This is a genomic window from Lysobacter hankyongensis, from assembly GCF_039543145.1.
In the GTDB taxonomy this organism is placed as follows: Bacteria; Pseudomonadota; Gammaproteobacteria; order Xanthomonadales; family Xanthomonadaceae; genus Lysobacter_I; species Lysobacter_I hankyongensis.
On sequence record NZ_BAABJE010000015.1, the window covers coordinates 1 to 115,025 of the forward strand.

General features: G+C 67.0%; 94 protein-coding genes, 2 tRNA genes and 1 pseudogene (1 of these 97 running past the window's edge). 44 read left to right on the plus strand and 53 right to left on the minus strand.

All coding sequences use genetic code 11. From position 1 onward, the window contains the following. Positions 1-302: 302 nt before the first annotated feature. From ABD974_RS14265 to ABD974_RS14285, 6 genes are all read right to left on the minus strand, one after another. Positions 303-920 (minus strand): DNA topoisomerase IV subunit B family protein, encoded by a 618-nt coding sequence (locus ABD974_RS14265; RefSeq protein WP_345304006.1) that lies wholly within the window; start codon positions 918-920, stop codon positions 303-305. A 255-nt stretch (positions 921-1,175) separates the two neighbouring features. Next, entirely contained in the window at positions 1,176-1,748 is a 573-nt protein-coding gene (locus tag ABD974_RS19530) for a TIR domain-containing protein (protein WP_425562705.1), read from the minus strand. Positions 1,749-1,966: 218 nt separating this feature from the next. Continuing rightward, on the minus strand, positions 1,967-4,030 hold the full coding sequence (fusA, locus tag ABD974_RS14270) for an elongation factor G (RefSeq protein WP_345304007.1): 2,064 nt from the start codon (positions 4,028-4,030) through the stop codon (positions 1,967-1,969). A 200-nt stretch (positions 4,031-4,230) separates the two neighbouring features. Further along, on the minus strand, positions 4,231-4,857 hold the full coding sequence (locus ABD974_RS14275) for an NADPH-dependent F420 reductase (protein ID WP_345304008.1): 627 nt from the start codon (positions 4,855-4,857) through the stop codon (positions 4,231-4,233). 28 nt (positions 4,858-4,885) lie between these two features. Continuing rightward, complete coding sequence (locus ABD974_RS14280) at positions 4,886-5,272, minus strand: GFA family protein (RefSeq protein ID WP_345304009.1); 387 nt, start codon at positions 5,270-5,272, stop codon at positions 4,886-4,888. Between the two features lies 1 nt (position 5,273). Further along, positions 5,274-6,044 carry a type 1 glutamine amidotransferase domain-containing protein gene (locus tag ABD974_RS14285; RefSeq protein ID WP_345304010.1) on the minus strand — a complete coding sequence of 257 codons (771 nt, stop codon included), beginning with the start codon at positions 6,042-6,044 and terminating at the stop codon, positions 5,274-5,276. A gap of 94 nt (positions 6,045-6,138) precedes the next feature. Here ABD974_RS14285 and ABD974_RS14290 point away from each other — a divergent pair, with 94 nt between their 5' ends. Continuing rightward, positions 6,139-7,035, plus strand: a complete 897-nt coding sequence (locus ABD974_RS14290; protein ID WP_345304011.1) for a LysR family transcriptional regulator — start codon at positions 6,139-6,141, stop codon at positions 7,033-7,035. A gap of 45 nt (positions 7,036-7,080) precedes the next feature. Further along, positions 7,081-7,515 carry an OsmC family protein gene (locus ABD974_RS14295; RefSeq protein WP_345304012.1) on the plus strand — a complete coding sequence of 145 codons (435 nt, stop codon included), beginning with the start codon at positions 7,081-7,083 and terminating at the stop codon, positions 7,513-7,515. Between the two features lie 64 nt (positions 7,516-7,579). Here ABD974_RS14295 and ABD974_RS14300 read toward each other — a convergent pair whose 3' ends face one another. The 3 genes from ABD974_RS14300 to ABD974_RS14310 all read right to left on the minus strand — a co-directional run bounded on the left by ABD974_RS14300 (position 7,580) and on the right by ABD974_RS14310 (position 9,871). Then, positions 7,580-8,524: a hypothetical protein gene (locus tag ABD974_RS14300; RefSeq protein ID WP_345304013.1), complete on the minus strand. Its 945-nt coding sequence runs from the start codon at positions 8,522-8,524 to the stop codon at positions 7,580-7,582. A 228-nt stretch (positions 8,525-8,752) separates the two neighbouring features. Then, positions 8,753-9,202: a hypothetical protein gene (locus ABD974_RS14305; protein ID WP_345304014.1), complete on the minus strand. Its 450-nt coding sequence runs from the start codon at positions 9,200-9,202 to the stop codon at positions 8,753-8,755. Positions 9,203-9,205: 3 nt separating this feature from the next. Further along, positions 9,206-9,871: a response regulator gene (locus ABD974_RS14310; RefSeq protein ID WP_345304015.1), complete on the minus strand. Its 666-nt coding sequence runs from the start codon at positions 9,869-9,871 to the stop codon at positions 9,206-9,208. Between the two features lie 276 nt (positions 9,872-10,147). Between ABD974_RS14310 and ABD974_RS14315 the strand changes: the two genes are divergently transcribed. The 7 genes from ABD974_RS14315 (at position 10,148) to ABD974_RS14345 (ending at position 16,192) form a co-directional block, all read left to right on the plus strand. After that, positions 10,148-11,881, plus strand: a complete 1,734-nt coding sequence (locus ABD974_RS14315; protein WP_425562706.1) for a 3-hydroxybutyrate oligomer hydrolase family protein — start codon at positions 10,148-10,150, stop codon at positions 11,879-11,881. Positions 11,882-11,949: 68 nt separating this feature from the next. Beyond that, the gene (locus tag ABD974_RS14320) at positions 11,950-12,570 is read left to right on the plus strand and encodes a CDP-alcohol phosphatidyltransferase family protein (protein WP_345304016.1); all 621 of its coding nucleotides are present in this window, start codon (positions 11,950-11,952) and stop codon (positions 12,568-12,570) included. 150 nt (positions 12,571-12,720) lie between these two features. Continuing rightward, on the plus strand, positions 12,721-14,004 hold the full coding sequence (gene phaE, locus ABD974_RS14325) for a class III poly(R)-hydroxyalkanoic acid synthase subunit PhaE (RefSeq protein ID WP_345304017.1): 1,284 nt from the start codon (positions 12,721-12,723) through the stop codon (positions 14,002-14,004). 1 nt (position 14,005) lies between these two features. After that, positions 14,006-15,079, plus strand: a complete 1,074-nt coding sequence (locus tag ABD974_RS14330) for a class III poly(R)-hydroxyalkanoic acid synthase subunit PhaC (RefSeq protein WP_345304018.1) — start codon at positions 14,006-14,008, stop codon at positions 15,077-15,079. Then, on the plus strand, positions 15,076-15,462 hold the full coding sequence (locus tag ABD974_RS14335) for a YfeK family protein (protein WP_345304019.1): 387 nt from the start codon (positions 15,076-15,078) through the stop codon (positions 15,460-15,462). The genes ABD974_RS14330 and ABD974_RS14335 overlap by 4 nt, the downstream gene beginning before the upstream one ends. A gap of 32 nt (positions 15,463-15,494) precedes the next feature. Then, entirely contained in the window at positions 15,495-15,698 is a 204-nt protein-coding gene (locus ABD974_RS14340; protein ID WP_345304020.1) for a PspC domain-containing protein, read from the plus strand. Next, complete coding sequence (locus ABD974_RS14345) at positions 15,665-16,192, plus strand: hypothetical protein (protein ID WP_345304180.1); 528 nt, start codon at positions 15,665-15,667, stop codon at positions 16,190-16,192. Before ABD974_RS14340 ends, ABD974_RS14345 begins: the two co-directional genes overlap by 34 nt. Positions 16,193-16,313: 121 nt before the next feature. Here the strand turns inward: ABD974_RS14345 and ABD974_RS14350 are convergent, their stop codons facing one another. The 14 genes from ABD974_RS14350 to ABD974_RS14415 form a co-directional block, all read right to left on the minus strand. After that, positions 16,314-17,246, minus strand: coding sequence for a tetratricopeptide repeat protein (locus ABD974_RS14350; RefSeq protein ID WP_345304021.1), 933 nt, complete (start codon positions 17,244-17,246; stop codon positions 16,314-16,316). Beyond that, the gene (locus ABD974_RS14355; protein ID WP_345304022.1) at positions 17,243-17,722 is read right to left on the minus strand and encodes a hypothetical protein; all 480 of its coding nucleotides are present in this window, start codon (positions 17,720-17,722) and stop codon (positions 17,243-17,245) included. Before ABD974_RS14355 ends, ABD974_RS14350 begins: the two co-directional genes overlap by 4 nt. Before the next feature lie 6 nt (positions 17,723-17,728). Then, positions 17,729-19,105, minus strand: coding sequence for an ATP-binding protein (locus tag ABD974_RS14360; RefSeq protein WP_345304023.1), 1,377 nt, complete (start codon positions 19,103-19,105; stop codon positions 17,729-17,731). Positions 19,106-19,148: 43 nt separating this feature from the next. Further along, the gene (locus tag ABD974_RS14365; protein ID WP_345304024.1) at positions 19,149-21,173 is read right to left on the minus strand and encodes a M13 family metallopeptidase; all 2,025 of its coding nucleotides are present in this window, start codon (positions 21,171-21,173) and stop codon (positions 19,149-19,151) included. Positions 21,174-21,280: 107 nt separating this feature from the next. After that, complete coding sequence (locus tag ABD974_RS14370) at positions 21,281-21,781, minus strand: lipocalin family protein (protein ID WP_345304181.1); 501 nt, start codon at positions 21,779-21,781, stop codon at positions 21,281-21,283. A gap of 229 nt (positions 21,782-22,010) precedes the next feature. After that, on the minus strand, positions 22,011-23,093 hold the full coding sequence (locus ABD974_RS14375; protein WP_345304025.1) for an SAM-dependent methyltransferase: 1,083 nt from the start codon (positions 23,091-23,093) through the stop codon (positions 22,011-22,013). Positions 23,094-23,137: 44 nt separating this feature from the next. After that, a complete protein-coding gene (locus tag ABD974_RS14380; RefSeq protein ID WP_345304026.1) occupies positions 23,138-23,698 on the minus strand; it encodes a DUF2878 domain-containing protein in 561 nt (186 codons plus the stop codon). Continuing rightward, a complete protein-coding gene (locus ABD974_RS14385) occupies positions 23,695-25,023 on the minus strand; it encodes a class I SAM-dependent methyltransferase (protein ID WP_345304027.1) in 1,329 nt (442 codons plus the stop codon). The genes ABD974_RS14380 and ABD974_RS14385 overlap by 4 nt, the downstream gene beginning before the upstream one ends. Then, complete coding sequence (locus ABD974_RS14390; RefSeq protein ID WP_345304028.1) at positions 25,020-25,814, minus strand: DUF1365 domain-containing protein; 795 nt, start codon at positions 25,812-25,814, stop codon at positions 25,020-25,022. The genes ABD974_RS14385 and ABD974_RS14390 overlap by 4 nt, the downstream gene beginning before the upstream one ends. Further along, positions 25,811-27,127 (minus strand): NAD(P)/FAD-dependent oxidoreductase, encoded by a 1,317-nt coding sequence (locus ABD974_RS14395; protein WP_345304029.1) that lies wholly within the window; start codon positions 27,125-27,127, stop codon positions 25,811-25,813. The genes ABD974_RS14390 and ABD974_RS14395 overlap by 4 nt, the downstream gene beginning before the upstream one ends. After that, complete coding sequence (locus ABD974_RS14400; protein WP_425562707.1) at positions 27,127-28,125, minus strand: acyl-CoA desaturase; 999 nt, start codon at positions 28,123-28,125, stop codon at positions 27,127-27,129. The genes ABD974_RS14395 and ABD974_RS14400 overlap by 1 nt, the downstream gene beginning before the upstream one ends. Positions 28,126-28,241: 116 nt before the next feature. Beyond that, positions 28,242-29,063, minus strand: a complete 822-nt coding sequence (locus ABD974_RS14405; protein ID WP_345304030.1) for an anti-sigma factor — start codon at positions 29,061-29,063, stop codon at positions 28,242-28,244. Then, entirely contained in the window at positions 29,060-29,635 is a 576-nt protein-coding gene (locus ABD974_RS14410; RefSeq protein ID WP_345304031.1) for a sigma-70 family RNA polymerase sigma factor, read from the minus strand. The genes ABD974_RS14405 and ABD974_RS14410 overlap by 4 nt, the downstream gene beginning before the upstream one ends. 289 nt (positions 29,636-29,924) lie before the next feature. Continuing rightward, positions 29,925-32,141, minus strand: a complete 2,217-nt coding sequence (locus ABD974_RS14415; RefSeq protein ID WP_425562708.1) for a M13 family metallopeptidase — start codon at positions 32,139-32,141, stop codon at positions 29,925-29,927. Between the two features lie 92 nt (positions 32,142-32,233). Here ABD974_RS14415 and ABD974_RS14420 point away from each other — a divergent pair, with 92 nt between their 5' ends. The 3 genes from ABD974_RS14420 to ABD974_RS14430 all read left to right on the plus strand — a co-directional run bounded on the left by ABD974_RS14420 (position 32,234) and on the right by ABD974_RS14430 (position 37,518). Next, the gene (locus ABD974_RS14420; protein ID WP_345304033.1) at positions 32,234-33,607 is read left to right on the plus strand and encodes an MBL fold metallo-hydrolase RNA specificity domain-containing protein; all 1,374 of its coding nucleotides are present in this window, start codon (positions 32,234-32,236) and stop codon (positions 33,605-33,607) included. A 364-nt stretch (positions 33,608-33,971) separates the two neighbouring features. Continuing rightward, positions 33,972-35,324 carry a DEAD/DEAH box helicase gene (locus tag ABD974_RS14425; RefSeq protein ID WP_345304034.1) on the plus strand — a complete coding sequence of 451 codons (1,353 nt, stop codon included), beginning with the start codon at positions 33,972-33,974 and terminating at the stop codon, positions 35,322-35,324. A 430-nt stretch (positions 35,325-35,754) separates the two neighbouring features. Continuing rightward, positions 35,755-37,518, plus strand: a complete 1,764-nt coding sequence (locus ABD974_RS14430; RefSeq protein WP_345304035.1) for a hypothetical protein — start codon at positions 35,755-35,757, stop codon at positions 37,516-37,518. A gap of 66 nt (positions 37,519-37,584) precedes the next feature. Here ABD974_RS14430 and ABD974_RS14435 read toward each other — a convergent pair whose 3' ends face one another. From ABD974_RS14435 to ABD974_RS14445, 3 genes are all read right to left on the minus strand, one after another. Next, positions 37,585-38,607, minus strand: coding sequence for a patatin-like phospholipase family protein (locus ABD974_RS14435; RefSeq protein WP_345304036.1), 1,023 nt, complete (start codon positions 38,605-38,607; stop codon positions 37,585-37,587). A gap of 114 nt (positions 38,608-38,721) precedes the next feature. Next, a complete protein-coding gene (locus ABD974_RS14440) occupies positions 38,722-39,426 on the minus strand; it encodes a hypothetical protein (RefSeq protein ID WP_345304037.1) in 705 nt (234 codons plus the stop codon). 15 nt (positions 39,427-39,441) lie between these two features. Next, positions 39,442-40,050: a hypothetical protein gene (locus tag ABD974_RS14445; RefSeq protein WP_345304038.1), complete on the minus strand. Its 609-nt coding sequence runs from the start codon at positions 40,048-40,050 to the stop codon at positions 39,442-39,444. Between the two features lie 20 nt (positions 40,051-40,070). Here ABD974_RS14445 and ABD974_RS14450 point away from each other — a divergent pair, with 20 nt between their 5' ends. From ABD974_RS14450 to ABD974_RS14470, 5 genes are all read left to right on the plus strand, one after another. Then, entirely contained in the window at positions 40,071-40,943 is an 873-nt protein-coding gene (locus ABD974_RS14450; RefSeq protein WP_345304039.1) for a hypothetical protein, read from the plus strand. 157 nt (positions 40,944-41,100) lie between these two features. Then, positions 41,101-41,775 carry a hypothetical protein gene (locus ABD974_RS14455; protein WP_345304040.1) on the plus strand — a complete coding sequence of 225 codons (675 nt, stop codon included), beginning with the start codon at positions 41,101-41,103 and terminating at the stop codon, positions 41,773-41,775. Between the two features lie 46 nt (positions 41,776-41,821). Continuing rightward, positions 41,822-42,829, plus strand: coding sequence for an XVIPCD domain-containing protein (locus ABD974_RS14460; RefSeq protein ID WP_345304041.1), 1,008 nt, complete (start codon positions 41,822-41,824; stop codon positions 42,827-42,829). A 90-nt stretch (positions 42,830-42,919) separates the two neighbouring features. After that, on the plus strand, positions 42,920-43,789 hold the full coding sequence (locus tag ABD974_RS14465; RefSeq protein ID WP_345304042.1) for a hypothetical protein: 870 nt from the start codon (positions 42,920-42,922) through the stop codon (positions 43,787-43,789). A gap of 128 nt (positions 43,790-43,917) precedes the next feature. After that, positions 43,918-46,614 (plus strand): peptidoglycan-binding protein, encoded by a 2,697-nt coding sequence (locus tag ABD974_RS14470; RefSeq protein ID WP_345304043.1) that lies wholly within the window; start codon positions 43,918-43,920, stop codon positions 46,612-46,614. 133 nt (positions 46,615-46,747) lie between these two features. Here the strand turns inward: ABD974_RS14470 and ABD974_RS14475 are convergent. Together ABD974_RS14475 and ABD974_RS14480 are read right to left on the minus strand one after the other, a co-directional pair. Continuing rightward, positions 46,748-46,822: transfer RNA gene (locus tag ABD974_RS14475), tRNA-Val, on the minus strand. 94 nt (positions 46,823-46,916) lie between these two features. Next, entirely contained in the window at positions 46,917-47,768 is an 852-nt protein-coding gene (locus ABD974_RS14480; RefSeq protein WP_345304044.1) for a tetratricopeptide repeat protein, read from the minus strand. A 157-nt stretch (positions 47,769-47,925) separates the two neighbouring features. Here ABD974_RS14480 and ABD974_RS14485 point away from each other — a divergent pair, with 157 nt between their 5' ends. Next, positions 47,926-48,321, plus strand: coding sequence for a hypothetical protein (locus tag ABD974_RS14485; protein ID WP_345304045.1), 396 nt, complete (start codon positions 47,926-47,928; stop codon positions 48,319-48,321). A gap of 90 nt (positions 48,322-48,411) precedes the next feature. Here ABD974_RS14485 and ABD974_RS14490 read toward each other — a convergent pair whose 3' ends face one another. From ABD974_RS14490 to ABD974_RS14500, 3 genes are all read right to left on the minus strand, one after another. Next, entirely contained in the window at positions 48,412-48,606 is a 195-nt protein-coding gene (locus ABD974_RS14490; RefSeq protein ID WP_345304046.1) for a hypothetical protein, read from the minus strand. A gap of 105 nt (positions 48,607-48,711) precedes the next feature. Continuing rightward, positions 48,712-49,338, minus strand: a complete 627-nt coding sequence (locus ABD974_RS14495; protein ID WP_345304047.1) for a TetR/AcrR family transcriptional regulator — start codon at positions 49,336-49,338, stop codon at positions 48,712-48,714. A gap of 50 nt (positions 49,339-49,388) precedes the next feature. Further along, entirely contained in the window at positions 49,389-49,646 is a 258-nt protein-coding gene (locus ABD974_RS14500; protein ID WP_345304048.1) for an acyl-CoA-binding protein, read from the minus strand. Positions 49,647-49,866: 220 nt separating this feature from the next. Between ABD974_RS14500 and ABD974_RS14505 the strand changes: the two genes are divergently transcribed. Further along, positions 49,867-51,855 (plus strand): SDR family oxidoreductase, encoded by a 1,989-nt coding sequence (locus ABD974_RS14505; protein ID WP_345304049.1) that lies wholly within the window; start codon positions 49,867-49,869, stop codon positions 51,853-51,855. A gap of 311 nt (positions 51,856-52,166) precedes the next feature. Here the strand turns inward: ABD974_RS14505 and ABD974_RS14510 are convergent, their stop codons facing one another. Continuing rightward, complete coding sequence (locus tag ABD974_RS14510; RefSeq protein WP_345304050.1) at positions 52,167-52,712, minus strand: phasin family protein; 546 nt, start codon at positions 52,710-52,712, stop codon at positions 52,167-52,169. 124 nt (positions 52,713-52,836) lie between these two features. Continuing rightward, positions 52,837-54,126, minus strand: a complete 1,290-nt coding sequence (locus ABD974_RS14515) for a patatin-like phospholipase family protein (protein ID WP_345304051.1) — start codon at positions 54,124-54,126, stop codon at positions 52,837-52,839. A gap of 206 nt (positions 54,127-54,332) precedes the next feature. Here ABD974_RS14515 and ABD974_RS14520 point away from each other — a divergent pair, with 206 nt between their 5' ends. Beyond that, positions 54,333-55,139 carry a DUF8198 family protein gene (locus tag ABD974_RS14520; protein WP_345304052.1) on the plus strand — a complete coding sequence of 269 codons (807 nt, stop codon included), beginning with the start codon at positions 54,333-54,335 and terminating at the stop codon, positions 55,137-55,139. Between the two features lie 23 nt (positions 55,140-55,162). Here the strand turns inward: ABD974_RS14520 and ABD974_RS14525 are convergent, their stop codons facing one another. Further along, positions 55,163-55,438, minus strand: coding sequence for a polyhydroxyalkanoic acid system family protein (locus ABD974_RS14525; protein ID WP_345304053.1), 276 nt, complete (start codon positions 55,436-55,438; stop codon positions 55,163-55,165). A 180-nt stretch (positions 55,439-55,618) separates the two neighbouring features. Here ABD974_RS14525 and ABD974_RS14530 point away from each other — a divergent pair, with 180 nt between their 5' ends. Next, a complete protein-coding gene (locus ABD974_RS14530; protein WP_345304054.1) occupies positions 55,619-56,410 on the plus strand; it encodes an FHA domain-containing protein in 792 nt (263 codons plus the stop codon). On the opposite strand, the pseudogene msrQ reads toward ABD974_RS14530, so the two are convergent. Together msrQ and msrP are read right to left on the minus strand one after the other, a co-directional pair. Beyond that, positions 56,386-57,046, minus strand: a pseudogene (gene msrQ / locus ABD974_RS14535) (protein-methionine-sulfoxide reductase heme-binding subunit MsrQ); the annotation flags it as partial. The gene ABD974_RS14530 and the pseudogene msrQ overlap by 25 nt on opposite strands. A 139-nt stretch (positions 57,047-57,185) precedes the next feature. After that, the gene (msrP, locus tag ABD974_RS14540; RefSeq protein ID WP_345304056.1) at positions 57,186-58,160 is read right to left on the minus strand and encodes a protein-methionine-sulfoxide reductase catalytic subunit MsrP; all 975 of its coding nucleotides are present in this window, start codon (positions 58,158-58,160) and stop codon (positions 57,186-57,188) included. Positions 58,161-58,345: 185 nt separating this feature from the next. On the opposite strand from msrP, the gene serC reads away from it, so the two are divergent. The 5 genes from serC to ABD974_RS14565 all read left to right on the plus strand — a co-directional run bounded on the left by serC (position 58,346) and on the right by ABD974_RS14565 (position 63,810). Further along, positions 58,346-59,446, plus strand: a complete 1,101-nt coding sequence (serC, locus tag ABD974_RS14545; RefSeq protein WP_345304057.1) for a 3-phosphoserine/phosphohydroxythreonine transaminase — start codon at positions 58,346-58,348, stop codon at positions 59,444-59,446. After that, positions 59,439-60,674, plus strand: a complete 1,236-nt coding sequence (pheA, locus tag ABD974_RS14550; protein ID WP_425562710.1) for a prephenate dehydratase — start codon at positions 59,439-59,441, stop codon at positions 60,672-60,674. Before serC ends, pheA begins: the two co-directional genes overlap by 8 nt. Positions 60,675-60,700: 26 nt before the next feature. Next, on the plus strand, positions 60,701-61,837 hold the full coding sequence (gene hisC, locus ABD974_RS14555; protein ID WP_345304058.1) for a histidinol-phosphate transaminase: 1,137 nt from the start codon (positions 60,701-60,703) through the stop codon (positions 61,835-61,837). Continuing rightward, positions 61,834-63,177 (plus strand): 3-phosphoshikimate 1-carboxyvinyltransferase, encoded by a 1,344-nt coding sequence (gene aroA, locus ABD974_RS14560; protein WP_345304059.1) that lies wholly within the window; start codon positions 61,834-61,836, stop codon positions 63,175-63,177. Before hisC ends, aroA begins: the two co-directional genes overlap by 4 nt. Before the next feature lie 78 nt (positions 63,178-63,255). Further along, positions 63,256-63,810 (plus strand): REP-associated tyrosine transposase, encoded by a 555-nt coding sequence (locus ABD974_RS14565; RefSeq protein WP_345304060.1) that lies wholly within the window; start codon positions 63,256-63,258, stop codon positions 63,808-63,810. A gap of 45 nt (positions 63,811-63,855) precedes the next feature. On the opposite strand, the gene ABD974_RS14570 is transcribed toward ABD974_RS14565, so the two are convergent. Then, entirely contained in the window at positions 63,856-64,545 is a 690-nt protein-coding gene (locus ABD974_RS14570; RefSeq protein WP_345304061.1) for an energy transducer TonB, read from the minus strand. A 155-nt stretch (positions 64,546-64,700) separates the two neighbouring features. Here ABD974_RS14570 and serS point away from each other — a divergent pair, with 155 nt between their 5' ends. Further along, positions 64,701-66,017: a serine--tRNA ligase gene (serS, locus tag ABD974_RS14575; protein WP_345304062.1), complete on the plus strand. Its 1,317-nt coding sequence runs from the start codon at positions 64,701-64,703 to the stop codon at positions 66,015-66,017. A 603-nt stretch (positions 66,018-66,620) separates the two neighbouring features. On the opposite strand, the gene ABD974_RS14580 is transcribed toward serS, so the two are convergent. Further along, complete coding sequence (locus ABD974_RS14580; RefSeq protein ID WP_345304063.1) at positions 66,621-68,459, minus strand: serine hydrolase; 1,839 nt, start codon at positions 68,457-68,459, stop codon at positions 66,621-66,623. A gap of 113 nt (positions 68,460-68,572) precedes the next feature. Beyond that, positions 68,573-69,973 (minus strand): peptidoglycan DD-metalloendopeptidase family protein, encoded by a 1,401-nt coding sequence (locus tag ABD974_RS14585; RefSeq protein ID WP_345304064.1) that lies wholly within the window; start codon positions 69,971-69,973, stop codon positions 68,573-68,575. Here ABD974_RS14585 and ABD974_RS14590 point away from each other — a divergent pair. Then, positions 69,972-70,985 (plus strand): hypothetical protein, encoded by a 1,014-nt coding sequence (locus ABD974_RS14590; RefSeq protein WP_345304065.1) that lies wholly within the window; start codon positions 69,972-69,974, stop codon positions 70,983-70,985. The genes ABD974_RS14585 and ABD974_RS14590 overlap by 2 nt on opposite strands. Before the next feature lie 51 nt (positions 70,986-71,036). Here the strand turns inward: ABD974_RS14590 and ABD974_RS14595 are convergent, their stop codons facing one another. Next, positions 71,037-73,859, minus strand: a complete 2,823-nt coding sequence (locus tag ABD974_RS14595; protein WP_345304066.1) for a serine/threonine-protein kinase — start codon at positions 73,857-73,859, stop codon at positions 71,037-71,039. Beyond that, entirely contained in the window at positions 73,856-74,416 is a 561-nt protein-coding gene (locus tag ABD974_RS14600) for a sigma-70 family RNA polymerase sigma factor (protein ID WP_345304067.1), read from the minus strand. Before ABD974_RS14600 ends, ABD974_RS14595 begins: the two co-directional genes overlap by 4 nt. A gap of 159 nt (positions 74,417-74,575) precedes the next feature. Here ABD974_RS14600 and ABD974_RS14605 point away from each other — a divergent pair, with 159 nt between their 5' ends. The 9 genes from ABD974_RS14605 to ABD974_RS14645 all read left to right on the plus strand — a co-directional run bounded on the left by ABD974_RS14605 (position 74,576) and on the right by ABD974_RS14645 (position 88,216). Then, positions 74,576-75,553, plus strand: coding sequence for a LysR substrate-binding domain-containing protein (locus ABD974_RS14605; protein WP_345304068.1), 978 nt, complete (start codon positions 74,576-74,578; stop codon positions 75,551-75,553). A gap of 21 nt (positions 75,554-75,574) precedes the next feature. Further along, positions 75,575-75,664, plus strand: a tRNA-Ser gene (locus tag ABD974_RS14610). Between the two features lie 893 nt (positions 75,665-76,557). Beyond that, positions 76,558-79,542, plus strand: coding sequence for a hypothetical protein (locus ABD974_RS14615; RefSeq protein ID WP_345304069.1), 2,985 nt, complete (start codon positions 76,558-76,560; stop codon positions 79,540-79,542). Next, a complete protein-coding gene (locus ABD974_RS14620) occupies positions 79,529-80,023 on the plus strand; it encodes a response regulator (RefSeq protein WP_345304070.1) in 495 nt (164 codons plus the stop codon). The genes ABD974_RS14615 and ABD974_RS14620 overlap by 14 nt, the downstream gene beginning before the upstream one ends. Continuing rightward, complete coding sequence (locus ABD974_RS14625; protein WP_345304071.1) at positions 80,020-81,225, plus strand: phosphorylase family protein; 1,206 nt, start codon at positions 80,020-80,022, stop codon at positions 81,223-81,225. Before ABD974_RS14620 ends, ABD974_RS14625 begins: the two co-directional genes overlap by 4 nt. A 257-nt stretch (positions 81,226-81,482) precedes the next feature. After that, on the plus strand, positions 81,483-82,700 hold the full coding sequence (iadA, locus tag ABD974_RS14630; protein ID WP_345304072.1) for a beta-aspartyl-peptidase: 1,218 nt from the start codon (positions 81,483-81,485) through the stop codon (positions 82,698-82,700). A gap of 60 nt (positions 82,701-82,760) precedes the next feature. After that, complete coding sequence (locus ABD974_RS14635; protein ID WP_345304073.1) at positions 82,761-83,603, plus strand: cyanophycinase; 843 nt, start codon at positions 82,761-82,763, stop codon at positions 83,601-83,603. Positions 83,604-83,621: 18 nt separating this feature from the next. After that, complete coding sequence (gene cphA, locus ABD974_RS14640) at positions 83,622-86,420, plus strand: cyanophycin synthetase (protein WP_345304074.1); 2,799 nt, start codon at positions 83,622-83,624, stop codon at positions 86,418-86,420. Between the two features lie 5 nt (positions 86,421-86,425). Continuing rightward, positions 86,426-88,216 (plus strand): Mur ligase family protein, encoded by a 1,791-nt coding sequence (locus ABD974_RS14645; protein WP_345304075.1) that lies wholly within the window; start codon positions 86,426-86,428, stop codon positions 88,214-88,216. Between the two features lie 19 nt (positions 88,217-88,235). On the opposite strand, the gene ABD974_RS14650 is transcribed toward ABD974_RS14645, so the two are convergent. Further along, complete coding sequence (locus tag ABD974_RS14650) at positions 88,236-89,126, minus strand: M20/M25/M40 family metallo-hydrolase (protein ID WP_345304076.1); 891 nt, start codon at positions 89,124-89,126, stop codon at positions 88,236-88,238. Positions 89,127-89,334: 208 nt separating this feature from the next. On the opposite strand from ABD974_RS14650, the gene ABD974_RS14655 reads away from it, so the two are divergent. Further along, the gene (locus ABD974_RS14655) at positions 89,335-89,982 is read left to right on the plus strand and encodes a response regulator (RefSeq protein WP_345304077.1); all 648 of its coding nucleotides are present in this window, start codon (positions 89,335-89,337) and stop codon (positions 89,980-89,982) included. Between the two features lie 21 nt (positions 89,983-90,003). Here the strand turns inward: ABD974_RS14655 and rne are convergent, their stop codons facing one another. Next, positions 90,004-93,168: a ribonuclease E gene (rne, locus tag ABD974_RS14660; RefSeq protein WP_345304078.1), complete on the minus strand. Its 3,165-nt coding sequence runs from the start codon at positions 93,166-93,168 to the stop codon at positions 90,004-90,006. A 462-nt stretch (positions 93,169-93,630) separates the two neighbouring features. Here rne and ABD974_RS14665 point away from each other — a divergent pair, with 462 nt between their 5' ends. After that, positions 93,631-94,608 carry an RluA family pseudouridine synthase gene (locus tag ABD974_RS14665; protein WP_345304079.1) on the plus strand — a complete coding sequence of 326 codons (978 nt, stop codon included), beginning with the start codon at positions 93,631-93,633 and terminating at the stop codon, positions 94,606-94,608. Positions 94,609-94,667: 59 nt separating this feature from the next. Here the strand turns inward: ABD974_RS14665 and ABD974_RS14670 are convergent, their stop codons facing one another. The 3 genes from ABD974_RS14670 to ABD974_RS14680 all read right to left on the minus strand — a co-directional run bounded on the left by ABD974_RS14670 (position 94,668) and on the right by ABD974_RS14680 (position 98,552). Next, positions 94,668-97,460 (minus strand): serine/threonine-protein kinase, encoded by a 2,793-nt coding sequence (locus ABD974_RS14670; protein ID WP_345304080.1) that lies wholly within the window; start codon positions 97,458-97,460, stop codon positions 94,668-94,670. 81 nt (positions 97,461-97,541) lie between these two features. Next, positions 97,542-98,090 (minus strand): ECF-type sigma factor, encoded by a 549-nt coding sequence (locus ABD974_RS14675; RefSeq protein WP_345304081.1) that lies wholly within the window; start codon positions 98,088-98,090, stop codon positions 97,542-97,544. Between the two features lie 120 nt (positions 98,091-98,210). Continuing rightward, a complete protein-coding gene (locus ABD974_RS14680) occupies positions 98,211-98,552 on the minus strand; it encodes a 4a-hydroxytetrahydrobiopterin dehydratase (protein ID WP_345304082.1) in 342 nt (113 codons plus the stop codon). A gap of 102 nt (positions 98,553-98,654) precedes the next feature. Here ABD974_RS14680 and ABD974_RS14685 point away from each other — a divergent pair, with 102 nt between their 5' ends. Together ABD974_RS14685 and ABD974_RS14690 are read left to right on the plus strand one after the other, a co-directional pair. After that, a complete protein-coding gene (locus tag ABD974_RS14685) occupies positions 98,655-99,248 on the plus strand; it encodes an NfuA family Fe-S biogenesis protein (RefSeq protein WP_345304083.1) in 594 nt (197 codons plus the stop codon). 16 nt (positions 99,249-99,264) lie between these two features. Then, positions 99,265-101,010 carry a hypothetical protein gene (locus tag ABD974_RS14690; protein ID WP_345304084.1) on the plus strand — a complete coding sequence of 582 codons (1,746 nt, stop codon included), beginning with the start codon at positions 99,265-99,267 and terminating at the stop codon, positions 101,008-101,010. A 158-nt stretch (positions 101,011-101,168) separates the two neighbouring features. On the opposite strand, the gene ABD974_RS14695 is transcribed toward ABD974_RS14690, so the two are convergent. Together ABD974_RS14695 and ABD974_RS14700 are read right to left on the minus strand one after the other, a co-directional pair. Next, a complete protein-coding gene (locus tag ABD974_RS14695; RefSeq protein WP_345304085.1) occupies positions 101,169-101,633 on the minus strand; it encodes a c-type cytochrome in 465 nt (154 codons plus the stop codon). An 11-nt stretch (positions 101,634-101,644) separates the two neighbouring features. Then, a complete protein-coding gene (locus ABD974_RS14700; protein WP_345304086.1) occupies positions 101,645-101,983 on the minus strand; it encodes a c-type cytochrome in 339 nt (112 codons plus the stop codon). Between the two features lie 280 nt (positions 101,984-102,263). On the opposite strand from ABD974_RS14700, the gene ABD974_RS14705 reads away from it, so the two are divergent. From ABD974_RS14705 to ABD974_RS14715, 3 genes are read left to right on the plus strand one after another with little or no spacing between them, the layout of a single operon-like run. After that, positions 102,264-103,346 (plus strand): efflux RND transporter periplasmic adaptor subunit, encoded by a 1,083-nt coding sequence (locus ABD974_RS14705; protein ID WP_345304182.1) that lies wholly within the window; start codon positions 102,264-102,266, stop codon positions 103,344-103,346. Next, positions 103,343-106,846 (plus strand): efflux RND transporter permease subunit, encoded by a 3,504-nt coding sequence (locus ABD974_RS14710; protein WP_345304087.1) that lies wholly within the window; start codon positions 103,343-103,345, stop codon positions 106,844-106,846. Before ABD974_RS14705 ends, ABD974_RS14710 begins: the two co-directional genes overlap by 4 nt. Further along, positions 106,843-109,956 carry an efflux RND transporter permease subunit gene (locus tag ABD974_RS14715; RefSeq protein ID WP_345304088.1) on the plus strand — a complete coding sequence of 1,038 codons (3,114 nt, stop codon included), beginning with the start codon at positions 106,843-106,845 and terminating at the stop codon, positions 109,954-109,956. The genes ABD974_RS14710 and ABD974_RS14715 overlap by 4 nt, the downstream gene beginning before the upstream one ends. Before the next feature lie 233 nt (positions 109,957-110,189). Here ABD974_RS14715 and ABD974_RS14720 read toward each other — a convergent pair whose 3' ends face one another. The 5 genes from ABD974_RS14720 to ABD974_RS14740 all read right to left on the minus strand — a co-directional run. Beyond that, positions 110,190-111,458, minus strand: coding sequence for a TraB/GumN family protein (locus ABD974_RS14720; protein WP_345304089.1), 1,269 nt, complete (start codon positions 111,456-111,458; stop codon positions 110,190-110,192). A 124-nt stretch (positions 111,459-111,582) separates the two neighbouring features. After that, a complete protein-coding gene (locus tag ABD974_RS14725) occupies positions 111,583-112,509 on the minus strand; it encodes an alpha/beta fold hydrolase (RefSeq protein WP_345304090.1) in 927 nt (308 codons plus the stop codon). A gap of 21 nt (positions 112,510-112,530) precedes the next feature. After that, positions 112,531-113,142, minus strand: a complete 612-nt coding sequence (locus ABD974_RS14730) for a TetR/AcrR family transcriptional regulator (RefSeq protein ID WP_345304091.1) — start codon at positions 113,140-113,142, stop codon at positions 112,531-112,533. A 69-nt stretch (positions 113,143-113,211) separates the two neighbouring features. Then, positions 113,212-114,096 carry a carbon-nitrogen hydrolase gene (locus tag ABD974_RS14735; RefSeq protein ID WP_345304092.1) on the minus strand — a complete coding sequence of 295 codons (885 nt, stop codon included), beginning with the start codon at positions 114,094-114,096 and terminating at the stop codon, positions 113,212-113,214. Positions 114,097-114,215: 119 nt separating this feature from the next. Then, a protein-coding gene (locus ABD974_RS14740; protein ID WP_345304093.1) for an agmatine deiminase family protein crosses the window boundary here: on the minus strand, positions 114,216-115,025 show its 3' portion. Its footprint extends 228 nt past the window's final position; the window shows 810 of its 1,038 coding nt (coding positions 229-1,038); its start codon lies off the right edge, out of view; the stop codon is at positions 114,216-114,218.

Below are 115,025 nucleotides of genomic sequence, written 5' to 3' on the forward strand. Positions count from 1 at the left end.
CTTGGTCTGTCGAGGGTAGAGAACTCACCTGCCGATCGGCTACATGATTCGTCTCAGGTCATTCTCAAGAACGGAAGGAGGAACATGTGCGATGACTTGGCCTGCGGTTCTGTGTTTCGAGGAAGTGCACTCTGACTCGTGTTCCGCTCCGACAAAGCTTTGACTTTCGTAGGGCGCATAAGCCGAAGGCGTCATGCGCCGGATATGCGTCAGCCATGCCGGATGCCGGAAGAAGGTGCATGGCGCTTCGCTGATGCACCCTACAAGGGCGTATGCGCCTTACGGCCTTTGGACCGACAGCATCAGCTGATGTCGATCAGCAGCTCCGGCAGAAGCTGCCTGACTCGATCAATCGAGCGATTCAAGCCGGCCCGATCGAACAAGATATTCGCGCCGAGTATTTCGTTGTCCAGGTGAAAGGAGATCGACGTCCGATCACGCTCACTGCTTTCGACTATTGGCGCGTCGCCGATCTGCTTGCCTTTCTCGAAACGATAGACTGCAGCCCAGCCGCGGTAGATGGTCTCGACTCTGAGCGAAGCGCAAAATGCATTGAGGACTGCCAGTCCGATCTCGCAAAGCTCATCGCCAACGCTCAGGTGACGCTTTCGGTTGTGGCAGCCTGCAAGAGCAGAAAGGAAAACCAGTGCGACTTGATCGCCGTTAGGAGCGGCGGGGTCCAGCGGCATGCCGGCATCGTAATCAATGTCCACATGGGCGCCATCAACCCGTATCGCCACGCAAGTACACTCACCATCGACCGCGGAATCCGCTGCGTGGCAGAGCGCCTGCATCAAAAGGCGGACCGGCAGCTCGCGATCGGAGAGATCGCCCACATACATGGTCGGCCGACGGCGGACGGCCTCCAATCCGCGAAGGACTTCTATGTTCTTTCCGTCGTATCTTGTGCTCTCGGCCATCACTCACCCCAATCGAATGCGCTCATTGTCATTCCGGCGCAAGCCGGAATCCAGCCTTGAAAGCTTTGGAAGCTGGGTTCCGGCTGTCGCCGAGAAAAAAACGAGAGGGATCCACATGTCATCCAGACGGGGAAATGGATGTCCCGGTTTTCTCCTGTTTTCCATGGGGTTGAGAGGTTCGATTCGTGTGGTCGGCTCGCGGCTGGGTGGAGAAGGGGAGGGAAAGTGGGTGTCCCGGTCTTAGGCGCCACTTCATTAGAACCACCTCAGGCCAGTTCTGTTGTTAACAAAATTAGGATAAGAGTTGTCTGGTGTCACTTGATTTCTTCTTACAAACGCCTCGTGAATCCAGTGCTTGACATCAATAGCGGAATTGCTCCAGCTGTATATCTTCGCAAATCCGCACTTGAAATTGTCGTAGAGACGAGGAGGAATTGTGTATGGATCAAATTTCGTGGGGTCTTGCCGCGGATATGTGGGCAATACAATCCCAAGTAGGCCGGACCTTGAGTTGTATCTCGTGTGTCTAATGCTTGAGCCTATTTCCCAATCGACATGTTTTCTTTGCCACGTCTGCGACCCTATGAGAACTACCGTCACTGTCGAGTCTCGCAAGTACTCGTCGCGAATCTTCTGGCGCACAGTCTCAGTTGATAAGTGCGGGTCGATATCTCCGATTTGCACCGATTTTGACACCATGATTTCATGGGTCAGCGCAAACAGATGCTCGAAGTGATCGCGGTAGATTTGATCGTTGGCATGGTGGTAACTCAAAAACACGTTATGTCTTGGGATTTGCAATTCGCGAAAACCGTGTATTGCACTCATTAGCTTCCTGCCCCCTGTTGATTAATTTCTTGCATTCAAGACGAATAGCCTGCTCGCCTATTTTTGGTCAAAATTTAGTTCGCATTGCCGTTTGTTTTGGCTGGTTTTGGTGTCGCAATTCTGCGAACAGTCAGTCATAAATTCCCGGCAGACGCCAAGCGCCTGCCGTTCCCATTCCGCATATCGAACTCCCCTTGTCTCATCCCTGAGTTCCCGATTCAATCCTCTTCGTGCTTAGGCTTATACGCGTCGATCAGCCTCGACTGCACCTGCCCCGGCACCGGCTCGTAATGACTGAAATCCAGCGAATACCGCCCTCTTCCGGCCGTCACCGATTTCAGCTCCGCCGCATACCCTTCGAGTTCCGACAGCGGGACCTGCGCCTTCACGACGATCTCGCCGCCGCGCAGTGAATCCGTGCCGCTGATGCGGGCGCGTTTCGAGGAGAGGCCGCCGCTGATGTCGCCCATGTGCGCTTCGGGCGCGGCGACTTCGAGGTCGACGATGGGTTCGAGCACCTGCGGGCGCGCTTTCGCGATCGCGTCGAGGAAGGCCTTCTTGCCGGCGGCGACGAAGGCGACTTCCTTGCTGTCGACGGGGTGGTGCTTGCCGTCGTAGACGATGACGCGGACGTCCTGCATCGGATAGCCGGCGATGGCGCCGCTGGCGAGGACCTGGCGCACGCCTTTTTCGACCGCGGGCATGAATTGCCCGGGAATCGTGCCGCCCTTGACCTCGTCGAGGAATTCGAAACCGCCGCCGCGGGGCAGGGGTTCGATGCGCAGGAAGACTTCGCCGAACTGGCCGGCGCCGCCGGTCTGTTTCTTGTGGCGATGATGGCCTTCGGCATTCGCGGCCACGGTTTCGCGGTAGGCGATGCGCGGCGGGCGGGTCTTCACGTCGACGCCGTAGCGGTCCTTCAGCCGCTGCAGGTTGATGCGCAGATGCAGGTCGGACAGGCCGCGGACCACGGTTTCGTTGGTCTCGACCTCGTGTTCGACGTGGAAGCAGGGATCTTCCTCGGCCAGCTTGTGCAGCGCGATCGCGAGTTTCTGCTCCTGGCCCTTGCTCGCGGCGTCCACCGCCAGGCCGAACATCGGTTTCGGGAAATCCAGCGGCGCGAGGTGGATCTGGTCTTCGTCGTGGCTGTCGTGCAGCACGGCGTCGAAATGCAGTTCGTCGATCTTCGCGACCGCGGCGATGTCGCCGGGCACCGCGCGTTCGATCTCGACGTGGTCCTTGCCCTTGAGCTTGAACAGGTGCGCGACCTTGAACGGTTTCTTGCCGTCGTCGACGAACAGCTGGGTGTCCTTCTTCACCGTGCCCTGGTAGACGCGGAAGATGCCGAGCTTGCCGACGAAGGGGTCGTTGACGATCTTGAACACGTCGGCGATGACGTGCGCGTCCGGGTCCGGCGTGGACACGATCGGCGCGGCGTCGTCGCCGACGCCTTTCACGAACGGCGGCGGATTGGCTTCGCCCGGATGCGGAAAGAGTTTTTCGGCGATGTCGAGCAGTTCCTTCACGCCGGCGCCGCTGCGCGCGGACACGAAGCACACGGGCACGAGATGGCCTTCGCGCAGGCACTGTTCGAAGGTGTCGTGCAGTTCCTGGCCGCCGAGGCCTTCCTCGCCGACTTCGAGGAAATGGTCCATGACCTGTTCGTTGATCTCGACCACCTGGTCGATGATCTTCTGGTGCCAGTCGGCGACCGGGCCGAGATCGCTCTCGCCGCTGCTGTTGCCGAAGCAATCGATCACGGACTTGCCGCCGTTCGCGGGCAGGTTCAGCGGCAGCACTTCGTTGCCGAAGGTCTCGCGCAGTTCGTCGAGCAGCGCGCCGAGGCTGGCGCCGTCGTGGTCGATCTTGTTGACGACGAGGACGCGGCACAGGTTGCGCGCCTGCGCGTATTCCATCATCCGGCGGGTGCCGTAGCCGATGCCGGTGTCGGCATCGACGACGACCGCGACGGTTTCGACCGCGGCCAGGGCCGACAGGGTCGGTCCGCGGAAATCGGGGTAACCGGGAGTGTCGATCAGATTGACGTGAACGGGCGGCTGGCCCGCCGGTGCGTGATCGGTGCTGGCGATGGCGGCGTCGACGGAGTGCCCGCGTTCCTTCTCGATGCCGTCGTGATCCGAGACCGTGCTGCCGCGCTCGATGGTGCCTGCCGTCTGGATCGCGCCGCCGGCATGCAGCAGGGCTTCGAACAAGGTTGTTTTGCCGGCGCCGGGGTGGCCTGCGAGGGCCACGTTGCGGATCTGTTGTGTGCTGTAGGACATGACCGACTCTCCTTCTGTGCGAAAGGTCAGAGCCGTCATGGCTGTCCGCTGCGGGCGCCTGCCGTCCGAGCAGCGCTCGGCGGGCGGTCATGGCGGGGCGTCCGGAAGGACGCCCGACAAGCATCGGAACTTCGACCGCGGCGGTCAAGCGGCAGCGCGACACGACGTCGCGCGGATTTGATCGCGGTCAACCGGCAGCGTCACGACGCCTTGCGCGCCCGCGAGAACGCCCAGGCGCGGCCCTGGCCGGCGGCGAAGGCGAGATGGATCCAGGTCATCGCGAACGGTTCGAGATAGCGCGCGGCGGAGAGCGGGCCGGCGTCCACGGCGTCGAAGCCCATGCGCGCGGCGAGCGCCACGACCTCGGCGCGGGCGCCGGCGTCGTCGCCCGCGACCGGCATGAACACGCCGCCGCCGAGCGCCTGCGGGTCGGCCATGTTCTCGGCGCCGGTGACATTGAAGCATTTCACCACGCGGGCGTTGCGGGCGCGGGCGGCGATCTGCTCGGCCGCGGAGGTGGTCGTGCCGACCGTGAGTCCGGCGAGACCCGGCGCCAGCGGATTGGTGGCGTCGATCAGGACGCGATCGTTCCAGTCGCCGATCTGGTCGGCGATGGCGAGCGCCGATGCGTAGGGCACGGCGAGGATCGCGATCCGCGCGTCGGCGATCGCGTCCTCGACGCGGCCGATGCGGGCGCCGAGCGCATCTGCGAGATCGCGGTATTTCTCCGGCTCGGGGACGCCGAAGAACACGGGCATGCCGTGACGCGAGAGGTTGCGGGCGAGGGCGGCGCCGACGTTGCCGGCGCCGAGGATGGCGATGCTCATGCGGATCTCCGTAAGGTCGAGGGAAGGATCATGCCTGCAGCGGCGGCAGCGGATACCAGTCCGGCTTCCCGTCCGCATGGACGTGCCGGATCAGTCGCTGCGGAAGGTCGCGCGGGAACAGGCCGGCCGACAGCATCAGCTTCGGCGAGGCCTCCGGTTCCTTGGCGATGCGGCTGCCGCAGTGCGGGCAGAACGTGCGGTCGATGCTGGGCGACGAGCGATAGCGCTGGCGTTCGGCGCTGCCCGACCAGACGATGGCGTCGCGATCCGCGACCAGCATCGCGAAGTAGTTGCCGTGGAGCTTCTGGCAATCGCCGCAGTGGCAGGCGACCACGCCGACGGCGTCGACCGGAATCGACACCCGGATCGCGCCGCAGTGGCAGCCGCCTTCGAGGCGCGCGTCGGACGCGTGCATGTCAGCGCCCCAGCGCTTCGACGACCAGGCGCGCGGTCTCGGCGCCGGAGAAGTTCTGCTGGCCGGTGATCAGGTTGCCGTCGCGCACCGCGAAGCTGCGCCACATGCCGCCCTGCACGTAGTTCGCGCCGAGCGCGCGCAGCGCGTCCTCGATCCGCCACGGCATGAGATGGTTGCCGCGCGGGACGAGACCGTAATCCCACACCGCGTTGTCGGCGAAGTCTTCCTCGACATTGGCGAAGCCGGTGACGGTGCGGCCCTTGGCGATGAGTTCGCCGTCGCCGCCGCGCGCGTACTTCAGCACCGCGACGCCGTGGCACAGCGCGGCGGCGATCTTGCCGGCGGCGTGGAATTCGGCGAACTTCGCGTGCAGGTCGGTCGCGGTCTCGAAACTGAACATCGGCGACTGGCCGCCGGCGACGACGATCGCGTCGAACGCATCGACCGCGATGTCGGCGACCTTGCCGGTGGTCTCGACCAGGGCCTTCAGTGCGGGCGTATGCAGGAAGCCGCGGCTGATCAGATCGGTCGCGCTGTAACCGCTGGCGTCGTCGGGATCGCTCATGCCGTCGCCTTCGCAGCGGCCGCCGTCCGGACTGAACAGTTCGACCGCGTAGCCGGCCTCGGCGAAGACGTGCCACGGATGGGTGAGTTCGCTCCACCAGAAGCCGACCGGCCAGCCGGTGGTGGTGGACACGCTCGGGTTGGCGATGACCAGGGCCACGCGCTTGCGGCGGGCGGGGTTCACTGGATTGGTGTCGTGCAGGCTCATGCGGGATCTCCGGTGCGGGTGACGCAGTATTGGCGTTGCCCGTTTCCTGATAAATCATCAGAATCGAGACCCATCGTCGACGAATCAGACAACAATGGAACTCTCCCGCCTGCGCGCCTTCGTCACCGTGGTCCAGAGCGGCAGCTTCACCCGCGCTGCCGAAGTCCTGCGCACCCAGAAGGCCCAGGTCAGCCGCCAGGTCGGCGAGTTGGAGGCCGAACTGGGCGTGCGCCTGCTCGAACGCACCACCCGGGCGCTGCGCCTCACCGAGATCGGCCGTGAGCTGTTCGAACGCGCGCTGGGGATCCTCGCCGCGGTGGAAGAGGCCGCGCAGGTCGCCCAGGCCGTGCATGGCGAACCGCACGGCCTGCTGCGGGTGACGATGCCGCTGGAGTTCGGGCTGGTGGCCGGATTCGCGTGGACGCGCGCGTTGCTGGCGCGCTGGCCGCAGCTGGCGATCGAAGTCGAGACGAGTTCGCGGATCGTCGATCTGGTGCACGAAGGCTTCGATCTGGCGATCCGGGTCGGGTCGCTGGCCGATTCGCGATTGGCGGCGCGCAGGCTGGGCGAACTGCGCTACGGGCTGTACGCGGCGCCGGCCTATCTGCAGCGACGCGGCGAGCCGCGGCATCCGTCCGAACTGGCGGCGCACGATCTGATCGCGTTTTCGCCCGCGGGCAAGCCCGCGCCCCTGCGGCTGCAGGACGCCGAGGGCCGCATCGAAATCATCGAAGCGGCGCCGCGCCTGCGCGTCGACAGCCGGTATGCCCAGCGCGATGCGACCCTGGCCGGACTCGGCATCGCCGAGAACCTCGATGCGATTTCGGCCGAGGATGTCGCCGCCGGGCGCCTGATGCCGGTGCTGCCCGGCTGGATGCGCGCCCCGGTTCCGGTGCATGCGGTCTTTCCGAGCCAGCGGTATCTGACGCCCAAGGTGCGCGCCTTCGTCGAGCACGCGCTGGCACATTTTCCGGCAACGCGATCCGGGTAGACTCCTGGTTCCCTACAGCATTCTCCCCTCGACAGGAATTCGATCATGGCCCTGAAACGCATCGCGACCGCGCATTGGGAAGGCGACATCCAGACCGGCAAGGGCGGCATGAGCACGCCGCAGAGCGGCCTGTTCGCCGACCAGAATTATTCGTTCAAGACCCGCTTCGGCGACGAGAAGGGCACCAACCCCGAAGAACTGCTGGCCGCGGCGCACGCCGGCTGCTTCAGCATGGCGCTGAGCGCGGTGCTGGGCCGTGCGGGCTTCACGCCGACCCGCATCGAGACCCGCGCCGAAGCGACGATGGAGCCGGGCATGGATCCGGGCCCGACAGTCACCGGCGTGCATCTGATCGTCAGCGCCACGGTGCCGGGGATCTCCGCCGAACAGTTCGCCGAGATCGCGAACGCCGCGAAGGCCGGCTGCGTGATCTCGCGCGCGCTCGCGGTGCCGGTGACGCTGGACGCGACGCTGGGCTGATCGGCCGACGCCCCGTGCCGACGACGCGCGTCGTCGGCACGGGCGCGCGCGGCGCGTCCGCCGTTCAGCGGATGAACGGCGAACGCATCAGCTCGCTCTTCTCCACGTTCAGCAGGATGGCCTTGTCGAAGAAATTCGTGGGGTTGCCCATGATCGAGTAACCGGACTGCGGATCCTTGGGGTCCGGTCGGGTATCGGGATGGGGCAGGCCGAAGGCGTGGCCGAGTTCGTGGCCGACGCTGTAGATCGCATCCGTACGCGCGCGGTCTTTGGCGGCGAAGTTTTCGCCGTTGTATTCGGTCATCGACGGGGGTTGCGCCGAGAAATGCCAGCGGTTGATCGCGCCGGCGCCGGAGGCCGCCATGCCTCTTCCGATATACGGAGCGACGCACAGGATCGTGCCGTTGGTGTCGATGCGCCGGCCGAACGCGTTGCCGACGGTGCCTTCCATTCTGCGCAGCAGCAGTTCGCGGTTGTCTTCCGCCGGGAACTGGTCCGCGGGGTTCGGGATGACATGCGTCGGGTTCGCGGGATTCGGGACGATGACGTCTGGGATGCTGGTGGTCTTCGCCCACAGATCCCACTCGTTGGCGGAGGCGGAACTCCAGATCACGATGGCGCCCTGCACGAAACGGAACGACTTGCCGTTGAGCTGATGGCCGTACCAGGCTTGGGTGATGCGGAGATTGCCGAGCAGGTTGTCGATCGCGGCGCGTACGCCGTCGACGTTCCTGGACAACTCGCTCGCGACGATCACCACCGGAAGAATTTCGTGCTGTCCGGAATCGAAATCGATCGCGCGCCAATCCCCGCGCCCGGCGCCCATCGCAACCGCGCGGAACCTGGGTCCGTGGAGAAGCGCGACGATGCGATTGAAGTCGACGTGATGCATGTTCTGGCCGACGCGCACGCGCCAATCGCTCGCGTGCTCGCCGGTGGCGACCAGTTGGGCGCCCTTGCCGTAAATCGGTTCGATCGCATGGGCGATCTCGATGCCGCGGATATCCATTTGGCGTCCTCCTTGCTGCTGGGTGGCGGACGGCGTTGCGCGCGTCCGGAGCAGGAGATGCGATAGCGCACGGCCATCGTCGATGGCCTGTGCCTCGCCGCGCGCATGGTCGATGCGCGCGGGGATATTGCCTCTGGTCGAATCCCCCGCCGCGAGCCTATCGCCTGCGAGGCCTGGATCGCAAGCCGGAGCTCGGTCTCGATCGTGTCGATCGATGCGGCCGGGCATTCATTTCGAACCCGATGCCCGCAGCGCGCGGACCTGCGGCAACAGCCTGCGCGCCGCGTCGACCGGCGCGGAATGGCCGCAGTTGTCGATGAAGTATCGTTCCGGATTCGCGTCCCGGTGCAGGAACAGCAGATAGGTCGTTCCCGCATCCAGCGGAAAGCGTGCGCTGGTGTTGGGAGTCTCGACGTACAGCCGCTTCGGAATGCGGCCGCGGAAGATCTCGCGGACCCGGATTTCGTGAATGGTCGCGACGTAGCCGTCGGGGTCCTTCGGGTCGACCGCGTGGCGCACGAACCGGGCCGTGCCGGTGGCGACGATGTCGCTGTCGGCGAATTCTTCCGGTAGTGAGGGATGACGGCCGTCCGTGCAGAGCGCGGACGCCGGGCCGGCCGCGACCGCCAGGGCCGAGGCCAGCAGCGTCGTGAGCGCGATGCGTGCGGAGCGTGGCATCGCTCAGGGCTCCATCTGTCGCGCCGGGTCGCTGATCTCCAGTTCGCGCAGGATCACGCTGGCCTGGGTGCGGTTGCGCGCACCGAGTTTTTCGAAGATCGCGCTGAGATGCGCCTTCACCGTGCGTTCCTGCACGTCGAGGCGATCGGCGATCTGTTTGTTGAGCAGGCCCTCGGCGACCAGCGCGAGCACCCGGAACTGCTGCGGCGTGAGGCTGGCGAGACGCGCGGCGAGGTCGGCGTCGCCAGGCGCGGAGCGGGCGCGGGCCACGGCGGGACGCAGCGCGGGCGGCAGCCATTCCTCGCAGGCCAGCACGGTGCGGATCGCATCGCGCAGTTCTTCCAGCCCGGCGCTCTTGGGAATGTAGCCGGCGGCGCCGTGGTCCAGCGCGCGGCGGATGATCTGCGGGTCCTCGTTCGCCGAGACCAGCGCGACCGCGACCGCGGGATACTGCGCGCGGATCGCCGCCAGTCCGGCGAGGCCGTGATTGCCGGGCATGTGCAGATCCAGCAGGACCAGATCGATGTCGGGCCGCGCTTCCAGCGTCGCCAGCACGTCGTCCAGCGACGCCGCTTCGCAGGTCTGCACATCGTCCGCGGCCTCGGCCGCCGCGCCGCGCAGGGCGGCCCGGAACAACGGATGGTCGTCGGCGATCAGAAGCTGCGGCATGGTCGGGTCGGTGCGGGTCGGCGAAAAAAGCGGAAGCGATCCGGTGAAGCCTAGCAGGGCGCGGGCATGGCCGCGGGTCGTCGCTCTGGTACCAAAGTACGATGCCATCGCCGGTCCCGGCTGCTACGTTGCGTCGTTATGACTTTGAATACCTTCTTCCGTTCCGCGTTGCGCCTCTCCGCCCTCACCGCGCTGACCACCGCCATGGCCGCCTGCGCCAGCGGCCCGCGTAGTCCGGAGGATGAGAAAACGGGAACGCGCGTGCGGGAGTCCATGATGTTCAGCGCCGATCGCGCCACCATGCATCGCGATGGCGATGATCTGTTGACCGCGGGGCTGGGCCTCGCCGGGCTGCGCAGTCTCGCGCCGCCGCCCTTCGCCGATCCGACCGCGCCCACCGCGGCGGAACTGCGTCGCCGTGCGATCTGGAGCAACTGGCGCGGCATCGCCGATCTCGCCCCGGGCGGCGGTTACGGCGAGCTGTACGGCAGCACCGCGACGGTGCCCGGCCGCGAATTCTCCGCGTTCGCGACCGTGCCCGGTGCGCATCAACCGCACCGGGTGCTGGTGCAGGTGCCGGATGCGTTCGACCGCAAGCGCCGCTGTCTGCTGGTGGCGCCGTCGTCGGGTTCGCGCGGCGTCTACGGTGCGATCGCGGTCGCCGGCGCCTGGGGCCTGCCGAAAGGCTGCGCCGTGGCCTACACCGACAAGGGCACCGGCACCGATTATTTCGATCTCGACACACGCAGCGGCGCGCGTGCCGATGGCACCGTCGGCGCGGACGCCGCCGGTGGTCTCGCGTTCGCGCCGGCGGCCTCCGCGGGCGCATCGGGCGTCGCGTTCAAGCACGCGCATTCGCAGGACAACCCCGAGGCCGACTGGGGCACGCACGTGCATCAGGCCGCCGCGTTCGCGCTGCAGGCGCTCGATCGCGCCTTCCCCGCCGACGCGCCCTTTACCTTCGACAACACCCGCATCATCGCCGTCGGCATCTCCAACGGCGGCGGCGCGGTGTTGCGCGCGGCCGAGCAGGACGGCGACTGGCTGGACGCGGTGGTCGCGGGCGAGCCCAGCGTGCTGGTCGACGGCGCCGGCAGCCGCGCGCTTTACGACTACACCACCGAAGCGGCGTTGCTGATGCCCTGCGCGCTGCTGACGATGGAGAACCTGCCGCAGCCCCCGCTGCAGGCGCAGGCGCGGGCCGGCTGGATCCAGCGCTGCGCCTCGTTGCGCGATGCCGGTGTGATCGAAGGCGCCGACACCGACGCGCAGGCGCGCGATGCCCGCGCACGCCTGCATGCGCAAGGCTGGACCGATGAGGCGCTGCGCGCGGGTGCGCTGAGCGTGGGCTTCGATCTGTGGCGCGCGGTCGCGATCACCTACGCCTCGGCGTATGGCCGCTACGGCGTGGGCGAACATCCCTGCGGCTATCGCTGGTCGATGCTGGCCGCCGACGGCACGCCGCGCGCGGCGACCGCCGCCGAGCGTGCCGCGTGGTGGAGCGACGCCAGCGGCATTCCGCCGGGCGCAGGCGTGGGCATCGTCGACGAGATCGCGAAGGTCGATCCCGCCGCGATCCGCCTGCACTGCCTGCGCGATCTCTGGCGCGGCGCGTCCGCCGATGCCGAACGGGTGCGCCGCGGCGTCGCCGAGACCCGTGCCGGCCTGCCGCGCGCGGGATTGCCGGTGACGGTGATCCATGGCGTCGACGACGGCCTGATCCCGATGGCCTTCACCAGTGCGCCGTACGTGGCGAAGGCTCGCGCCGCCGGCCGCGACGTGCGTTTCTGGCAGGTGCGGAACGCCCAGCACTTCGACGCCTTCCTCGGCTTGCCGGACTACGGCGCGCGCTATCTGCCGATGTTGCCCTACGTCTACGCGGCGCTCGATCGCACCCTGGCCGCGCTCGAAGGCGAGGGCGCCATGCCCGTCGACGCGGTCGTGCAAACCGTGCCGCGCGCCGGCAAGCCGCTGACCGCCGAGCATCTGGCGATGCCCGCAGCGCGATAGCCCGACGCGCGCCTGCGCTTGTGACCCCGCCGCATCGCTGGCAAGCTGGGGTCACTGGAGGGCAATCGATGATGATCCGGCGCCATTTCTCGATGTTGCGGGATTTCCATCTCGCCGACTGGCTCACGCTGGCCAACGCCTTCTGCGGCGTGAGCGCGGTGTTCTGTGCGCTGCGCTACATGCAGTCCGGCGCGAAGCACGATCTCATCTGGGGCCTCGCGCTGGTGCCGCTGGCCTTCGTGTTCGATGCGCTGGATGGCCGCGTCGCGCGCTGGCGGCAATCGTCCTCGACCCTGGGCCGCGAACTGGATTCGCTGGCCGACGTCATTTCCTTCGGCGTCGCGCCGGCCGCGCTCGGTTTCGCCGCCGGCCTGCAGGGCGGCTGGGACTGGCTGGTGCTGGGCTATTTCGTGTGTTGCGGCGTGAGTCGCCTGGCGCGCTTCAACATCACCGCCGAACAGCTCGCCGACGGCGGCGACAAGGTGACGCATTTCGAGGGCACGCCGATCCCGACCAGCCTCGCGCTGGTGGTGATGCTGGTGGTGGCGATCGACGCGGGACGGATCGGCGGCGATTTCTGGTTCGGCGCCTATCAGGTCGGCCCGTGGATCCTGCATCCGCTGGTGCTGGCCTACGCGCTGTCCGGCTCGCTGATGGTCAGCAAGACCCTGCGTATTCCGAAGTGGTGAACCCGCGGCCCCGGGCCGCGACGACGACAAGGTGATTCTGGCGGCTGCGGTCTTCGCGGCCGGCCTGCATCGCGGGTCTGCGGGTCGTGTCCGCGCGGTCGTCCGCGGTCGCCGTTGTTATCATGGCCTTCTCTGACCGGGAGCGATGCGATGCGCAATGCAGGTGGTTTCGGAAGTGGCGGCCCCGGAGGTTTCGGCGGGCCCCCCGACTTCGGCGCGATGGCGCAGCAGTACTGGAGCGCATTGACCGATGCCATGCGTTCGGCCGGCGGCGCGCCGCGTCAGCAACAGGATCCCTGGCGTGCCGCGATGGACAGCTGGTCGCAATTCGCCGGCGGTGGCGTGCGCAACGAGGCCGCGGAGGTCGTCGAACGCTTCTCGACCCAGGCCCGGCAATGGCTGGGCACGATGCAGCAGGTCGCCGGGCAGTTCGCGGGCCGCAACGCCAGCGCGGGCGACATCGCTTCCGCGTGGCGCGACGCCCTCGGCGGCGGCAATGCCTTCACCAGCCTGTTCGACGGTCTCGGCGGCCGCGGCCAGTCGGGTTTCGATCAGTGGTACGCGCAGATCGCGCCGTTGATGACCGCGTTCTCCGGCAACGCCCTGATGGGCGGACTGCGCGAGGAAAGCCTGGGCTGGCTGCGCACGCCCGCGTTCGGCCTCAACCGCGAACATCAGGAACGCTGGCAGGCGCTGGCCGAGGCCCAGCTCGATCTGCAGCGGAAGAACGACGATTACACCGCGTTGATGCTGGAAGCCGGCAAGGATGCGTTCGAGCGCTTCGAGCGCAAGCTCGCCGAACGCAGCGAACCCGGTCGCCAGCTGCAGTCGGCGCGCGCGCTGTTCGACCTGTGGATCGACGCCGCCGAGGAGGCGTATGCCGAGATCGCGCTGGCGCCGCGCTTCCGCCGGGTCTACGGCGATCTGGTCAACGCGCAGATGCGCGTGCGCGCCGGTGTCCAGCGCGAGATCGAGCACATGGGCAATCTGTTCGGCCTGCCGGGCCGCACCGAAGTCGACGCCGCGCATCGCAGGATCGCCGAGCTGGAGCGTCAGGTCCGCCGGCTCTCCGCAAGCCGTACGGCCGCAGGTGCCGAAGCGCCGCGGCGTGCCGCGCCGACGGCCGAACGCCCCGTCGCCGAGACGTCGAAGCCGACCCTGTCGGTGGTGAAGTCCTCTGCGCCGAAGTCCGAAGCATCGAAACCCGCTGCACCGGCGAAGACCGCGACGAAGAAGGCGTCGGCGAAAAAGGACGCGCCCGCGAAGGCGTCAACGAAGAAAGCCGCGCCGACGAAAGCCGCGGTCGCGAAACCGTCGCGCGCGGCCGTCAAACCGGCCGCCAAGCGTGCGCCGCGGCAGGCGATCGCGTCGATCCCGATGCCGGAGCCGTTGAAACCGTTGCCGCCGGCCAAGGCCGCGAAGAGGACGCGCTGACATGTACAACAGCCCATTCGACGTTTCTCCCGACAAGCTGGCCGAAGAAGCGGCGACCCTGCAGCAGAAGCTCGGCGCCGGCCTCGCCACGCTGCGCGAACTCGACGACGTGCATTACGGCGTCACCGCGAAGGAAGAGGTGTGGCGCGACGGCAAGGTCGTGCTGTACCGCTTCCGCGGCGAACGCGCGCCGACCGCGAAGATTCCGCTGCTGATCTGCTACGCGCTGGTCAACCGCCCGTACATGGTCGACCTGCAGGACGACCGCTCGCTGGTGAAGAACCTGCTGGCGCTGGGCGAGGACGTGTACCTCATCGACTGGGGCTACACCGACCGTTCCGATCGTTTCCTCACCCTCGAGGATTACATCGAACGTTTCCTCGGCGGTGCCGTCGACCATCTGCGCCAGGCGCACCGGCTGGAGGCGATCAACCTGCTCGGCATCTGCCAGGGCGGCGCGTTCTCGCTCACCTACAGCGCGCTGCATCCGGACAAAATCAAGAACCTCATCGCCATGGTCACGCCGGTGGATTTCCACACCGACGACAACATGCTGTCGAACTGGACCCGCGGCCTCGACATCGACCTGTTCGTCGACACCCTGGGCAACGTGCCGGCCGACCTCATGAACCTGTGCTACCTCACGCTGAAGCCGTGGCGGCTGTTCGTGCAGAAATACGTGGGCATGGTCGACATCCTCGACGACAAGAAGGCGATGGAAGACTTCCTGCGCATGGAGAAGTGGATCTTCGATTCGCCCGACCAGGCCGGCGAAGCCTTCCGCCAGTTCATCAAGCAGTACTACCAGGGCAACGGTTTCGTGAACGGCGGCATCGATATCGGCGGACGTCCGGTGGATCTGGGCTTCGTCGACATGCCGGTGCTGAACATCTTCGCCGAGCAGGATCATCTGGTGCCGCCCTCGGCCTCGAAACCGCTCGGCGGGTTGATCGGCAGCGACGACTATTCCGAACTGTCGTTCCGCGGCGGTCACATCGGCATCTACGTGTCGGGCCGCGCGCAGAAGGAAGTGCCGGGCGCGATCCACGACTGGCTGGCGAAACGCGCGAAATGAGGGCGTGGCTCGCATGCGCGCTGCTGCTCGCGGCGACGATGATGTGGGCGGCCGCGCGTCCGGCGGACGCCGCGCCGTCGCCACAGGCGCAGCGCGAAATCGACGCGCTGATCGCCGGTCTCGGCGCGTCCGGCTGCGCGTTCGAACGCAACGGCCGATGGTACGACGCGAAGACCGCGCAGGCGCATCTGCAGAAGAAATACGACTATCTGCGCAAGCGCGACATGGCCGACACCGCCGAACTGTTCATCGAACGCGCCGCGAGCGAAAGCAGCATGAGCGGCAAGCCCTACCGCGTGCGCTGCGCGGGCAAGGCCGCCGAGCCGTCCGCGCAGTGGTTCAGGCAGCGGTTGCAGGCGCTGCGCGCCGCACCGAAGCGCTAGACTTTCCGCGTCACGACGCCCCGGAACTCCGCATGGCCGCCACCCGAACTCTCGTCCGCGTCCGCAACGACCGCGTCCTCGCCGGTGTGGTCGGCGGCATCGCCGCTCGCTTCGGCTGGAACGCGACCCTGCTGCGCGTCGTCTACGTGCTGGTCTCGGCGCTGTCCGCGGCGTTTCCCGGCATCCTGGTCTATCTGATCCTCTGGCTGCTGATCCCGGAGGAGGGCGCCGCGTGACGCCCTGGCGACGCGCGCTGCTGTTGGGCATCGGCCTGCTGTGGACAGCGCCCAACAGCCTGCTCGGCCTGATCGCCGGCGCGCTGTCGATGCCGTTCGGTGCGCGCCCGAAGCTGCGCACGCGCGATCTCGCGCTGGTCTTCCACGGGTTTCCGTTGGGCCCGGGCGGCGTGCTCACGCTCGGCAACGTGATGCTGAGCACGCACGGCGATCTCGACGCGCTCTGCACCACCTACGCCCATCGCGCGAAGTGGTGCGTGCAGCCGCGGACCCGTATCGGCGACCACGAGCGCGCGCACGTGTTGCAGTACATGACGCTGGGGCCGCTGTTCCTGCCGCTGTACTTTCTTTTCGGCGGCGTGAGCGTGCGCAATCGTTTCGAGCGCGCTGCCGATCGCTACGCGCTCACCGGCCGCGGCTGGTGGCCGTGGTTGCGGGCGAATTCGAAGGCGGAGACGCTGCGGCTCGGTGAGCCGTTGGAGCGCTCGCCGTAGGCTGGTGCTGAGCGCAGCGAAGCCCAGCATCCCGTTGATCGCACCGAACAAAAGCGCTGGGCTTCGCTGCGCTCAGCACCAGCCTACGGATGCACGCTCAACCCAGCCTGCGTTTCGCGGTTCAATAATCCGGCCGCAGGCGCACGGTTCCCAGTTCGCGGCGCACGCTTTTCTGGAAGATCGACGGCGCGAACCAGGTGTAGACGCAGAAGCCGAGCCAGACCACCGACAGCATCGACGCGCCGTCCTTGAGGCCGTGATCGGTCAGGGCGATGCCGGCGGCGCGGTAGAGCAGATATACGCCCACCAGCAGCGCGATCGCGCGCCGGTTCGAGCCCGCGGAAATCCAGGTCTGGAACCGCCACCACAGTCCGAGCAGCCAGCTCTGCCGTGCCTTCACCGCGGCCAGCAGGGTGAGCGCGCCGGCATCGCCCGGATCGTTCTGCAGCGCCCAGACGGCATGGGTGCGGGCGTCGTTCACGCGCCCGGCCGCGAGGTCGCAATGGCCGAGCAGGGTCAGCGCATCGACGTGCCCCGGATCGATCTCCAGCGCGCGTTCGGCGAGCGCCCGCGCCGGTTCGCGACGACCGCGCTCGAATTCGATGTGGCCGTATTGCGCGAGGATGCCGGCATCGTCCGGCGCCATCGCATGCGCCCGCGCGATCTCCTCCAGCGCCCGTTCCGGTCGACCCCAGGCCTGATTCAGGCTGGCGGACATCGCGAGGATGTCGGCGTCGTCCGGCGACAGCGCGCGCGCGGCGTCCAGATGCGCTTCGGCCTCGCGGAAGCGCCGCAGCGCGATCGAGACCGATGCCATCGCCATGTGCGCGAGTTCGGAATCCGGATCCAGCATCAGCGCCTGTTCGGCTTCGAGCTTCGCCGCGTGCAGCCGGTGGCGCGACACCAGACAGACCGCGAGGTAGGCGTGGGCGGCGCTCAGTTCGGGCGTCTCGCCGAGCACCCGGGTCAGCACGTCGATGGCCTGATCGGTGTGGCCGCCGCGCATCAGGCGCGCGGCGTGTCCCAGCAATTGCAGGGTGCGCAGGTCGCTCATCGCAGGGCCTCCGAGATCAGCCACGGCAGCTTCAGGTCGTCGAGCGCGCTGCGCGCGATCAGGAAGCACACCAGCAGGCCGACGATGCCGTTGCGGAGCACGCCGCCGAAATGGACGATCAGCTCGGCGCTGCGCGACTGACTGATGTACAGCGCGTAGCCGAGCGAAGGTTTCAGCGCGGCGAACGCCAGCAGCGCGTATTGCAGCGAGGCCTTGTCGGGCAGCAAGCCCTGCTCGGCGGCCATGCGGATCAGGAAGGCGAGGGCGACGCAGCCGAGCAGGCTGCCGGCGATGTACGCCCCTTCGCGCGCGGCGGACACGCTGCCGAGGGCGCGGCTGTTGAACGCGAACCAGGCCAGACCCAGCGCGTTGCCGGAGAGCATGATCGCCAGCAGCGGCCACATCGGATCGACCGCATAGCGGATCAGGCCGGAGGGCCGGGGTTCGTCGGGGATGCGATAACGGACGACGGCCACGGCGGCTCAGCCCTGCTTTTCGAGGAATTTCAGCACTTCGTCGTACTGCCCGCCCTGGTTGGCGTAGCGCGCGTGGTTGCGCGCGCTGGTCAGCCATTCGAGCGTGGTCGGTCGGATCTGAGCCAGCGCGTCGCGGACGTGGCGCATCGCGATCTCGGTTTCGCGACCGGAAGCGATGGAGGCTTCGATCGCTTCGTCCGCGGCGGTGTCGACCAGATTGCGCAGATCGGCGCCGGAATGGCCCGAGGTGCGACGCACGATCTCGTCGACGTCGATGTCGGCCGCGACCGGCCGCCCGTCCAGCAGCAGGCCGAGGATGACCTTGCGCGCGGCGGCGTCCGGTGGCGGTACGAACAGCACGCGGTCGAAGCGGCCGGGCCGGCGGAACGCCGGATCCACCGCCCAAGGCACGTTGGTCGCGCCGAGCACCAGCACGTGCTGGTTGTTCTGCGCGAAACCGTCGAGCTCGGTGAGGAACTGGCTGACCATCTTCGCGGACGTCGCTTCCCGCGCATGCTGGCGCTTGCCGCCGATCGCCTCGATCTCGTCGAAGAAGATCACCGACGGTGCGGTGCGCCGCGCCTGTTCGAAGATTTCGTGCAGCTTGCGCTCGGATTCGCCGATGTACATGTCGAGCACGTCGGTGATCGAGACGTTGTAGAACTTCGCCCCGCATTCGCCGGCGGTGGCGCGCGCCAGCAGGGTCTTGCCGCAGCCGGGCGGGCCGTAGAGCAGGATGCCGCCGCCGGACTGGCGCTTGAAGCGCTGGAACAGCGATGGCTTCAGGAACGGGGTGATGATGCGTCGGGTGATTTCGCGCTTGACCTCGTCCAGCCCGCCGACATCGGCGAAGCCCATCCGGGTCGCGACCGGTTCGAGATAGCGCACCGAATCCCACTCGGCGGTGTCGTCGTTGGCGATGCTGGTCACCGCGCCGGGCAGAGGGCCGGCGTCGTTGCGGGCGCGCGCGTCCGCGAGCGACACGACCCGGCCGCTGAGCTGCGAGGCGAAGGCCGCGTCCTCGATCGCCGGATTCGCCGCCACCGCCGCGCGATAGGCCTCCTGCGCTTCGGCGCGGCGCCCGTCCGCGAACAGCAGCCGCGCCTGCGCCATCGATGCCTCCGCGGAATCGGGTGCTGCGATGCGCGCGATCGCCGCGTGTTCGCCGGCATCCGCGAGCAGCCGCAGCGCGCGCGCACGGCGATCGGGATCGTCGAGCAGCGCGGGCCCGCACAGCGCATGCGCGTCGAGCAGCGCGGCGGCGTCGCGGTGTTCGCAGCAGGCGTCGATCACCAGCCCCTGCAGCGGTACGTTGTCGGGCGTGGCGCGGAGCGCTGCGAGCAGCGCCGCGACCTGCGGATGCGGCGGGTGGTCGGTGGTCATGGGGTTCCGTGGGGCGTGCGGTGTGCCGATGCGCGCCGAGCGATCAGCGCCAGATCGAAACGCGCTCGGCCTCCGGCAACAGCATCGCGCTGCCGGCCTTGCAGCCGAAGACGCTGCCGAACGCGGAGAGCTGCATCAGCGGGCCGTTGCTGCGCCAGTGTCCCGGCGGGTAGGGAGAACCGGCAGCGTGCGCCGCGGCGGCCTGCGCCGACAACTGCTGCGTCCACAGTCGCGACCAGCCGCGGAAGAACGGCTGCTGATCGGCGGCCTTGGCCTGCGGCTCGGCCTTTTCGTAGGCGGCCCAGGCCAGTTCCAGACCGGCCAGATCGGCGACGCTCTGTTCGAGCACGCGGGCGCCGTCGATCTTCAGCGTCGGGTTGCCGGGATAGGCGAGGCGGCCGTAGAACGCGGCCAGCGGCGCGGTGCGCGCATTCCACGCCGTCGCGGTGTCCGCCGACCACCAGTCGCGCAGGGTTTCGCTGGCGTCGACCCGGCGGCCGCTGGCGTCGACCACGCTGCTGAGTTCGTGGCCGACGACGGCGCCGAAACCGCCGTACTGCGCGGCCAGCGGCTGCTGCATGTCCAGCACCGGCGGCTGCAGCAGCGCGGCGCTGACGAACAGGCGGTTGTGGGCGAGGTCGTAGCCCAGCGCGGGGTACTGCGGCAGCACGTCCCAGCGCCGATCGGCGTTGGCGCGGCCGATGCGTTTCATCTCTTCGCGGTGATGCCAGGTCGATGCGATCAGGATGTTGCCGCCGAAGCTGCCGCGACCCATCGGCTGGGCGGTGAAATCGAGATCGCTGCGCGGTGCGCCGATCTCGATCTTCACGCGATCCAGTTTCGCGCGCGCCTCGATCTTGGTCGGCGCGTCCATCCAGGTGTTGCGGTCGATCGCGGTGCCCAGCGCTTCCTTCACGCTGCGGGCGATGGCGTCCGCGCGCTCGCGGGTCGCGTCCGGCAGATGGCGGGCGACGTATTCGCGCGCGACCATCGCGCCGGCCGAGGCGTTGATCGCGTCCAGCACCTGTTTCCAGCGCGGCGCGGGTTCGTCTTCGCCGCGCAGCAGTTTGCCGCGGAAATCGTGGTCGACCTCGCGCCAGTTCTTGCTGAGATAGGGCGCCATCGTGTTGCCGACGTGGAAGCGCAGATACGCCTGCCACTGCGCCGGCTTCAGGCTGCCGGCCAGTTTGTCGAGCTGCGCGAACAGCGCCGGATCGGCCATCGACACCTGCTCGGCGTTCACGCCCTGCGCCTTGAGGAAGGCGGCGAGCTGCAGGTTGCGGTATTTCTTCGCGAAATCCTTGGTGGGCACCGGGTTGTAGTTGGCGCGCAGGCCGCGCAGCGCATCCTGGGTCTTCGACATCCGCGCGATGCGGGTTTCCAGATCGATCACCAGTTGCGCTTCGCCGGCGAGCTTCGCCTGCGGGGTGCCGGACAGGGCGAGGATCTTCTGCACGTGGCCGTTGTAGCGGCCGAGCAGGGCGCGCGCGTCGGCGTCGGTGCGGGTGTAGAAACTGGCGTCGGGCAGGCCCAGACCGCCCTGCGCGAAATAGCCGAAATACGTGTCGAGCTGCTTGAGATCGAGGTCGGCGGTGAAGTTGAAGGCCACCGGGATGCCGACCTGGTGCAGCGCGGCGATCGCCGGCGCCACGTCCTGCGGTTTCTTGATCGCGCCGATGCGCGCCAGCAGCGGTGCGATCGGCGCGGCGCCGTCGCGTTCCACCGCGGCTTCGTCCAGGCCGCTGGCCCAGAAATCGCCGAGCAGCTTCTGGATGCCGTTCTGCGGCGATTTCGCCGCATCGTCCAGCAGCTGGCGCTGCTGCTGCAGCGACCGCTCGGCGAGCTGTCCCAACGCGCTGACGCCGCCCTCCGCCGGGACCGGATTCGCCTTCAGCCAGTCCGCGTTCGCGAACAGATGGAAGTCGCTGCAGGCGGTGGGCGCGGGCGTGGCCTTCGGGGCGGGCGCCGCGGGCTTGCGCCGCTTCGCGGCGTCGGCCTGCGGTGCGGCGACGGCGAGGACCAGGCAGAAAGCGAGGGCAGAGGGGCGCAGGATGGAGAGGTTCGGCATCGCGGCGTCAGGTCCGTTCGGGGGATCGGGGCAGTGTAGCAAGCGGGCCCCGAGCCCCGAACGCCGCCGGCGTCACGTTATGCCGTGCGCGGCCGCGCGGCTGCCGTTCAGGGAGCGGGCGAGGCGTCCGGTTGCGGGACCCGCCGCAGTTTCGCGGTGTCGTAGCCCAGCGCCTTCAGGCGTTCGACGTGGGCGGCGTAGTCGGCCTCGGGAATGCGCGGGGTACGGGCCATGATCCAGACGTAGTCGCGCGCGCTGCGGCCGATGATGGTCTGGGTGTAGTCGGCGTCGAGATGCACGATCACGTATTCGGCCTTGATCGGCCACACGAACTGCATGCCCCAGACCGCGTTGCCGGTGCCCGGGCGTACCGTGCCGACCGGCCGCATCACGTCGACCGGCGCGTCGAAGCCGCCCTTGCGCTGGCGATACGTGGTCTGGATCCGGCCGTCGTCGCGCAGCGCGTAGGACTCGACCGCATCGTAGGCGTTCTTCTCCAGGAAGGTCGGGATGTGTGCGATGACGTACCAGTCGCCCATGAACCGCGGCAGGTCCACGTTCGCGACCGGCGGGATGGGCGTTTTGCCGTTGGCGTTGAAGGCGAACATGGCGGCGGCTCCGATAAGACCCAGCAGGGCGGAAGCGATCAGCTTTTTCACGACGAGACTCCAGTACGGATGCGTTTTTTCTCAGGATTCATGGAGTGCATATGAAATCCGGACGGCCCAACAGCGCCGCCGGTAGAGCGGCCTTCAGGCCGCTGCGCTTGCGGTATGGAAAAGCAGCGGCCTGAAGGCCGCTCTACCGGTGCGCATGGCGGTGGCGTTGCAGACACGCTTACTCCGGCCGGACGAAACGATAGTGCGCGACCAGCCATTCCCGGCCGTCGTCGTAGCCGAACAATTCGGCGCAGGCCATCCAGAACATCCGCCAGCGCTGGAACCACAGCGCCGCGTGTTCGCCGTAAGCCTCGCGCAGCACCGCCATCACCGTTTCGCGGTTGTCGTCCTGGTTCCGCAGCCAGTGGTTCGCGGTCTTCTCGTAATGCGTGCCGTCGACGTGCCAGCGCTGTTCGATCCGCAGCGCGCGCTGGAACCACAGCAGCGTGTCGGAGGCCGGCATCAGCCCGCCGGTGAAGAAATGCCGGCCCATCCAGTTGTCCTCGCCTTCGGTTTCGAAGGGATACATCAGGGTCTTGTGGGCGAAGATGTGGACGAAGAGCTTGCCGCCGGGCGTGAGCCAGCGGCCGATGTCGCCGAGCAGGCGTTCGTAGTTGCGCATGTGCTCGAACATTTCGATCGAGACGCAGCGGTCGAATCCGGCGTCCGGCAACTGCAGCCGGTTCACGTCGCAGGTGATCACTTCGACGTTCCCGAAGCCGCGGACGCGGCACTGGGTTTCGATGTGCTCGCGCTGCGGTCGCGAGTTGGAGACCGCGGTGATCCGCGCGTTGGGATAATGCTCCGCCATCCACAGCGTCAGCGAACCCCAGCCGCAGCCGAGTTCGAGGATGCGCTGGCCGTCGGCGAGTTCGGCGCGTTCGCCGTAGAGCTTCAGCATCGCGTCTTCGGCCTGGTCGAGGGTCTCGTCGCCGCGCGGGTAGTAGGCGCAGGAATATTTCAGGCGATTGCCGAGGCAATGCCTGAAGAAGGCCGGCGGCAGTTCGTAGTGCTGGGCGTTGGCCGCGTCGGTGTGGATCGCCACCGGGCTGCTGCGCAACTGGCCGATGCGCTCGCGGAAGCGTTCGGCCTGGGCCTCGGGCCCGCCGGCGAGTTCGATGCGCAGGCGGTCTTCGCACTGGCGGCGGATGCCGAGGCGCAGCAGCGCATCGGGCAGCAGGCCGCGCTCGGCCAGGCCGATCAGTCCCGGACCGGGGCGGTCGCGGTCGAGTTCGCGGGGCAGGACGGCGGTTCGGGTCATGGCGGAATCCTCGTGGAATGCTTCAAAAGACCAGCTTCAAAAGATCAGATGACGGGACGTGCGGAGAGGGGCGTCGGTGCGGACCAGCGCACCGCCAGCGTCGTCAACAGCGGAATCGCGATGCCCCAACCGATCGCCAGCGCGACCAGCGCCATCCAGTGCGGTTCGACGAAGGCGATGGCCTGCCAGCCGCGCGCCGCGCCGAGATACGCCAGCGGCCCGCCGATGGCGCCGAACGCCAGGCCGACCAGCGGGCGATGCAGCAGGAAGGTCATCGAGTGTCGCAGCGTCAGCGAGAACGCGGCCCACAGCGACACGATCCACAGCGGTGCGCCGACACCGGGAATGGCGACATCGTCGGCGGCGTATGCCGCCAGTCCGGAGGACGCGAGCCCGCCGTCGAGCAGCAGGCCGCAGCCGATCGCCACCGCCATCAGGCGGAAATCCGCCGCGCGCTCTGCGGGCGTCTGCGAATGGAATGCGAGATGCAGCAGCGCGAACAGCGCCGCGGCGATCACAGCCGGCCACCACAGGCCGCGGCCGGCGCCGATCACCGCGGCGAACCAGACGCACTGGTAACCGACGAGATTCGCCCAGACACTCATGCCTGCAGTTCGTCCGGTCGATGCGCGTGCACATGCGTCGGCAGATCGGGCATCGGCGCCGGCCGGCGATGACCGGGCCGGGCCATCAGCAGTTGCGCCACGCCGATCGAACGTTCGCGGAATCCGCCTTCGCAATACGCCAGATAGAACTCCCACATCGCGATGAAACGGTCGTCGAAGCCCTGCGCACGCACTTCCTGCAGCGCGCCGAGGAAGCGTCGGCGCCAGGCTTCGAGCGTGCGCGCGTAGGACAGTCCGAAATCCTCCATCTGGATCAGGGCCAGATCGCTGGCGCGGCCCTTGGCCGCGACCATCGCCGCGACCGACGGAATGAAGCTGCCGGGGAACACGTGGCGCTTGATGAAATCGACCGAGCGCAGCGCCTGTGCGTAGCGGTGGTCTTCGATGGTGATCGCCTGCACCAGCGCCAGCCCGTCGGGCTTGAGCAGCGCGCCGATCTTCGCGAAATAGGTGTCGAGATACTGCGCGCCGATCGCCTCGATCATCTCGATCGAGACCAGTTTGTCGTAGGTGCCGGTGAGATCGCGATAGTCCTGCAACAGCAGCACGACCCGATCTTCCAGGCCCGCTTCCGCCACCCGCTGCGCGGCGAGCGCATGCTGTTCCTTCGAGATCGTGGTGGTGGTGACGCGGCAGCCGTAATGGCGGGCCGCGTGCACGGCGAAGCCGCCCCAGCCGGTGCCGATCTCCAGCACGTGATCGCCGGGCTTCAGGTCCAGCTTGCGGCAGATGCGATCGAGCTTGCGGGTGGAGGCGGCTTCGAGGGTGTCGTCCTCGCCGGCCCAGATGCCCGAGGAGTACATCAGGTCCGAGGAGAGGAACAGGCGGAAGAAATCGTTGCCGAGGTCGTAGTGCGCGGCGATGTTGCGGCGGCTGCCGCTGCGGGTGTTGCGGCGCAGGGCATGCCAGGTCTGCATCGCCAGGCCGCCCAGACGCGCGGGACCGGTTTCCATGGCGTCGAGCAGGTCGCGGTTGCGCACCAGCAGCCGCACCAGGCCCACAAGGTCGTCGCAGCGCCACTGCGCGTCCATCCAGGCCTCGCCGGCGCCGACGCTGCCGTTGGCGGCGACCGCGCGGTAGAAGCCGGGCGAATCGACTTCGATGCGGATGCACAGATCGGTGTCGACGTGCGCGGGCTCGCCGAGTTCGACCGTGCCCAGCGCGTCGTGCAGCGTCAGTCGTCCATGGCGCAACCGCGACATCCGCGCGATCAGCCGTTTGCGCAGGAAACGATCGAGCGCGCCGTAGTCGGCGGCATGCACGGCGTCGACGGCGGCGTCGATGCGGTTGGCGAGTTCGGTCATCGTGAACCTCGGAGGGGAAGGGAAGGCGTTCGCGCCCGTGTGGGGTGGTCGTGCACCGGATTGCGCTTGAGCCACAGCCGCAGCGCCTGCCAGTGGATCGCACCGACCACCTGCGCGGTCATCAGCGGATAGCGCCACAGCAGCCGCCGCAGCGAGGCGGCGTCCAGCGCGCGGCGCCGCAGGTGCAGGCTGGCGTCGAATTCGCGCGCGCCGTCGCGCAGCACGTCCATGTGGACATGCAGGTCCGCGCCCGGTGCGGTGAAGCGCCAGTCGTAGTCGCGGTCCATCGCCATGAACGGCGACACGTGGAACCGCTTCGGGAACGACCAGCGCAGCGCGCGGCCGTGCGCGTCGGCGCCGTCGACCGGCAGCACGTAGGCGTGGCGTTCCTTCCATGGCGTGTTGGTGATCTCGGCGACGATGCAGTCGAGCGCGCCGTCGGCGGCGTGGCAGTAGTAGAAACTCACCGGATTGAAGACGAAGCCGAAATAGCGCGGATGCGTCAGCAGCCGGATCGCGCCCTGCGGGCGCCGGCCGAGCACTTCGGCGGCGCGCGCGCGCACCGCTTCGGCGAGCGGCACGGCGGGGTCGCCGAGATAATCGCTGCGGCGGAATTCGGCGAGATTGCGGCGGTCCGCCGACCACAGCCGTGAGCGGTCGAACACCCGGTCGATTTCGTCGAGATCCAGGTACAGCTGCGCCATCCGGTAGCGGAACGCGTGCGGATGCGGCAGGTGCCGGCGATGCCGGACCGTGCCTTCGTACACGGCGCTGGCGAGCGCATCGTTCATGCGGCGACCGCTTCCGGCGTCGCGATATCGGCGCGGTCGTCGCTGATGCGCGGCGACCATGCGATGCCCATCGATGCCGCGACCTCGACCGCGCTGCGCATGCCGTCCTCGTGGAACCCCCAGCCCCAGTACGCGCCCGCGAACCAGGTGCGCCGTTGGCCCTGGATCTCGGCCTTGCGCTGCTGCGCGGCGACCGACGCGTGGCTGTAGACCGGATGGTGATAGCGCATGCGGCGCAGGATCTTCGCCGGATCGATGGCATCGGTGCGATTGAGCGTGACCACGAAGGGTTCGGGCGATTCGATACCCTGCAGCAGGTTCATGCAATAGCTGACGGTGCAGACATCGCCCGGATCGCGCGGTACCAGCGCGTTCCACGCCGCCCATGCCTTGCGCCGACGCGGCAGCAGGCGCGCATCGGTGTGCAGCACGGTGTCGTTGGCCTGGTAGGGCATCGCGCCGAGCACCGAGCGCTCGCGTTCGCTCGCGTCGCTGAGCAGGCGCAGCGCCTGATCGCTGTGACAGGCCAGCACCAGCCAATCGAAGCGTTCGGCGCCGCTGCCGGCGTCGGTATCGGTGAACACGGTGACGCCATCGTCGTCGCGCAGCACCATCGAGACCGGCGTCGACAGGCGCTCCTGCACGCGCCAGCGAGCGCGCAGCGCGCGCACGTAGGCGTTCGATCCGCCGCGCACCACGCGCCACTGCGGCCGATCGCTGACCTGCAGCATCTGGTGGTTGGCCATGAACTGCACGAGATATTTCGCCGGGAACGAGAGGATCCGGGCCGAGGGCGACGACCACAGCGCCGAGGCCATCGGCAGCAGGTGATCGTCGCGGAACATCGCGCCGTAGCCGTTGCGGTCGAGATAGTCGCCGAGCGTCGGGCCCTCGCCGGGCTGGTCGAGCAGCGCGGGCGCTTCGCGATAGAAGCGGAACAGGTCGCGCAGCATGCCCCAGAAACGCGGCGACAGCAGATTGCGGCGCTGGCAGAACAGTCCGTCGAGATCGGTGGCGTTGTATTCCAGCCCCGAGGCCTCGTTGCGTACCGAGAAACTCATGGTCGTCGGCTGCGAGGCGACGCCGAGTTCGTCGAACAGCGCGGTCAACAGCGGGTAGTGCGCCGGGTTGTGGACGATGAAACCGCTGTCGACCGCATATCGCCTGCCATGCAGCGCGATGTCGTGGGTATGGGTGTGGCCGCCGAGATAATCGTTGGCCTCGAACAGCACGACCTCGTGGCGCGGGTCTTTCGAGAGCAGCCAGGCGGAGGCGAGGCCGGCGATGCCGGAACCGACGATGGCGATGCGCATCAGGCCGCTCCCGTCCGCGCGCCGCGCGCTCTGGCGGCCACCCAGGCCGGCACCGGTTTGAGATCGTGGACGAGGCGCAGCAGCGCCATCACGCGCAGACCGTAGTAGGTCAGGTCGATCTCCCACCAGCGGAAGCCCTGTCGCGCCGAGCCCGGGAAGAAGTGATGATTGTTGTGCCAGCCTTCGCCGAAGGTCAGCAGCGCCAGCCACAGATTGTTGCGGCTGTCGTCGCGGGTGTCGAAACGGCGCTTGCCGAAGCGGTGCGCCAGCGAGTTGATGGTCACGGTGGCGTGGAACAGCGCGACGGTGGAGACGAAGAATCCCCAGACCAGCATCTGCCAGGCGTCGGTGCCGAGCTGCGGTGCGGCGTCTTCCAGCCAGCCGCCGAGCAGGAACAGCGCCACCGCCAGCAGCACCGGCACCAGGGTGTCGAAGCGGTCCAGCCAGCGCAGTTCCGGATAGCGCGCGAGGTCGCGGATGCGTTCCCAGTCGGTGCGGAAGCCGTGACGGGTGAGGAACCAGCCGACGTGGCTGCGCCAGAACCCGTGGACCACCGGCGAATGCACGTCCTGCGCGGTGTCGGAGTGACGATGATGGTTGCGATGATGCGCCGCCCACCACAGCGGCCCGCGCTGCACGCAGGACGCGCCGATCAGCGCGAACACGAACTGCACCGCGCGCGAGGTGCGGAAGGTGCGATGCGAGAAATAGCGGTGGTAGAAGCCGGTGATCGCGAACATCCGCACCGCGTAGAGCGCGGCCGCGACCGCGACCGCGATCCACGACACGCCAACCTGGAACACCGCCAGGCAGGCCAGATGCATGCCGAGAAAAGGAATCGCGCGCAACCAGTCGATGCGGTCGCCTTCGGCGGTGGATTCGTTCGCCAGGGTGCCGGTATCGAACCAGCGGGCGACGGCGGCGATGCCGCGATGGAGGGCGGAGACGCGTCGCGGTGCGACGGACGGATCGGAGTGGGGCGGAGCGTGTACCGGCATGCGCAATTCCTTGGCTGTCGGTACCTCTACGCGGAGGCGGTGCGTTCGGATGCACCGCCCCCGCGTTTCGAATCAGATCGCTGCGTTGCGCGGATGGCTCCGCAACGTTGCCCGCATCACAGCGTGACGATATCGCCCTTGGCGATGATCGGGCCGGTCGGAATGCCCTGCGGCGCGCCGCCATTCGGTTCGAGCGTGATCGCCAGCAGCGCGCCCTTCGCCAACGCATCGCGCAGCGTGTCGGGCACCTTGACCGTGTGCGAGCGGTCGATCGACACCAGGCCGAGCGACTTCGGCGTTTCGCCCGGCGGAATCAGCCACAGTTCCGGCACGCGGCCTTCGGCGTCGGCGCCGGCGGGCACCGGCACCATCAGCACGGTGCCGGCCTTCGCATCGACCGACGCCAGCCAACCCGGCTTGCCGTCGTCGCGAAGCAGCGTGCTGACCGGCTTGGGCGCATCGGGATCCTCGACCGGCGGCGGTGGCGGTTCGACCGCGATCGTGCCGGGGCCGACCGGCGTCGCGATGTCCTCGCGGAACAGCCCCAGCGGACCGATGGCCACCGCGGCGATCGCGGCGGCCGCGGCCAGACCGGTGGCCGCACGCCAGAAACCGGCGCTCTGCCACAGACCGGGCTTCGCGGTGGCGGCGTCGACGGACCTGCCGGTTTCGACCGCCGGCCAACCGAGACGACTGCGGATGCGTGGCCACAGGTGCGGCGGGATCTCGGCGCCGTCGAACTCGGCCAGCAGCGGCGCCAGGCGCTGCTCCCAGTCGGCGACGAGGCGGGCGAATCCCGGGTCGTTCGCGATGCGGGTCTGCGCTTCGCGGCGCTGTTCGGCGTCGAGCACGCCGAGGACGTATTCGCCGGCGAAGATGTCCGCCGACGGCGGCTCGCGGCCTTCGAAATCCTGCTCGTTGAGGTCGCGGATGTTCATGCTTCGAGGCAACCGCGCAGTTGCAGCAGGCCGCGACGGATCCAGCTCTTGACCGAGCCCAGCGGCGAGGCGATGCGCTGCGCGAGTTCTTCGTAGGTGGAACCTTCGAAGAACGCGGCGCGGATCAGCGATTGGCGGCGCGGGTCGAGCTGGCGCATGCAGGCTTCCAGTCGTTCGCGCTCATCGGCGGAGACCGCGGTCTGCAGCGGGGTCGCGCCGGCATCGGCGACGTCGTCCGCGAACTCGATCGGGGCCAGGGTGCCGCGCGCGGGCGCGGCCCGCAGGCGGTCGATGGCCTTGTTGCGGGCGATCATCGCCAGCCAGGCGATCGGACTGGCGCGTCCGGGATCGAACTGGTGCGCCTTGTGCCAGATCGTCGTGAAGACGTCCTGCAGCACGTCCTCGGCCTCGGCGCGATCGGACAGCACCCGCAGACAGATCGCGAACAACCGCGAGGACGTCGCGCGATACAGCGATTCGAAGGCGTTGCGGCTGCCGCCGGCGATGTCGACCAGCAGTGCGTCGAGACCCGGGGTCTCCTGTGCTGCGTCGTATGCGCGGATTTCGGGCATCCGGAGTCCTGTCGTGGCGTGCGGGCGGGCCGCCATGTTCGGGGACAGGCCGCGGGACGGCAAGAGGGTCTCCCGGATTCCGTGACGAGGACGGCGGGAGCCGGGGGCGACGCCATCGCGATCGTGCGGATCGCATGACCGGGCGTGGGCGAGGGCGGTGAAGGTTTGCATGCCGATGGATACGGCGCGTTTCGCCCGGTGGATGCACCCGTACGCCGCAACGACAAGGGCCCGGATCGCTCCGGGCCCTTGTGGCGAAACGCACGGTCGAAAACGCGGTGGCCCGCGCTTACCAGATCGCGATGCGCTTGTCGCCGTCGCGCACCATCGGGTCGCCGGCCTTGCACGCGAACGCTTCGGCGAAGGCCGGGTGGTTCGACGGTGCGCCGACGGCGCGGAAGTTGGCGGGCGCGTGCGAATCGGTGGTCAGGCGCACCGCCAGCTCGTCCGGGGTGAAGTTGCGGCGCCACACCGTGCCCCAGTTGAGGAAGAAGCGCTGTTCGCGCGGCAGCCCTTCGACCTTGGCGTCGGGCTTGCCTTCGCTGGCGCGCTGGAAGGCGTCGTAGGCCACCGCCAGGCCGCCGAGGTCGGCGATGTTCTCGCCCAGCGTCAGCTTGCCGTTGACCTTCTTGCCGGGTGCGGCCTCGTAGGCGTCGAACTGCGCGATCAGCTTGCCGGTCAGGCCCATGAAGCCCTTCATGTCGGCGTCGGTCCACCAGTTCTCGAAGTTGCCGGTCGGCCCGAAGCGGCTGCCCTGGTCGTCGTAGCCGTGGATCATTTCGTGGCCGATGACCGCGCCGATGCCGCCGTAGTTCAACGCGTCGTCGGCCTTGGCGTCGAAGAACGGCGGCTGCAGGATCGCGGCCGGGAACACGATCTCGTTCAACTGCGGGTTGTAGTAGGCGTTCACCGTCTGCGGGCTCATACCCCATTCGGTCTTGTCGACCGGCTTGCCGATCTTGCCGAGGTTCCACTTGTAGTTGAACTCGTTCGCGGCCAGCACGTTCTCGATGTAGCTGCCGCGCGAGGTGTCCAGACCGGTCCAGTCGCGCCACTTGTCCGGGTAACCGATCTTCGGCGTGAACGTGGCCCACTTGTCCATCGCCTTCTGCTTGGTCTCCGGGCTCATCCACGCGAGGTTTTCCAGCCGGCCCTTCAGCGCCGCGCTGAGGTTCTTCACCAGTTCCTCCATGCGCGCCTTCGATTCCGGCGGGAACGCCACCTGCACGTACATCTGGCCCAGCGCTTCGCCGGTCTGGCCCTCGATGGTGTCGAGCACGCGCTTCCAGCGCGGCTGCTGTTCCTTCTGTCCGCGCATGGTCTTGCGGTAGAAGTTGAAATTCTCGTCGGCGAAGGCGTCGCCGAGGAACGGCGAGGCGCCGTCGACGGTGTGGAAGCGCAGGTAGCTCTTCCAGTGCTCGACCGGGGTGTCGGCCAGCATCTTGTCAAACTCGACGTGGAATTCCGGAATCGCCATCGAGAACATCTTCGGTGCGGCGATGCCCTGCGATTCGAAGAACTTGCTCCACGGGAAATTCGGGGTCTTCTTGTCGGCGTCCGCCACCGACACCGGGTTGTAGTACAGCGACACGTCGCGGGCCAGTTCTTCGCTGGACTTCGAGGCCTTGGCCAGGCGGGTTTCGAACGCGACCACGTCCTTGGCCTGCTTCGCGGCATCGGCCGCGGCGACGCCGGACAGTTCCAGCACCTTGGCGATGTGCTGTTCGTAGGCGGCGAGTTTTTCCTTCTTGTCGGCGTCGAAGTAGTAGGCCTTGTCGGGCAGGCCGAGGCCGGCCTGGGCGACATAGGCGATGTTCATCGACGAATCCTTGAAGTCGGCGCTCGGGCCGAAGCCGAAGACCGCCTGCTCGCCCTTGGCGAAGCTCTTGCGCAGATGCTCGGCGACCGAAGCGCCGTCGGTCAGCGCGTCGATAGCGTCGAGGCGGCTCTTGAGCGGGGCGATGCCCTGGGCGTTGATCTTCGCCTCGTCCATGCCGGTGGCCCAGATGTCCCCGACGATCTTCTCCACGCCCTTGGCGCCGGACATCGCGGCGGCCTGCTCGGCGAGCTGGCGCTGCACCGAGGTCGAACGTTCGTCCAGCATCTCGAATGCGCCCCAAGAGGTGCGGTCGCCCGGGATGGCGTTGGCGGCGAGCCACTTGCCGTTGACGAACCCGGCGAAGTCGGCGCAGGCGTTCTTGGTGGTGTCGAGGTCGGCGGCCTTGAACTGGTTGAACGGCGGCAGCTTGCTTTCGTCGAGGGTCAGCGCAGGCGCTGCGGCCTTGGCGGCGGTATCCGCGGCGGGCGCGGCATCGTCCTTCTTGCAGGCGGCGAGGGACGCGGCGATGGCCAGCGACAGCAGCAGGACGCGCGGCTTGAGGCGCGAGGAGGGTTGAGCGTTCACGGAGACTCCAGCCCGGCGGGCATGTGAAAGGAGAGGCGCGTCCGGTTGGGCGCCGTACGACTGTAGCGCGCTGCCCGGCGTCCGGCTGGTGTCGAAGGTCATGCGCTCCCGGCGCATGCGGAGGCGCTGCGACGGTCCCGCACCTGCGGTCGTGGTAGTTTTGGCCCGGTCGTCACACCAGAACGGAGCGGACAATGCGCGTCACTTTCCACGGCGCCGCCGGCGAGGTCACCGGTTCCCTGCACGAGGTCGAAGTCGCCGGCCAGCGCCTGTTGTTCGACTGCGGCATGATCCAGGGCAGCCCGGAAGCCGAAGCCCGCAACGCCGACCCGTTCCCCTTCGAGCCCAGCGCGCTGGACGCGCTGATCCTCAGCCACGCCCATATCGACCATATCGGCCGGGTGCCGCTGCTGGTGCAGCGTGGCTTCCGCGGCCCGATCTACGCCCAGGCCGCCACCGCCGACCTGATGCCGGTGATGCTGCTGGACGCCGCGGGCATCGCCGAAAGCGAGGCCATGCGCGCCAATCGCGACCGCCGCCACGGCCAGCCGATGGCGGTGCCGCTGTACACCAAGGACGACGTGCGCGAGGCGATGCGGCAGGTGCGCCCGCTGCCCTACGACGTCCGCACCGAACTGTCTCCGGGCGTGGAGATGTGCTTCCGCGACGCCGGCCATATCCTCGGGTCCTGCAGCGTCGAGCTGTGGGGCGATGGCCGCAAGGTGGTGTTTTCCGGCGACCTCGGCCCGAAGGGCACGCCGATCCTGCGCGATCCGGCGGAGATCGCCGATGCCGATCTGGTGCTGATGGAATCGACCTACGGCGACCGCCTGCATCGCGATCGCGCGGAGACGATCCACGAACTGGAAGAGATCCTCGACGATGCCTGGCGGTCGGGCGGCGTGGTGCTGATTCCCGCGTTCGCGGTCGGCCGCACCCAGGAACTGCTGTACTGGTTCGCCAAACACTGGGACGACTGGAAGATGTCGCGCTGGCAGATCTTCCTCGACAGCCCGATGGCCTCGAAGGTGGTCGACGTGTACGACCGCCACCACGACCTCTTCGACGACGACGCGAAACGGGTCTGGCGCAACCATCCGAGCCCGTTCAGATTGCCGAACCTGCACATCACCGAAAGCGTCGACGAATCGATGGCGATCAACCGCATGGAGCGCGGCATCATCGTCATCGCCGGTTCGGGCATGGCCAACGCGGGCCGCATCCTGCATCACTTCAAACATCGCCTGCATCGCAAACAGACCCACGTGGTCTTCGTCGGCTATCAGGCCGAAGGCACCACCGGGCGGCGGATCGTCGACGGCGCGAAATGGGTGCGCATCCACGGGCACGACGTGCGCGTGAACGCGCAGCGGCATACGGTCGGCGGACTGTCGGCGCACACCGACCAGCGCGGCCTGATGGACTGGTACGCGGGCTTCCGCGACCGTCCGCCGCTGGCGCTGGTCCACGGCGAGGACAAGGCGCGCGAGGCGCTGGCCGGCGAGATCGGCGAGGCGTACGGGATCAGCGCCACCCTGGCGCGGCCGGGGCTGGTGCTCGAGGTCTGAGCCCAACGACAACCTCCCGGTCACCGACCGGTCGTCGCCTTCCGACGAAAATCCCAGCCGGTTCAGGGATTTGCTGGCGGCGGCCGGAGTTTTCGCGTAGCATCCGCCCTGTTTCGCGCACGGCTGGTCCGTTTTCCCGATCACAGCCGCTGCCGTCCCGGCCATCGCCAGTTTCCGGCGCCCGGTGTCGCAGCACTCTCCGCACGTCTTTCGTCGCGCCGAACACGACCCGCCATGTGGCGCGTCGTTTCATCCTTTGCTCGCAGCGCGGTTGGAAAGCTCCGAGTAACGCTTCGCGTCCGCCGCGGACCGATTCCCCACGGGAGCCGGCCGTCGACGCGATTCCACCGGAGTTCCACACATCATGTCTTTCGAATCGCTCGGGCTCGCGCCCGCGTTGCTGCGCGCGCTCGCCGACAACGGTTATGCCACCCCCACGCCGATCCAGGCCGAGGGCATCCCGCTGGTACTGGCCGGCCACGACGTGCTCGGCGGCGCCCAGACCGGCACCGGCAAGACCGCCGCCTTCGGCCTGCCGCTGCTGCAGCGCCTGGCCGAGGGCAACAAGCCCGCCACCGGCCCGCGCAAGCCCCGCGCGCTGATCCTGGTACCCACCCGCGAACTCGCGGTGCAGGTCGCCGACAGCATCCGCAGTTACAGCAAGTACCTCCGTCTCAACGTCACCACCATCTTCGGCGGCGCCGGGATGGGCCCGCAGGTCGACAACCTGCGTCGCGGCGTCGACATCCTCGTCGCCACCCCCGGTCGCCTGATCGACCACATGCAGCAGGGCGCCGCGAAGCTCGACGCGATCGAGATCCTGGTCCTCGACGAAGCCGACCGCATGCTCGACATGGGTTTCCTGCCGGCGATGAAGCGCATCCTCGCGCGCGTGCCGACCGAGCGTCAGACCCTGCTGTTCTCGGCCACGTTCGAATCCCAGATCAAGCAGCTCGCCCTCGAATTCATGCGCGAGCCGAAGCAGGTGCAGGTCGCCGCGCAGAACGCCATCGCCGCGACCATCCAGCATCGCGCGCATCCGGTCGACGGCTCGCGCAAGCGCGATCTGCTGATCGACATCCTGACCCGTCGCCACTCCGAGCAGGTGCTGATCTTCGGCAAGACCAAGCACGGCTGCAATCGACTGGCCGAGCAGCTCGGAACCGCCGGTCTGCCGGCGGTCGCGATCCACGGCAACAAGAGCCAGGCCGCGCGCCAGAAGGCGCTCAACGCCTTCAAGTCCGGCAAGGCCCGCATCCTGGTCGCCACCGACGTGGCCGCGCGCGGCCTCGACATCCCGAACCTGCCGCTGGTGATCAACCACGATCTGCCGATGGTGGCCGAGGATTACGTGCATCGCATCGGCCGCACCGGCCGCAACGGCATGACCGGCGAAGCGCTCTCGCTGGTGTCGCCGGACGAAGCGCAGTTGCTGCGCCAGATCCAGCGTCTGCTGAAGGCCGACATCGCGCTGGAAGCGATCGAAGGCTACGAACCCAGCCGTCCGATCCGTCTCGACGGCAATGCGCCGGGCGCTCCGCGTCCGGGTGGTCAGCGCCCCGGCGGCAATCGTACGCCGCGCAAGCCGGGCCATCGCGCCCACGGCAAACCGGCCGACCGCGGCGCCCACGCGCATGCGCATACCGGCCAGAAGCAGGGCCAGGGCCGCGGGCAGGGCCAAGGCAAGCCGGGCGGGCGCCGCGACTCGCGTGCGTGATCGATACATTGAATCGATTCGATCGAAACAATTCATGACGAAAAAGGGCCGGCCATGCCGGCCCTTTGCTTAGGATGCAGTGCGACGCGGGTGACGCCCTTGGACCGCGTCGCGATCGTGATGGATCTGCGGGAAGGCTTCGACGGAAATTCCGACAGAACGCATCGGCACAGGGCGTCGATGGGATGCGGCATGGATGCCGGGACAGGCACCGTGCGCGCTTCGCGCAGATCGCGGCACCTTTCCCATTCACAAGGAGTGAATCGTCATGCGAAAGCGTTTATCCACGAACGTCTCTTCCGGCCGATGGCTGTCGCCCATCGCGGTCTTTTTCCTGACATGCGGACTGGCCGCATGCGATCTGCCCGGAGGCACGGGCGCCGTCGCCGCGAAGAGCGCTGCGTCGGGCCGAACCGTCGCGGACGTTTCCGTGGACGGTGCGAATTCCGTCCTCGCGCGCCAGACCTGGCCCGCCCCGAAGGTCGGTGGCCTGTCGCCTGTCTCGGGCCTCGCCGAGACGACCGTGCCGCGTCTGCCGCCGGTGGAAGACATGGAACTCACGCCGATGGAAAGCAGCAGCGATCCCGAAGGCAACGCACGACTGTCGATCCGCTTCCGCGAAGGGTCGGACCTTCCCGATGTCCTGCCGCTCGTGGTCGACAAGGACACCTTCACGTTCAAGCGCGATCCCGTAGACAAGTTCCGCTTCAACGGCATGATCCGCTTCGATTTCGACAGGTTCGTGCAGGAACAGCGCGATCGCCAGAGCCTGATCGTCGAAACCCGGGCGAAAGGAGAGGCGGTGTTCGCGGGACGCGAGTTCCTGGGCGAAGATCCGTTCGGGTTCATCGATCCCAAGGTCGTCGAAAGCGCCCGGCTGTCGTCCACGCCGTTCCAGATCAGGAAATTCACGATTTCGATGCCGCCATCCGCGGTCGATCCTCGGCGCGAACTGATGATCACCGATCTGTCGGTGGTCAACGATCCGACCCGCACCTTCGACATCTGCAACAACACCGGCAATCCCAACGGCGCCTGGACCTTCAAGACGCTGATGACCAACATGGCCAATCAGCCGTTCACCGGCATCGATCCGGCGGTCTTCACCGAGAACTGGTTGCAGAGCTGGAACGTCAACCACACCATCAACACCTTCCCGGTGCCGGCGCGGCCGAACATCGGTGGACTGGTGTTGAACTCCTGGCCGCGGATCGGCGGCAAGCTCGATCTCGATCGCGCGCCGTTCCGTCTGCTGGCGATCGTCAACCGCGTCGATCTGCGCGGCAATTCGGTCTATGGCGGCGGTTCCGCGGGCGAGGGACGGCTGGTCTTCGGCGTGGTGAACCGCAATGTGGCCGGCGGCTGCTCGACGACGCCCTTCACCGTGATCTTCGAATACGGCGTGCCGATCAACGGCTGCACCAACGTCAAGAACTACGCCCAGCAATGGGTGAATCTCGGCAACATCGCGCTCGGCAGTGCGGCGTTCAATCCGGCGCTCCAGGCGATCACCGATCAGTTCACCTCCGCCAACGCGGCGCCGAACAAGCCCAACCGCAGCGCGCTCAACCAGTTGCGCACCAACGAGAACGCGCTGAATCCCCTGTGGGAGTTGCGCGAGTTCGTGCTGCCGGGCCGGGGGCCGGTCGTGACGATGCTCAACATCACGTCGACCAAGCAGACGCCGCACCACACCCGCAACAACACGGCGCTGCTCGCGAACTACATCAACACCAATTCCGCCGCCATCCTCGGCGGCACCTATGTGGTGCCGACGACCTGGACGGGGCAACCGTTCCTGACCGGTTCCAACTTCAACTTCTCCGTGGCCGACAGCGCCGTCTGGAACGCGCCCGGTGTCGGTAACCAGCAGCGTCACCTGTTCTCGCTGGGCACCTGCAACGCCTGCCACGGCGGCGAGACGCGGAACCAGCCGTCGGATCTTTTGTTCCTGCACATCGCACCCAGAGCGCCGGCGGCGGTCAGCGGGCTGTCGCGCTTCCTGGTGGGCAACGGCACGCTCGCGGTGCCGACCACGTTCAACAAGCCGGATCCGATCAACACGCTGCCGTCGCGCCCGTTCGGCGATCTGCTGCGTCGCCAGCAGGACCTGGCAAACCTGATGAACAGCAGCTGCCTGTCGACGGGGCTGCTGCAGGCCATCCAGTTCCAGCCGCTCGACATGGTGCATTGAGTCGCGGCGTTGCCTCGACGCGGAAGGGCCGGCATCGCCGGCCCTTCCTTTACAGGCATGCGGCGCTCAGTTGCCGCGCGGTTTGCACTTCCGTTCCTGACCCAGCAGTCCGCCGATCAGGCCGGGTTCCTCGCATTTTTCCGGTAGTGGCGGAGGCGGGTTGCGCTTCGCGGCCTGCGCTGCGGCGCGCGCCACGCGCATCTGCGCGAGCTTCGCGCGGATCTGCGGCAGCGCCGCCAAGGCGGCCTTCTCGCCTTCGAGGATGACCGCGTTGCGGCGCTCGAAATCGGCCGGGCCGACATCGTTCACCCGCGGACGGATCACGATGTCGGCGCGCGCCAGTTCCTGTTCGCCGAGCTTCTGGCCCATGATCGTGATCGATTGATTGACCACGCCGAGCATGGATTCCGGGGTCTTGCCGGTGGTCTTGGTGGAGATGTCCACGGCGATGACGAAATCCGCGCCGAGCTGGCGCGCGGCATCCACCGGCACCGGGCTGACCACGCCGCCGTCGATGTAATAGCCGTCGCCGATCTTCACCGGCTCGAACACACCCGGAATGCTGCAGGAAGCGCGCACCGCCTGGCCGACGTTGCCGCGGTTGAAGACGGTGCGTTCGCCGGTCTCCAGTCGCGTCGACACCGCGGCGAACGGTTTCTTCATCTTCTCGAACGGCCGGTTGCCGACCATCTCGTTGACGTAGTCCTGCAGCTTCTGGCCGCGGACCAGCCCGCCGTTGAACAGGGCGACATCGCGGATGCGGGCTTCGTCCAGCGACACCGCATGCTCCTGCAACTGGAACACGTCCATGCCGCTGGCGTAGAGCGCACCGACGACGCTGCCGGCGCTGGTGCCGGAGACGACCTCTGGCTTGAAGCCGTTGGCTTCCAGCATCTTGATCACGCCGATGTGGGCGAAACCCTTGGCCGCGCCGCCGCCGAGCGCCAGGCCGATGCGGATCTTCACCGGCGGCGTGGGAACGGCCGGTTTCGCGACGGGGGCGGGCGGATTGGGCCGGACGGGCGGGCCGCCGCAACCGGCGGTGAGGGTCAAGGCGAAGGCGAGAAACGCGAAACGCAGCGATGTCATGGGATAGGCGGGCGAAGTGCGGAATGCGGGCCTATGATCGCAGCAAAACACGGCGGCGGACGCCGGGCAGGTTGTCCCGGGCGTATCGCTTCACGCCCCGATCATCGGACGCGTTCACCAGAACGGATGCGAGCGCATCGGCAGGCGCTCCGGCGGAATCGCGTCCAGCCAGGACAGCGGCAGGTTCCACAGGATCATCAGGCCCACGGAGCACACGAACATCGCCGCAAGCGCGGCTGGATATTTCCAGCGACCTTGCGGCTGCGCAGCGTTGCGCGCGGTCTGCCCGCCGGCCCAGACATGCGCCAGCGCCATCGTCGACCCGTAGGCGAGGGCGACGAACAGCCAAAGCAGCGCGCCGGTCGGCAGGGTCCGCAGGCCGAGCAGGAAGACACGGCCCTGCTGTTCGATGAAAACGCCGTAAAGTGCCGTGATCGCGAAGACTTCGCCGGTCGTGTAGCGCCAGCGCCGCAGCAGCCACCACCACGCCAGCCACCAGCCGGCATAGAAGCCGATGGCCATCAGCAGGTCGGGCAGCAGCTGCGGGTGGAACAGCGCCGGCTCGGCGGCATCGCGGATGACGTTATGCGCCCATGCGCCGGTTTCCAGCACCAGGCAGGCCGCGAGGGTCGCGACCAGCAGGCGGCGTCCGTCGGGAATAACAGCCGGCAACCGCCAGTCCCGGCACAGCGAGGCGACCAGCAGCGGGTAGGGCAGCAGGACCGGTGCGCCGATCGAAGCGGCCAGCGTCGCCAGACCGCTGAGCGCGAACAGAAGGCGCCGCCCCGGGTGAGCGGGCTTGCGCGCCGCTGAGGTCATCCGCGCCTTCCGCGGTTACTGCGTGGCGAACAGAGCCTGCCTGACTTCTTTCGGAAGTTCGATGGCCTGCGCGATCAGCTTCGCGTTTTCGTTGAACAGTCCGCAGGTCTGCTCCAGCGGCACCTGGGCGCCGGCGGCGAAGTCCTTCATGTCCTGCTCGACCATGCCGACGAACTGGCTCTGCAGCGCGGGCGCCAGCGTGTCCGGGTTCATGCCGGCCTCCGCGAAGATCGCCCGTGCGCGCGTCAGTTCGGCGCGGTGGACGTCTTCGTAGACGGTGACGAAGGCCCGCAGATCGACGCCGCGCTGGCGGCAGTACTCGGGACGGGCCCGGGTGTTCATGAAGTAGGAACCGAAGAAGATGCCGGCGGCGGTGCGCGACCGGCTGACGGCATCGCCCTTGCCGAGGCTCTCGCGGGCCTGGCGTACCGCCACTTCCTTCATCGCATCGCTCTGGGCCATGCCCGGATGCGTGCGTGCCGCTTCGGCCTTGAGCGCGTCGATCTGGGTCTTCACGTCCGCGGCCGTGGGTGGGCGTGGCGGCTCCGGCGTGAGCGCGTGGTAGGCGAGGATGCCGGCGACGAGGCCGATGGCGGAGATCAGGACGATGCCGGCGCTTTTCATGACGAGGTTCCCCGGGAGACGTGGCCGAGTGTAGCAACGCCTGTCCACGTCCCGTTGTCATCGCCAGCGTCCCGCGGCATCTTGATCTCCGGTGCCGTGGACGAGGGGCGGTGATGGCTCTGACGCAAATGGGGTGCGAACCGGCCATCCATGCGCGGTTCCCGCGCGACTCGTCGGCGCCGGCATGGCTCGCCCGCGTGCTGTCTGCCGTCGCCTGCACCCTGCTGTTGACCGGATTCGCCCGGATCGAAGATCGCGTGGAGGTCCATGGCGACGGCTCGGCCACGGTCCGTCGCCATGCCGAGTTCCAGGACTGGTCCGGCTGGGCCCGGCTTGCTGGCGAAACCCGGGACAAGATCGACGCCCGCGATGCGCGGCACGCGGCGATGGTCTGCGACATGGCCAGGGAGGTCGGCTGGTCGGCATGCGAAGTCTCCGGCAACGTTGTCGAACTGGAACGCGGGTTCGGCAAGGACGATTCGCCGTTTTCCGGTGCCGACCCGGGCCGCGCCTACCTCGCGATCGACCGCTACCTCGACCATCCGCTGTCGCGGCCGATGCTGCGGCCCGCGCTGCTCGGCCTGCAGGCCGGCGACGACGAGCAGAAGACCCGCGCCCTGCTGCAGGGCATGGGCTATCGCCACCAACTGGAGGTGATGATGCCGGGCGATATCCGCCTTCTGCTGGGACGCGAGGTCTCGGGCATCGGGCGGACCGTGCGTTTCGATCTCATGGATCCCGATCCGCCGCCGGGCGTCGATTTCGACAGGGACGGGGCCAATTTCATCGAGTCGTCCGCCGGGCTGTTGCACAGTCGCTGGTTTCCGGGGCTGGTGCTTGGCCTGCTGGCCTTGGGGGGAATCGTCGTCGTCCGCAGGTTGCGGAACGGCTGAGCCGAAGGATGCGCGCCATGTGCCGCCCCGACGCGCGGTCTCCATGTCCCTTCCGTCGTGGGCCGGGAATTGCTAGCCTGCGGGCTGGGTGTTTCCGCCCGGCGCCCGTCCGTGCCGGATCGGAAACTTCATGCAGACCGGAGGTCACGGAACGGACATGGGCCATGCCTGGGCGACATCGCCGGATCGGAACGGCTACGCGCTGGTCGCGCGGATGCCTGTTCGTGCGTTGGCGGTCGCGCCGGTGATCCAACCCGTCCTTGCTCCCATCCCTGTTCCCGTTCTCGAACGGCTGCTCGTCCTTTTCGCGGCGCGCGGCGGGCTCGATTGGGCGACCTGTGCGTCGGTCCCCGGCCTGGACTGGCGCGACGTCGCGCCGGTCGAGGACGTCGAACCGGACGATCCGCAGATCAACCTCTCGCGCAGCGGGACCCTGCTGCTCGCCGGCTTCGGGGATACCTGGTTGCCCGACGGCGAAGGCGATGTGCGCGAAGGCAACGAAGGCGAATCCGGCGTGACCCTTTTGGGAAGCGCCAGCCGCGTCGAAGCCGTCGCGGTGGTCAAGTGCTATCCGAGCGAAGACATCGCGACGATTCTTCGCCGTCAGTGTCCGTCCGCGATGGTCGAACCGCTGGCGCCTGGCGCCGCGGGGGATCGCGGGCTCTCGTTCCTGATCCGCCTGCGCGGCTGCGTGCCGCTGCGTGCGGACGTTTTCGTCGACGAAGAGGGAGGTTCCAGCAGTCCGGGCTCCACCACATTCCTTTTCCACCGAAGCGCGCCGGACGATGAGCCCGGCGGAAAGATCGCTGAAATGCGATGTCGTGAGGGCTGACCAGCACCGAGCGACATCTCGTTGAATATCCATTGGAGACAGCTTGATGGCTGATATTCGACAACAGGCAGTGGCCACTGCCGATGAGTACCGACAGGGCACGATCGCGACATTGGACGACGCGACGACCCGCAGGCTGATCGCCTCCACCGTGATGACCGAAAGTCACGGCGGCGAACTGGCCGCTTCCAATCGCCTGGGATTCGTTGGGCGCTACAAGGCCGGCGCTGAATTTCTCGCCGAAGCCGGCTATGTCGATCGCGACAGACTCGACCAGGCCATGAGCGGGCACCGCTCGGAATGGGCGTGGGCCAAGACCGGTGGCATGGCCGCATTCCTTGAAGACCCGGCCAACTGGAAGAACGGGCTGACGCTCGACGCGTACAAACAGTCGCCGGACCTGCAGGACCGCGCGTTCAAGGTCAATGCCGAACACGACTACGCCCGCGCCCGCGAGCAGGGCATCCTCGGCGACGACGAGAAACCCGGCCGCGTCGCCGGCTTCCTCAAGGCCGCGCATGTCGTCGGCTTCAACAGCGCCCGTGAGGCGATGACCGGCGGGCGCGCCTATCGCGACGTCAACGGCGTCAGCAACTACGACCTCATCCACGACATCAGCCGCAACCGCGATGGCCTCGACAAGCTGATGGCACCCGACGCGCGCGTCGAAAAGCCGGCCGCCGCGACGCTGCCGGCGTCGGTGGCGCATGCCGATCATCCGGATCACGCCCGTTTCCGCCAGATCGATGCCGCGCTGGCCGGTGTTCCGGGCCTGGAAGGCGAGACCGCGCGCCAGCGCGCGGCCGCGTCGATCATGGTCGCGGCCCGCACCGCGGAGCTGCAGCAGGTCGATCACGTCGTTCCGGGGCCCGGCGGCACCGTGTTCGCGGTGCAGGGCGATCTGCGCGACCCCTCGCATCGCCTCATGTCGTTGAACGTGGCCGAGCTGGTCGCCCAGCCGGTCGAAAAATCCACGGCCCAGCTCGCGGCGCTCGCCGCGCCCTCCGATCCCGCGGTCGATGCTCAGCGACAGGAGCGCGGTCGTACCGTCTGACCATCTCCCGCCGCGCTCGGCAGATTCCGAGCGGCGGATTCCGATACGCCAGCAGCATCCATATCCCAGAAGCACGAAGGACCAGCACTCATGCGCTACCGAATCATTCCCCTCCTCATCGCCGGACTGCTGTCGGCCGCCTGCAAGCCTTCGGAGCCGGCCGCAGGCGCGGTCGCTGCGGCGCCCGCAGGCACGGCGCCCGTCGAAGCGGCGGCCGTCGCAACGCCGCCGGCCGCGGCCTCGCCGGCTACGCCGGCGGTCGATGCCGCCTTCGCCAAGGACATGCCCTACGCGACGCTGCGCAGGCAGTTGCTCGATGCCGGCTGGCTGCCGTTGCGCGACCCCGCCTGCTGGGAAAACAACGCAGGTCCTGCATCCAGCGTCTGTGGCGAGTTGCCGGAAGTCGAAAGTTGCAGCGGCGATGGCTACTGCAATATGGCCTTCGCCAATGCCGCCGAGGGCACGCGCATCGACGTCTCCACCTATGGCCCCTATGAGCGCTGGAACAAGTCCGGCGAAGAAGGTTCGGTCGCGGTGCAATCGTGGAAGGTGTCGCCGCTGGCGGCGAATGCGGCGGCCATGGCATGTCCTTCCGGCGATTTCGAAGCCTTCCTGCAGGATTTCGCCGCCGACGAGAAGATCGAACGCGCCTTCATCGCTCCTCTGGTCAAGGTGGCCGAGCTGGGCGGCGGCGAGGAAGGCGACGACACCGTCCTCGTCTACGAGCCCGGCGCGAAGTACGACGACTTCAATGTGACCTACGCCGACAAGGCCTTCCATTTCGTCGACAGTGAAGGCGCGAAGGATGCGTCGGCGTTGCCCCTCAAGATCGAGGCGCAGGGCGACGACGTGCGTACCGTCCGCTACCAGTACGGCATGTCCGAAGGCAATTCCTACCGCTTCGAGCGCAAGGACGGCTGCTGGTACCTCACCCAGGATCCCGAACCCCCGAGTCCCTGAGGCCGCGCGGAAAACACCCGCGGTTTCGCGTCAGTCATCAGAGCGAGAGCGGGGCGGAGCGCCATGTCGAATAAGCGTCGGCGCAGCCCGCCCCCCACGATGTTTCAAGTCTATTGGAGAGACTTCCCATGCCCAAGATCACGATCTACGAAAGCGTCGGCGGCAACAGCGAACTGGTCACCAACTACGGCCAGCTCGAGAACCATCATCCGAGCAAGCGCCTGCAGGAAAGCGGTCGCGTGTATGCGCGCGTCAACGGCGAGAACGAGGAAATCCTCGGCAACTACCGCGGCACCGCCGTGCTCACGCCGGGCGGCGAATACATGGTCAGCAAGGACATGGTGCTGACCGCGCCCGGTCTGTCGAACGGCAACGTGCCGATTCCTTCGCCCGCGGCCGGCGTCATCGGCAAGATCGATCGTGAAGACGGCGTGATCACCATCAACGACCCCAAGACCGGCGACACGATGTTCCAGATCCGCCACGCGCAGATCGATGCGAACCTCAAGGCCGGCGACAAGGTCGAATACGGCCAGCCGCTCGGCAAGCAGCACGGCTACAACAACGGCAATCCGAACGCGTTCCCGGACCACGTGCACTTCGACGTCAACACGAAGTACATCGCCCAGGCCGACAAGTGGATCAAGGACATGCACGCCGGCACGCTGACCACGGACCAGCGTCCCGCGCAGACCGAAAACCTCACCAACGCCGCCCCCACCTTCGTGCCGATTTCCGGCACGTTCCCGAAGCCGGCCGATCCGCCGCTGGCCGACGGCAAGCTGAGCTTCGGCGAGAAGGGGCCCGAGGTCGAGAAGCTTCAGCGCGCGTTGATCGCGGCCGGTGCGGTCGATGCCGAAGGCAAGGCATTGAATCCCGATCAGGATTATGGACGCCGCACGCGCGAAGCGGTCGAGGACTACCAGCGGAAACACGGCCAGACCGTCACCGGCGTGGCCGACCAGAAAATGCTGAGCGATCTGGGCGTGATCGCGCCGACGCAGCAGACGCCGACGCAGCAACCGCCTGCCCAGCAGACCCCGACGCAACAACCTCCGGCACAGCAGGCGCCCGTGCCAGAAACGCCCGCGCAGCAGACACCGGCGCAGCAGGCGACGCCCGGCAGGATTTCCGGCGGGCCGAACGACTACGGCTCCGACAATCCGCTCGGCAACCTGATCGCGCGCGGCGAAGGCGACTATGGTTCGTACAACCGCGGCCGTGCCGGCGACGCCAGGGGCGACAAGATCGACTTCTCGCAGATGACCGTGGGCGAAGTCATGCGTCGTCAGGATCTGCCGGCGGGCGATCCGGATCGTCTGTTCGCGGTCGGCAAATACCAGGTCATTCCGTCGACCATGAAAGGCGCGGTCGATACCCTGGGCATCGACAAGGATGCGAAATTCACGCCGCAGTTGCAGGAGCGGATCTTCGCCGACTATCTGATGGACGAGAAACGCCCGGACATCAAGGCCTACGTCACCGGCAAGACCAGCGGCCCCGAAGGTCTGGAGCGCGCGCAGTACGCGACCGCTCTGGAGTGGGCCAGCGTCGGCGATCCGCGCAAGGGCGGCGCCAGCCACTACGGCGGCACCGCCAACAACGCCGCATCGATCACGCCGGACGAAGTCGGGCGGAAATTGAACGACATGCGCGACCAGTACCAGAAGAACGTGGCCGCCGGCATGAATCCCGATGAGGCCTATCGCGCGCTGAGCGGCGATCCGAAAAACTTCGGTCAGAACCAGTCGCAGGGACAGACCACCGGCCAGAAGGGCGGCCTCGACGACAAGCTGCTGGTGAAGGAGGAACGCGGCGAAGGCGTGCGCCGGCTGCAGGAAGCGCTCAACAATGCCGGCATCCGCGACGACCAGGGCCAGCCGCTGCCGACCACAGGCTATTTCGGCGACAAGACCGAAGCCGCGGTACGCAAGTATCAGGAACAGAAAGGCCTCGAAGTCGACGGCAAGGCGGGCGAGAACACGCTGAAGTCGCTGGGCATCTTCCCGGGCCAGGAACAGGCGCCGGCGCAGCCGAAGGCGGACACACCGACCCAGCCGCAGCCGAACACGCCCACGCCGACGCCTGCGCAACCCGAGCAGACCACGCCGCAGCCGACGCAACCGCGCGCCGACACGCCCGCACAACCGCAGCCGAACGCGCCGCAGCAGCCGAATGCCACGATTCCCGCGAACGTGGCGGCGAGCGAAGGCATCCTGCAGCAGGGTTCGACCGGCCCCGAAGTGGCGAAGCTGCAGACGATGTTGAACAACCAGGGCTTCCGCGGCCCGGACGGCCAGCCGATTCCGACCAACGGCACCTTCGACGCGGCGACGACGCACGCGCTGAAGGCGTTCGAGAAGGAGAACGGCATGGATCCGAACGGGATCGCCGGTCCGAAGACGCTGGAGGCGCTGTCGAAGGCGGAGCAGTCGCCGAAGCTGTCGAGCCCGAACCATCCGGACAATGCGCTGTACCAGCAGGCGATGAAGGGCCTGGAACAGATGCCCGCGGGGACGTTCAAGAACGCGCAGGAGCGCGAGAACGCGGCGGCGACGATCGCGTTCGAGGCGAAGGTGTCGGGCCTGAGCCAGATCGACCACGTGAAGTCGGCGGGGAACAACGCCGGTTTCTTCGCGGTGCAGGGCGGTCTGGAAGATCCCGCGAACAAGCGCGTGTACGTGGATCGCGAGCAGGCGGCGCAGCAGACGGTGCAGCAGAGCACGCAGCTGATGCAGCAGAACACCCAGAACCAGCAGCAGACGCCGGCGCCCGCGCAGGACACGACGCAGCAGCGCGATACCCCGCGGACCATGATGGCCTGATGCGGAGACGGCAGTGGGCGCACGCCATGCGCCCACTGCCGGGCCCATCTGTTTCGGGCCCCTGAAACGTGCGTCCGTGAAAATCGGGCCCGTGAAAAGCGAAAGCCCGGCCGGAGCCGGGCTTTCGTGGAACTGGTGGGCGGTGCAGGGTTCGAACCTGCGACCCTTGCCGTGTGAAGGCAATGCTCTACCGCTGAGCTAACCGCCCGATGTTCGGGTCGATCATTTTACGGAGCTGACCGCGCCGAGGCAAGTCGTCGAGGGCGCGCCGTGTCCGGACCGGCGGCCGCGGGCTCGGACCGTCATTCGATCTCGGACTTCGCGTAAGCCGCGTCCAGCGCCTCCATCGCGTCCAGCGGCTTGGATTTGGCGGCTTTTTCGTAGGCCGCGGCGGCATCGTCCTCCTTCTTGTCGCCGTGCAGCAGCATCAGCAGATTGCCGTGCTCGATCAGCGCGATCGGCGATGTCGGCGTCAGCTTCAGCGCTTCCTTCATATGCTTTTCGGCTTCCGAGGCCTTCGCGCCGTAGGTGAGGCCGCCGATCATCGCGCCGATCTTCGCGATGATCTCGCCGTGATACAGCGCCATCGCGGTATGGGCTTCCGCGTGCTTCGGTTCCAGTTCCAGCGCGGTGTCCAGCGATGCGCGGACCTTGCCGGCGATCCCGTCCTTGAGGGCCTTGGCGATCGACAGCCCCTGGCTGTAGCGGCCCAGCGCGAACGCGTGGCGATAGTGACTGTTGGCGTCTTCGGGCAGTACCTTGATTGCGGCTTCCGCCAGCTTCGCGGCCTGTTCGAAGCGTTGGAGTTTTTCCTTGTCGTCGTCCACGAGATAGGTGGCATGGATCCCGATCGCCTTGGCTGCGACCGATGCGCCCACGGGCCCCAGGGCTTCACCTGCCTCGTAGGCGGTCTTGAAATCGCCGCGGTGGAACGCGCGCCAAGCGTCCTGCAGCGCTTCCGCGAGCGCACCGGCATCGAGGCCTTTCGGTGCGGCCTTGCCCGCGGCCTTGATCAACGCGGCGGCGCGCTTGTCGTCCGGGAAGGGCTCGCAGTCTCCCGCGTGCAGTTTGGGCCATGCTTTCTTCAGCGCATCGCCCGCGTAGGCGTAGGCTTTGGCGTCGTGGGGAAATGCGGCCCAGGCGGATTTGGCCATGTTTCGGGTCCTCTCGATGGAAGCCGCCAGCATCCCGCGAGTTGCGGGGCGAGGCAAGCCCCGACCATACGGGCTAGTGTGTTTGCTCGGCCGTTGCCGCGCATGCTGGCCTCATCCCAAGCCGGGTCGACCGGCCCCCCGCAACCGGAGCACACGCATGGCACGCAAGAAGATCACCCGCACCGTCCCCGACGCGAACGCGCGTCATTTCTGGCTCGCCGGTCTCGGCCTCGTTTCGATGGCCGGTCGCACGACCGTCGCGACGGCCGCGCAGGCGGTCGATCGCGTCGTCCAGGCGCGCCGTCAGGCGGCCGCCGCCGTCGGTCAGGCGCAATCCCGACTGATCGAAACCGCTGGCGACCTGCGTGGCCAGATCGGCGAAGGTGTCGCTCAGGCCAGCCAGAAGATCGAAACCGCGCTCGCGCCGCTGATGGCGAAGTTCAAGCCCGGCAAGGCCAAGCGTACGACGCGTCGCGGCCGCAAGCCGGTTGCCAAGAAGAACGTGCGTCGCACCGCGAAGAAAGTCGTCGGCAAGCGGACGCGCAAGGCCTGATCGACCTTCGATCGGTTTTCGCAGCAGCAAAAAGCAAGGGCGCCATCGGCGCCCTTGCTTTTATGGCTGGACCAGTCGCTCGAAGGTCGCTCAGGGGATCGGGCAACCGTACCTCGCGAGGCAGTCCTCATACCTGGAATAGCATTCGTAATACGAGACTCCGCTGGCGCGACACTGGCGGAACTGCTGGTAGCACGGATTCGGCGAACACGCGGCGTTCGCGAGCGTACCGGCGATCATGAGGGTCACGCCCGTGGCCAGCGCCGCGATCATGGAACGTTTCATCGTGAAACTCCTTCCGTTGGATGTCCCCTGTGCGGCTGAAGATAGCCCGACCCGGCGCCATATTTTCTTGCGCATGCGCACGCTTCCGCGCATTCGTCACGGGGCTTATTCGATGTAGGCCCGGATCAAGGTGTTCAGATGCAGGCGTTCCGCGTCGCGCAGGAAGGGCGCCAGCAGCATCATCACCTGGACGATGCCCTGGCGGATCGCGATCTGCTCGTCGCGATCGCCGCGCGCGGCGGAGTAATTCAGCCAGAACGTCGACAGCACGAGGACATTCGTGGCGGCCGCGTCGAGCTCATCGGCCGATGCGCGCATGATTCCGGCCTGCGACAGGCCGCGCATGACCCCGTGGGCGCGATCGTCCGCGCGTTTCAGAATCCGCGCGAAACGCAGTCGCAGGCGCCGGTTGCGGCTGAGGATCTCGACCAGGTCGCGGTAGAGGAAGCGATAGTCCCAGATGCACTCGAACACGAGATGCAACTGCAGCCAGATGTCTTCCAGCTCGGGCAGTCGTCCGCTGGGCGCAGCGAGCGCGTTGTCCATGCGCTCTTCGTAGCGCGCGAACAACTGCTCGATGATGTCGTCCTTGTTGCGGAAGTGGTAGTACAGATTGCCCGGGCTGATTTCCAGCTCGTCGGCGATGTGGTTGGTGGTGACGTTCGGCTCCCCCTGCGTGTTGAACATCGCAAGGGATGCGTCGAGGATGCGCTGTCGCGTCTGTTTCGCCATCGGAGCGGCGGCTGCGTCCGGAGGTGCCGGCGGAAAGTCGCCGGCACGGCTCAGCCGGCCAGCTTCTTCACCAGATCGATGTACTTCTTCCGGGCATCGTCCTGGCCGGTGCCCTTGAGCTTGGCCCAGGCTTCGTATTTGGCGGTGCCGACGAAATCGAAAAAGCCGGGCTTGTCGCCATGAACGTCGCCTTCGGATCCCTGTTTGTACAGCGCGTACAGGCGGAGCAGGGTGTCGTTGTCGGGACGCTCGGCCAGGCTCTGGATGTCCTTGGCGGCTTGTTCGAATTGGCTCTGCAGGTCGGACATGGTGTGATCCCTCCGGTAAGGCGGGCATGACAGCATGGGGTGGCCGGCGGGGTCAATACGACCAGCGATGGTGTCCCGGATGACCTCCAAGGTGATCCGGAGCCCAAGCGCCCAGCCCGGAGGTCGCGTGGACGCGGATTGTTCTTGATCGCCGGCTCTGGCAATTTAGGCCCCACGGCCGCGCCGCGGTCGATCGTTTTGGTCTCATGAGGGCGAGGACATGAGTTATTTCGTTACCGGCGCCACCGGGTTTCTGGGTCGTTTCCTGGTCGGCAATCTGCTCAAGCGCAAGGGCACGGTCTACGTGCTGGTGCGCAAGGATTCGCAGAAGAAATACGACGCCCTGGCCAAAAAGATGGGTTGGGATCCGAAGCGGGTGGTGCCGGTGCACGGCGACATGACCGCGGAGAAATGCGGCCTGACCGCAGCGCAGTTGAAAACCCTTTCCGGCAAGGTGAAGCATTTCTTTCACCTCGCCGCGATCTACGACCTGACCGCCGACGCGGAAAGCCAGCGCAAGGCCAATGTCGACGGGACCCAGAATGCCCTCGACCTCGCCGCCGCGATCGGCGCCGGCTGTTTCCATCACACCAGTTCGATCGCCGCCGCCGGTCTTTATCCGGGCATCTTCCGCGAAGACATGTTCGACGAGGCCGAGGGCCTGGACGATCCGTATCTGCGCACCAAGCACGATTCCGAGGGGCTGGTCCGCAAGGAGAAGCGGATCAAGTGGCGGATCTATCGCCCGGGCATGGTCGTCGGCCACTCGCAGACCGGCGAGATGGACAAAATCGACGGTCCCTACTATTTCTTCACCCTGCTGAAGAAAATGCGCGAAATGATGCCGCCGTGGATGCCGATGCTGGGCATCGAAGGCGGTCGCATCAACGTCGTGCCGGTGGATTTCGTGGTCGACGCCATGGATCACATCGCGCACAAGCCGAAGCTCGATGGACACTGCTTCCATCTGGTCGATCCCGAGCCGATGCGCGTCGGGGAAGTGCTGAACACCTTCGCCCGTGCCGGCCATGCGCCGGAGATGACCATGCGTCTGGACGCGCGGATGTTCGCCTTCGTGCCCAGCGGTATCCGCGGCGCGGTCGGCAGCCTGCCGCCGGTGAAGCGCTTCATCGGCATGCTGCTGCGCGATTTCAAGATCCCGAAGAGCGTGCTCAAGTTCATCACGTATCCCACCCGTTTCGACAATCGCGAGACCGAGCGCGCGCTCAAGGGCAGCGGCATCGCCGTGCCCAATCTCGAGAGCTACGCGTGGCGCCTGTGGGATTACTGGGAGCGCCACCTCGACCCCGATCTGTTCATCGATCGCAGCCTGAAGGGCAAGGTGAAGGGCAAGGTCGTGGTCGTGACCGGCGGCTCCTCCGGTATCGGTCTGTCCACGGCGCAGCGTGTGGCCGAAGCGGGCGCGGTCACCGTGATCGTGGCGCGCGGCGAGGAAGAGTTGTTCAAGGCCCGTGACGAAATGAAGAAGGCCGGTGGCAAGGTATTCGCATACACCGCTGATCTGGCCGACATGGCCGATTGCGATCGTCTGGTGTCGACCATCCTGAAGGAGCACGGCCACGTCGACATCCTGGTCAACAACGCCGGTCGCTCCATCCGCCGTTCGATCGAATTGAGTTACGACCGTTTCCACGACTTCGAGCGCACGATGCAGCTGAATTACTTCGGTTGCCTGCGTCTGATCATGGGGTTCATGCCGACCATGATCCAGCGCCGGAAGGGGCACATCATCAACATCAGTTCGATCGGTGTGCTGGCCAGTTCGCCGCGCTTCTCGGCCTATGTCGCATCGAAAGCCGCGCTGGACGCGTTCAGCCGCTGCGCGCAGGGCGAGCTGTCCGGCAAGGGCATCAGCTTCACCACGATCAACATGCCACTGGTCCGCACGCCGATGATCGCGCCGACCAAGATGTACGAGAGCGTGCCGACCCTGAGCCCGGACGAGGCCGCAGACATGGTGGTGAAGGGCATCATCGAGAAGCCCAGCCGCATCGCGACCCGTCTCGGCATCTTCTCCGCGCTGCTCAACGCGGTCGCGCCGAAGGCCTACGAGGTCATCATGAGCACGGCGTTCGAGTTGTTCCCGGATTCGGCCGCAGCCAAGGGCGACAAGAAGGCGTTGAAGGAAGACCAGCCCAGTCAGGAACAGATCGCCTTCGCGGCGCTCATGCGCGGCGTCCACTGGTAGGCCCGTAACATCCATCCTCTCGAAACGCGAAAGGCAGCCGCAGGGCTGCCTTTCGTTTTTGCCGCGTCCCCCAGGCCTCGCGAAGGCTTTCTTCGGACAAAAAGAAACCCGCCTACCAGAAGCCGTGAGGGGAGGGGAGCTACGGTCTTCGTCGTCGGTGGCGGGTCAAGGACGGCCGTGGCCGCCAATGGGTGCGTCGCTTCCGCGACGCGAGAGAGATACGAGGTGCGCGACAGCTGAAACCTAACAGAGGAAACGACGGCGCTGGGGCTGCATACGATTGCGAGTCCCGGCTCCGTTCATGTTCCGGATTATTCGGCGGCGGTCGGCTTGACCTTGCGGGTACGCTTGGCGGGCGCCTTGGCCGGGGCGGCCTGCTTGGCGGCCTTCGCCGCCTTGGCAGCTTTGCGCGGAGCCGTCGCGGGCTTGCCGCCCTGGCGACGCAGTTCGGCGGTCAGGGCTTCGACGCGGCTGCTGAGATCGTTGAGATCTTCGCGGCTCGGCACGCCGAGCTTGACCAGGGCGCGCTGGACGCGGTCTTCGAAAACCTTTTCCAGCTTGTCCCAGGTGTCGGTGGCGCGTTCGCGGGCCTGACCAACGCGGCTTTCGACCACGTCGCGAACCACTTCGGCGCGACCGCCGGCGAACTTGCGCACGGTCTGTTCCAGACCCATGCCTTCCTTCACCAGGCCTTCGAACAGCTTGGTGCCCTCGGCCTGCGCGCGAGAGAACGCGCCGACGCCCGCGAGCCAGATCTGCTGGGCGGATTCGCTCAGCGACTTGGACAGACGCTCCGCTTCGGCCTGCGAGGTTTTGGTGGTGGTCTTCTTCGCGGTGGTTTTCTTGAACTTGGCCATATGCCCTCCCGGCGGGCGCGTGATCGATTGCCCGGCAGAGTGCGCCGCTTGTCTAGAGTATTCACACGAGGACGCGGACCCGCCGCAGCGGATCGATCCCGTTGCCGAAGACCGTGGCGTGGACTCAGCTCTGCTTGCGTCGCCGGATCAGGTGTTCGGTCTCGTCCAGCGCGCGGCGCAGGCGGGCCGTGGTTTCGGTGCTGCGTGGTGGCGCTTCGCCGAGACCGCTGAGCACTGTGCGATGGCGGTCGTTGAGCACGTCCTCGCGCACGCGGATGCCGTGCGCGGCGAGGACCGGTCCAAGGGCTTCGGCGCGGTTGCGCAGGTCCTGCAGGGTGTTGCGATAACCCAACTGACAGACACGGCGGCGGTTTGAGAAGCTGAAGGCGTTGGTGAAGAACATCTCGCCGTCGTTCGAATTGGGCTCGAAGATCAACTGGTCGATGTCGGGATATTGCTGGGCGTACTTCGCCAACCCGACCTGCATGCGCGACTGCAGCAGGGTGCGGAAGGTCTGCGACATCACCGCCGGCAGGCCGCCCTGCCAGATCCGGTGCGGGTCGACCCCGCCGCGGTGGCCGGCGTCGCTGTCGACCTTGGTCGAGTCGAAGGGCACCAGCGGGTTGATGCCGATCAGCAGGTCGATACCGCGTTCCAGCAGCACCGAGGCGTGCATGGTCCGGCGCAGGGCGCCGTCGACGTAGTGACGGCCGCGCACTTCCACGGGCGGATAAAGCCCCGGCAGTGCTGCGCTGGCCTGGACGGCCTTGGAGATCGGGATGTCCTTCCAGTCGCCGGCGCCGAAACGGACGGCTTCGCCGCTGTCCAGATCGACCGCGACCACGTACAGCTCGCGCTCGAGTTGGCGGAAATCGTTGCTGCGGCCGCGGCGCGAAAAGATCTCGCGCAGGAAGCGCTCGACTTCGGAATTGTCGAACAGTCCGGTCGGGACCAGGCTGCCGAAGCGCACCATGAGGTCGGACAGGCGCGAGTCGCGCGGACTCAGCAGGCTGCTCCACCACTCCAGGGTCAGCCGCGGCAGGGCCGAAGCGCGGCGCATGTATTCGAAGACCGCCGGGCGCAGGAAGGTCTCTGGCCGAAACCGCACGTCGTCGCTGTCGCCGGTGATGAAGATCCGGCACATCTCCGCCGAGGACATGCGGTTCACGAGGCCGGCGGCGAGGAAGGCGCCGCTGCTGACGCCCACGTAACAGTCCATCCGGGTGAGATCGATCCCGTCGAGCGCCTCGTCGAGCGCGCGGAGCGCGCCCAGCTCGTACATCGCGCCGATCGGCCCGCCGCCGGCGATCGCAAGACCGATGCGGGCGGAAGACTGTGCGGGGGCGTTGGCGGAGGGTTTGCGCTTGCCGGTCTTGTTCGGGACCGGTCGCTTGGCGGCGTGAAGTGAGAGCATGCAGTCGATACGAAGGGAACGTCCCGAGTGTAGCCGAAAGGGTCCGGTGCGGCGCCATGCACCATGGTCGGATGCGCATGCGCCCCGATGCGTCCGCGGGTCTGCCGCGATCAAGTCATTGATTCGACATGCGCACAGGGCAGGGGAAAGTCGCTTCCGCGATCCGGACTTGCCGTCATCGGATGCGGGACCGATGATCCCCGCCGATGAAGATCGTCACTCCCGACCTGGCCCACGGCCGTCGCCGGCTCGACAAGCGCAAGCTCGCCAGTGTGCTTGCGCGACGGCTGGCCTGGCATCAGGCCGTGCACGATCCGGAGCGCGAACCGCGCAACGGCCTGCGCTGGTTGCCCGAACTGCGGCGCTGGCAGGCGGCACGGCTGGCGGCGAGTTTCGAGGGTTTCATGTCGGATCCGAAGCGCAAGCCGGCAGCGCAGTTCTTCCTGACCGACCTCTACGGCGACCGCGATTTCAGTCGCCGCGACGCCGATATCGCCAGGGTGGTACCGAAGATGCAGCGGCTGTTGCCGCAGACCCTGCTCGAAACCCTCGCGGACGCGGTCGAGCTGGGCGCGCTCAGCCATGCTTTCGACCTGCGCATGGCCGAGGCGCTGCAACGGTTGGCGCCGCGCCGGACAACGCTCGACGATGCGCTCTACGGCAAGGCGTATCGCGAGGTGGGGCTGCCGCGGCTGCGGGCGCATCAGATCGATCTGATCGTGGTCGCAGGGTATGGTCTGGGCCACGCGTTGCGCACCCGCGGCGTGTCCACTCTGCTCAGCGTGCTGCGCGGCCCGGCGCGCGCGGCCGGCTTTGGCGAACTGCAGTCGTTCCTGGAGCGCGGTTTCGGCGCCTATGCCGAGCTGGACGATGTCGCGGACTTCATCGCCGACATCGAGCGCAGCGAACGCGAGGTGTCGCGCCGCCTGTTCGCCGACCACCCCAGGCCTTTCGAATCGCTGCCGGATGCGCATCCGCCGGCGGCGAAGAGGACCCGAATGCGCAACCGTTGAGGCGTTGCTCTCAGCTGATCTGCTCAGCTGAACCGTTCGTCGAGGACGCGCTGGATTTCGTGTTCGATCGGGCCCTTGAAGGCCGACACGAAGAAGCCGAGTTTGGCGGTGACGTGCAGTTCCTTCGGCTTCAGCGCGATCTTGCCGTCGACGCCGGAACGGTTGAAATGCAGGTCGTCGCCGTCCCATTCGTATTCGATCTCGAAGCGTTCGGCGAGTTTCTTCGCGACTTCCTCGACCGCCTTGCGCGCCTTGGTGTGCGGCAGGGAATGCGAATGACGGATGTCGATGCCGGACATGGAGCTCCCCTGGACTGATGGGTACGGACTGATGGGTACGAACTGGTTGGGCCGAACCGGTCGGGCCGAACGGATCCGGCCGGGCGGGTTGGGACGATGCGGAATGCGGAAGTCTAGCCGCAGCGGCGCCGTCTGTCGCCGGGGCCAAGCGGCGCGCGGGCCATGGTAGATTGCGGCCGCATGGAAGGTCTGAAACTGCGTTTCCCCGAACACCATCACCCCGAAATGCCGCTGGGCTCGGGGGTTCATGCCATCGGTCGCATCGGCGACACCGTCGGCCTGGTGGGCGACGACGAGTCGCCGTCGGTCCGATTGTTCGTCGATCGGCGCGGTGTGTGGATGACGGTGGCCGACGGCGCCCGCGGCATCCATGTCAACGGTCGACCGGTGAAACGCATGGCGATGCTGCGTCTGGGCGATGCCATCTATCTCGATGGCGTGAAAATGCTGCTGGTGTCCTCGCGCAAGGTCGAGGCGCTGCCCGAGGCGTTGCGCCATGTGCCGGGCGAATTCCGCGGCGACTGCCGGGTGGTGGTGCGCGGGGTCGGCGGTCGCCACCACGGCCGCAGTTTCACGCTGGAGGCGCCGCGGTTGGTCGGCCGCAGCGACGAGGCCGATATCCGGATCGACGATCCGGCATTCGCCGAACGTCACGCGCGCATCGAAATGATCGGAAACCAGGTGGTCCTGCGCGATCTCGGCAGCGGCGAGGGCAGCGTGGTCAACGGCGAAGCGGTACGTGATGCGCTTCTCTCGCCGGGCGACCAGATCGTGTTCGACGTCCATCATCGGTTCGTGATCGAGGCGCCGGCCGCGCATACCGTGCTGCTGACCCGGGTTGCCGGCAACGACGATGCGCCCGAGATCGCGGCGCCGCCGCGTCGGCGCGGCAGGCGCCTGCCGTGGCTGCTGTTGACCGCAGCCGTGCTCGCGGCCGCGATCACGGGTCTATTGCTGCTCGGCGGCGGTTGATCGCACCGGCGCGACCGGCCTGCGTGCCGGTGCGCGCCAGCGTTTCCAGAGTCGCCAGCCCAGCAGGGCCGCGAGGATCCCGGCGTACAGCGCCGGCTCGCGGATGTCGGACTTCACCAGCCACCAGAAATGCAGCACCGCGAACACGGCGATGGCGTAGACGAGCTTGTGCAACTGGCCCCAGCGCCGGCCGAGGCGCCGGATCCAGCCCTGGGTCGAGGTGATCGCCAGCGGCACGAGCAGCAGCCAGGCCGCGAACCCAACGGTGATGTAAGGCCGCTTCGCGATCTCCTCGAAGATCTGCAGCCAGTAGCCGCGCAGGTCCAGCACCAGATAGGCGGCGAGATGCAGGGTGGCGTAGGCGAAGGCGTACAGCCCGAGCATGCGCCGGAACCGGATCACGACCGCCTGCCCGGTGAGCTGGCGCAGCGGGGTGATCGCGAGCGCGATCAGCAGGAATCGTAGTGCCCAGATCCCGAGACGATGCTCGACCTCGGCCACCGGATCGGCGCCGAGCGCATCGCTGCCGGTGCGGAACACGTCCCAGAACTGCCACGCCAGAATCGCCAGCGGGGTCAGGCAAAGCGCGTGGACGACGGTCTTGGCGGCGATGAGGCGGGGAGAGCGTTTTGGCATGGGGCGGCTTCAGCGGTCGTTGCGGAGGGTCGTCACCTCGAACCCGGCATGATCGGGGTGAGGGGCCTGCTGTCTGAAACGCAGAGAAAAGCAGGTCCCTCGCCTTCGGCTTCGGGATGACAAGATTCGGTACGGTTCTTCAGAACCACTTCTTCAGATCGAGGCCCTTGTACATCCCCGCCACCTGTTCCGCGTAGCCGTTGAACATCCGGGTCGGGATGCGCTCGGCGAACAGCTTGCTGGCGGTGCCGCTGATCCGGCGCTCGGTCTTCTGGCTCCAGCGCGGGTGATCCACGTTCGGATTGACGTTGCTGAAGAATCCGTATTCCTCGGGCTGCAGCTGGTTCCATGCGGTCGGCGGCATCGTTTCGACGAACCGGATCTCCACGATCGACTTGATGCTCTTGAAGCCGTATTTCCACGGCACCACCAGCCGTACCGGCGCGCCGTTCTGCTGCGGCATCGGCTTGCCGTACAGGCCGGTGGCGAGCAGGGTCAGCGGGTGCATCGCCTCGTCGATGCGCAGCCCCTCGACATAGGGCCAGTCGATCGAGGCGTAGCGCACGCCCGGCATCTGTTTCGGATCGGCGAGGGTGGTGAAGGCCACGTACTTCGCCTTCGAGGTCGGTTCGAAGCGTTTCAGCAGCGCGCCCAGCGGCACGCCCAGCCACGGGATCACCATCGACCAGCCCTCGACGCAGCGCAGCCGGTAAATGCGTTCCTCGGGCTTGAGGCCCTTGAGCAGATCGGCCAGTTCGAGCTTGCCCGGCTTGGCGCACTCGCCCGACACGGTGACGGTCCAGGGCCTGGTTCGCAGGGTTTTCGCCGCCTGCGACGGGTCGGCCTTGCCGGTGCCGAACTCGTAGAAGTTGTTGTAGGTGGTCGCATCCTCGTAGCGGGTCAGCTCCTCGGCGGTGCGGAACCCGGATTTCAGCTGCGCCGGGCTGATCGAGGCCTTGGGCGGTGGCGGCGGCTCGGCATCGGCGCAGCCGGACAGGGCCAGGGTCGGTGCGGCGGCCATCAGGCCGAGCAGGCGGCGTCGGTCGCGGTACACGGCCTCGTCGGTGATCTCGGCGGCGGGAATCCGCAGGGCGTCGCGGAGGGAAGCGGGCATGGGCATATGGGGGTTCCGGGCCTTGCAGGCGGCGTGGGTTCGACTATAAGACGTTGGTAGGGGGCCATCGGTTGCGCGGCATCTGCAAATTTCTTTTCGCCATCCCGGCACGCCCACAAGTACGCCCACAAGCATGCTGCGCTGCGGCATACTCCGGGGCCCACTCCCACGCCATGGAACGTCCGATGTCGCGCGCCTTCAACTTCAGTGCCGGTCCCGCCACCCTGCCCGAAAGCGTCCTCCGCCAGGCGCAGGACGAAATGCTGGAATGGCGCGACTCCGGTGCCTCGATCGTCGAGCACAGCCATCGCGGACCCGAGTTCATCCAGGTCGCCGCCGAGGCCGAGGCCGACCTGCGCACGCTGATGTCGATTCCCGCCGATTACGCGGTGCTGTTCCTCGGCGGTGGCGCCACCACCCAGCAGGCGCTCATCCCGCTGAACCTCGCCGCCCCCGGTCAGGCCGTCGACTATGTCGTCACCGGTCATTGGGGCAAGACCGCGATCAAGCAGGCCAAGCCCTACGTCGACGTGCGCATCGCCGCGACCAGCGAAGCCGGCGGATTCCGCGATATTCCCGCCCGCGACAGCTGGCAGTTGTCGGCCGACGCCGCCTACGTCCACATCACCGCCAACGAAACCATCCACGGCGTCGAGTTCAGGCCTTTCGACGGCATCGACGCGCCGGACGTCGGCGACGTGCCGCTGGTCGCCGACTTCAGCTCCAGCATCGCTTCGGAGCCGGTCGACATCTCTAAATACGGCGTGATCTACGCCGGCGCGCAGAAGAACCTCGGCCCGGTCGGCATCACCGTGGTGATCGTGCGTCGCGATCTGCTGGAGCGCGCCGGTCAGCCGCGCGCCGACATCTTCAACTACGCCTCGCACCTCAAGGGCGAGTCGATGCTCAACACGCCGCCGACCTGGAACTGGTACATGCTCGGCCTCAACGTGAAGTGGATGCTGGCCGAAGGCGGCGTCGCCGAGTTCGCCCGCCGCAGCGCCGAGAAGGCGGCCTTGCTGTACGGCGTGATCGACGCGTCGGGCGGCTATTACCGCAACGAAGTCGCCGCCGCCGTGCGCTCGCGCATGAACGTGCCGTTCTTCCTCCACGACGAAGCGCTGGACAAGCCCTTCCTCTCCGAAGCCAAGGCCGCCGGCCTGATGGCGCTGAAGGGCCATCGCGCCCTCGGCGGCATGCGCGCCTCGATCTACAACGCCATGCCGGTCGAAGGCGTGAAGGCGCTGGCCGATTTCATGCAGGATTTCAAGCAACGTCATGGCTGAGAAACGCACGCGCAAGGGCACGGAGAAGCCCGTCGCGAAGACGGCCGCGAAGCCGGTCGTGGCGCCGTCGGCGAAGCCGAAGGCCGGCAAGCGTGCCGCGAAGTCCGGGGACGCGGTCGAAATTCCGACCGATGCCCAGGGCAAGCCCGATCTGCTCGCGGTGCGCGCGCAGATCGACGGCATCGACCGCGAGATCCAGTCGCTGATCGCCGAGCGCGCGCTGTGGGCGCATCAGGTCGGCAAGGCCAAGGGCAAGCTCGCCGCGGCGGTGGATTACTACCGTCCTGAGCGCGAGGCGCAGGTGCTGCGCCGGGTGATCGACCGCAACGAAGGTCCGCTCGCCGACGAAGTGCTCGTGCGGCTGTTCCGCGAGATCATGTCCGCCTGTCTCGCGCAGCAGGAGCCGCTGAAGGTCGGTTTTCTCGGCCCCGAAGGCACGTTTTCGCAGCAGGCGGTCTACAAGCACTTCGGCCATTCCGCGAAGGCGCTGCCGCTGACGACGGTCGAGGAAGTGTTCGACGAAGTCGCCGCCGGTCATGCCGATTTCGGCGTGGTGCCGGTGGAGAATTCCGGTACCGGCACCATCCAGTCCACGCTCGACCTGTTCCTCACCTCGCCGCTGATGATCTGCGGCGAGATCGAACTGCGCGTGCATCAGTACCTGCTGTCGCGCAGCGGCCGGATCGAGGACATCAAGCGGGTGTATTCGCACGCGCTCTCGCTGGTGCAGTGCAGGGCCTGGCTGCGCGAGAATCTGCCCGGCGTGGAAAAGCACGCGATGTTCAGCAACGCCGAGGCCGCCCGCACCGCGCGCAACGCCGACGACGTCGCCGCGATCGCCGGCGAGAACGCCGGCCAGGCCTACAACCTCAAGGTGGTGGCGGGCCCGATCGAGGACCGCGACGACAACACCACCCGGTTCCTGGTCATCGGCCGTTCGGCGTTTCCCAGTTCCGGCAACGACCGCACGTCGCTGCTGGTCTTCACCGTCGACCAGCCGCACGTTCCGGGCGTGCTCTACCGCATTCTCGAGCCTCTGGCGCGCCGCGGCATCACCATGAACCGGATCGAATCGCGGCCCGCGCACGGCAAGCTGTGGCAGTACGCCTTCTTCATCGACGTGGCCGGCCATGCCGACGAATCGCCCTTGAAGGACGCCCTGGCCGAGATCGACGCTTTCGCAGGCAATATCCGGGTGCTGGGTTCCTATCCGGTCGCGGTGCTCTGAGCATGGGGTCGGTTCCCGAGGTGCGCGTGGACGAATCGTTTTTCTCGGCGCTCGCCCAACCCGGCATCCAGCGCCTGCGCGCCTACGATCCCGGGCACGACCTCGTCGCGTTCCGTCGCCGGTTCGAAGGACGGCACTTGGTCGAACTCGGCTCCAACGAGAACCCCTACGGTCCCAGCGCGCGGGCCAAGGAAGCGGTGCTCGGCACGATCCACGACAGCTTCCGCTATCCCGATCCGCTCGGCGGCGATCTCAATCGCGCGCTCGCCGCGAAGCATGGCGTCGATGTCGGTTCGATCCTGCTCGGCAACGGTTCGCATGAGCTGCTGATGCAGTTCGCCCAGGTGTTCGCCGGCCCGGGCGTCGACGTGGTCGCCTCGAAATTCGGTTTCGCGGTGTACGCGATCGCCGCGCAGTGCGCGGGCGCCACGCTGCGGGTCGCGCCGTGCCACGCCGATGCCCACGCGATGCCGCGCGGCCACGATCTCGACGCCATCGCCGCGGCGATCACCGATACGACCCGGCTGGTGTACCTGGCCAATCCGAACAATCCGACCGGCACCTGGTACGACGCCGATGCCTTCGCCGCGTTCATGGCGAAGGTGCCGGGCGACGTGGTGGTGGTGGTCGACGAGGCCTATGCCGAATTCGTCGATGCGCCCGGGTGGGCCTCGGCGCTGACCGTGCAGGCGCGTCATCCGAATCTGGTCGTGACCCGCACCTTCAGCAAGGCCTACGCGCTGGCCGGATTGCGCGTCGGGTTCGCCATCGGCCATCCCGCGCTGATCGCGGTGATGGAGCGGGCGCGCGAAAGCTTCAACGTCAACAGCGCCGGACTGGCCGCCGCGGAAGCCGCGCTGGGCGACGAGGAACACCTGCGGTGGGTGGTCGCCCGCAACGCCGAACAGCGCGCCGCGCTCGCGACCGCGCTGCACGACCGCGGCCTGCGCGTGTTTCCGTCGCAGACCAATTTTCTGCTCGTGCAGTTCGCCGAACCGGGCGACGAGGCCCGCGTCGCCGGCATCGAAGCGGCGCTGTGCGAACGCGGCATCGTGCTGCGGCCGATGGGCGGTTACGGCCTCGGCCACTGCCTGCGCATCACCGTCGGCAACGCCGACGAGAACCGCCGGCTGCTGGCCGGCCTCGACGAGGTGCGGGCATGAGTGGCGCCGTCAGGAAGAACTGGATCGTCGGCGCCGGAACGCCGCTCACCGGCCGCATCCGCGTGCCCGGCGACAAATCGGTGTCGCATCGCGCGATCATGCTCGCTTCGCTGGCCGAAGGCGTCTCGCGCATCGACGGTTTCCTCGAAGGCGAGGACACCCGTGCGACCGCGGCGGTGTTCCAGCGGCTCGGCGTGACCATCGAAGCGCCCTCGCCGCAGTCGCGGATCGTGCACGGCGTCGGCCTGCACGGGCTGCGCGCCAGCGCCGATGCGCTGGACTGCGGCAACGCCGGGACCGGCATGCGCCTGCTCGCGGGCGTGCTGGCCGGACAGGCGTTCGACAGCACGCTCGTCGGCGACGACTCGCTGTCGAAGCGGCCGATGCGGCGGGTGATCGATCCGCTGTCGCGCATGGGCGCCGCGATCGACAGCGAAGACGGCGGCCTGCCGCCGCTGCGCATCCGCGGCGGCCGCACGCTGCAGGGCATCGATTACACGCTGCCGGTCGCGAGCGCGCAGGTGAAGTCCGCGCTGCTGCTGGCCGGCCTCTATGCCGCAGGCGACACCGTCGTGCGCGAGCCGCATCCGACCCGCGATTACACCGAGCGCATGCTCTCGGCGTTCGGCTGGCCGATCGATTTCGAACCCGGCGTCGCGCGCGTGCGCGGCGGCGCCGGCAACGCGCACGCGCTGCGCGCGACCGATGTGCACGTGCCCGCGGACTTCTCATCGGCCGCCTTCTTCCTCGTCGCCGCCAGCGTGATTCCGGGTTCCGACCTCGTGCTCGAAGCGGTCGGCATGAATCCGCGCCGCACCGGCCTGCTGCAGGCCCTGCGCGCGATGGGCGCGGACATCGTCGAAACCGACGCGCGCAGCGCCGGCGGCGAAGCGGTGGCCGATCTGCACGTGCGCGCCGCGCCGCTGCGCGGCATCGCGGTGCCGGAGGTGATCGTGCCGGACATGATCGACGAATTCCCGGCGCTGTTCGTGGCCGCGGCCTGCGCCGAAGGCGAGACCCGCATCACCGGCGCCGCCGAGCTGCGGGTGAAGGAATCCGACCGCCTCGCGACGATGTCGGCCGCGCTGCGCGCACTGGGCATCCGGGTCGACGAATCCGACGACGGCGCGATCATCCATGGCGGCGCCTTCGCCCTGGATCCGTCATCGCCGGTCCTGATCGACAGCCACGGCGATCATCGCATCGCGATGGCCTCGGCCATCGCCGGCCAGCGCTGCCCGGGCGAATTCGTCATCGGCGACATCGCCAACGTCGCGACCTCGTTTCCCGGATTCGATGCGCTCGCGCGCGGCGTGGGGTTCGCGCTGCGGGAGGCGTGACGGTCATTCAGCATATCGGCCGCTGGGCCACCAATCGGTCATGCCCCCGGTAGAGCGGCCTTCAGGCCGCTGCTCTTCATGTCGGAGCTGGATCACCGGATCCGTATTTTCCCGACATTGGCAAGCGGCATTTTCCGATATCGAACGCTGCGGGATGCCAGCAACACTGGTCGCATGCCCAGCATACGACTCGCGCGCGGCCGACGTTCGGAAACCGATCGCGTTTATTCGATCACCACTGTCGTTCGCGACAGGGAGCCGATCTTCCGCGATGCGGCTTTGGCGGCCATCGTCATCGATGAATTGCAGCAACTGTCTGCCCATGGGCATGTGCAGCATTTCGCATGGGTCTTGATGCCCGAACATCTGCATTGGTTGTTCGCGCTTCGCCGCGGTGAGCTCGGGTATTGCGTGCAATTGTTGAAGGGCCGTTGCGCGCGAGCCATCAACATCTCGCGTTGCGGCTCCGGCAGCGTGTGGCAGCCGGGATATTTCGATCATGCGCTTCGCAGCGACGAAGCCGTACGGATTCATGCGCGGTATCTCATCGCCAATCCGTTGCGCGCGGGTTTGGTGGATGAGATCGGCGATTATCCGTACCAGTGGTGCGCTTGGGATATTGATGCTCTGTAGCAGGCTCAGCGGCCTGAAGGCCGCTCTACTGTGTCTGCTGGGGTCTCAACGGCCCTCGAGCGTGAACGAGATCGGCACATCCACCGTCGCGGTGACGGCGCGGCCGTTCTGCTGCGCGGGGCGGAAGGTCCAGCGGCGCGCGGCCTGCGCGGCGGCGCGGTCGAGCGAACGCGAGCGGCTGCTGCGCGCGACCTCCACGTTCACCGGTTCGCCGCGTTCGTCGACGGTGATCCGCAGCAGCACGGTGCCGGTTTCGTTGTTGCGCAGCGCGTCGGCGGGGTAGCGCGGGGAAGGGCGCGAGATCGGTACCGGCACGTCGCCGGGCGCCGTGGGTCGCGAAGCGCCGGCGGTCTGGCCGGACGCATCCGCCAGCGGGCGTTCCGTCGGCGTCTCGGCCGGGCGCGGGGCCTGCTGCGCCGGAGGCGGCGGAGAGGGGCGCGGGTTGCGCAGCGCCGCTTCGGCGGCTTCGGACAGGCCGCTGGCGCTGCCGGTGCGATCGGTCGCGGGGGCGGGCAGGGGTTCGAAGATCTGGCCGTCGGTGCCGCCGGTCTTGCCCGCGGGGCGGTAGAAGTCGCCGTTCTCGCGCATGTCCAGCCACAGCAGGAAGAACATCAGCAGGCCGACGCCGAAGCCACCGGCCAGCAGCCAGCGCGCGCGCCGCGACAGGGACAGACGGAAGCCCGATGGCGATCCCCGGGACGGTCCCTGCGGCGTGGTGGGTTGAACGGTCGACATGCGGGCGGACGCGGCACGGAAGGTGGCCCGATTGTGGCACAGGCGCCGCGACGCGTTTCCGTGGCCGCGTGCGCGGCGGCGTGAAGGATTTGGCGCCAATTCAGGCGGCGGTTTTCGGCGATAATTCCGGTCCCATCACGCTTCGCGATGCCCCCATGCTCGATCCCGTCCTGCTGCGCAACCAACCCGCCGACCTCGCCGCCCGTCTCAAGGCGACCCGCGGCTACGACCTCAACGTCGCCGATCTGCTGCTGCTCGAAACCGAGCGCAAGCAGATCCAGGTGCGCACCCAGGAGCTGCAGAACCTGCGCAACACCAAGAGCAAGCAGATCGGCATGCTCAAGGCCAAGGGCGAGGACGTGTCGGCGGTGATGGCCGAGGTCGCCGGTTTCGGCGACGAACTCAAGGCCAGCGAAGCGCGCCTGGATGTCATCAAGCAGTCGATCGACGCCATCGCGTCGGGCCTGCCGAACCTGCCGCACGAGTCGGTGCCGGTCGGCGCCGACGAACACGACAATGTCGAACAGCACCGCTGGGGCACGCCGCGCGCGTTCGACTTCGAGGTCAAGGATCACGTCGAACTCGGCGCCCGCCACGGCTGGCTGGACGGCGAGACCGCCGCCAAGCTCAGCGGCGCGCGCTTCACCGTGCTGCGCGGGCAGCTCGCGCGCCTGCATCGCGCGCTGGCGCAGTTCATGCTCGATCTGCACACCAACGACCACGGCTATGAGGAAACCAACGTGCCGCTGCTGGTGAGCGCGGATTCGATGCGTGGGACGGGGCAGTTGCCGAAGTTCGAGGAGGATTTGTTCAAGACGTACTTGGACAACACTTCTGGATCTGGGGATTTTGTCCTGACGACGCGTCCTGCCAGATACCTCATCCCCACCAGCGAAGTCCCGCTCACCAACATCGTCCGCGACGAGATCGTCGACGCCGAGCGCCTGCCGCTGCGGATGACCGCGCATTCGATGTGCTTCCGCGCCGAGGCCGGCAGCGCCGGGCGCGACACCCGCGGCATGATCCGCCAGCACCAGTTCGAGAAGGTCGAGCTGGTGTCGATCGCGAAGCCCGAGGAGAGCGACGCCGAACACGAGCGCATGACCCGCTGCGCCGAAACCGTGCTGGAAAAACTGGGCCTGCCGTACCGCAAGGTGCTGCTGTGCACCGGCGACATGGGCTTCGCGGCGCAGAAGACCTACGACCTCGAAGTCTGGCTGCCCTCGCAGAACACCTACCGCGAAATTTCCTCGTGCTCGAACTGCGGCGATTTCCAGGCGCGGCGGATGCAGGCGCGCTGGCGCAATCCGGCCACCGGCAAGCCGGAACTCGTGCACACCCTCAACGGCTCCGGCGTGGCCGTCGGTCGCGCGCTGATCGCGGTGATGGAGAACTACCAGAACGCTGACGGCTCGATCACGGTGCCGGAAGCCCTGCGCGGGTACATGGGCGGCGCCGAGAAGATCGCCTGACGGTGCATCGCAAACACCCGGTCACTCTGATATTCACGATATTCCCGGTCGATTAAAGGAGTCGTCATCCTCGCGCAAGCGAGGACCCATGCATGAGCCCGGCTGAGGATTGGGTGCTCGCATACGTGGGGATAACGTTGGCTTTTGTTCGTCTTTCAGTGGTCGAGTCGAAACGCCGTCGGCCTTGCGCACGCGTGCGTTGATGCATTGTTGCGGCTGAGGGTTGGGTCCTCGCTTGCGCGAGGATGACGTTGGCTTTTTCTCCTCTTTACAGCGGTCGGATCCAAACGCCGTTGCCCTTGCGTACGCGAGCGTTGATGCATCGTTGCGGCTGAGGATTGGGTCCTCGCTTGCGCGAGGATGACGTTGGCTTTTGTTCGCGTTTCAGTGGTCGAGTCGAAACGCCGTCGGCCTTGCGTACGCGAGCGTTGATGCATTGTTGCGATTGAGGATTGGGTCCTCGCTTGCGCGAGGATGACGTTGGGTTTTTCGCGATCGTCCGCTGCTCTGCGATCGTTTCTTCCGGTCGGATGAAACACGGGCCGCTTTCGCGGCCCGTGGCGTTCGTCGTGCTGGCAGGTGCTGTGCGCGCAGCGGGGCGGATCAGAACAGATCGATGTTCGGCCAGGCCGAGACCTCGCTGTCGATGGCCTTCAGCAGGTCGTCCATCTGGTCGGGCTTGCCGTTGTCGCCGTTGCCGGCGCCGGCGAGACCGTTGCCGCTCGGGCCGACGCGGAACACGGCGGAGGTGCCGCTCATTTCGCCGTAGTGCGCGTAGCCGTCGTTCAGCGCCGTCTGGTAGCGCATGAAGCGCAGCAGATCGAGCGGCCGCGCGATCCAGCCGCCGTGCGAATCGAAGCGCTTGGGCTTCACGCTGGAATAGGCGCCGCCGCCGTAATACACGACCTCATCGGACTTGCGGTCGGCTTCCTTGTCGCCGCCGATGACCACGTCCGGCGCGCCGGCGGGCTTCATGAAGTTGTCGCGGACATAGGCCTCGTACGACTTGCCGGTCTTCTTCTCGATCACGCGGCCCAGCAGGCAGTAGCCGAAGTTGGAATACATGTCCGAGCCTTCGAGGTCCGCCGGCGTGGTGCCGGGCGTGTAGCCGAGCGGGTAGTTCGCCAGCGCCCAGGTGATCAGGCCGGCGTGATCGGTACCGGTGTAGTCGAACATCGGGTCGCTGCCGTTGCCGTCCTTGTCGATCCGGCGGAAACCGGCGCGGTGGCGGATCAGGTGATCGATGGTGATGTCCTCGATGTCCGGATTGTTGGCCGGGATCGCCCAGGTGTTGCCGAGCACGGTGTTGCTGCCGAAGACCTTGCTGCCGCTGTCGAGGTTGGTGTCGGCCAGCAGCTTGAGGATGGCGACATGGGTCAGCGGCTTGGAGACGCTGGCCACGCGCAGGCGATGCCGCGGCGACATCGGCAGGCCGCCGTTCTTGTCGGCGACGCCGAAACCGGCGGCGTAGACCAGGCGCTTGCCGCGCATGATCGCGATCGACACGCCGGGCATGCCGGTCTCGCGCAGATACGCGCGCGCCTTGCGGTCGATCAGTTCGAGGTCGGCGCCCTTGAACACGGTGTTGGTCCAGATCGCGTTGAAGCGGATCCCGCTGCCGCCGTTGAAGGCCTGCACGTAGGCCGGTTCGTAGCTCTGGTACAGATGATTGTCGAACACCGACTGGTAGTGCGCGTCGGGGATGCCGTGCCGCGCCGAGTAGTACGGACCGGCCTGCTTCACCCACAGCGCGGCGTAGCGGTCGCTGTTGCCTTCGCGATAACCGCTGACCACCTTCAACCGATAGCCGTCGCGGGCGAAACCGTCGAACGCGGTCTGATACTGCGCCGAGGTCAGGCCGTGGCGCGCGACCCATGCCGGTCCACCCTTCTCGAAGATCGCGGCGAACCGCGGCGTGCCGCCGACGGTGTAGGCGCTGACATGGCTGAGGCCATAGCCCTGCTTCGACAGATCGTCGACCGCGGCCTGATATTGCGCCGAGGTCAGTCCGTGCCGCGCCGACCACGCCGGGCCACCGGTCTTGGTCCAGATGCCGGCGTAATACGCGTTGTTGCCGACGGCGTAGCCGTTGACGAACGTGAGGCGATAACCCTTCTTCGCGTAGTCGTCGAACGCGGCCTGGTACTGCTGGGCGTTGAGGCCATGGCGTGCGGACCACTCCGGTCCCGCCTGCTTCTTCCACACGGCGGCGTAGCGCGCGCTGCCGCCGCCGTCGTAGCCGCTGATCGAGGTCAGGCGGAAGCCTTTGCCGGCGTAGTCTTCGAAGGCGGCCTGGTATTGCGCGCCGGTGAGGCCGTGACGCGCGGCCCAATCGGCCGCCATCGCCGGTGCGGCCGAGAGGTGCGCCGCGACGATGGCGACGAAAGCGGCGGCCGTGAAACGCAGCCGGTGGCGCGGGGTGGCATGTCGGGATGCGTGCATGGTGATGTGTCCTGTGTCGTGTGCCGTGAATGCATCGTTCGTTCGATGCAGGATCGAATGCGTGGTCGATCGGGTTTTTGAAGTGCTGATCGTTGAATGCATGACTGCGATCCTCACTTGCGCCAGACCGCGGCGTAGCGGGCGCTGTCGCCGACGGCATAGCCGGTGACGACGCGGGTGAGGTAGCCGTTGCCGGTCGCGCCTTCCCATTCGGACTGGTACTGCTGACTGCTCAGACCGTGCCGTGCCGACAGCGCGCCGGCGGGTTTCGAAGCGAAGATCGCGGAAAAATAGATCCTGCCGTCGAGGCCGTAGGCGTTGAGATAGACCGGCCTGCGGCCCTGGGCGCCGTTGTCGGCGAAGGCCTGCTGGTATTCGTCCGCGCTGAGCCGCGACTTCGCGATCCAGCTGCCGCCGTCGGATTTCTCGTACAGCGCGGTGTAGCGCGGCTGGCCGCCGACCGCGGTCACCGCGATGTTGCGCGCGCGGAAACCGGCGGCGCTCCAGTCGTCGAAACGCTGCTGGTGCTGCTGCGCGGTCAGGCCGTGGTATGCGCGCGTCTCGGGGCCGCCGTCCTTGCGGAAGATCGCGGCATAGCGCACTTCGCCATCGCTGGAATAGCTTTCGACCTGGGTCGGCCGGAAGCCCTGGCCGGTGATCGCATCGAAGCGCTGCTGGTACTGCGCAGCGCTCAGGCCATGCACGGCCTGCCATGCGACGTTGCCGGCGGGGCGGAAGACCGCGTTGTAGCGCACGTCGCCGCCGACGCTGAAGCCGTCGATCCATTCCAGCGCATAGCCCGCCATCGCCGCCTGTTCGAACACGCACTGGTAATCGCGGGCGGGAATGCCGTGGCGCGCGTACTCGCGGCCGCCGGCCTGGACCACGCCGGGTACGTCGCGCGCGGTGTAGTTGCGACCGGTGACGAAGCGACCGTCTTCGATGCCGCAGATCCGCGGGATGCGGTTGCGCTTGCTGCCGTCGTTGTCGGTGAGGAAGCCGCCGGTGCCGGTGATGCCGTCGGTGGCCTTCGGCACGCCGACCTCGAAATGCAGGTGCGGGCCGCTGGCGCAGCCGACCTCGCCCTCGTCGCCGAGGTAGGTGCCGGCCTTCACGAACTGGCCTTCCGTCAGCTTCGCCTTGCCGCTGGACGAGCCCTTGCGCATGTGGGTGTACTTCGTCCATTCGCCGTTGGCATGTTCGATCCAGACATAGTTGTTCTTCTGTTCGCTGATCGGCTTGCCCTTGCAGTCCAGACGCTGGTCGAAGCCGTCGACCACGTGGCGCACGAAGCCGTCGGCCGCGGCGACCACGCGATAGGTGCCGCCGCCGGTGCCGTTCATGTCGATGCGCCCGGGCGGGCTGTGGTCGATGTGGTCGCCGCCGACGCGCAGCTTGGTGCCGTCGTCGTAGGGAATGCGGTACAGGCCTTTCGAGGGGTCGATCGCGAAGGCGGGGCCGGCCAGCAGCAGGGCGGCGAAGCCGGCGAGCGCGATGCGGGGCAGATGGGACATGGTGGTCTCCGGTGAGGATGTGGAATGCGAGGGCGTCGGGCGTTCGGGGCGGTGCGCAGTGGCGATCCGTTGCGCGATCCGGTCCCGCCCGTTTTCGTCAGTCGCGTTTCGTCAGTCGCGGAACGCGGCGGAATCCCGCCACCCGTGTGTCGTCTTCGTTCACGTTCCCGTGCAGGGCCGTTCGCGGCGCCGTTTCGCGTTGAAACCTGATGCCCTGCAGTTCGCGATCGCGTCACGCGGTCGCGTCATCGATGCGCTGCTGCGGCGCATGGCGGGTTTCGCCGTCGTTTCGCGACTCATCGCAAACACGGGATCGCGATCCTTCGCACGCGGCCCGATGTTTCGCATTCCTCAATCCGTCCCAGGAGAACCCGCCATGTCCCGCATCCGCACCGCACGCTGTCTGGCCGTCATCGCCGTCATCGCCGTCGTATCCGCCGCTTCGGTCTGCGCACAGACGCCCACGGCCGAACGCAAGCAGACGCCGACGGCCCAGGCGCAGGCCCAGCCGGCCGCGACCGGCACCCTGACCGGGCCCGACGATCCGAATCCGACCCGTCCCGATCCCGATGTGGGCGAAGCGAAGCAGCGGGCGCCGCTGCCGCCGCCCCGGTTGAAGATCGATCTGCTTCTGGTCGGATCGTTCACGCTGGGCGCCACGTCGATTCCGTGGGGCAACATCACGGCGATCGAGGACACCGCCGCGATGTCGCAGAGCAACGGTCGATGCGTGTTCGCCTATCGCTACGCGACGCGGAACCAGGGCGTCATGGCGTCGGTGGCGACCCAGAACCGGATCAGGCTGGACCTGCAGAACGGCCCGTTGCTCGCGTCTTCGCCCTTGCCGGCATTGGCCCCCGGCGCGAGCGGCGGTTCCAGCGGCAAGCTCGTGCTCAGTCCCGGCGAATCCATGCTTTACGTGCATGCCGACGGCGCCGCGTTGAACGCCGAATCGGACGAAGCCAACAACCTGCGCCGGGTGCGGGTGACGGTGAAGGGCGACTGTCGCTGAGCCCGCTTGGTCGAATGGCCGCGTCGGCGCCGGCGCTCAACCTGCCGGCGCTCAACCCGCGGGCGTGGACAGACCCGCGGCGGCGAGCGCCTGCGTCGCTTCGCGGGTGCGCGGGTCCTGTGCGCCGAAGGCCTCGTGGCGCAGGCGCCAGGCATCGCGCAGCAGCGATTCGCCCTCGCTGCGCGCGCCGCGCGCGATCAGCAGCGTGCCCAGCGGCAACAGCGCGCTGGCGAATTTCGGATGGTCCGCGGGCAGGCGCTTGCGATAGATCGCGACGCCTTGGCGCATCGCCGTCTCGGCTTCGCCCCAGCGGGCCTTGTCCGGCTGCCGGAACAGCACCGCACCCAGCCGGTTCCAGGCCAGGCCCACGCGGTCGTGGTCGTCGCCGTAGCGCGCGCGCCACGCGGCCAGCGTCTCGCGGTAACGGCGTTCCGCTTCCGCCAGGTCGCCGCGCTTCTCCGCGAGTTCGCCGAGATTGAACACGGTCGCAGGCAGGCCCGGATCGTCGGCGGGATAGGCCGCCAACGCGGCGCGGTAATACGCCTCGGCGCGATCGAAACCGCCGCTCTCGAAATGGTTGCGGCCGAGATCGTTGAGATTCAGCGCCACCGCCGGATGGCGTTCGCCGTAGGCCCTGCGCCGGATGTCGAGGCTGCGTTCCAGCAGCGTACGGGCGCCGGCGAAATCGCGGCGCGTCTTCAGGACACGGGCGAGCGACAGCATGCTGGTCGCCACGTCCGGATGGTGCGGCCCCAGGCTTTTTTCCTGCGACGCCAGCGCTTCGCGGTAGAGCGCTTCGGCCGAATCGTATTCGCCGAGATCGTTGCGGATCTGGGCGAGGTCGCTGAGGGTGTAGGCGATCGCCGCATGGCCCGGCGGCAGCAGTTGCCGGCGCAGGGTCAGCGCCTGGCTCACCAGCGGCTCGGCACCGATGTAGTCGCCGCTGCGGCGCAGGCTCATGCCCAGTCCGTGCAGGCTTTCGGCCACGTCGGGATGGCGCTCGCCGTGTCGCGCGCGACGGATCGCCAGCGCATCGCGATAGGTCGCCTGCGCGGTCGCGACTTCGCCGCGCAGATCGGCCAGTTCGGCGAGATCCTGCAGCACGTCCGCCGCCTGGACGGTGTCGCCGCCGCCCGTGCGGTCGGCCATGCGCGTGGAGATGCGGCGATAGTCGCCCAGGGCATCGCGCAGATGCATCTCCGCCAGCGCGTAGTCGCCGCGGTCGATCGCGACGCGGCCGCGGCCGTGGCGCGCGCGCGCCAGCAGCAGGGGTTGACCGACGGCCCGCTTCGCGGCGCGCAGGCCGCTGTCGGCCAGCGCTTCGGCGCGTTCGTATTCGCCGAGATCGCGATACGCGCCGGCGACCACGTCGAGCAGTTCCGCCTGCACGTCGGGCTGGTCTTCCAGTTCGCGCTCGATCAACGGCCAACCGTTGTCGAGCAATTGCCGTGCCGTCAGCGGCGATTCGCCGGCGACGCTCGGGCCCGCGCCTTCGAACAAACGTCGGGTGAGGGCCGCGATCTGCCGCGCCTTCGCCGCTTCGGCCTGCGCGCGGTCGCGTTCGCGCGCCAGCGCGTCGGCCTGCAGCGTCGCGGTGATCGCATAGCCGAGGATCAGCGCGAAGATCGTCGTCGTCGCCGCCACCGCCCATGCGTTGCGCTTGAGGAATTTGCCGGTGCGATAGGTCCAGGTCTCCGGCCTGGCGCGCACGGTCTGCCCGCGCCGCCAGCGTTCGAGGTCCTCGATCATCAGGGCGACCGAGGCATAACGGCGTTCCGGCGCCTTGCGCAGGGCCTTCAGCACGATGTTGTCGAGATCGCCGCGCAGCTTGCGGCGCAGCGCCGCCGGCGTGGTCGCGCGCGCGGCGCAACGTGCGCGGTCATCGTCGCCGATGCGTTCGCTCGGTCGCACCGGTTCGTGCTCGCAGACCGCCGCTTCGATCGCGCGCGGCGATGCGTCCTGCGCATGCTGCGCGCGGTGTCCGGTCAGCAGTTCGTACAGCAGCAGCCCCAACTGATAGACATCCGTGACCGTGGACGTGGCTTGCCCCAGCACCTGTTCGGGCGCGGCGTAGTCGGGCGTGAACGCGCGCAGCCGCGTGGCTGACGCTTCGGTCGCGCTGTTCGCGCTGTCGGCGGCCGACGCCCGCAGCGCCTTGGCGATGCCGAAATCGAGCAGCTTCGGCGCGCCGTCCGCACCGACCAGGATGTTGCCGGGCTTGAGATCGCGATGCGCGACGAGATTGCGATGCGCATGCGCGACGGCATCCGCGATCTGCAGGAACACCGCGATGCGCGCATCGATGTCCAGCCTGCGGCGGTCGCAGTCGCGATCCAGCGGCGCACCGTCGACGTATTCCATCACCAGATACGGCCGGCCGTCGGCGCTGCGCCCGCCGTCGAGCAGGCGCGCGATGCCCGGATGGGTCAACGTGGCCAGGATGCGGCGCTCTTCGGTGAAGCGGCGCAGGAACTCCTCCGATTCGCTGCCCGGGCGCAGCAGCTTCAGCGCGCCGGTCTGGTGGAAACCATCCGCATCGCGTTCCACCCGGTAGACCGTGCCCATGCCGCCGTGGCCGATGCGCGCCACCGGCGTCCACACGCCGATCCGGTCGGGCAGGGGCGCGTCGTCGCGTGCCAGATCATCGTCGTCGAACAATGCCGCCCAGCGCGCGGGCCCGGCCGCGGGCAGCGGCAGCGCCGCGTCGTCCGCGCTCGCCCATGCCAGCAGCGCGCGCAGCTCCGCGGCCAGGGCCGCGTCTTCGGCCTCGACCCGTCGCAGCAGGGCGTCGCGGGCGTCGTCTTCGAGCGACAGGGCTTCGTCGAACCATGCGTCCAGACGGACCCGCGGGTCCGGGCCGCTGCCGGGGTTCACGGCGTTTCCAGCATCTTCAGCAGCCAGGCGCGGGCGCGCATCCAGTCGCGCTGCACCGTGCGCAGCGATGCCTGCAGGGCCTCGGCGGTTTCCTCTTCGGTCATGCCGGCGAAGTAGCGGCATTCCACCAGCTGCGCCAGCCGCGGATTGAAATCGGCCAGTTTCGTCAGCGCCTCGTCGATCGCCAGCAGATGCTCCGGCTGGCCCTCGCTGGCCATCGCATCCGCGGTCATGCTGACCTCCACCCAGCCGCCGCCGCGTTTCGCGGCCAGCCGACGGCGCGCGTCGTCGACCATGATCCGGCGCATGGCGCGGGCGCAGATCGCGAAGAAATGGCCGCGGTCGCGCCAATCGACGTCGTGTTCGTCCACCAGCCGCAGATAGGCCTCCTGCACCAGGCTGGTGGTATCCAGCAGCGGGCCGCGCGGCCCGTTGCGCTGCAGCTGGCGGTGGGCGATGGCCCGCAACTGGTCGTAGACCAGCGGCACCATGCGGTCGAAGGCGTGGCGATCGCCCTGGTGATGCCGCTGCAGCAGGTGGGTGATCTCGACGGACATGCGGGGGCTCCGGGGGGCGATGGGGGAGGCGGGCGTCGGCCCTCTGCAACCCCATCCGCGAAAACCGCCCGGCAACGGCCACATGACGACCGGTACATTGCATGGACGCGATAAACTTGGTTCAATTCGCGCCATTGTTCCGGATTTGGAAAGGCCGACGTGAACGATCTCAACGACCTGTACTACTTCGCGATGGTGGTCGAGCATTCCGGTTTCGCCGCCGCCGAACGCGCGCTCGGCATCCCCAAATCGCGCCTCAGCCGCCGCATCAGCCAGCTCGAAACCGATCTCGGCGCCCGCCTGCTGCAGCGCTCCACCCGCCGCTTCGCGGTCACCGACGTGGGCCAGAGCGTCTACCGCCACGCCCAGTCGATGCTCGCCGAGGCCAGCGCCGCGCGCGAAGTCGTCGACCGGCTCAGCGCCGAGCCCCGCGGCCTGGTGCGGGTGAGCGTGCCGGTCGGCATCGCCCAGGAACTGATGCCCAAACTGCTGCCGGATTTCCTCGCGCGCTATCCGCAGGTCCGGGTGCAGATGCACGTCAACAACCGCCGCGTCGACGTCATCAACGAAGGCTTCGACGTGGCCATCCGCGTCCGCGCCAAGCTCGACGACGACGGCAGCCTGGTGATGCGCAGCTTCGGCCAGATCCAGGAACTGCTGGTGGCCAGCCCGAAATATCTCGATCGCGCCGGCCGCCCGCGCGACCCCGACGACCTCGCCGGCCACACCACGCTGAGCATGAGCGAAGACGACGCGCGCCAGCGCTGGGAACTGCAGGGCGAGGGCGGCGAGATCCGCCGGGTCGAACTCAAGCCCCGCGTCGCCGGCTTCGATTTCCCGATGCTGATGGCGCTGGCCAAGCAGGGCCTGGGCATCACCCTGCTGCCGGAAACCATCTGCGCCGACGCGGTGCGCAACCGCGAACTGGAAGTGGTGCTGCCCGCCTGGCGCCTGCCGATGGGCATCTGCCACGCCGTCTTCGCCTCCCGCCGCGGCCTGCTGCCGGCGGTGCGCATGTTCATCGACCACCTCGCCGAGAACATGCCCCCTCTGCTCGAAGCCTCCCGCCTCAACTGCCTGCACTGCCCGGGCGGAATGGCGCCGGAGAAGCAGGTTAAAATCGCCGAGACGGTGTGAGCCGCGGACAATCGTTTTTTCGGAGAGATGGCCGAGTGGTTTAAGGCAGCAGTCTTGAAAACTGCCGTGGGTTTACGCCCACCGTGGGTTCGAATCCCACTCTCTCCGCCAGACATGCACAGGCCCCCGCAAGGGGGCTTTTGCGTGTCTGGCGGAGAGAGTGCGTGAACGAACGCACCGGGTTCGACACATCGGCAGGATTGCCGATGTGCACAGCGTAGCTGCCCGAAGGGCGAGGGCCATGGATGGCCCGAGTGAATCCCACTCTCTCCGCCAGTTGCATCCGCAAATCATTGATTAATAAAACATGCGTTTCGCGTCTAACGATGGCTCGATATCTAGGTCCATATGTTACAAGGTAGACGCCGAATTTTCGGCTCGACAATTTGCTGTATGTAACTTGATGATGGTTAAGGACTTTGAATCGCCCTCCATTCAGTAGACAACTTCGAGTCGTACATTACGGAAACGACGGAGATGGATATGAGCGGTGAGCGTTACATGGATGAGTTCAAGCCCGAGGCGTGATAAGCGGGACGCTCGCCCAGGATTCCCCTAAGATACGGAGGTCTGCATGGAATCAGAGCAAATACTTTATGTCATCAGCAAGGGGGATGAGGTGGCGGCAGTCCATTCGTTCGGCTGCACGGGAGAAAACCCGCGGAGCCGTAGTTCGGTGCATAGATGGCTTAAGAAGAGATGCGAACCCAACCGAATTTAAGGGTTTGGTCGCGGCCCTTCGGGCGTATGCTCCAATGCAGAGCTCGTTGCTCTTTTCGACAGGAGCGCCGCGATTCGAGCTTCTTGTGTGGGCTCGGCCACCCTTCGAGCAAATGACGCTCGAGCGGGAGATTAAATGGGCTACATGCTGGCTTGAAGGCCAGAGTCAGAAGATTAGCCGATTCAGAGTTGAGGCTCAGGAGGTCCAGCGCCTGCTTATAAATGGTGAGGGAGCGAGTGCAATCGAAAGATTGGACGCGTTCTCTGCATTCTCAGGTTGGAGCATGTGGTATGTCGAGCTCCGGTGTGCGCTCGAACAACTTATTAATGGGAATGAAGCGCAGAAGGCGTGGTCAACTCGGCTGCAGAATGCTGCATCGAATCGAGTAAGCGGTCTTCTGGCGCATATTTTTAGTGAAAGAAATGATGAGTCGTTCTCTTATGACTCGTTCTATTCGAAATGCAGAGATTCGTTTCCGCGCTTCAAAACTAGCTCGAACTGGCTGCCCCGGTATCTCCTGTATCGTGCGATTGGGCATGTGGACGATCCGGAAAAGGGGCTTCCAACTATATTAGCCAGAGAGGCCACGTCTTCTTTGATTGACTATTATGAGTCTCTCATAGATGTCTTCAGAATTGTTGTGGACGACAAGGATTTGTCCCACGTCAGGCCTCTAGTGCGAGAGGCGATTGCCCGACTCTTGAGCGACGGCTACGATGACCATCGTCTACTAAAGCTTGGTGTGGCTTTGGGTGCGGAACCCGATGAAAGTCTGCTCAACGTAAGGGCGCTTGATCCGAAATCCTTAGAAATTGGCAATCTCATCGTCGGAAGGCCCTCTGCGGGAGCTTCGATTTCTGGAGTTCTCGAAAAGGTTCCGGATCTATTGGCAGAATGCACGCGAGACGGAGTTATTGCAGGATCAAGCATCTCATCACTATTAAAGCTGGGTTTGAATTTGAGATCATTGGATGTTGGCCAAGGAGTAGGCATGGCCTCGCAGCACGGGATGTCTGACTTCCTATCGACACGCGCATGCTCTATAGAGGCTGCAACTTTCTTGCCACTCATATGCCCAGAGGATGCGGCCGCGTTCCCGGATGCTGCGGCTAGATCACTTGTTGAATCACTCGCCGAGAAGCATCCAGAAGAAATGGCGCGAAGAACATGCAAAGCGCTCACAGGTATCATTAAGGGTGGTGCACTTTCCGTCGATTGGGCGCCAATTGGGGTTCTCCACCTTTGGCTTGGGAGGCAGCTTATTGTCCTAGGCAGATTCGAAGAGGCTTATCAACTTGGTTTGGCCTTGGAGGGGGTAAGTGACTATTGGCGAAGGCAAGGGGCCAAGCTTAAGCTTTGGTCGCTCATACGAGGCAAGCAAACACAAAAAGCAGTCGATCTTGCGGCAACATGGATTCTGGACAATCCTCGTTACACGGTCGAACTTCCTGTTTCTGCAATCTTTGAGGAACGAGATTGGGCAAGCTTCAAGGACATTTCCCCAGAGATGATCGGACTAGTTGCGCATCACGCCCATGTTTCGTCTGGCGATCCCAAGATCGCATACATCTGCAAGATGGCCTGCCGTCGATTTGCCGTTTCCGGAGATCGCGACGCTGTCGCGTTCAACTATGAATCCTCGATCGACAGCGCATGGAAGAGGTTGGTAATCGCATTTTTAAGAGATGTTTGGATCGAAGAGAACCTCTCAATGAATCACCTTCTCGACTCGATAGAGGCTGTGTCTGACGATCGCATGAACGTTTGTCAGCTACTTCTCACATGGGATCCGTCGTCCGAAGTTGAGTACATCGAAGAGATCAAGAATCTGACCCTAGACCAGACACTTCGGAAGGGCCTTAAACATATCGACCAGAACCGGATTTTTGTAAATGAGCCTGCAATCACGCGGTGGGCTGAGAAGGAGTTGTCGCAGGACTTTGAGCGATGGCAAGCGACGAATGAATCGTCTCCTAGCGCTAGAATAGATGACGAATTTGTCCGCCAGTACATCGTTGATCCTCAGAACGAAGAGTTCCTGCGGGAGCTGTCTGGTGGTGATCCGACAGAAGCAGACGTGCTCTTAGCTAACATTTTCGAGCGACTTTATCGACGGTTTCTAACCGATCCGGCGGATGGTCTGGACTGCTTTCTAAGCCTAAGAATCCGGCATGGAAGTCTGAGGGGGACACTTTTCGGTCCGCTGGAAGAGCAAGGCCTGTTCTACACTGCGTCTGGCTTTTCGAAGACAGCCTTCGACGAGAGATGGTCGGATGTTATGCGGCTAACTGAGGCTGATAGAAGAGCAGTAGTTGGCTTGATGGAGCAGCTCGCGTCACGACTTAGAGCAATAGCTGATGAGCTTGTGAATGAGCGGGTGCAGATTCGTAGCGCCGAGAAGCCGCTCGGTGCTATTGCCCAGTATGTCGTTCCTGTCTCGGGGAAAATTCTTAATGCCTCGCTGAAAGGGCAGGCCATAAATTTCAGTACATTCTCCTATATGGCCTACTTCCTTTTTTGGGAGTACGTCAAAATCGGGCTCTCCGATCTTGCAGACTATGTTCGCAATACGGCTAAAGATCGCGTTCGACAGGAGTTCGATTCGTGTCTAGAATCGCTCAGATTGCTTGGGTCGAAGACCAGCCCCTTAGTGGCCGCCCTTACAGCCGTTTCGACAGAAACGCGGACTCAGTGCGACGCCATTGCAGACTGGTTCCAAGTTCCTATTCCATCAGAAGAAGATCAGTATAAGTTGTCCGCCGCAATTGAGATTGCCCGGACATCGACCAAGCGCGTCCATCGCGCGTTCCCTGCAGAAATCAAGATTTCATGCAAGCCAGGGGAGGATCCACCGCTAGCAACTGGAGCTCTATTTGCGCTAAGCGATTCGCTATTTGTCATTTTTGAGAATGCATGGAAGTACTCGGGTCTTGGGGTTGATATCGGTTCGCTAGACGTTATCGCCGAGCTTGATCGGGAGCATGGACTCCTGACGCTTCGCGTCGAGAATGATCTGTCTTTAGATGTCCTAGAACGACTCGGCAGCGGGCATTTGGATGAACTCAGAGAGAGACACCTGTCGACTGCTGCAGTTGAACGCACAAGTCGCGAAGGCGGCTCAGGATTTGCAAAACTTTCCCGAATGTCGCGATACGTGGATAGAGCGCTTTGTCCGACCCCGCTTGATTTTGGCGTGGACTCTAAGCGTTGGTTTACCATCGTTACTATCCCGCTTTACGAGAGGAACGGGGTGTATGAAACCTACTAGAATTCAGACTGTTCTTGTCGTAGAAGACGATGAGCCGAAATTGCGATCGATATTATCGTTCCTGTCGGATTCGGTTAACCAATCCTTCACTGTAATGAGGGCCACGTCCCTTGTTGGTGCGATCAAAATATTGTCCACAGAGGACGTGGCTCTCGCTATCATAGACATGTCGCTTCCGACGTTTGAGCTCGCTTCTAATCGCGCACACGGCGGGCAGCCGCAAGGTTATGGGGGCAAAGACATCCTGCGCTTTATTGAGTCGGAGACGACTTCGACGCTTAGTGTCGTCATTACCCAGTACGAGGAGTTCCCCCCGGAGAGTGACGGACTTGGGAAAAGTCTTTCCACTCTCGCGTCCGAGCTTCGAGAAGAATTTGGCGCAAGATTTCAGGGGGTCATTCACTATACGGGCCAGCTTGGCGAGTGGCGGGAATCGCTACTTAAAGTGCTGCAGAAAAACGACATGGCGGATCGCCGATGAGATTTTTGATTGTGGATGATGACCGAGGCAAAACTTCTGCGCTTCAGTCACAGCTGGTTGCAAATGGTGTTGCAGCAGAAGACATCGTTTGCTGCGATAGCGTTGCCTCTGCGCGAAAGGCTATCGAGAGTGTTGCTTTCGATGCGATGTTGCTAGACGTTTTATTGCCGGCACGAAAGAACGCCGTAGCTTCTGGTGCAAACAGCATAGAGTTTCTTCGGCAGATTATCGATGATGGGGTGTCTGTCGCGCCGCGATATATCTTTGGTGTGACTGCGGACCCGTCAGCTATGCGGGACTTCGAAGCAGAGTTTCGCTCCATGACGCTACAGATCTTCCATGTCGCCCCGGGGGCCGACGACTGGAAAGGTCTGCTTGCTTCTCTCGTACTTTTTATGAGACGGACGAAGGCAGCGGAATCCGCTTACCAGTACGACATCGCCATCTTGGATGCGCTTCGCGTACCCGAGCTGAGTGCGGTTGCCAGCCAATGGCCACTAAGACTTGAGCAAGAAGCACTGCTTAACAATAGTGTGCTGTATCAAGTGGGTTCCGGGGTGGGTGACTTGGAGGGGCGAAAGGTAGTTTGTGCGCACCCAGCACAGATGGGTCCAGTCGCAGCCGCACATGCCGCTGAATCTATTATTCGCTGCTTCCGGCCGAGAGTGCTGCTCATGACGGGAATTTGCGGCGGATTCTCAAACGAGGTTCGCCTCGGAGATGTAATCGTCGCTGAAAGGAGTTGGGACTGGCAGGCCGGGAAGTGGACAGATGATGGGGTGCTTCTGCCATCGGTTGATCAAAGAAATGCCTCAGGGAGGCTGGTGGCACTCGCTAGAACCGTCTCTTCTGAAGAGGTTTCAGCAATACACAAGAAATTCGAAGGAAATCGACCAAGCCATGTTCCCAGGATTGTAATTGGGCCTATGGTGACAGGCAGTTCCGTTGTCGCTTCCACTGATATCCAGAAGGCATTTCGGAGTCAACACCGGAAGATGGTAGGTGTGGACATGGAATGTTTTGGTTTGTATTACGCCGCCGCTGTCTCTGCTGAGCCGCGGACTGAGGTTCTTTGCGTCAAAGCGGTGTCTGACCTTGCGGATCGTGAGAAGTCCGATAACTTCCAGGAGTACTGCAGCTATATGAGTGCTCACATTGGGTTGCGAGTTGTAGCTCTAAACTTTCAGACTGCTCTCGCCTAGTCCCAGTTTTTTATAAATTTTGGATTTTGACCACAACGCATGATCCATGTGTGTCGAGAGCACAACGGTACACCCCTGAGACCGAGGGATGATCGTGTGCTGGCACCGACGACGCCAAGCGATACAGGGGCACTTGCTTTGCTTTCTCGAGGGCTAAAGACTCCCGGCCCGGAATAACAAGACGACCCGGCCCAACGCCGTGCGGCGGCGTATGTCATCCGAAGGGCGCCCACCGCCCCAACCGGCTAAAATGCCGGATGGCCCTGACCCTCACCGCCGCGCACCGCGCACCACCGACCCTCATCCGCAACGCCCACCTCTTCGCCCCCGAAGACAGGGGGCCGCGGCAACTGCTGATCGGCGGCGGCAGGATCCTCTGGATCGGCGACACCACCGAGGCCGCGCCCACCATCCCCGGCCTCGACACCATCGACCTCGGCGGCAAACGCCTGATTCCCGGACTCATCGACGGCCACGCCCACGTCACCGGCGGGGGCGGCGAGGGCGGATTCGCGACCCGGGTGCCGCCGGTGCCGCTGTCGCGGTTCACCGCGGCGGGCGTGACCACGGTGGTCGGCGTGCTGGGCACCGACGATCTGGCCCGCAGCCCGGGCGAACTGCTGGCCTCGGTCCATGCGCTGCGCGAGCAGGGGCTGGCCGCCTTCGCCTGGTGCGGGGGCTATCACCTGCCGCCGGTCACGCTGACCGGCAGCGTCCGCGGCGACATCGTCTATCTCGATCCGGTGATCGGCGTGGGCGAACTGGCGATCAGCGACCACCGCTCCAGCCAGCCGACCTTCGACGAATGCCTGCGCATCGCTTCCGACTGCCACGTCGCCGGACTGATGACCGGCAAGGCTGGGGTGCTGCATCTGCATCTGGGTGACGGCCCGCGCGGGCTGGAGCTGGTGCGCCGCGCGCTGGACGAGACCGAACTGCCGGCGCGCACCTTCCACCCAACCCACGTCAATCGCCGCAAAGCGCTGTTCGAGGAAGCGCTGACGCTGGCGCGCCGCGGTTGCACCGTGGACATCACCGCGTTCCCGGTCGACGACGGCGAGGACGCATGGTCCGCCGCCGATGCCTGGGAGCGTTATCGCGCCGCGGGCGCGCCAGCGGAACGGATCACGATCAGTTCCGATGCCGGCGGTTGCCTGCCGACCTTCGATCACGACGGCCGCCTGTGCCGGATGGACGTGGGCCGCTCGCAGGCGCTGATCGACACGCTGCGCACGCTGCTCGCACGCGGCCACGCCCTCGACGCCGTGCTGCCGGCCTTCACCCGCAATGTCGCGCGTGCGCTGCGCCTGGCGGGCAAGGGCGAGATCGCCGTCGGCGCCGATGCCGATCTCGTCGCACTGGATGCGGACGGAGGCGTGACCGATGTCATGGCGCAGGGCATGTGGCACGTGCGCGATGGCGATGTGCTGCGGCACGGGCCGTTCGAACATCCAACGCGGCATGCGCACGCCTAGCGCACGCATCGCGTAACGACTTCAGCAATTCCACTTCCAGCAACAAATCCAGGATGTCAGATGTGCCCCAGTAAAATTCCCGACGGCGAAGAGCGCGGTTGGATCATCCCCATCGGCGGCGCCGAGGAAAAAGAAAACGATCGCGCGATCCTCGCCCGCTTCGTGGAACTCTGCGGCGGCGCCGACGCCGACATCGTGGTGATTCCGACCGCGAGCAAGCTGCTGCGCACCGGCCCGCGCTACGTGGAAATCTTCAACGACCTCGGCGTGGGCCGGGTCGACGTGATGGATTTCGACACCCGCCGCGACGCCGACGAGCCGCGCCGGGTGGAACGCATCGAGGAAGCGACCGGCGTGTTCTTCACCGGCGGCAACCAGCTGCGGCTCGGCACGCTGCTCGGCGGCACCGCGGTGGCCAAGGCGATCCGCATCTGCAACGCGCGCGGCACCCACGTGGCCGGTACCAGCGCCGGGGCCGCCTTCCTCAGCGAACACATGATCGCGTTCGGCGAGGAAGGCCCGACCCCGATCGCGGGCATGGTGCGGCTCGCGCCCGGCCTCGGGCTGACCAACCGGTTCGTGATCGACCAGCATTTCCGGCAGCGGGATCGCCTGGGCCGGCTCACCGCGGCGCTGGCCTTCAATCCGTTCGCGATCGGCATCGGCCTGGACGAGGACACCGCGGCGCTCATCTCGCCGGACAACACCGTCGAGGTGCTGGGCAGCGGCGGCGTGACCGTGGTCGACGCCGCCGGGCTGCAGTTTTCGTCGATGGCGCAGGTCGACGAAGGCGAGCCGGTGTGCCTGCTCGGCCTGAGCTTCCACATCCTCGTCGCCGGTGCTACGTTCAACCTGCATACGCGCAAGGCCTCGGCCGGCGCGCTGCTCAGGCCCAAGGAATAATCAGGAGAGTTCGTCCGCATGCGCATCATCGATCGTTCGGTATTCGTCGGCCCCTCGCTGTATGCGCATTTCCCGGTGATCCGGCTGGAACTGGACCTGGAGCGGCTGGAAGACTGGCCCACCGGCAAGCTCGGTCCGGCCTTCGTCGATGCCCTGATCGAAGCGGTGCCCGGGCTGGCCGAACACGGTTGCTCGTATCGCACGCCCGGCGGCCTGATCCGACGGATGAAGGAAGGCGAGGGCACGTGGTTGGGCCATGTGCTGGAACACGTCGCCATCGAGCTGCAGAACATGGCCGGCGAGGACGTGACTTTCGGCAAGACGCGCAGCATCGACGGTCGTCCGGGCGTGTATTCGGTGGTCTACGAATACGCGCAGCGCGAGGAGGGCATCGAGGCCGGCGAACTCGCGCTGAAGCTGCTGCGTTCGCTGCTGCCGGCGGAACTGCGTTCGGCCGACGCCATCCCCGAAGACTGGAACTGGCCCGATGCGCGCGACGCGTTCATCCGTTACGCGCAGCGCCGCGCGCTGGGACCGTCGACGATGTCGCTGGTCAAGGCCGCGGAAGAGCGCAACATCCCGTGGCTGCGCCTCAACGAACAATCGCTGGTGCAGCTCGGCCACGGCAAATACCAGCAGCGCATCCAGGCCACGGTGACCGGCAAGACCCCGCACATCGCGGTCGAACTGGCCAGCGACAAGGAAGAGACCAACAAGATCCTCGGTTCGCTGGGCCTGCCGGTGCCGCGCCAGGAACTGGTGCAGAGCGAAGGCGCCGCGCGCCGCGCCGCGCGCCGGATCGGTTTCCCGGTGGTCACCAAACCCTACAACGGCAATCACGGCCGCGGTATTTCCATCCGCCTCACCAGCGACGAGGAAGTGGTCGAAGGCTTCCTGAAGGCGAAGGAGATTTCGCGTTCGGTCATCGTCGAGACCTATCTCGAAGGCGACGACCATCGCCTGCTGGTGGTCAACGGCGAACTCGTGGCCGCGACCAAGCGCACGCCGGGCCATGTCGTCGGCGACGGCACCCACACGATCCGCGAACTGGTCGAGATCGTGAACCAGGACCCGCGCCGCGGCATTGGCCACGAGAAGGTGCTGACGCGGATCGAACTGGACGCGCAGGCCGAGATGATGATGGCGCGCGTCGACGTGACCGCGGACACCGTGCCCGAAGCCGGCCGGATCATCTATCTGCGTTCCACCGCGAATCTCTCCACCGGCGGCACCGCCACCGACGTGACCGACATCATCCATCCCGACAACCGCGAGATGGCGGTGCGCGCGATCAAGGCGATCGGGCTGGACGTGGGCGGCGTGGATTTCCTCAGCACCAACATCGCCGAGAGCTACAAGACCATCGGCGGCGGCATCTGCGAGGTCAACGCGGCGCCGGGCTTCCGCATGCACGTCGCGCCGAGCGAGGGCAAGCCGCGCGACGTGGCCGGCCCGGTGATCGACATGCTGTTCCCGCAGGGCACGCCGTCGCGGGTGCCGATCGCCGCGATCACCGGCACCAACGGCAAGACCACGACTTCGCGCATGCTCGCGCACATCGTGAAGATGGCCGGCTACACGCCGGGCCTCACCACCACCGACGGTGTCTACATCGATGGCCAGCGCACGGTGGAGGGCGACATGACCGGGCCGGTGTCGGCGCGGATGGTGCTGGCCGACCCGCAGATCGATTTCGCGGTGCTGGAAACCGCGCGCGGCGGCCTGCTGCGCGCCGGCATGGGCGTGCCGAAGGTCGACGTGGGCGCGGTGCTCAACGTGCAGTCCGACCATCTCGGCATGAAGGGCATCGATACGCTGGAACAGCTGGCGGAAGTGAAGCGCATCGTGGTCGAAGTGGCCGAGGACTGCGCGGTGCTCAACGCCGACGATCCGAACGTGCTGAAGATGGGCGGCTACACCGATGCCAAGGTCATCTGCTACGTCACCATGAATCCGTCGCACGGGCTGGTGCGCGAACACATCCGCGCCGGCGGCCGCGCCTGCGCGCTGGAAGGCGGCGTCAACGGCCAGATGATCACGCTGTACGACAAGGGCAGCCACATCCCGCTGCTGTGGACGCACCTGATTCCGGCCACGCTGGAAGGCAAGGCGCTGCACAACGTGCAGAACGCGATGTTCGCGGCGGCCATGGCGTTCTCGATGGGCCTGAAGCTCGACGCGATCCGCGCCGGCCTGCGCACCTTCGACAGTACCTTCTTCCAGGCCCCGGGCCGCATGAACGTGTTCAACGAGCATCCGTTCAAGGTGCTGTTCGACTATGGCCACAACGCGCATGCGGTGGCGGCGATGGCCGATCTGGCCAAGCGTCTCGACGTGAGCGGTCGGCGTCTGGTGGTGGTGGCCGGTCCCGGCGATCGCCGCGACGAAGATCTGCGCGAGATCGCCAGGGCCGTGGCCGGCGGTTTCGATCACTACATCTGCCGGCGCGACGACGGCCTGCGCGGGCGCGCCCCCGACGAGGTGCCGAAGCTGATCGCCGCGACCCTGCGCGAACACGGCGTGCCCGACGAGCGCATCAGCCTGATTCCCGACGAACAGGAAGCGATCGACGCCGGCCTGCGCATGGCTCAGCCCGGCGACGTGCTGCTGATCTTCGCCGACGCGCTGGTGCGTTCGTGGAAGCAGGTGATCAAGTTCAAGCCCGAAGGCGCGCCGGAGAAGGCGCCGCCGCGCGCGCCGGCGACGCTCGACGACAGTGAGGCGCCGAGCGCCGAGCCGCGGTTCTCGCCCGAGCAGTGGGAAGGCGTGAGCCGCGACGAGCGCGGCATCTTCATCTCGCGGGAGAGCGACGACTGAGCACCGTGATCCCCCCGCCGGGCGAACCGCCCCGCGAGCCGCCCTTCGATGATTCGCGACGGCTCACCGGTTCGAACGTGTATTTCGCCGGCTGCGGTGCGGCGCTCGAAACCCTCGGCGCGCAGGCGCGCGATCCGATCGCGCTGGCGGCGTGGTGGATGCGCGCGAACGCGGCGCGCGAGGCGCTGGGCTGGCCGACGACCGAGCCGGTGGTGCGAGTGCATCGCAGCGGCACCTCGCTGGCCTTCGTCGCGCCGGCGGATCAGCTGTACGCCGCGACCGAGATCAACGAATGGGCGTGGTGCGCCAGCGTCGGTTTCGACGATTTCCACGCGCCCGGACATCCGGCCGCACACGACACCACGCTCGCGCTGCACACCCTGCAGCGTTTCGCCGCGGCCGAGCGCCGGCCGCGGGTCATGGCGCTGCTCGATGCCTCGTCATCGCATGCGCTGCCCGCACTGTTCGACGACGATGCGCTGACGCTGGGGCTCGGCGTGCACGGCATGACCTGGGCGCTGGACGACGTGCCCGCTGCGGACGACGTGCCGTGGCCGCGGCTGGGCACCATTCCCGCGGCCCTGGTCACCGGCTCCAACGGCAAGACCACCACCGTGCGCCTGATCGCGGCGATGCTGCGCGCGCACGGCCTGCGCACCGCGCATTCCTGCACCGACGGACTGTTCGTGGGCGATGCCGGCGCCATCGAGCGGCTCGAAAGCGGCGACTATTCCGGCCCCGGCGGCGCGCGCCAGCTGTTGCGGCGCACCGATGTCGAAGCCGCGGTGCTGGAAACCGCGCGCGGCGGCCTGCTGCGCCGCGGGCTGGCGCTGGCGCAGGCCGATGTCGCCGTTGTCGCCAACATCAGCGCCGATCATTTCGGCGAGTACGGCGTGCACTCGGTCGAGGATCTGGCCGAGGTCAAACTCACGGTGGCGCGCGCGGTGTCGGCCGAAGGTTGGCTGGTGCTGAATGCCGAGGATCCGCTGCTGCGACGGCTGGGCCCGGAGCGCGCGCCGCGGATCGCATGGTTCGCGGTGGACGACACCGCGCTGCCGGCGGACGCGATGGCGCTGCCGCGCTGCGCGACGCGCGACGGACATCTGCTGCTGGACGACGGCAGCGAGACCCACGACCTCGGCGCGATCGTCGCGATGCCGATCACGCTCGGCGGCCGCGCGCGCTACAACATCGCCAACGCCGCCGGTGCCGCGCTCGCCGCATCGCTGATGGGCGTGCCGATCGCGACGCTGCGCGCGGTGCTCGCGGATTTCGGACGCAGCCACGCCGACAACCCCGGTCGCCTGCAGCGGTGGACGTTCGCGGGCATCGACGTGTTCCTCGACTACGCCCACAATCCGGATGGTCTCGGCGGACTGCTCGACATCGCCCAGGCGCATCGTCATGGACGATTGGCGCTGCTGCTCGGCCAGGCTGGCAATCGCGAGGACGCGCAGATCCGCGATCTCGCCGCCACCGCCGCGCGTTACGCGCCGGATCTGGTGGTGGTGAAGGACATCGACGGCTATCTGCGCGGCCGCACCGCCGGCGAGGTGGCGCAGGTGATCCGCCAGGAACTGTTGCGCCTGGGCATGCCGGAATCGGCGCTGCCGGTGCGGCTGCGCGAAGCCGATGCCGCACGCGAGGCGCTGGCGTGGGCGCGATCCGGCGATGTGCTGGTGCTGCCGGTGCACAGCCTCGACGCGAAGGCCGAAGTCGCGGGTCTGCTCGACGCGCTCGAAGCCGGCGGCTGGCGCCCCGGCGATCTCCTGCCGTCGTTGCCGGCGTCGACCTGAGTCGACGGACTGCGAGAGATCAGCGCGAGTGGCGGTCCCACTCGCGCAGCGCCGCCTCCACCGCGTCGATGCCCCTGGCCGCGGCGGCGGCATCGACCTGTTCGAGCGTATCGTTCGGGGTGTGGATCACGCTCATCACCTTCGGTCGCGACATCGGCCGCTTGCCGGCGAACATCTCGATGATGCCGGGAATCTCGTCGGCGCCCGCCAGCGAATAGGACACCGCAGGCCATCCGGCCTTGAGGAAGGCGCGGTGATCCGACGGCGGATACTGCTCGCCGGCGGACAGCGCGAGGCCCTGCGCCCGCACCGCGTCGCGCGTGGCCGCGACCAGCGGATGCGCGGGATCGGGCGTCATCATCCACAGACTGTCGCCCCAGCCGAACACGTCGAAATTCACGTACAGCGCAGGCCGTTCGCGCTTCTGCTCGACATACGCGGCGGCACCGAGCAGACCGAGCTCCTCCAGATCCCAGAACGCCACCTTGATCCGGTGATGCGCCAGCGGCCTGCGCTGGAAGCGTTCCGCCAGCGCCAGCGCGACCGCGCTGCCGGAGGCGTTGTCGGTCGCGCCTCGGCCGACGCCGACGCGATCGGAATGCGCGCCGATCAGCAGCAGCGGCGCGCCGGCCGGGCCGCCGAGGTCGACGACGAGGTTCTCGCCCTGCAGGCTCTGCGCCGCGAAGGTCTGCTTGTCCACGGTCAGCCCGAGCGACTGCAGCCGCTGTTCGAGATGCGCGCGTCGGCCGGTGTTGTCGGCGGCGTCGGCCATCCGCGCGACATCGGCGTGCCAGCCGTCGCCTGCGGCGTTCGCGTCGGTGACCGGTTTCGGCGCCGATGCGCAGCCGGCCAGCAGCGAAACGATCAGCGCGGTGGCCGGCAGGATCTGGCGGCGCGTGAGGAAGGACATCGGGCGACTCCGGAGGATGGCAGACCGGATCGTGACAGACCCGGCCCGGCGCATGAGGTGTCGGAAGTCATCCGCGCCGATGCCCGCGCCGACGACCCGCGCGGAGCGGGTCGGAATTTTCCGACACGCGGACGCGGCGAACGCCGGTTGAGGGCCGCGCGGGCCTCGCCTAGTCTGTGTCCGGGACGTACTCCACGAGGAACAGGGAATGACCATCCGCGTTTTTCTGCTCGACGACCATGCGCTGGTGCGCACCGGCATGCGCATGATGCTGTCGGCCGAGACCGATATCGAAGTTGTCGGTGAGGCCGACAACGGCGAGAGCGCGCTGCCGATGATCCGCAGGCTGCGGCCGGACGTGGTGCTCTGCGATCTGCACCTGCCCGGCATCAGCGGCCTGGAAGTGACCGAGCGCATCGTCAAGGGCGACTACGGCAGCCGCGTCGTCGTGGTGTCGGTGCTGGAAGACGGGCCGATGCCCAAGCGCCTGATCGAAGCCGGCGCTTCGGGCTATGTCGGCAAGGGCGGAGACGCGGGCGAACTGCTGCGCGCGGTGCGCGAGGTGTCCCGCGGCAAGCGCTATCTCGCCAACGGCATCGCGCAGCATCTGGCGCTGGCCGGACTGGGCGGCGAGGCCACGCCGTTCGACAGTCTCTCGCCGCGCGAACTGGAAGTGGCGATGCTGCTGGTGCAGGGCCTGCGCCAGGAAGACATCGCGAAACGGCTGAGCCTCAGCGCGAAGACCGTGAACACCCACAAGGCGCGGTTGTTCGAGAAGCTGGGCATCCAGGACAGCATCGCGCTGGCGCGGCTGTCCTCGCAATACGGCCTGAGCGATCCCGCGCACGTCCTCTGACGCACGCGGGGCGATTCCGCATCAGGCGTTCTTCGACGCCTCGTCGTCCTGGCCGTCGCCGCCCTGCGGCTTGGCGTCGGGCAGGGCGTCGAACAACTGCAGGCCGATGCCGTACTGCGGCGCGGCGATGTCCTGCGCGAGTTCCGGCGCGACCTCGGGCGGGGTCACGATCACCGCGGCATCGATCATCGCGGTATCTGCCGCGGCGAGGTCGACGGCTTCGACCGACTGCGGCGCATCGGCGGGGGCCGCGACGACCTCGGTCTCGGCCGCTGCGGTTTCGACCGCTGCGACTTCGACGGCGGCCGGTTCGATCACCGTCTGCTCGACCACGACGGTCTCGACCACGACGGTCTCGACCACGGTCGGCTCGACGATGGTCGGTTCGATCACGGCCGGCTCGATGACGACGGCCTGTTCGATCACGTTCGCTTCGGCCGTCGGCGTTTCGACCACGGGGGCCGCAACGACGGCGGGGCTTTCGATCGCAGGCGCCTCGGCGCGCGGAGTTTCCGGCATGGCGATCGATGCGGTCATCGCCGGAGCGGCGGCGACCGCGACGGGCGTCTCCGCCGGCAGGCGCTCGATGGCGGGCAGATCGTCGAAATCGAACTCCGGCTGGCTGCGGTCGAGCGCGGCCGACTGCGGCTCGTCGCCCGGCAACGCGTCGTCGGCCAGCATTTCGCCGGCGACGACGCCTTCGCCGTTGCCGCGACGGCGGCGACGGCCACCGCGACGACCGCGACGGCGGCGGCCACCCGCTTCCTGGGCGCCATCGTCGCCGGCATCGTTCGCCTGATCGGCGCCGTCCAGCGCCGTGGCTTCGAGTTCGGCGTCGTGGGCGTCGGTACGGACCGCAGCGTCGACAACAGGCGTGGCGATCGGTGCGGTCGCGACGACGGCGGCCGGTGCTGCGATGGCCTCGACCGGCACCGCGGCGGCCGGCTTCGGCGCTTCCGCGGCGACCGCTGCGCGTTCTTCGCGACGCGGCTGGGGCTGCTGCTGACGCGGAGCGTTGTCGGCGTTGGCCGGCTTCTGCTGCTGCGGCTGCTTCTGCTGGTTCTGTTGCGGCTGGTTTTGCTGGGGCTGGTTTTGCTGAGGCAGGTTTTGTTGGTTCTGCTTCTGCTGCTGGGGCTGTTGCCCTTGCTGCCCCTGCTGTTTCTGCGGCTGCGGCCCCTGCTGCTTCGGCGATTGCCCCTGCGACGGGTTGCGGCGCTGTTCGTCCCGACGCTGCTCATCGCGGCGAGGCTCATCGCGGCGCTGTTCATCCCGCCGCGGTTCGCGCTGCTGACCCTTCGGCCCGCGCTCGTCGCGACGCTGATCGCGGCGTCCGTTGCGGTCCTGGCGATCGTTGCGCTCGCCGCGATTGTGCTGCGGTCCCTGCTGGGGGCGGACAGGCGCCGGTGCCGGCGCGGCTTCGCCGCCGCCGAACAGGCCCTTGATCCAGCCCATGAGACCGCCGGTTTTCGCGACCGGTGCGGGCTGCGCGAACGCGGGCATCGGCGCGGGTGCCTGCACGGCCGGCTGCGGTTGCGGCTGTGGGGCCGGGCGCGGCGTTTCCTCGCGGTCCTCGCGCAGCGGCGCGGGGCGGGCCGGCTTGACGTTGGTGACCGCCGGCGCAGCCGGAATGTTGAGATTCGCCTTGGTCAGCGCGATCGTCGCCAGCTTGCGCGGGGTGCCGCGCTGGTAGCTCGGCTTCGCTGTTTCCTCGCCCAGTTCGTTCTCGCGCAGTCGGGTCACTTCGTAGTGCGGCGTGTGCAGCGATTCGTCGGCGACAATCACGATCGGCGCGTCGTGGCGCTTCTCGATCTCGCTCAGCGCGCGGCGCTTTTCGTTGAGCAGGTAGTTGGCGATCTCCACCGGGGCCTGCACCAGCACCTGGCCGGTGTTGTCCTTCATCGCATGCTCTTCGGCGAGGCGGATGATCGACAGCGACAGCGACTCGATGCTGCGCATGCGGCCGTGGCCGTCGCAGCGCGGGCACACCAGCTGGCTGGATTCGCCGAGGCTGGGACGCAGGCGCTGGCGCGACATTTCCATCAGGCCGAACTTGGAGATGCGGCCGAGCTGGACGCGGGCGCGATCGTGCTTCAGCGCCTGCGACAGGCGGTTCTCGACATCGCGCTGGTGCTTGTTCGAGGTCATGTCGATGAAGTCGATCACGACCAGGCCGCCGAGATCGCGCAGGCGCATCTGGCGCGCCACTTCTTCTGCGGCTTCGAGGTTGGTGTTGAACGCGGTTTCCTCGATGTCGCCGCCCTTGGTTGCGCGCGAGGAGTTCACGTCGACCGCGGTCAGCGCTTCGGTCTGGTCGATCACCAGCGAGCCGCCCGAGGGCAGGCGCACCGAGCGCTCGTAGGCGTTCTCGATCTGCGATTCGATCTGGAAGCGGTTGAACAGCGGCGTGTCGTCGGTGTAGTGCTTGAGCTTGCGCAGGTTCTGCGGCATGACCTGCTCGACGAATTCCTTCGCCTCTTCGTACATCTCCGGCGTGTCGACCAGGATCTCGCCGATGTCGGCGCGCATGTAGTCGCGGAGGGCGCGGATGATCAGGCGCGATTCCTGGTAGATCAGGAACGGCGAGGACTTCTTGAGCGCGGCTTCGGCGATCGCTTTCCAGACGCTGAGCAGGTAGTCGAGATCCCACTGCAGTTCTTCGGCATCGCGGCCGACGCCGGCGGTGCGGATGATCACGCCCATGTCGTCCGGGATCGCCAGCACGTCCATGGCCGCCTTCAGCGCGGCGCGGTCGTCGCCTTCGATCCGGCGCGAGACGCCGCCGGCGGTGGGCGAGTTCGGCATCAGCACCATGTAGCGGCCGGCGAGCGAGATGAAGGTGGTCAGCGCGGCGCCCTTGTTGCCGCGCTCTTCCTTGTCGACCTGGACGACGATTTCCTGGCCTTCGCGCAGGAGTTCCTTGATGCTGGCCTTGTGGTGATCCACGCCGCTCTGGAAATAATCGCGAGAGATTTCCTTCAGCGGCAGGAAGCCGTGGCGCTCCGCGCCGTATTCCACGAAGGCCGCTTCCAGCGACGGTTCGAGCCGGGTGATGCGGCCCTTGTAGATGTTGGACTTCTTCTGTTCCTTCGACGGCCGTTCGATGTCGATGTCGTAGAGGGTCTGGCCGTCGACGATCGCGACGCGCAGTTCTTCGGCCTGCGTCGCATTGATGAGCATGCGTTTCATGGACTTGCGTTCCTCAGCGCTTCGGAACCCGCCGGGAGCGGGCGCGCGGAACGCCGGGGCGTTTTCGCCTCTGGAGACTGCCGGCGGCACCGTCGCGCGCAAGGGCGCGCGGCCGGAGGTCCGCTACATGTGTTCCAGCGCTGCAACACCACGGCGGGCCGCGGGAGCGCTTTTCTTCTGGTGTTTTGCCGGGCCGGCTGCCTGCTTCGCTGCGCTTGGGGCGCGACGTCGCGGCGGCGCGGGACGTGTTCAGAGCACGGATGCCATGCACCCGGCGATAAGCGGGTTCGCCGACAAGCCGCTAACATGGCCGCCCCGGGGGCGGTGGCCGCGCACTGCATCGAAGATCGCAAGGGAGGTGGGCTTTCGGCCCGGCGCCGCTGCAAACGAAGCCAGCAGCGGCAACTTCCTGCGAAATCAAACCCTTATACCGCCCAACGAGTGTAGCAGATCACGACCCCGATGGCCTCAATCGATTCCAATCCGCGCCCATCGGGACAGGTCCGCCTGGTCCGCGTGCCCGAGGACCGCGCCGGCCAACGGCTGGACAATTTCCTGCTCGGGCAGCTCAAGGGCGCACCCAAGTCCCTGATTTACAAGATCGTGCGCAGTGGCCAGGTGCGGGTGAACGGCGGGCGCGCCAAAGCCGAGACCCGACTGGAGGCGGGCGACGAAGTGCGGATCCCGCCGGTGCGCCTGTCCGAGCCGGGCGAGAAGGGCGCCCCGGCGCGCGGGCTGCTGGACGCGATGGCGGCCAGCATCGTGTTCGAGGACGCCCGGCTGCTGGCGATCAGCAAACCCTCCGGGGTCGCCAGCCATGGCGGCAGCGGCATCGGTTTCGGGGTCATCGAGACCCTCCGCGCGCTGCGGCCGAACGAATCGCTGGAGCTTGTGCATCGGCTCGACCGCGACACCTCCGGGTTGATGGTGATCGCCAAGAAGCGCTCGGCACTGACCGAACTGCAGGCGCTGATGCGCGAAAGCGACGCCGACGACGGCCGCGGCATCGCCAAGCGCTATCTGGCGCTGCTGGCCGGCCGCATGCCCGACGGCACCATGACCGTCGATGCACCGCTGCACATCGGTCTGCGCCAGGGCGGCGAGCGCCACGTCCAGGTCCATGCCCAGGGCAAGCCCTCGCTGAGTCATTTCCGGGTGCTGGAGCGCCGCGGCGGGCATTCCTACTGCGAAGTGCGGATCGAGACCGGTCGCACCCACCAGATCCGCGTCCATGCCCAGCACATCGGCCATCCGGTCGCGGGCGACGACAAGTACGGCGATGTCGAGGTCAACAAGCGATTGCGCGAACAGGTCGGCCTCAAGCGCCTGTTCCTGCACGCCGCGTCGCTGGAGTTCTCCCTCGATGGCGGTCGCGCCCACTATCTGCTGGACGCGCCGCTCGCGCCGGAATTGGTGGATGTCCTGGATCGTCTGAAGTAACCCTTCCGCATCGCCCGAATCCTCTTCGCCGCTCCGGGATTGCCGCCCGAAACCGCGTCTCAGCGTTGCGCGGCCATGCGTCGTCGCTGCGTGGTGGCGACGCCGGGGGCGTCGTAGCGCACGCTCGCGGCGGCCGCGGCGTCTTCTTCCGCCTGCGCCGCGGCGAGCTGCCCGTTCGCGGCCAGGGCATCGGCATGGATGCGCTGCAGATACGGACCCATGCGGACATCGCGAAAGCCGGTCACGTCCTTCCAGCCGGCGATCGCCGCACCGCTTTCCCGCAGCGCGTCCGCCGTGCGCGTTTCCGCCAGCGCAATCCGCGCCAGTCCGCCGTGGGCGAGCGCGACATGCGCGAAGCTGCGCCCGTCGGCATGCGCCACGACGCTATCGAACTGCGCGCGGGCCTCGTCGAGGCGCCCGCGTTCGAGCAGCCAGCGTCCCCAGCTTTCGCGGATCGCCATCACCGGCTGGTCGCTGTCGGACTGCTGCTGCAGGTATTCGTCGAGCGATGCTTTGAGCATGCGCCCGGCGTCGGCATCGCGTCCTGCGCGCGCATAGGCTTCGCCGAGATATCGGCGCACCAGCCGCAGCTTGAACGAATGCACGGTCTGCCGGGCGTACAGCGCGAGCGCGGCTTCGAGCTGCGGGATGGCGAGTTCCGGGCGTCCTTCGCTGGAGAGGCGCTCGCCGTAGACTTCGCGGACCGTGGCGACGTCCGTCGCATGTCGGCCATCGGCGGGCAGCAATGGCAGCAGTCGTGCGAATTCGCGATGCGCGGCCTCGCGTTGGCCGGAGAGATGCAGCGTGCGCGCCGCATTCACGCGCGGCACCCAGGCGGTGGGAAATTCCGCGCCCGAGGTGCGGTCGGCGTAGTCGGCGGATGTGCGGAACGCTTCCGCAGCTTCGGCGAACTGGCCGAGCTGCTGGTGCGCGAGTCCGAGGTTGCCGTAAAGCGTCTGCAGTTCGGCGTCGTTCCGGTCCGGCAGGGATTCGGCCAGCGCCAGGGTTTCGTTGTACGCCGCGATCGCGCGGGCGTGGTCGAGCTTCATCGATGTATAGAAGGTGGCCAGCTCCTGCAGGGCCGTCACCATCCCGCGCGAGCGCGGATCGTGGCGCCGATAGAGCTCGACGGCGCTGGCATAGGCGCGCTCGGTCTCGTCGATCCGGCCGTCTTCGCCCTGCAGTTGCAGGCCGCGCGCCAGCCACCATTGCGCGCGCAGATGCGGGTCTTCGTCGCCGCTCGCGGTCAGCTGGCGATCCGCCTCGGCCACGCGCGCGGCGCAGATCGCGTGTTCGCCCTGGCTGCAGGCGCGCTGGGCGCTTTCGACCGCGCCGTTGAGAATGTTCGGATGCAAGGGGCCGAAGCGTTCGCGCACCTTCTTCAACTGCAGGGCCTGCAGCGCTTCGTAGCGCGCGTCCTCGCCGAGCTGGGCGTAGAGATCGGCGATGGTGCGCAGCAGTTCGATCTGCAGTTCGGGGTCGTCGGCGAAGCGCGATTCGATCTTCGCTGCGCCGGCATCCAGCAGCGCCTTGGCGGTGATGTTGCCGCGCGGCTGGTCCGATGCCGTGCGCGGATCGCTGGCCGCGAAGATCTCGATCAGGAAGTCCTTGATCGCGCTCGCCCGGCGCGCTTCTTCCGCGGCCCGCTGCGACTGCCACAGCACGCCTGCCAGACCGGCGCCCATCGCCAGCGCCAGCATCGCGGCGACCGCGACGCCCTGGCGATGCCGATGCACGAACTTCGCGGCCCGGCGCCAGCGACCGATGCGCCTCGCCTGGATGGGCTGATGCGCGAGATAGCGCGCGAGTTCCGCCGAGAACGCCTCGACCGAGCCGTAGCGCTTCGCCGGATCTGGCTCCATGGCTTTGGCCAGGATCGCGTCCAGATCGCCGGTGAGTTCCCCGCGTCGCTTGCCGGAGACCCGGGTGGACGCCAGCGGCGCATCGTGGCGCGCTTCGACCATCCGGCCCAGTCGCGACCGGACCGGGAACGGCCGCGCTCCGGTCAGCAGCTCGTAGAGCATCACCCCGAGGGCATAGACATCGGTCGCGACCGTGATCGGGCTGCCGTCGAGTTGCTCAGGCGCGGCATAGTCGGGCGTGGCGGCGCGGCCGCCGAGTTGGGTCAGGTCGCTGTCGGCGGGATCGTCGTCGAGCAGTTTGGCGATGCCGAAGTCCAGCAGCTTGATCTGGCCGTCTTCGGTGGCCATCACGTTCGCCGGCTTCAGGTCGCGGTGCACGATCAGCCGCGCATGCGCGGCCTGTACCGCCGCGGCCACCTCGCGCAACAGCGCGACGCGTTCGCGTACCGACAACGCGCGATGCTCGCAGTATTGCGTAATCGGCGTGCCTTCGACGTATTCCAGCGCCAGCCACGGCTGCTCGCCGTCGATGCCGGAATCGTAGAACCTTGCGATGCGCGGATCGGAGAGGGCGGCGAGGATGTCGCGCTCGCGCCCGAAGCGCTCGCGGAGCGCGCCGCCCAGCAGGTGCGCGTGCGGCAGTTTCAGCGCGACTTCGCGCTGATACGCACCGTCCGCGCGCGCAGCCAGCCAGACCGCGCCCATGCCGCCGCTGCCGAGCGGCCGCAGCAGTCGCCACGGTCCGATGCGTTCGCCCTCGACGAACGCCGGTGGCTGCGCGTCGACGGCGGCCGCCGGCGTCTGCAGCCAGTCGCCGCTGCGCCGCTCGCCGCGCAACAGCAGCGCCTGCAGCGCGTCGCGAAAGCGGAGGTCGTTGTCCGGCAGCGCGTCCAGCCACGCGCTCCGCGCCGCGGGTTCGAGTTCGAGGCACTGGTCGAGCAACGCGGAGAACCGCGGCCAGTCGGCAGGAGGGCAGGGCAGGACGTTCATGCGCACTCGCAGGGATGGGCGCCCGCACGAACGGGATGCGGCGTCGTGACCGGACATCCGTCCCTGGCGATCATCCGGGCGTCACGCCAGCATCGATGCCAACAGCAGCCGCGCCTTTTCCCAATCGCGACGCACGGTGCGGTCGGTGAGGCCGAGCGCTTCGCCGATCTCGAGCTCGGTCATGCCGCCGAAATAGCGCATTTCCACCACCTGGGCGAGTCGCGGCTCCAACTGCGCCAGCGATTCCAGCGCCTCGTGCACCTGCAGGGCTTCGTCGTCTCCGGTGATGCCGTCGCCGAGCGCGGTGTCGAGGGTGACATTGCGCGCACCGCCACCGCGACGCTCGGCATGGCGTTCGCGCAACTGGTCGACGATCACCGCGCGCATGACCTGCGCGGCATAGGCGAAGAACCGGCGCCGGGTGTCGACCTGCAGGGTCTGCTTGCCCGACAGCCGCAACCAGATCTCGTTGACCAGCGCGGTGCTGTCCAGCAGGGTCATCGGGCCGGAACGCGCGAGTCGTGCGCGCGCGAGCTTCTTGAGCTCGTCGTAGGCGGCACCGAACAGTGCGGCGTTGTCCACGCCGCCGCCGGCATTGCCCGCATCGATCAGTTCGGTGATGTCGCCCACATGCAATCCCTGTCGCGATCGGTTCGTTGGAATACTGTTCGTCGGAAGACCCGGGAGCCTGTCGTCGGCCCGGCGTCCTTCGACCCCGGGAAGCGACGGCGCCGCGTCCGTGCTGGAGCGTCAGCCCGCGAGCGCTTCGGCTTTCGCCGCGCAGATGAAATCGTTCTCGCTGAGGCCGCCCACGTCGTGGGTGGAGAAGCGCACCACGCAGCGGTCGTAATGCACGCCCAGGTCCGGGTGATGGTCTTCGCGATGGGCGATGTGGGCCAGCGCGTTCACGAACGCCATCGTGCGGTAGTAATCGGGAAAGGCGAAGGTCTTGAGCAGCGCGTGGCCGTTTTCCGCCAGCTCCCAGCCGGGCAATTGCGGCATGAGTTCGGCGATCTGCGCGGGCGGCAGGCGGTGTTCGTGGCCGCGGCGGGGAATGCAGCGCGCCTGAGCGAGGGGGACGAGGTCGGACATGAGGGGGCACTCCCGGAAGGAATCGCACGAAACTGAACACTGTTCCGCCGGCATGACGAAAAGCAGGCGGGCACGCGACGGACGGACCGCTAGAATAGCCGCATGATCCAGATTTCCGAATCCGCGCAGTCGCACTTCCGCCGTTTGATCGAACGCGAGGCCCTGCCCGGGCTCGGCGTGCGCCTGAGCGCCCTCCACCCCGGTACGCCGCGCGCCGATGTCCGCCTGGAATTCGCCGAACCCGGCGACCTGCAGGGCGACGAATGGGCGGTGGACTGCGAGGGGTTCACGCTGTGGCTCGATGCCGGCAGCGTGCGTTATCTCGACGGCGCGGAGATCGATTACACCCAGCAGGCCACCGGCGGCCAACTCCAGATCCGCGCACCGAAGATCAAGGGCGAGACGCCGGGCGAATCCGCATCGCTGGTCGAGCGCGTACATTGGGTGGTGGAGCATGAGGTCAATCCGCAGTTGGCCCAGCACAAGGGACATGTGTCGGTGCGGGAAGTGACCGCCGACGGCGTCGTCGTCCTGAGTTTCGGTGGCGGTTGCCACGGCTGCGGCATGGCCGACGTGACGTTGAAGCAGGGCATCGAGAAGACCCTGCTGGAGAAAGTCCCGGGCGTGACCGCCGTGCGCGACGCGACCGACCACGCCAGCGGATCGGCGCCCTACATCGCGCGTTCGTCGGTCTGACCGGGCCCCGCCGCGCGTGTTTTCCGCCGCGGATCTGATCGAAATCCTGCAGGTCCGCCATCGGCGGCGTTTTCCGGTGCATGCCGATCGCCCCTTCGGCGGGTTTCCGCCGACCTGGCGCGCCTGGTTCATGGCGATGGGCGAGCGCGTCGGTACGGTCGCCGGCGCGCCGGTCGCCGATTATCTGGACGTATTCCTGGCGCGACCGCTGCGCCCGCGACCGAAAGCCGCGCCGCCGCTGGATCGCTGGCGTGCCTTCGCGCGACTGGCGCGCCAGCAGTGGGAGCCCGCGCCGCGCGATCAGCGCGGTCTGCGCCGATTCGCGGCGGCGTTCTCGGGCCTGCTGCATCTGGTGTTCGGCGTATTGTTGCTGTGGTTGGGTTTCGTGCAGCTCGGCGACGCGCCGCCGGAGGCGCAGCAGGCCGGCGAATCGATCCTGATCGAATACATCGGCGACGGGACGCCGGCCGAGACCGGTGGTGCGCCCGCGGCAGGCGAAAGCGACGCGCCGGCGTCTGCAGCGGCGTCTGCGTCGACATCGACTCCCGTGGCCGCCGCAGCCGCCAGCGCCCCGTACGTGCCGCCAACGCCGCCCGATGTCCGGCAGGCCGACACCACGCCATCGCAACCCGCGCCATCGCAACCCATGCCGCCCGAAGAGGCGCCGTCGCCACCGGTCGACGCGGCAGCGCCGCAGCCGCTGGCGGTGACCGAGACGCCGACGACCGATATCGATTTCACGCTCCCGGCGCCGGTTCCGATCGACCCGACGATTCCGCGCCCCGCGCTGCGGGTGCCCGAGGTCGCCGCGCAGGCGACCGAAGTCGAAACCTTCAAGGCCACCACGGCAGTGCCGAACGTGCAGCGGCCCACGCCTCGACCGGCGATGCCGACCGTGCCCGTGCTGCGGACCGAAGTGACCGAAGTCGAAGCGCAGCGCGCGCCGGCGCCGGTCGTCGCGCGTCAGGTTTCGCCCAGCGCGCAGCGCACGCCTGCGCTGCGGGTGCCCGAAATGCGCACCGTCCCGGGCGAAGTGCAGGTGCGCGCACCGCCCGCGCCGGCCGCTGCCACCGCTGGCGCATCCACAGCGGCGCCCACGCCATCACGCGTACCCGCCACCGGGACTGCGCCCTCACCGGGCACCGCGAGCCCGCCCGCGACCGCCGCCACGTCCGGCGGTCGTCCGCAGGCGACGGCGACGGGTCGTCCCGCCGCGGCCGCACCGGCCGGCGCGGGGCCGACGCCTTCGCCACGCCCGGGCGCCGCCCCCAGCACCGTGCGCAGCGACGATTGGGGCGCATCCGACCGCAACGTTCCCGGCAACAGCACCGCCGGGCGCTCGCCGGGGCTGTTCAACAGCGACGGCAGCGTGCGCCTGCCGGGCGACGGTGGACGTGTCGGTGGCGGGCTGCCGCCGGGCACGGTCATCGAGGATTTCGAAAAGATCGATCGCATGGGCACGTGGCTCAAACGGCCGCCGCTGGACTACACGCCGACCCGTTTCGATCGTTTCTGGATTCCCAACCGTTCGCTGCTGGAAGAATGGGTGAGCCGCGGCATCAAGAACGTGGCCATTCCGATCCCCGGGACCACCAAACGCATCCTGTGCACCGTGTCCCTGCTGCAGGGTGGGGGCGGCTGCACCATCCACGATCCCAATCTGCAGGATCAGGAAGCCATCGCACGACCGCCGCCGGACGTGCCGTTCAAGCCGGAACTGCAGGAAGACCGGGACAGCCTGCCGCGCACGAACGGGCCCTGAGTCCGGACCGGTCGTCGTTCCGCGAAACTGGTTGCGGGAAGAACGGGTCCTGTGAAGTCGTCGCCGCGTCGATCCAAACGTGCGGAAGATCAATCCGTCGAAACGCGAACGGGAGCCCTGAGGCTCCCGTCGTCGTCCATCGCGTGGCGCTGTGCGGCTTATTTACCGTGCAGATCGCCCAGCGGGCCGGCCTGTGCGGCGAAATAGGCGGCGAGGTCGGCGATGCCCTGATCGTCGAGCTTGCCGGCATCGGCCGCGCCCTTGATCTGGTTGGTCATCAGCGCATGCTCGCGGCCGCCGTCGCGGTACTGCTTGATCGCGTGGAAGAGGTAGTCCTGATACTGGCCGGCGAGGACCGGGTAGGTCACGTCGATGGGCTTGGCGCCGCCGGGGCCGTGACAGTCGATGCAGGCCTGGCCGGTGCCGCTGAGCTGCTTGTCGGCGGCGATGCGTTCGCCGCGGGCGGCGTCGCCGTTGAAGGCATTGATGTGGTCGAACTCGGCCTTGTGGCCGGCCTTGGCGCCTTCGGCGTGGGCGGCGGCATCGGGTTCTGATTTGCCGCAGCCGCTCAGAGCGATGCCGAGGGTCAGGGCGAGGGCGATGGACAGGGTACGCTTCGTCATGCGGGCGTCGCTCACTTCTTCAGGCTCGAAAGGTAGGCGGCGATGTCGGCGATGTCCTGCTCGGAAAAGCTCTGCGCCTGCGCCTGCATGGTCGGGTGCTTGCGCGCGCCCTTGCGGTACTCGATGAGCGCGTTCGCGAGGTATTCCGCGGACTGGCCGGTGATTTTCGGCACGCTGTAGGTGGGATAGGCGTTCTTGTAGCCGGTGACGCCGTGGCAGCCCTGGCAGGTGTAGGCCAGCTGTTTGCCTTTTTCGGCGGAACCTGCGGGCGTCTGCGCCTGCACCGCGAAGGCGGCGAACAGGGCGAGGCAACCGGCGAGCAGCGAACAACGATTCGTCGATCGGATCATATCTGGCGTCATGTCGGGGCGTGATGTCGGGAGCGTCCGCAGTCGCGAACGCGCAATCCAGACAGTATAGCCTGAGCCATCGCTCCGACGCAGGCCGTCCGGACCACCTCTCCGATGCAGCGCCCGGGTGTCCCGCGAGTCACCATGACCTCTGGCGGATGCTGGTCATGGCTGGGTGATATACCTTGATACAACACCTCACAACCGACCGACGATGCCCACGATGTCCGCCACTCACACTCCGCCCGTACCTGCCGCAAGGACGACGCTCGCCCGCAGTATGGGGGTGGGCGTGCTGCTCGGTTGTCTCGTTCTGGCCGGCTGCAAGCCCGGGGGTCAGGATGCCAAGGCCAAGGACCAGGAGAGCAAGGTCGAAGAGGCGGTGCCGGTCGAGGCCGTGGCGGTCTCCACCCGTGCCATCGCCGCCAGCTACACCGGCACCGCACCGCTCGAAGCCCGCGGCGAGTCCCAGGTGGTGGCCAAGACCTCGGGCGTCGCCCTGCAGGTCATGGCGGAAGTGGGCCAGCAGGTCCGCGCCGGTCAGGTCCTGGTGCGCCTCGATTCGGCCCGCGCCGCCCTGCAGGCCGCGCAGAGCGAAGCCCAGTTGCGCAAGCTGGAGGCGAGTTACAACCGGTCCCGGCAATTGTTCGCGCAGCAGTTGCTCAGCGCCAACGACATCGATCAGCTCAGGTTCGATCTCGAGAACGCCCGCGCGGTGAATCGTCTGGCCAATCTCGAATTGTCGTACGCCAATGTCGTCGCCCCGATTTCCGGCATCATCGCCGAGCGTTCGATCAAGACCGGCAACTTCGTCCAGATCAATACGCCGATTTTCCGGATCGTCGACACCTCGCGACTGGAGGCCACGCTCAACGTGCCCGAACGCGAACTGGCGACGCTCAAGCCCGGACTGCCGGTGCAATTGATGGTCGATGCGTTGCCCGGACGTCCGTTCCTCGGGCGCGTCGATCGCGTCGCGCCGGTGGTCGATTCCGGCAGCGGCACCTTCCGCGTGATCTGCGCCTTCGATGGTGGCGGCCTGCTGCAGCCCGGCATGTTCGGACGCATCAAGATCGACTACGACCAGCGCGCCAACGCCCTTGTGATTCCGCGCAACGCGCTGCTGGACGACGAGAACGATCCGGCTGTCTTCGCGGTGCGCGGCGGCAAGGCCGCGCGGGTCACCGTGAAGCTCGGTTACTACGACGGCGAATGGGTCGAAGTCCGTTCCGGCCTGAAGGCGGGCGATCGGGTGGTCACTGCCGGCAAGATCGCACTGCGCGAAGGCGCCAAGGTCCAGGTGATCGGCGATGCCGCGGCCAAACCGGTGGCCGCAGCCAAACCCGCAGGCGACAAGTCGTGAGCGCGCACGACGCTCCCCCGACCGAGGACGCGTCGGCATACGGATCGGGACTGGTCGAGTTCTCGACCCGCCGTCGGGTGACGGTGGCGATGTTCTGGCTGACGATGTTCCTGTTCGGCGGCCTCGCGCTGATGAGCCTCAAGGTGAATCTGCTGCCCGATCTGAGCTATCCGACGCTCACCGTGCGCACCGAATACACCGGCGCGGCGCCGTCGGAGATCGAGACCCTGATCACCGAGCCGGTGGAAGAAGCGCTCGGCGTGGTCAAGAACCTGCGCAAGCTGAAGTCGGTGTCGCGCACGGGCCAGAGCGATGTCGTGCTCGAGTTCGCCTGGGGCACCGACATGGACCAGGCCAGCCTCGAAGTACGCGACAAGATGGAAGTGCTGCAGTTGCCGCTGGAAGCCAAGGCGCCGGTGCTGCTGCGCTTCAATCCTTCGACCGAACCGATCATGCGCCTCGTGCTGGCGCCCAAGACCGCCATCGCCGACGAGGCGCAGGCGCTGCGCCGGCTCACCGAACTGCGTCGCTTCGCCGACGACGATCTGAAGAAGAAGCTCGAACCGGTGGAAGGCGTCGCCGCGGTCAAGGTCGGCGGCGGTCTGGAAGACGAGGTGCAGGTCGACATCGATCAGCAGAAGCTCGCCCAGCTCAATCTCTCCATCGACACGGTGATCCAGCGCCTGCAGGCAGAGAACATCAACGTGTCCGGCGGCCGTCTCGAAGAGGGCAGTCAGCGTTATCTCGTGCGCACGGTGAACCAGTTCGCCAGCATCGAGGAAATCCGGCAGATGCTGGTCACCACGCGCAGCGCCGGCAACGACGCCGCGGCGTCGGCGGCGCGTCAGATGGCCGCGGTGGCGGCGTCGACCGGCTCGGCCGCCGCGATCGCGGCCGCCAGTTCGGTGCAGAGCGCCTCCGGCGCCAACGGCGGCACGCCCGCCGGCGGCCTGCCGGTGCGCCTGATGGACATCGCCGAGGTGCGCCAGGGGCACAAGGAACGCGAATCGATCATCCGCCTCGGCGGTCGCGAAGCGGTCGAACTCGCGATCTACAAGGAAGGCGACGCCAATACCGTGTCTTCGGCCGATGCGATCGAAGCCAAGCTGGCCGAGATCCGCAAGGAAATCCCCGACGACATCGAGCTCACCACCGTCGACGACCAGTCGCAGTTCATCCGTCATTCCATCAACGACGTCAAGTTCGACGCCGTGGTCGGCGGTCTGCTCGCGGTATTGATCATCTTCCTGTTCCTGCGCGACGGCTGGAGCACCTTCGTGATCGCGCTGTCGCTGCCGGTCTCGATCGTCACCACGTTCTTCTTCATGGACCAGTTCGGCCTGAGCCTCAACGTGATGTCGCTCGGCGGATTGGCGCTCGCCACCGGCCTGGTGGTGGACGATTCGATCGTGGTGCTGGAAAGCATCGCCAAGGCGCGCGAACGCGGCCTCGGGGTGTTCGCCGCGGCGATCGAGGGCACGCGCGAAGTCAGCATGGCCGTGGTCGCATCCACGCTGACCACCATCGCGGTGTTCCTGCCGCTGGTGTTCGTGCAGGGCATCGCCGGCGAACTGTTCCGCGATCAGGCGCTGACCGTGGCCACCGCGATCGGCATTTCGCTGGTGGTGTCGATGACCCTCATCCCGATGCTCAGCGGTTGGCGCGATCGCGCGCCGATGGCGTTCCCGGAAGAGCCGGCCCATCCGAAATGGGAGCCCGAGGTCACATGGCAGAAGCCGCTCGCCGTCGCCCGCAACGGCCTGGGTACGGCCACGCGTGGCGGCGCGTTCGGCGCGGCCTTCGTGTTCATCCGGATCTGGCGCGGCCTGTCCGCGGTGATCGGTCCGGTGATGCGCAAGCTCAGCGATCTGGCGATGGCGCCCTACCATCGCATCGAAGCGGGCTATCTGCGTCTGCTGCCCGGTGCGATGCGGCGCCCGACGCTGGTGCTGGTGCTCGCCACGGCGGCGTTCGGCGCCAGCCTGCTCGTGGTGCCGATGCTCGGCACCGACCTCATCCCGCAGCTGGCGCAGGATCGCTTCGAGATGACGGTGAAACTGCCGCCGGGCACGCCGCTGCGCGACACCGATCGCGTGGTGCGCGAGCTGCAGCAGACGCATGCGAAGGATGAAGGCATCCGTGCGCTGTACGGCGTCAGCGGCAGCGGCACGCGGCTGGACGCCAGCCCGACCGAAAGCGGCGAGAACATCGGCAAGCTCTCGGTGGTGATGAGCGACAGCGGCGACGAACAGCGCGAGGCCGCGCTGGTCGAGAGCCTGCGCGAAAGCGCCGGCCGCTACGCCGGTGCCCAGGTCGATTTCAGCCGGCCGGAACTCTTCAGCTTCTCGATGCCGCTGGAAATCGAACTCAGCGGCCAGGACCTGGAAGGCATCGAGCGCGCCGGGCGGAAAATGGCGGCGATGCTGCGCGAGAACCCGCACTACGCCGACGTGAAATCGACGGTCGAGCAGGGCTTCCCGGAAATCCAGATCCATTTCGACCAGGAGCGCGCCGGTGCGCTCGGCCTGACCACGCGTCAGGTGGCCGATGCGGTGGTGAAGAAGGTGCGCGGCGACGTCGCCACCCGCTACAGCTTCCGCAGCCGCAAGATCGATGTGCTGGTGCGCGCGCGCGAATCGGATCGTGCGACCGTCGACGACATCCGTCGCCTGATCGTGAATCCGGGCAGCGCCAATCCCGTGACCCTCGACTCGGTTGCGGATGTCGTGGCGACCACCGGACCGAGCGAGATCCATCGCGCGGATCAGGTGCGCGTGGCGGTGGTGTCGGCCAACCTCCGCGACATCGATCTGGGGACCGCGGTCCGCGAAGTGCGCCAGATGGTCGACGAGGCCGAAGGCGGCCTGGGCGCGGGCATCGGCATGCATATCGGCGGCCAGGGCGAGGAATTGTCGCAGTCGCTGCAGTCGCTGCTGTTCGCATTCGGTCTGGCGGTGTTCCTGGTCTATCTGGTCATGGCCTCGCAGTTCGAATCGCTGCTGCATCCGTTCGTGATCCTGTTCACCATCCCGCTGGCGCTGGTGGGGGCGATCCTCGCGCTGCTGGTCACCGGTTCCACGATCTCGGTGGTGGTCTTCATCGGCCTGATCCTGCTGGTGGGTCTGGTGGTGAAGAACGCGATCATCCTGATCGACAAGGTGAACCAGGCGCGCGAGTCGGGCATGCCCAAGCGCGAAGCGCTGGTCGAAGGCGCGCGCTCGCGTCTGCGCCCGATCATGATGACCACGCTCTGTACCTTGTTTGGCTTCCTGCCGCTGGCGCTGGCCTTCGGCGAGGGTGCGGAGGTACGCTCGCCGATGGCGATCACGGTGATCGGTGGCCTGTTGGTGTCGACGCTGCTGACGCTGGTGGTGATCCCGGTGGTCTACGATCTGCTCGATCGCCGGCCGGATGAACATTACGTGGCCCGCGGCAGGCGCGCCCGCGCCAAGCGCGGCGAAGATTTCGACGCGGCCGCAGGAGAGGGCATGTCGTCATGAGCGTCGCCGAGTTCAGCATCAAGCGCCCCGTCACCACGGTGATGTTCTTCGTGTCGCTGTTCGTGGTCGGCCTGATCGCGGCGGTGCGCCTGCCGCTGGAAGCGTTTCCCTCGGTGACGTTCCCGGGCATCTTCCTGCAGTTGCCTTACTCCGGCTCCACGCCGGAAGAGGTCGAGCGCACGGTGTTGCGTCCGGTCGAGGAAGCGGTCTCGACGATGACCGGGATCAAGCGCATGGACGGCAGCGCGAAGGCCGACGGTGCATCGATGTTCATCCAGTTTTCCGACTGGGAGCGCGATGCGTCGATCGCCGCGTCCGATGCGCGCGAACGCATCGACGCGATCCGCGACGAATTGCCCGACGATCTGCAGCGCTACTTCGTGCTGAAATTCTCGACCAGCGACGAGGCGGTGGTGAAGGTCCGGCTCGCCTCGGATCGCGACATGACCCGCGAATACGACATGATCGATCGCGAGTTCAAGCGCCGGCTCGAACGGATTCCCGGCGTCGCCCGCGTCGATGTGCTCGGCGCGCCGCCGAACGAGGTGGAAATCGCGATCTCCTCCGATCGCCTCAACGCCCACGGCGTCGGATTGAACGAACTGAATGCGCGCCTGCGCAACGTCAATTTCTCGGTGTCGGCAGGCCAGATCGACGATGGAGGCAAGCGCCTGCGGGTCCAGCCGGTCGGCGAGCTCGTCGATCTCGATCAGTATCGCAACATCGTCATCGACGACAAGGGCACGCGCCTCGGCGACGTGGCCGATGTCGTGCTCAAGCCTTCGCGCATGGATTACGGCCGTCGTCTGGACGGGCGGCCGGCGGTGGGGCTGGACATCTTCAAGGAGCGCAGCGCGAACCTGGTGCAGGTCTCGCGCGACGTGCTCGCGGAGGTCAACGCCATCGCCGAGGATCCCGCGCTCAACGGCGTGCAGGTGCTGGTGGTCGGCGATCAGGGCGAATCCGTGACCACCTCGCTGCTGGAGCTGGCCGAGGCCGGTCTGGTCGGGCTGTTGTTGTCGGTGATCGTGCTGTATTTCTTCCTGCGCCACTGGCCGTCGACGCTGATGGTCTGCACCGCGATTCCGATCTGCTTCGTGATGACCCTCGGGTTCATGTACTTCGCAGGGGTCACGCTCAACATCCTGACGATGATGGGTCTGCTGCTCGCGGTCGGCATGCTGGTGGACAACGCGGTCGTGGTGGTGGAGAGCATCTACCAGGAACGCGAACGCATGCCGGACCAGCCCCGGTTGGCCTCGCTGCTCGGTACGCGCAACGTCGCCATCGCGCTGTCCGCGGGCACGCTCTGCCATTGCATCGTGTTCGTGCCGAACCTGTTCGGCGACCGCAACATGATCAGCATCTTCATGGCCCAGATCGCGATCACCATTTCGGTGTCGCTGCTCGCCTCCTGGCTGGTGGCGGTGAGCCTGATCCCGATGCTCTCGGCGCGGATGAAGACGCCGCCGGCCGTCCGCAACGACCGCGGCCTGATTCCTTCTCTGCAGCGCCGTTACGCCGCGTTCCTGCGCTGGACGCTCGAACACCGCGGCAAGAGCGTGCTCGGAATCCTGCTGATCGTTGCGGTCAGCGTGCTTCCGATGACGCAGATGAAGGTCAACATGTTCGGCGGCGAGGATGCCCTCGAGGCCGACGTCTTCTACCAGTGGAAGGGCGCGTACACGAAGGAGCAGATGTCCGAGGAAATCGAGCGCATCGAGAATTTCCTCGACGCCAACCGCAAGAAGTACGGCATCGTCCAGATCTATTCGTTCTTCAGCGAAGAGGGCTGGGGCGGCACCCAGATCAAGTTCGACGAGGCCCGCAGCGACCAGACGCCGGCGGTCATCGAACAACTGCGCAAGGACCTGCCCAAGTCCGCGCGCGCCCAGATCGGCATCGGCGGCAATCAGGGCGGCCCCGGCGGCGGTGGCGGTTTCGGCGGCGAGACCGTGCAGGTGCAACTGGTCGGCGATTCGTCGGAAACGCTCAGGGAACTCGGCGCCGATATCGTTCCCATGCTCGCAGGTCGCAAGGAACTGCGCGACGTGCGCATCAATGCCGGCGATCAGAACAGCGAACTGTCGGTGCGGGTCGATCGCGAGCGCGCGGCGTCCTTCGGCTTCAGCGCGGACAACGTCTCCACGTTCGTCGGTCTGGCCCTGCGCGGCGCGCCGCTGCGCGAATTCCGTCGCGGCGATACCGAGGTCCCGGTCTGGGTGCGTTTCGCCGGCGCCGAGAATTTCGGCACCAAGGACATCGCGTCGTTCACCGTGCGCGCACCGGACGGCCGGATCGTGCCGCTGCTGGCGATGGTCGATGTCGAGGTCAAGGCGGCCGCGACCGAGATCCAGCGCTCCAATCGCCAGACCACGCTGACGCTGCAGGCGAACCTCGCCGACAAGGTCACGCCGCAGGAAGCCCGCGACGCCATGGAGCAGGCGCTGAAGGCGGTGACGTTCCCGCCCGGCTACAGCTTCACCTTCGACGCCGGCGGCGGCCAGGACGACCAGGAGGCGATGCAGCAGATGATGTTCAATCTGCTGATCGCCCTGATCATGATCTACGTGGTCATGGCCGCGGTGTTCGAATCGCTGTTGTTCCCGACCGCGATCATGAGCGGCGTGCTGTTCTCCGTGTTCGGCGTGTTCTGGCTGTTCTGGCTCACCGGCACCGAGTTCAACGTCATGGCCTTCATCGGCATCCTCGTACTGATGGGCGTGGTGGTGAACAACGGCATCGTGATGATCGAGCACATCAACAACCTGCGACGGCGCGGCATGTCGCGCACCGATGCGCTGGTGGAAGGCAGCCGCGAACGCCTGCGGCCGATCCTGATGACCATGGGCACGGCGATCCTGGCGATGGTGCCGATCGCGCTGGGCCAGACCAAGATGGCCGGCGGTGGACCGCCGTATTTCCCGATGGCCCGCGCCATCGCCGGCGGATTGGCGTTCTCCACCGTGGTCAGCCTGCTGTTCCTGCCGACGATCTACGCCATGCTCGACGACATGCGCTCTTCCACGATGAGGATCGTGCGCAGGGCGAGCGGAAAGCAGGGCAGCGACACGGCCGCCGCGACGATGGCGGCGATCAAGGCGGAATGAGCCTGTGCGATGCATACGCACCCGGCGTCGTAACGGTGCCGGGTGCGAATTGATCGCACGTGGGAGAGACCTGCCTCATCTTCATCTGCGGCACCCCCTGGCGCCGCTGCTGGAAAGATCCCTGACCTCGCAGCGATCCCGCTGAACGCGCGAAAGGGCCGGAATCACTCCGGCCCTTTCGTTTTTGGTGCGGCAGGTTCGTCGCGTCGCGTCGGCCGCGACATGCGATCGCGTCAGCCGACCAGCTTGCTCAACAGCCGTGCGCCGCCGGTCCACACGCCGATGGCGGTGCCCAGGCTGGTCAGGAAGAAGTTGAGCAACGCGCGGGCGACGCGATTGCGCCACCAGCCTTTCACCGACTGCACGTCGTCGCGCAGCGCCATGAAATCGGCGTAGGTGGGTTTTCGCGCCCACACTTCGACCAGCGCGCTGAGCGTGCCCGAGGCCAGCGCAGGGTGCAGCGGGGTGATCGGCGAAGACACGAAGGCGGTGAGAATACTCAGCGGATGGCCGCCGGCGATCGTGCAACCGATCGCGCCCAGCGTGCCGGTGACCAGCACCCACTGCAGCACGAGGTCGCTGCCGACCTCCAGGCCGCCGCGCCAGAAGCCCCAGGCGAAGCCACCGAGCACGAAGGCCGCCAGCAGCAGGGTGAACCACGGAAACGACGATTTCTGTTGGACCGCTTCGAGTTCGCCGCACAGCGCATCCGGATCGCGCACGTCTTCGCCCAGATGTTTGGTCAGGCCCTGCAGATGGCCGGCGCCGACCACCGCGAGCACTTCGCGCGCCTTTCCGGCGGAGGCCTCCGGACGGTCGCCACTCGCGCCGATCGCGCGCAGCTTCGCCGCCATGTACTCGTCGCGTTCGGCGATCACCGTGCGATAGAGCGCCGGGCTGTCGGCAGCGAATTCGCTGAAACTCGCTTCCAGCATGTCGCCTTCCTTCAGCCCTTCGATCTGTTCGTCCGACACCTTCTCGTCGAAGAACAGCGACGCCATCAGGCCGCCGGAGACCTTGGCGCGGCCCCACCAGCCGAGCGTCTGCATCGCGCGCTTGAAGGTCAGGCCGACGTCGCGGTCGATCAGATGCAGCGACAGCCCGCGCTCGCGGGCATCCACGACCGCCGCCTTCAATTCGGCGCCCGGCTCGATGCCGAGCTGTTCCGCGAGCCTGCGCTGGTAGGCGGCCAGGCCGAGGTTGGCCGCGAACACCGCGGTCTTGCCTTCGCGCAGCACCTTCACCAGGTCCAGTCGCGCCAGCGCGTCCGGATCGGTCAGCGACTGCGCGCGCTGCGCGTCGAGTTCCACCGCGATGGTGTCGTACGCGCCGGACGCGATCGCGGCGCGCACCGCCTCCACACTGGCCTTGGACACATGCGCGGTGCCGAGGAGGGTGTAACGCACGCCGTCGCGTTCGACGATGGCATGCGGTTGATCGTGGAGCGGGTCGGCGGCGGCCGGGGCGGCATCGCCGGGCAGGGCGGGTTCGAGATCGGTCATCGTGACAATGCGGTGGGGAGGGACCGCCGATCCCGGCCTCACCGATCCTCGGGGGCGAACGCGACGGAACGTGGAGGATAGACGCTCGTGCGCAGGCTGTCGCGTCCGGCCGGGCCGCGACGATTCAGCACACGCCGAACGGCAGATTCGGCGACGAGACGATGCGCGCGCCCACCGTTTCGCGGCGCAGGAAGCGCAGCGCGTTCGCGATCACGTCGGGGTGGTCGGCGATGCGGTTGTGGCCGAAACCGCGGGTGGTGATCATCCGTGCGTCGTGCCACAGCCGGGCATAGCGTTCGCCTTCGGACCAGGGCACCTCGCGGTCTTCCAGATCGTGCACGATCAGCGCCGGTCGGCCGATCATCGGTGCGTTGCGATGCGCCTGCAGGTCTTCGATCGGCACCCGGGTCTGGCGTTCGAAGAGTGCGGCGAGCCGCGCGCCCCAGTGCGTGCCCAGCCAGACGAAGCGGCTGAAGCGCTCCATCGCCGCCAACGGGTCGGCGGCAGGTGCGATCAGGATCGCGGATTCCGCGGCCAGCCCGCGCGCCAGTGCGACCGCGGTGGCGGCGCCGCCGAGCGAATGCCCGATCACCGCGGTGGCCGGGCCGTAGTGGCGCCCGACCGCCAGCAGATGGCATGCGAAGTCGGGCAGGGTGGTGCGATCTCCGTCGCTCCGACCGTGGCCTGCCTGATCGAAGGCGACGAGGGCATAGCCGGCGGCACGCAGCGGTTCCACCCATGCCGCGGCGCGGGTGCCGTGGCTGGACCAGCCGTGCGCGAAGAGCACGTAGGGCTGACGCGACGGATCGCCCCAGACGTAGGTGGCGATGCCGAGTCCGTCGACTTCGATCCTTTCCTCGCGCGCATCGGCGGTCGGTGCGGCGGCGGCGCGCTGGCGGCTGCTGCGGAACGGAGTGCAGAACAGTCTGGCGGCCCGTGCCAGCGTGGCCTCGGGCCAGACTTGGGCGCCGATCAGGAACAACAGGCGCGCCATGTAGAGCGTCGCAATGTTACGAACGATCGTGCTAATTTTTGCGAAATAAACACCCATGACAAACCTCCATCGGCGGAATCAGTCGTGCGGGGAGAGATAGATCGGGAGCAGGTGCTCGAACATCCGCTGCCCGAGGGCGACCGCGGCGTCGTAACCGGCGATCGCCATGTCGTGTTGCACCGCCAGCGCGATCGCATTCACCTCGAAGGCGAACTGCGCGGCATCGGTATCGTTGCGCAATTCGCCGGAGGCGATGGCCAGGCCGACGGCGCGGACCAGTTCGCCGCGCCAGCGCTGATGGTGGGCGAGGACGCGGTCGCGCAGCGGCCCGGGGCGATCGTCGTACTCGCTGACCGCGGACAGCAGCAGGCAGCCGCCGCGATCCTGCCCCAGCCAGTCGAACCAGTGCGTGAGGATCGCACGCAGACGGGGCAAGCCGCGCCCGGCCTTGAGCGCCGGGAGCAGGGTGTGTTCGCCGAACCGCTGTGCGGCCAGATCCAGCACCGCGAGCTGCAGATCCTCGCGCGAACCGAAATGGGCGAAGACGCCGCTCTTCGACATGCCTACGGCATCCGCCAACGGCCCGATGGACAACCCTTCCAGACCGGCCGACGAAGCGATCATGTAGGCGCGTTCCACGATCATGTCGCGGGTGGCGGCGCCTTTGCCGGAGGGACTGGAGGGATTCATACGCACTTTATAGAACGACCGTTCGTTTCCATGCAAGTGCCGGAGGCTCGGCCCCCATTCCGGAACGGATCAGTCGCGATAGCGCTTGAGCAGATCGCCGTAGGCATCGATCCGGCGATCGCGCAGGAACGGCCAGATCCGCCGGACATGCTCGCTGCGCGCCATGTCGACCTCGGCCATCAGGATCGTCGGTTCGGTGCCGGCCTCGGCCAGGAATTCGCCCTGCGGGCCGAGGACATGGCTGTTGCCCCAGAAATCGATGCCGGCCGCACCCAGCGGCGACGGTTCATGCCCGACCCGGTTGCAACTGAGCACCGGCACGCCGTTGGCGACCGCATGGCCGCGATGGCTGAGGATCCACGCGCCGCGCTGGCGATCCTTCTCGGCCTGTTCGTCGGTCGGGTCCCAGCCGATGGCGGTCGGGTAGAGCAGCAGTTCGGCGCCGGCCAGCGCCATCAGCCGCGCGGCTTCCGGATACCACTGGTCCCAGCACACCAGCACGCCGAGGCGGCCGACCGATGTATCGATCGGCGTGAAGCCGAGGTCGCCCGGCGTGAAATAGAACTTCTCGTAGAACCCAGGATCGTCCGGGATGTGCATCTTGCGGTACTTGCCGGCGGTGCTGCCGTCGGCGTCGAATACCACTGCGGTATTGTGGTACAGCCCCGCCGCGCGGCGTTCGAACAGCGAACTGACCAGGACCACGCCGTGTCGTTTCGCGAGCGACGACAGCCGCTCCGTGCTCGGGCCGGGGATCGGTTCGGCGAGATCGAACTCGTCCACCGATTCGTGCTGGCAGAAATACGCGCCGTTGTGGAGTTCCTGCAGCAGCACCAGTTTCGCTCCGCGCTTCGCGGCTTCGCCGACGCGGTCTTCGATCAGCGCCAGATTCGCCTCGGCCGAGCCTCGGTTGCTTTCCTGGATCAAAGCGACGGGGAGCGTTTTCTTGTTCATGGCGGGAGCACGACCTGTGACCGTTCGGTCATTGTAGGGCGGGCCCTTGCCCACCGTTGCGAGGTGCCCGATGACGATGCGCGCCGGGATGCACGCCGATCATCGCGGGCGATGACGCATCAGCCGAGGGCGCCTGCGGGCACCTGCATCGTGATGCAGTGCAGGCTGCCGTTCTGCCAGATCAGCGGCCGACAGGGGACCGGCACGATCGCGCGTCCGGGGAACGCTTCGGCCATCACCTCCTGCGCGCGCGCGTCGGCCACATCGCCGTAGGACGGCATCAACACCGCACCGTTGACGATCAGGAAATTGGCGTAGCTCGCGGCGAGCCGCCGGCCGTCGTCGAAGATGGGTCTGGACCACGGCAATGCGAACAGCCGGTAGGGCTTGCCTTCGCGAGTGCGCAACTGCGACAACTCCGCGGCCATCGCCTGCAGTTCGTCGTAGTGGGTGTCTGCGATGTCGTCGCAGGCCTGATAGACGATCGCGTCCGGCGCGGCGAAACGCGCGAGGGTATCGATGTGCGCGTCGGTGTCGTCGCCTTCCAGATACCCGCGTTCCAGCCACAGCACACGGTCCTGCGCCAGCCAGCCCGCGAGTTTCGCGCCGAGCTGTTCGCGGGTCGCCTGCGGATGGCGCTCGTGCAGACAGCGCCAGGTCGTGAGCAGGGTACCGGCACCGTCGGTCTCGATGGCGCCGCCTTCGAGCGCGAAATCGATCTCGTGACGCTCGCCGTTCGGGAAGAGGCCTTCCGCGGTCAGCGCTTCGACCAGACGGTCGTCGCGGCTGGCCTCGAATTTTCCGCCCCAGCCGGTGAAGCGGAAATCGAGCTGACGGAAGCCGCTGCCGTCGTTCGAACGCAACGTGATCGGTCCGCTGTCGCGCAGCCAGGTGTCGTCATACTCGACGGTCACGAAGCGCACGCGGCT

What these genes read in the sequence shown, in the direction of transcription:
- ABD974_RS14295 (WP_345304012.1), top strand. Translation starts at nt 7,081, where the DNA reads ATGGCCCTGAAACGCATCGCGACCGCGCATTGGGAAGGCGACATCCAG.
- ABD974_RS14680 (WP_345304082.1), bottom strand. Translation starts at nt 98,552, where the DNA reads ATGTCCGACCTCGTCCCCCTCGCTCAGGCGCGCTGCATTCCCCGCCGC.
- ABD974_RS14715 (WP_345304088.1), top strand. Translation starts at nt 106,843, where the DNA reads ATGAGCGTCGCCGAGTTCAGCATCAAGCGCCCCGTCACCACGGTGATG.
- ABD974_RS14520 (WP_345304052.1), top strand. Translation starts at nt 54,333, where the DNA reads ATGAAGATCGTCACTCCCGACCTGGCCCACGGCCGTCGCCGGCTCGAC.
- ABD974_RS14365 (WP_345304024.1), bottom strand. Translation starts at nt 21,173, where the DNA reads ATGCCGAACCTCTCCATCCTGCGCCCCTCTGCCCTCGCTTTCTGCCTG.
- ABD974_RS14625 (WP_345304071.1), top strand. Translation starts at nt 80,020, where the DNA reads ATGAGATTTTTGATTGTGGATGATGACCGAGGCAAAACTTCTGCGCTT.
- serS (WP_345304062.1), top strand. Translation starts at nt 64,701, where the DNA reads ATGCTCGATCCCGTCCTGCTGCGCAACCAACCCGCCGACCTCGCCGCC.
- ABD974_RS14360 (WP_345304023.1), bottom strand. Translation starts at nt 19,105, where the DNA reads ATGACCACCGACCACCCGCCGCATCCGCAGGTCGCGGCGCTGCTCGCA.
- ABD974_RS14370 (WP_345304181.1), bottom strand. Translation starts at nt 21,781, where the DNA reads ATGTTCGCCTTCAACGCCAACGGCAAAACGCCCATCCCGCCGGTCGCG.
- ABD974_RS14565 (WP_345304060.1), top strand. Translation starts at nt 63,256, where the DNA reads ATGTCGGAGCTGGATCACCGGATCCGTATTTTCCCGACATTGGCAAGC.
- ABD974_RS14600 (WP_345304067.1), bottom strand. Translation starts at nt 74,416, where the DNA reads ATGTCCGTCGAGATCACCCACCTGCTGCAGCGGCATCACCAGGGCGAT.
- ABD974_RS14290 (WP_345304011.1), top strand. Translation starts at nt 6,139, where the DNA reads ATGGAACTCTCCCGCCTGCGCGCCTTCGTCACCGTGGTCCAGAGCGGC.
- ABD974_RS14435 (WP_345304036.1), bottom strand. Translation starts at nt 38,607, where the DNA reads ATGACATCGCTGCGTTTCGCGTTTCTCGCCTTCGCCTTGACCCTCACC.
- ABD974_RS14510 (WP_345304050.1), bottom strand. Translation starts at nt 52,712, where the DNA reads ATGGCCAAGTTCAAGAAAACCACCGCGAAGAAGACCACCACCAAAACC.
- phaE (WP_345304017.1), top strand. Translation starts at nt 12,721, where the DNA reads ATGCGCAATGCAGGTGGTTTCGGAAGTGGCGGCCCCGGAGGTTTCGGC.
- ABD974_RS14650 (WP_345304076.1), bottom strand. Translation starts at nt 89,126, where the DNA reads ATGTCCTTCCTCACGCGCCGCCAGATCCTGCCGGCCACCGCGCTGATC.
- ABD974_RS14705 (WP_345304182.1), top strand. Translation starts at nt 102,264, where the DNA reads ATGGGGGTGGGCGTGCTGCTCGGTTGTCTCGTTCTGGCCGGCTGCAAG.
- ABD974_RS14655 (WP_345304077.1), top strand. Translation starts at nt 89,335, where the DNA reads ATGACCATCCGCGTTTTTCTGCTCGACGACCATGCGCTGGTGCGCACC.
- ABD974_RS14395 (WP_345304029.1), bottom strand. Translation starts at nt 27,127, where the DNA reads ATGCGCATCGCCATCGTCGGTTCCGGCATCGCCGGCCTCGCCTCCGCC.
- ABD974_RS14490 (WP_345304046.1), bottom strand. Translation starts at nt 48,606, where the DNA reads ATGAAACGTTCCATGATCGCGGCGCTGGCCACGGGCGTGACCCTCATG.
- ABD974_RS14300 (WP_345304013.1), bottom strand. Translation starts at nt 8,524, where the DNA reads ATGGATATCCGCGGCATCGAGATCGCCCATGCGATCGAACCGATTTAC.
- ABD974_RS14470 (WP_345304043.1), top strand. Translation starts at nt 43,918, where the DNA reads ATGCCCAAGATCACGATCTACGAAAGCGTCGGCGGCAACAGCGAACTG.
- ABD974_RS14335 (WP_345304019.1), top strand. Translation starts at nt 15,076, where the DNA reads ATGAGGGCGTGGCTCGCATGCGCGCTGCTGCTCGCGGCGACGATGATG.
- ABD974_RS14310 (WP_345304015.1), bottom strand. Translation starts at nt 9,871, where the DNA reads ATGCCGCAGCTTCTGATCGCCGACGACCATCCGTTGTTCCGGGCCGCC.
- ABD974_RS14695 (WP_345304085.1), bottom strand. Translation starts at nt 101,633, where the DNA reads ATGACGAAGCGTACCCTGTCCATCGCCCTCGCCCTGACCCTCGGCATC.
- ABD974_RS14440 (WP_345304037.1), bottom strand. Translation starts at nt 39,426, where the DNA reads ATGACCTCAGCGGCGCGCAAGCCCGCTCACCCGGGGCGGCGCCTTCTG.
- ABD974_RS14615 (WP_345304069.1), top strand. Translation starts at nt 76,558, where the DNA reads ATGTGGTATGTCGAGCTCCGGTGTGCGCTCGAACAACTTATTAATGGG.
- cphA (WP_345304074.1), top strand. Translation starts at nt 83,622, where the DNA reads ATGCGCATCATCGATCGTTCGGTATTCGTCGGCCCCTCGCTGTATGCG.
- rne (WP_345304078.1), bottom strand. Translation starts at nt 93,168, where the DNA reads ATGAAACGCATGCTCATCAATGCGACGCAGGCCGAAGAACTGCGCGTC.
- ABD974_RS14280 (WP_345304009.1), bottom strand. Translation starts at nt 5,272, where the DNA reads ATGCACGCGTCCGACGCGCGCCTCGAAGGCGGCTGCCACTGCGGCGCG.
- ABD974_RS14265 (WP_345304006.1), bottom strand. Translation starts at nt 920, where the DNA reads ATGGCCGAGAGCACAAGATACGACGGAAAGAACATAGAAGTCCTTCGC.
- ABD974_RS14455 (WP_345304040.1), top strand. Translation starts at nt 41,101, where the DNA reads ATGGGCCATGCCTGGGCGACATCGCCGGATCGGAACGGCTACGCGCTG.
- ABD974_RS14410 (WP_345304031.1), bottom strand. Translation starts at nt 29,635, where the DNA reads ATGCCCGAAATCCGCGCATACGACGCAGCACAGGAGACCCCGGGTCTC.
- ABD974_RS14735 (WP_345304092.1), bottom strand. Translation starts at nt 114,096, where the DNA reads ATGAACAAGAAAACGCTCCCCGTCGCTTTGATCCAGGAAAGCAACCGA.
- ABD974_RS14585 (WP_345304064.1), bottom strand. Translation starts at nt 69,973, where the DNA reads ATGTCCCATCTGCCCCGCATCGCGCTCGCCGGCTTCGCCGCCCTGCTG.
- aroA (WP_345304059.1), top strand. Translation starts at nt 61,834, where the DNA reads ATGAGTGGCGCCGTCAGGAAGAACTGGATCGTCGGCGCCGGAACGCCG.
- fusA (WP_345304007.1), bottom strand. Translation starts at nt 4,030, where the DNA reads ATGTCCTACAGCACACAACAGATCCGCAACGTGGCCCTCGCAGGCCAC.
- ABD974_RS14730 (WP_345304091.1), bottom strand. Translation starts at nt 113,142, where the DNA reads ATGAATCCCTCCAGTCCCTCCGGCAAAGGCGCCGCCACCCGCGACATG.
- ABD974_RS19530 (WP_425562705.1), bottom strand. Translation starts at nt 1,748, where the DNA reads ATGAGTGCAATACACGGTTTTCGCGAATTGCAAATCCCAAGACATAAC.
- ABD974_RS14685 (WP_345304083.1), top strand. Translation starts at nt 98,655, where the DNA reads ATGATCCAGATTTCCGAATCCGCGCAGTCGCACTTCCGCCGTTTGATC.
- ABD974_RS14305 (WP_345304014.1), bottom strand. Translation starts at nt 9,202, where the DNA reads ATGCCACGCTCCGCACGCATCGCGCTCACGACGCTGCTGGCCTCGGCC.
- ABD974_RS14665 (WP_345304079.1), top strand. Translation starts at nt 93,631, where the DNA reads ATGGCCTCAATCGATTCCAATCCGCGCCCATCGGGACAGGTCCGCCTG.
- ABD974_RS14415 (WP_425562708.1), bottom strand. Translation starts at nt 32,141, where the DNA reads ATGACCTTCGACACCAGCCGGACGCCGGGCAGCGCGCTACAGTCGTAC.
- ABD974_RS14515 (WP_345304051.1), bottom strand. Translation starts at nt 54,126, where the DNA reads ATGCTCTCACTTCACGCCGCCAAGCGACCGGTCCCGAACAAGACCGGC.
- ABD974_RS14465 (WP_345304042.1), top strand. Translation starts at nt 42,920, where the DNA reads ATGCGCTACCGAATCATTCCCCTCCTCATCGCCGGACTGCTGTCGGCC.
- ABD974_RS14505 (WP_345304049.1), top strand. Translation starts at nt 49,867, where the DNA reads ATGAGTTATTTCGTTACCGGCGCCACCGGGTTTCTGGGTCGTTTCCTG.
- ABD974_RS14400 (WP_425562707.1), bottom strand. Translation starts at nt 28,125, where the DNA reads ATGCCGGTACACGCTCCGCCCCACTCCGATCCGTCCGTCGCACCGCGA.
- ABD974_RS14720 (WP_345304089.1), bottom strand. Translation starts at nt 111,458, where the DNA reads ATGACCGATCTCGAACCCGCCCTGCCCGGCGATGCCGCCCCGGCCGCC.
- ABD974_RS14525 (WP_345304053.1), bottom strand. Translation starts at nt 55,438, where the DNA reads ATGTCCGGCATCGACATCCGTCATTCGCATTCCCTGCCGCACACCAAG.
- ABD974_RS14485 (WP_345304045.1), top strand. Translation starts at nt 47,926, where the DNA reads ATGGCACGCAAGAAGATCACCCGCACCGTCCCCGACGCGAACGCGCGT.
- ABD974_RS14700 (WP_345304086.1), bottom strand. Translation starts at nt 101,983, where the DNA reads ATGATCCGATCGACGAATCGTTGTTCGCTGCTCGCCGGTTGCCTCGCC.
- ABD974_RS14725 (WP_345304090.1), bottom strand. Translation starts at nt 112,509, where the DNA reads ATGGGTGTTTATTTCGCAAAAATTAGCACGATCGTTCGTAACATTGCG.
- ABD974_RS14670 (WP_345304080.1), bottom strand. Translation starts at nt 97,460, where the DNA reads ATGAACGTCCTGCCCTGCCCTCCTGCCGACTGGCCGCGGTTCTCCGCG.
- ABD974_RS14385 (WP_345304027.1), bottom strand. Translation starts at nt 25,023, where the DNA reads ATGACCGAACTCGCCAACCGCATCGACGCCGCCGTCGACGCCGTGCAT.
- ABD974_RS14320 (WP_345304016.1), top strand. Translation starts at nt 11,950, where the DNA reads ATGATGATCCGGCGCCATTTCTCGATGTTGCGGGATTTCCATCTCGCC.
- ABD974_RS14330 (WP_345304018.1), top strand. Translation starts at nt 14,006, where the DNA reads ATGTACAACAGCCCATTCGACGTTTCTCCCGACAAGCTGGCCGAAGAA.
- serC (WP_345304057.1), top strand. Translation starts at nt 58,346, where the DNA reads ATGTCGCGCGCCTTCAACTTCAGTGCCGGTCCCGCCACCCTGCCCGAA.
- ABD974_RS14350 (WP_345304021.1), bottom strand. Translation starts at nt 17,246, where the DNA reads ATGAGCGACCTGCGCACCCTGCAATTGCTGGGACACGCCGCGCGCCTG.
- pheA (WP_425562710.1), top strand. Translation starts at nt 59,439, where the DNA reads ATGGCTGAGAAACGCACGCGCAAGGGCACGGAGAAGCCCGTCGCGAAG.
- ABD974_RS14340 (WP_345304020.1), top strand. Translation starts at nt 15,495, where the DNA reads ATGGCCGCCACCCGAACTCTCGTCCGCGTCCGCAACGACCGCGTCCTC.
- ABD974_RS14460 (WP_345304041.1), top strand. Translation starts at nt 41,822, where the DNA reads ATGGCTGATATTCGACAACAGGCAGTGGCCACTGCCGATGAGTACCGA.
- ABD974_RS14425 (WP_345304034.1), top strand. Translation starts at nt 33,972, where the DNA reads ATGTCTTTCGAATCGCTCGGGCTCGCGCCCGCGTTGCTGCGCGCGCTC.
- ABD974_RS14480 (WP_345304044.1), bottom strand. Translation starts at nt 47,768, where the DNA reads ATGGCCAAATCCGCCTGGGCCGCATTTCCCCACGACGCCAAAGCCTAC.
- ABD974_RS14405 (WP_345304030.1), bottom strand. Translation starts at nt 29,063, where the DNA reads ATGAACATCCGCGACCTCAACGAGCAGGATTTCGAAGGCCGCGAGCCG.
- ABD974_RS14495 (WP_345304047.1), bottom strand. Translation starts at nt 49,338, where the DNA reads ATGGCGAAACAGACGCGACAGCGCATCCTCGACGCATCCCTTGCGATG.
- ABD974_RS14500 (WP_345304048.1), bottom strand. Translation starts at nt 49,646, where the DNA reads ATGTCCGACCTGCAGAGCCAATTCGAACAAGCCGCCAAGGACATCCAG.
- ABD974_RS14570 (WP_345304061.1), bottom strand. Translation starts at nt 64,545, where the DNA reads ATGTCGACCGTTCAACCCACCACGCCGCAGGGACCGTCCCGGGGATCG.
- ABD974_RS14315 (WP_425562706.1), top strand. Translation starts at nt 10,148, where the DNA reads ATGTTCAGCGCCGATCGCGCCACCATGCATCGCGATGGCGATGATCTG.
- ABD974_RS14635 (WP_345304073.1), top strand. Translation starts at nt 82,761, where the DNA reads ATGTGCCCCAGTAAAATTCCCGACGGCGAAGAGCGCGGTTGGATCATC.
- ABD974_RS14590 (WP_345304065.1), top strand. Translation starts at nt 69,972, where the DNA reads ATGGTGGTCTCCGGTGAGGATGTGGAATGCGAGGGCGTCGGGCGTTCG.
- ABD974_RS14530 (WP_345304054.1), top strand. Translation starts at nt 55,619, where the DNA reads ATGGAAGGTCTGAAACTGCGTTTCCCCGAACACCATCACCCCGAAATG.
- msrP (WP_345304056.1), bottom strand. Translation starts at nt 58,160, where the DNA reads ATGCCCGCTTCCCTCCGCGACGCCCTGCGGATTCCCGCCGCCGAGATC.
- ABD974_RS14380 (WP_345304026.1), bottom strand. Translation starts at nt 23,698, where the DNA reads ATGAGTGTCTGGGCGAATCTCGTCGGTTACCAGTGCGTCTGGTTCGCC.
- ABD974_RS14420 (WP_345304033.1), top strand. Translation starts at nt 32,234, where the DNA reads ATGCGCGTCACTTTCCACGGCGCCGCCGGCGAGGTCACCGGTTCCCTG.
- ABD974_RS14620 (WP_345304070.1), top strand. Translation starts at nt 79,529, where the DNA reads ATGAAACCTACTAGAATTCAGACTGTTCTTGTCGTAGAAGACGATGAG.
- ABD974_RS14275 (WP_345304008.1), bottom strand. Translation starts at nt 4,857, where the DNA reads ATGAGCATCGCCATCCTCGGCGCCGGCAACGTCGGCGCCGCCCTCGCC.
- iadA (WP_345304072.1), top strand. Translation starts at nt 81,483, where the DNA reads ATGGCCCTGACCCTCACCGCCGCGCACCGCGCACCACCGACCCTCATC.
- ABD974_RS14375 (WP_345304025.1), bottom strand. Translation starts at nt 23,093, where the DNA reads ATGACCCGAACCGCCGTCCTGCCCCGCGAACTCGACCGCGACCGCCCC.
- ABD974_RS14580 (WP_345304063.1), bottom strand. Translation starts at nt 68,459, where the DNA reads ATGCACGCATCCCGACATGCCACCCCGCGCCACCGGCTGCGTTTCACG.
- ABD974_RS14445 (WP_345304038.1), bottom strand. Translation starts at nt 40,050, where the DNA reads ATGAAAAGCGCCGGCATCGTCCTGATCTCCGCCATCGGCCTCGTCGCC.
- ABD974_RS14390 (WP_345304028.1), bottom strand. Translation starts at nt 25,814, where the DNA reads ATGAACGATGCGCTCGCCAGCGCCGTGTACGAAGGCACGGTCCGGCAT.
- ABD974_RS14285 (WP_345304010.1), bottom strand. Translation starts at nt 6,044, where the DNA reads ATGAGCCTGCACGACACCAATCCAGTGAACCCCGCCCGCCGCAAGCGC.